Origin of the sequence: Shewanella sp. 10N.261.52.F9, from assembly GCF_041471165.1 — a bacterium.
Classification (GTDB): Bacteria; Pseudomonadota; Gammaproteobacteria; order Enterobacterales; family Shewanellaceae; genus Shewanella; species Shewanella marinintestina.
On record NZ_JBFRNX010000014.1, the window covers coordinates 1 to 115343 of the forward strand.

Annotated in this window: 96 protein-coding genes, 3 tRNA genes and 1 other RNA gene; 53 read left to right on the top strand and 47 right to left on the bottom strand. The window is 42.0% G+C overall.

The features are described from left to right. The first annotated feature begins 36 nt into the window (after window positions 1-36). The 6 genes from AB4298_RS11050 (at window position 37) to AB4298_RS11075 (ending at window position 2789) form a co-directional block, all read left to right on the top strand. A complete protein-coding gene (locus AB4298_RS11050) occupies window positions 37-324 on the top strand; it encodes a hypothetical protein (RefSeq protein WP_371986750.1) in 288 nt (95 codons plus the stop codon). Window positions 325-440: 116 nt separating this feature from the next. Then, entirely contained in the window at window positions 441-695 is a 255-nt protein-coding gene (locus tag AB4298_RS11055) for a hypothetical protein (protein ID WP_371986751.1), read from the top strand. 117 nt (window positions 696-812) lie between these two features. Next, window positions 813-1157 carry an energy transducer TonB gene (locus AB4298_RS11060; RefSeq protein ID WP_371986752.1) on the top strand — a complete coding sequence of 115 codons (345 nt, stop codon included), beginning with the start codon at window positions 813-815 and terminating at the stop codon, window positions 1155-1157. 112 nt (window positions 1158-1269) lie between these two features. Continuing rightward, the gene (locus AB4298_RS11065; protein WP_371986754.1) at window positions 1270-1647 is read left to right on the top strand and encodes a hypothetical protein; all 378 of its coding nucleotides are present in this window, start codon (window positions 1270-1272) and stop codon (window positions 1645-1647) included. A gap of 115 nt (window positions 1648-1762) precedes the next feature. Further along, entirely contained in the window at window positions 1763-2338 is a 576-nt protein-coding gene (locus tag AB4298_RS11070) for a hypothetical protein (RefSeq protein ID WP_371986755.1), read from the top strand. Window positions 2339-2468: 130 nt separating this feature from the next. Next, window positions 2469-2789 (top strand): hypothetical protein, encoded by a 321-nt coding sequence (locus AB4298_RS11075; RefSeq protein WP_249000396.1) that lies wholly within the window; start codon window positions 2469-2471, stop codon window positions 2787-2789. A gap of 340 nt (window positions 2790-3129) precedes the next feature. Here the strand turns inward: AB4298_RS11075 and AB4298_RS11080 are convergent, their stop codons facing one another. Continuing rightward, window positions 3130-3306 (bottom strand): hypothetical protein, encoded by a 177-nt coding sequence (locus AB4298_RS11080; RefSeq protein ID WP_371986756.1) that lies wholly within the window; start codon window positions 3304-3306, stop codon window positions 3130-3132. Window positions 3307-3454: 148 nt separating this feature from the next. On the opposite strand from AB4298_RS11080, the gene AB4298_RS11085 reads away from it, so the two are divergent. Both AB4298_RS11085 and AB4298_RS11090 read left to right on the top strand, forming a co-directional pair. Beyond that, on the top strand, window positions 3455-3940 hold the full coding sequence (locus tag AB4298_RS11085; RefSeq protein ID WP_371986757.1) for a VOC family protein: 486 nt from the start codon (window positions 3455-3457) through the stop codon (window positions 3938-3940). A gap of 466 nt (window positions 3941-4406) precedes the next feature. Next, on the top strand, window positions 4407-5615 hold the full coding sequence (locus AB4298_RS11090; RefSeq protein WP_371986758.1) for a NupC/NupG family nucleoside CNT transporter: 1209 nt from the start codon (window positions 4407-4409) through the stop codon (window positions 5613-5615). 126 nt (window positions 5616-5741) lie between these two features. Here the strand turns inward: AB4298_RS11090 and AB4298_RS11095 are convergent, their stop codons facing one another. From AB4298_RS11095 to AB4298_RS11140, 10 genes are all read right to left on the bottom strand, one after another. Then, window positions 5742-9308 (bottom strand): zinc-dependent metalloprotease, encoded by a 3567-nt coding sequence (locus AB4298_RS11095; RefSeq protein ID WP_371986759.1) that lies wholly within the window; start codon window positions 9306-9308, stop codon window positions 5742-5744. Window positions 9309-9344: 36 nt separating this feature from the next. Continuing rightward, entirely contained in the window at window positions 9345-10217 is an 873-nt protein-coding gene (locus AB4298_RS11100) for a hypothetical protein (protein ID WP_371986760.1), read from the bottom strand. Window positions 10218-10353: 136 nt separating this feature from the next. Further along, window positions 10354-10719 (bottom strand): hypothetical protein, encoded by a 366-nt coding sequence (locus AB4298_RS11105; protein WP_371986761.1) that lies wholly within the window; start codon window positions 10717-10719, stop codon window positions 10354-10356. Window positions 10720-11133: 414 nt separating this feature from the next. Continuing rightward, the gene (locus AB4298_RS11110) at window positions 11134-11565 is read right to left on the bottom strand and encodes a DUF2059 domain-containing protein (protein ID WP_249000403.1); all 432 of its coding nucleotides are present in this window, start codon (window positions 11563-11565) and stop codon (window positions 11134-11136) included. Window positions 11566-11755: 190 nt separating this feature from the next. Further along, entirely contained in the window at window positions 11756-12019 is a 264-nt protein-coding gene (locus tag AB4298_RS11115; RefSeq protein WP_249000404.1) for a Rho-binding antiterminator, read from the bottom strand. A 171-nt stretch (window positions 12020-12190) separates the two neighbouring features. Further along, the gene (locus AB4298_RS11120; RefSeq protein ID WP_249000405.1) at window positions 12191-13549 is read right to left on the bottom strand and encodes a leucyl aminopeptidase family protein; all 1359 of its coding nucleotides are present in this window, start codon (window positions 13547-13549) and stop codon (window positions 12191-12193) included. A 241-nt stretch (window positions 13550-13790) separates the two neighbouring features. Beyond that, window positions 13791-14201, bottom strand: a complete 411-nt coding sequence (locus tag AB4298_RS11125; RefSeq protein WP_249000406.1) for a hypothetical protein — start codon at window positions 14199-14201, stop codon at window positions 13791-13793. A gap of 103 nt (window positions 14202-14304) precedes the next feature. Continuing rightward, entirely contained in the window at window positions 14305-15081 is a 777-nt protein-coding gene (locus tag AB4298_RS11130; RefSeq protein WP_371986762.1) for a ribonuclease H family protein, read from the bottom strand. Window positions 15082-15146: 65 nt separating this feature from the next. Further along, the gene (locus AB4298_RS11135) at window positions 15147-15713 is read right to left on the bottom strand and encodes a DUF1415 domain-containing protein (RefSeq protein ID WP_371986764.1); all 567 of its coding nucleotides are present in this window, start codon (window positions 15711-15713) and stop codon (window positions 15147-15149) included. Between the two features lie 20 nt (window positions 15714-15733). Next, the gene (locus AB4298_RS11140; protein ID WP_220783059.1) at window positions 15734-16327 is read right to left on the bottom strand and encodes a LysE family translocator; all 594 of its coding nucleotides are present in this window, start codon (window positions 16325-16327) and stop codon (window positions 15734-15736) included. Window positions 16328-17125: 798 nt separating this feature from the next. Between AB4298_RS11140 and AB4298_RS11145 the strand changes: the two genes are divergently transcribed. The 3 genes from AB4298_RS11145 to AB4298_RS11155 all read left to right on the top strand — a co-directional run bounded on the left by AB4298_RS11145 (window position 17126) and on the right by AB4298_RS11155 (window position 21379). Next, entirely contained in the window at window positions 17126-20044 is a 2919-nt protein-coding gene (locus AB4298_RS11145; RefSeq protein WP_371986765.1) for a M9 family metallopeptidase, read from the top strand. A 231-nt stretch (window positions 20045-20275) separates the two neighbouring features. Continuing rightward, a complete protein-coding gene (locus AB4298_RS11150) occupies window positions 20276-20845 on the top strand; it encodes a DUF4136 domain-containing protein (RefSeq protein WP_371986766.1) in 570 nt (189 codons plus the stop codon). A gap of 117 nt (window positions 20846-20962) precedes the next feature. Beyond that, window positions 20963-21379: a DUF2541 family protein gene (locus tag AB4298_RS11155; RefSeq protein ID WP_371986768.1), complete on the top strand. Its 417-nt coding sequence runs from the start codon at window positions 20963-20965 to the stop codon at window positions 21377-21379. Between the two features lie 83 nt (window positions 21380-21462). On the opposite strand, the gene AB4298_RS11160 is transcribed toward AB4298_RS11155, so the two are convergent. Then, window positions 21463-22281, bottom strand: coding sequence for a DUF2797 domain-containing protein (locus tag AB4298_RS11160; RefSeq protein ID WP_371986769.1), 819 nt, complete (start codon window positions 22279-22281; stop codon window positions 21463-21465). A 103-nt stretch (window positions 22282-22384) separates the two neighbouring features. Between AB4298_RS11160 and sigZ (AB4298_RS11165) the strand changes: the two genes are divergently transcribed. The 4 genes from sigZ (AB4298_RS11165) (at window position 22385) to sigZ (AB4298_RS11180) (ending at window position 25739) form a co-directional block, all read left to right on the top strand. Next, window positions 22385-23023 (top strand): RNA polymerase sigma factor SigZ, encoded by a 639-nt coding sequence (gene sigZ / locus AB4298_RS11165; RefSeq protein WP_371986770.1) that lies wholly within the window; start codon window positions 22385-22387, stop codon window positions 23021-23023. A gap of 364 nt (window positions 23024-23387) precedes the next feature. Then, a complete protein-coding gene (locus tag AB4298_RS11170) occupies window positions 23388-24566 on the top strand; it encodes a MalY/PatB family protein (protein ID WP_249000418.1) in 1179 nt (392 codons plus the stop codon). Between the two features lie 112 nt (window positions 24567-24678). Then, window positions 24679-25080 carry a rhodanese-like domain-containing protein gene (locus tag AB4298_RS11175; RefSeq protein ID WP_249000419.1) on the top strand — a complete coding sequence of 134 codons (402 nt, stop codon included), beginning with the start codon at window positions 24679-24681 and terminating at the stop codon, window positions 25078-25080. 116 nt (window positions 25081-25196) lie between these two features. Further along, window positions 25197-25739 (top strand): RNA polymerase sigma factor SigZ, encoded by a 543-nt coding sequence (sigZ, locus tag AB4298_RS11180; RefSeq protein ID WP_371986771.1) that lies wholly within the window; start codon window positions 25197-25199, stop codon window positions 25737-25739. A 64-nt stretch (window positions 25740-25803) separates the two neighbouring features. Here the strand turns inward: sigZ (AB4298_RS11180) and panP are convergent, their stop codons facing one another. The 15 genes from panP to AB4298_RS11255 form a co-directional block, all read right to left on the bottom strand. Then, window positions 25804-27450, bottom strand: a complete 1647-nt coding sequence (gene panP, locus AB4298_RS11185; protein WP_249000421.1) for a pyridoxal-dependent aspartate 1-decarboxylase PanP — start codon at window positions 27448-27450, stop codon at window positions 25804-25806. 226 nt (window positions 27451-27676) lie between these two features. Further along, a complete protein-coding gene (locus AB4298_RS11190) occupies window positions 27677-28831 on the bottom strand; it encodes a glycerate kinase (RefSeq protein ID WP_371986773.1) in 1155 nt (384 codons plus the stop codon). Between the two features lie 126 nt (window positions 28832-28957). Continuing rightward, window positions 28958-30316 (bottom strand): GntP family permease, encoded by a 1359-nt coding sequence (locus tag AB4298_RS11195; RefSeq protein WP_371986774.1) that lies wholly within the window; start codon window positions 30314-30316, stop codon window positions 28958-28960. 419 nt (window positions 30317-30735) lie between these two features. Then, window positions 30736-31890, bottom strand: coding sequence for a sugar diacid recognition domain-containing protein (locus tag AB4298_RS11200; protein ID WP_249000424.1), 1155 nt, complete (start codon window positions 31888-31890; stop codon window positions 30736-30738). 115 nt (window positions 31891-32005) lie between these two features. Further along, window positions 32006-32611, bottom strand: coding sequence for a uracil-DNA glycosylase family protein (locus AB4298_RS11205; protein WP_371986775.1), 606 nt, complete (start codon window positions 32609-32611; stop codon window positions 32006-32008). A 28-nt stretch (window positions 32612-32639) separates the two neighbouring features. Further along, a complete protein-coding gene (locus AB4298_RS11210; RefSeq protein ID WP_371986776.1) occupies window positions 32640-33215 on the bottom strand; it encodes a hypothetical protein in 576 nt (191 codons plus the stop codon). A 241-nt stretch (window positions 33216-33456) separates the two neighbouring features. Further along, window positions 33457-35556: an MtrB/PioB family decaheme-associated outer membrane protein gene (locus AB4298_RS11215; RefSeq protein ID WP_249000427.1), complete on the bottom strand. Its 2100-nt coding sequence runs from the start codon at window positions 35554-35556 to the stop codon at window positions 33457-33459. A gap of 12 nt (window positions 35557-35568) precedes the next feature. Continuing rightward, a complete protein-coding gene (locus tag AB4298_RS11220; RefSeq protein WP_249000428.1) occupies window positions 35569-36555 on the bottom strand; it encodes a DmsE family decaheme c-type cytochrome in 987 nt (328 codons plus the stop codon). Between the two features lie 115 nt (window positions 36556-36670). Next, the gene (locus AB4298_RS11225) at window positions 36671-38686 is read right to left on the bottom strand and encodes an OmcA/MtrC family decaheme c-type cytochrome (RefSeq protein WP_249000429.1); all 2016 of its coding nucleotides are present in this window, start codon (window positions 38684-38686) and stop codon (window positions 36671-36673) included. Between the two features lie 355 nt (window positions 38687-39041). Next, the gene (locus AB4298_RS11230) at window positions 39042-41261 is read right to left on the bottom strand and encodes an OmcA/MtrC family decaheme c-type cytochrome (protein WP_249000430.1); all 2220 of its coding nucleotides are present in this window, start codon (window positions 41259-41261) and stop codon (window positions 39042-39044) included. A 452-nt stretch (window positions 41262-41713) separates the two neighbouring features. Next, on the bottom strand, window positions 41714-44083 hold the full coding sequence (locus AB4298_RS11235; protein WP_371986777.1) for an OmcA/MtrC family decaheme c-type cytochrome: 2370 nt from the start codon (window positions 44081-44083) through the stop codon (window positions 41714-41716). 519 nt (window positions 44084-44602) lie between these two features. Then, window positions 44603-46762, bottom strand: a complete 2160-nt coding sequence (locus AB4298_RS11240; RefSeq protein ID WP_371986779.1) for an OmcA/MtrC family decaheme c-type cytochrome — start codon at window positions 46760-46762, stop codon at window positions 44603-44605. 87 nt (window positions 46763-46849) lie between these two features. Beyond that, the gene (locus AB4298_RS11245; RefSeq protein WP_371986883.1) at window positions 46850-48706 is read right to left on the bottom strand and encodes an OmcA/MtrC family decaheme c-type cytochrome; all 1857 of its coding nucleotides are present in this window, start codon (window positions 48704-48706) and stop codon (window positions 46850-46852) included. A gap of 201 nt (window positions 48707-48907) precedes the next feature. Further along, window positions 48908-51019 (bottom strand): MtrB/PioB family decaheme-associated outer membrane protein, encoded by a 2112-nt coding sequence (locus AB4298_RS11250; RefSeq protein ID WP_371986780.1) that lies wholly within the window; start codon window positions 51017-51019, stop codon window positions 48908-48910. Window positions 51020-51034: 15 nt separating this feature from the next. Further along, the gene (locus AB4298_RS11255) at window positions 51035-51937 is read right to left on the bottom strand and encodes a DmsE family decaheme c-type cytochrome (RefSeq protein ID WP_371986884.1); all 903 of its coding nucleotides are present in this window, start codon (window positions 51935-51937) and stop codon (window positions 51035-51037) included. A 497-nt stretch (window positions 51938-52434) separates the two neighbouring features. Between AB4298_RS11255 and AB4298_RS11260 the strand changes: the two genes are divergently transcribed. The 3 genes from AB4298_RS11260 to glnS all read left to right on the top strand — a co-directional run bounded on the left by AB4298_RS11260 (window position 52435) and on the right by glnS (window position 56814). After that, window positions 52435-52674: a FeoA family protein gene (locus tag AB4298_RS11260; protein WP_220760411.1), complete on the top strand. Its 240-nt coding sequence runs from the start codon at window positions 52435-52437 to the stop codon at window positions 52672-52674. Beyond that, window positions 52667-54961 (top strand): Fe(2+) transporter permease subunit FeoB, encoded by a 2295-nt coding sequence (feoB, locus tag AB4298_RS11265; protein WP_371986781.1) that lies wholly within the window; start codon window positions 52667-52669, stop codon window positions 54959-54961. The genes AB4298_RS11260 and feoB overlap by 8 nt, the downstream gene beginning before the upstream one ends. Window positions 54962-55143: 182 nt before the next feature. Then, the gene (gene glnS, locus AB4298_RS11270) at window positions 55144-56814 is read left to right on the top strand and encodes a glutamine--tRNA ligase (protein ID WP_249000436.1); all 1671 of its coding nucleotides are present in this window, start codon (window positions 55144-55146) and stop codon (window positions 56812-56814) included. 133 nt (window positions 56815-56947) lie between these two features. Here glnS and AB4298_RS11275 read toward each other — a convergent pair whose 3' ends face one another. Beyond that, window positions 56948-57544, bottom strand: coding sequence for a Yip1 family protein (locus AB4298_RS11275; protein ID WP_220780560.1), 597 nt, complete (start codon window positions 57542-57544; stop codon window positions 56948-56950). 203 nt (window positions 57545-57747) lie between these two features. Between AB4298_RS11275 and miaE the strand changes: the two genes are divergently transcribed. Beyond that, entirely contained in the window at window positions 57748-58548 is an 801-nt protein-coding gene (gene miaE, locus AB4298_RS11280) for a tRNA isopentenyl-2-thiomethyl-A-37 hydroxylase MiaE (protein ID WP_371986783.1), read from the top strand. A gap of 44 nt (window positions 58549-58592) precedes the next feature. On the opposite strand, the gene AB4298_RS11285 is transcribed toward miaE, so the two are convergent. Beyond that, window positions 58593-59309 (bottom strand): UDP-2,3-diacylglucosamine diphosphatase, encoded by a 717-nt coding sequence (locus tag AB4298_RS11285; RefSeq protein ID WP_371986784.1) that lies wholly within the window; start codon window positions 59307-59309, stop codon window positions 58593-58595. 10 nt (window positions 59310-59319) lie between these two features. Beyond that, the gene (locus AB4298_RS11290) at window positions 59320-59814 is read right to left on the bottom strand and encodes a peptidylprolyl isomerase (protein WP_249000439.1); all 495 of its coding nucleotides are present in this window, start codon (window positions 59812-59814) and stop codon (window positions 59320-59322) included. Between the two features lie 313 nt (window positions 59815-60127). On the opposite strand from AB4298_RS11290, the gene cysS reads away from it, so the two are divergent. Further along, complete coding sequence (cysS, locus tag AB4298_RS11295; RefSeq protein WP_249000440.1) at window positions 60128-61507, top strand: cysteine--tRNA ligase; 1380 nt, start codon at window positions 60128-60130, stop codon at window positions 61505-61507. A gap of 108 nt (window positions 61508-61615) precedes the next feature. On the opposite strand, the gene folD is transcribed toward cysS, so the two are convergent. After that, entirely contained in the window at window positions 61616-62470 is an 855-nt protein-coding gene (folD, locus tag AB4298_RS11300) for a bifunctional methylenetetrahydrofolate dehydrogenase/methenyltetrahydrofolate cyclohydrolase FolD (RefSeq protein WP_249000441.1), read from the bottom strand. A gap of 459 nt (window positions 62471-62929) precedes the next feature. Between folD and AB4298_RS11305 the strand changes: the two genes are divergently transcribed. The 9 genes from AB4298_RS11305 (at window position 62930) to AB4298_RS11345 (ending at window position 71963) form a co-directional block, all read left to right on the top strand. Then, window positions 62930-63006: transfer RNA gene (locus AB4298_RS11305), tRNA-Pro, on the top strand. A gap of 63 nt (window positions 63007-63069) precedes the next feature. Beyond that, window positions 63070-63146: transfer RNA gene (locus AB4298_RS11310), tRNA-Arg, on the top strand. An 8-nt stretch (window positions 63147-63154) separates the two neighbouring features. After that, window positions 63155-63230: transfer RNA gene (locus tag AB4298_RS11315), tRNA-His, on the top strand. 255 nt (window positions 63231-63485) lie between these two features. After that, window positions 63486-64790 (top strand): trigger factor, encoded by a 1305-nt coding sequence (gene tig, locus AB4298_RS11320; RefSeq protein WP_249000442.1) that lies wholly within the window; start codon window positions 63486-63488, stop codon window positions 64788-64790. A gap of 89 nt (window positions 64791-64879) precedes the next feature. Continuing rightward, window positions 64880-65491, top strand: a complete 612-nt coding sequence (gene clpP / locus AB4298_RS11325) for an ATP-dependent Clp endopeptidase proteolytic subunit ClpP (protein WP_249000443.1) — start codon at window positions 64880-64882, stop codon at window positions 65489-65491. A gap of 84 nt (window positions 65492-65575) precedes the next feature. Further along, the gene (clpX, locus tag AB4298_RS11330; RefSeq protein WP_249000444.1) at window positions 65576-66853 is read left to right on the top strand and encodes an ATP-dependent protease ATP-binding subunit ClpX; all 1278 of its coding nucleotides are present in this window, start codon (window positions 65576-65578) and stop codon (window positions 66851-66853) included. 144 nt (window positions 66854-66997) lie between these two features. Continuing rightward, window positions 66998-69343, top strand: coding sequence for an endopeptidase La (gene lon / locus AB4298_RS11335; protein WP_249000445.1), 2346 nt, complete (start codon window positions 66998-67000; stop codon window positions 69341-69343). A 253-nt stretch (window positions 69344-69596) separates the two neighbouring features. After that, complete coding sequence (gene hupB / locus AB4298_RS11340) at window positions 69597-69884, top strand: nucleoid-associated protein HU-beta (protein WP_220736800.1); 288 nt, start codon at window positions 69597-69599, stop codon at window positions 69882-69884. A gap of 213 nt (window positions 69885-70097) precedes the next feature. Continuing rightward, window positions 70098-71963 (top strand): SurA N-terminal domain-containing protein, encoded by a 1866-nt coding sequence (locus AB4298_RS11345; RefSeq protein WP_249000446.1) that lies wholly within the window; start codon window positions 70098-70100, stop codon window positions 71961-71963. Between the two features lie 315 nt (window positions 71964-72278). Here the strand turns inward: AB4298_RS11345 and fabV are convergent, their stop codons facing one another. The 7 genes from fabV to pspF all read right to left on the bottom strand — a co-directional run bounded on the left by fabV (window position 72279) and on the right by pspF (window position 80115). Further along, window positions 72279-73481 (bottom strand): enoyl-ACP reductase FabV, encoded by a 1203-nt coding sequence (gene fabV, locus AB4298_RS11350; RefSeq protein ID WP_371986787.1) that lies wholly within the window; start codon window positions 73479-73481, stop codon window positions 72279-72281. Between the two features lie 178 nt (window positions 73482-73659). Continuing rightward, a complete protein-coding gene (locus tag AB4298_RS11355; RefSeq protein WP_249000448.1) occupies window positions 73660-74445 on the bottom strand; it encodes a peptide ABC transporter ATP-binding protein in 786 nt (261 codons plus the stop codon). After that, a complete protein-coding gene (locus AB4298_RS11360; RefSeq protein WP_249000449.1) occupies window positions 74426-75433 on the bottom strand; it encodes a peptide ABC transporter ATP-binding protein in 1008 nt (335 codons plus the stop codon). The genes AB4298_RS11355 and AB4298_RS11360 overlap by 20 nt, the downstream gene beginning before the upstream one ends. A gap of 4 nt (window positions 75434-75437) precedes the next feature. Continuing rightward, window positions 75438-76328, bottom strand: coding sequence for an ABC transporter permease subunit (locus AB4298_RS11365; protein WP_249000450.1), 891 nt, complete (start codon window positions 76326-76328; stop codon window positions 75438-75440). Further along, window positions 76315-77346 carry an ABC transporter permease subunit gene (locus AB4298_RS11370; protein ID WP_249000451.1) on the bottom strand — a complete coding sequence of 344 codons (1032 nt, stop codon included), beginning with the start codon at window positions 77344-77346 and terminating at the stop codon, window positions 76315-76317. The genes AB4298_RS11365 and AB4298_RS11370 overlap by 14 nt, the downstream gene beginning before the upstream one ends. Continuing rightward, window positions 77346-78974, bottom strand: a complete 1629-nt coding sequence (locus tag AB4298_RS11375) for an ABC transporter substrate-binding protein (protein WP_371986789.1) — start codon at window positions 78972-78974, stop codon at window positions 77346-77348. The genes AB4298_RS11370 and AB4298_RS11375 overlap by 1 nt, the downstream gene beginning before the upstream one ends. 64 nt (window positions 78975-79038) lie before the next feature. Beyond that, on the bottom strand, window positions 79039-80115 hold the full coding sequence (gene pspF / locus AB4298_RS11380; protein WP_249000453.1) for a phage shock protein operon transcriptional activator: 1077 nt from the start codon (window positions 80113-80115) through the stop codon (window positions 79039-79041). Window positions 80116-80290: 175 nt separating this feature from the next. Between pspF and pspA the strand changes: the two genes are divergently transcribed. The 6 genes from pspA to AB4298_RS11410 all read left to right on the top strand — a co-directional run bounded on the left by pspA (window position 80291) and on the right by AB4298_RS11410 (window position 85899). Beyond that, a complete protein-coding gene (gene pspA / locus AB4298_RS11385; protein ID WP_371986790.1) occupies window positions 80291-80974 on the top strand; it encodes a phage shock protein PspA in 684 nt (227 codons plus the stop codon). 21 nt (window positions 80975-80995) lie between these two features. Further along, window positions 80996-81229 (top strand): envelope stress response membrane protein PspB, encoded by a 234-nt coding sequence (gene pspB, locus AB4298_RS11390; RefSeq protein ID WP_249000455.1) that lies wholly within the window; start codon window positions 80996-80998, stop codon window positions 81227-81229. A 64-nt stretch (window positions 81230-81293) separates the two neighbouring features. Beyond that, window positions 81294-81686, top strand: coding sequence for an envelope stress response membrane protein PspC (gene pspC / locus AB4298_RS11395; protein ID WP_249000456.1), 393 nt, complete (start codon window positions 81294-81296; stop codon window positions 81684-81686). 100 nt (window positions 81687-81786) lie between these two features. After that, window positions 81787-83232, top strand: a complete 1446-nt coding sequence (locus AB4298_RS11400; protein ID WP_371986792.1) for a YcjX family GTP-binding protein — start codon at window positions 81787-81789, stop codon at window positions 83230-83232. A gap of 43 nt (window positions 83233-83275) precedes the next feature. Further along, window positions 83276-84376 (top strand): TIGR01620 family protein, encoded by a 1101-nt coding sequence (locus tag AB4298_RS11405; protein WP_371986793.1) that lies wholly within the window; start codon window positions 83276-83278, stop codon window positions 84374-84376. A 341-nt stretch (window positions 84377-84717) separates the two neighbouring features. After that, window positions 84718-85899 (top strand): trans-sulfuration enzyme family protein, encoded by a 1182-nt coding sequence (locus tag AB4298_RS11410; protein ID WP_371986794.1) that lies wholly within the window; start codon window positions 84718-84720, stop codon window positions 85897-85899. 68 nt (window positions 85900-85967) lie between these two features. Here AB4298_RS11410 and AB4298_RS11415 read toward each other — a convergent pair whose 3' ends face one another. Next, complete coding sequence (locus AB4298_RS11415; protein WP_371986885.1) at window positions 85968-87317, bottom strand: SLC13 family permease; 1350 nt, start codon at window positions 87315-87317, stop codon at window positions 85968-85970. A gap of 428 nt (window positions 87318-87745) precedes the next feature. Between AB4298_RS11415 and AB4298_RS11420 the strand changes: the two genes are divergently transcribed. Further along, the gene (locus tag AB4298_RS11420) at window positions 87746-88051 is read left to right on the top strand and encodes a ComEA family DNA-binding protein (RefSeq protein ID WP_371986796.1); all 306 of its coding nucleotides are present in this window, start codon (window positions 87746-87748) and stop codon (window positions 88049-88051) included. A 174-nt stretch (window positions 88052-88225) separates the two neighbouring features. After that, an RNA gene (gene ffs / locus AB4298_RS11425) (signal recognition particle sRNA small type) lies at window positions 88226-88322 on the top strand. Window positions 88323-88549: 227 nt separating this feature from the next. On the opposite strand, the gene AB4298_RS11430 is transcribed toward ffs, so the two are convergent. The 6 genes from AB4298_RS11430 to dinG form a co-directional block, all read right to left on the bottom strand. Continuing rightward, window positions 88550-88822, bottom strand: coding sequence for a late competence development ComFB family protein (locus tag AB4298_RS11430; protein WP_371986797.1), 273 nt, complete (start codon window positions 88820-88822; stop codon window positions 88550-88552). Window positions 88823-88891: 69 nt separating this feature from the next. Continuing rightward, window positions 88892-89818: a histone deacetylase family protein gene (locus AB4298_RS11435; RefSeq protein WP_371986798.1), complete on the bottom strand. Its 927-nt coding sequence runs from the start codon at window positions 89816-89818 to the stop codon at window positions 88892-88894. A gap of 24 nt (window positions 89819-89842) precedes the next feature. Next, entirely contained in the window at window positions 89843-90547 is a 705-nt protein-coding gene (locus AB4298_RS11440) for a DUF2057 domain-containing protein (RefSeq protein ID WP_371986800.1), read from the bottom strand. 9 nt (window positions 90548-90556) lie between these two features. Beyond that, window positions 90557-91219, bottom strand: coding sequence for a primosomal replication protein (gene priC / locus AB4298_RS11445; protein ID WP_371986801.1), 663 nt, complete (start codon window positions 91217-91219; stop codon window positions 90557-90559). Beyond that, window positions 91216-91989: a sulfite exporter TauE/SafE family protein gene (locus tag AB4298_RS11450; protein ID WP_371986802.1), complete on the bottom strand. Its 774-nt coding sequence runs from the start codon at window positions 91987-91989 to the stop codon at window positions 91216-91218. Before AB4298_RS11450 ends, priC begins: the two co-directional genes overlap by 4 nt. 8 nt (window positions 91990-91997) lie before the next feature. Then, complete coding sequence (gene dinG / locus AB4298_RS11455; protein WP_371986803.1) at window positions 91998-94070, bottom strand: ATP-dependent DNA helicase DinG; 2073 nt, start codon at window positions 94068-94070, stop codon at window positions 91998-92000. A 100-nt stretch (window positions 94071-94170) separates the two neighbouring features. Here dinG and AB4298_RS11460 point away from each other — a divergent pair, with 100 nt between their 5' ends. The 10 genes from AB4298_RS11460 (at window position 94171) to AB4298_RS11505 (ending at window position 108124) form a co-directional block, all read left to right on the top strand. Next, complete coding sequence (locus tag AB4298_RS11460; protein WP_371986804.1) at window positions 94171-96579, top strand: DNA polymerase II; 2409 nt, start codon at window positions 94171-94173, stop codon at window positions 96577-96579. Window positions 96580-96813: 234 nt separating this feature from the next. Next, window positions 96814-98028 carry a porin gene (locus tag AB4298_RS11465; protein WP_371986805.1) on the top strand — a complete coding sequence of 405 codons (1215 nt, stop codon included), beginning with the start codon at window positions 96814-96816 and terminating at the stop codon, window positions 98026-98028. Window positions 98029-98785: 757 nt separating this feature from the next. After that, window positions 98786-101386 carry a TonB-dependent receptor gene (locus AB4298_RS11470; RefSeq protein ID WP_371986806.1) on the top strand — a complete coding sequence of 867 codons (2601 nt, stop codon included), beginning with the start codon at window positions 98786-98788 and terminating at the stop codon, window positions 101384-101386. 109 nt (window positions 101387-101495) lie between these two features. After that, entirely contained in the window at window positions 101496-102443 is a 948-nt protein-coding gene (locus AB4298_RS11475; RefSeq protein ID WP_249000513.1) for a class I SAM-dependent methyltransferase, read from the top strand. A 729-nt stretch (window positions 102444-103172) separates the two neighbouring features. Beyond that, a complete protein-coding gene (locus tag AB4298_RS11480) occupies window positions 103173-103955 on the top strand; it encodes a DUF3450 domain-containing protein (RefSeq protein WP_371986808.1) in 783 nt (260 codons plus the stop codon). Continuing rightward, window positions 103955-105310: a MotA/TolQ/ExbB proton channel family protein gene (locus tag AB4298_RS11485; protein WP_249000512.1), complete on the top strand. Its 1356-nt coding sequence runs from the start codon at window positions 103955-103957 to the stop codon at window positions 105308-105310. Before AB4298_RS11480 ends, AB4298_RS11485 begins: the two co-directional genes overlap by 1 nt. Continuing rightward, window positions 105310-105834: a MotA/TolQ/ExbB proton channel family protein gene (locus AB4298_RS11490; RefSeq protein ID WP_220780762.1), complete on the top strand. Its 525-nt coding sequence runs from the start codon at window positions 105310-105312 to the stop codon at window positions 105832-105834. The genes AB4298_RS11485 and AB4298_RS11490 overlap by 1 nt, the downstream gene beginning before the upstream one ends. 13 nt (window positions 105835-105847) lie before the next feature. Further along, window positions 105848-106252 (top strand): ExbD/TolR family protein, encoded by a 405-nt coding sequence (locus tag AB4298_RS11495; protein WP_220759443.1) that lies wholly within the window; start codon window positions 105848-105850, stop codon window positions 106250-106252. Window position 106253: 1 nt separating this feature from the next. After that, window positions 106254-106874: an energy transducer TonB gene (locus tag AB4298_RS11500; protein ID WP_249000511.1), complete on the top strand. Its 621-nt coding sequence runs from the start codon at window positions 106254-106256 to the stop codon at window positions 106872-106874. Window positions 106875-106876: 2 nt separating this feature from the next. After that, window positions 106877-108124, top strand: coding sequence for a tetratricopeptide repeat protein (locus AB4298_RS11505; protein WP_371986810.1), 1248 nt, complete (start codon window positions 106877-106879; stop codon window positions 108122-108124). Between the two features lie 98 nt (window positions 108125-108222). On the opposite strand, the gene AB4298_RS11510 is transcribed toward AB4298_RS11505, so the two are convergent. Continuing rightward, window positions 108223-108729 carry a diguanylate cyclase domain-containing protein gene (locus tag AB4298_RS11510; protein ID WP_249000509.1) on the bottom strand — a complete coding sequence of 169 codons (507 nt, stop codon included), beginning with the start codon at window positions 108727-108729 and terminating at the stop codon, window positions 108223-108225. A gap of 75 nt (window positions 108730-108804) precedes the next feature. Between AB4298_RS11510 and AB4298_RS11515 the strand changes: the two genes are divergently transcribed. From AB4298_RS11515 to AB4298_RS11540, 6 genes are all read left to right on the top strand, one after another. Beyond that, on the top strand, window positions 108805-110637 hold the full coding sequence (locus tag AB4298_RS11515; protein WP_249000508.1) for a DUF885 domain-containing protein: 1833 nt from the start codon (window positions 108805-108807) through the stop codon (window positions 110635-110637). Window positions 110638-110747: 110 nt separating this feature from the next. Beyond that, window positions 110748-111026, top strand: coding sequence for a peptidylprolyl isomerase (locus AB4298_RS11520; RefSeq protein ID WP_220780756.1), 279 nt, complete (start codon window positions 110748-110750; stop codon window positions 111024-111026). 30 nt (window positions 111027-111056) lie between these two features. Further along, entirely contained in the window at window positions 111057-111590 is a 534-nt protein-coding gene (locus AB4298_RS11525; protein ID WP_371986812.1) for a GNAT family N-acetyltransferase, read from the top strand. Between the two features lie 70 nt (window positions 111591-111660). Next, window positions 111661-111891 carry an RNA-binding S4 domain-containing protein gene (locus AB4298_RS11530; RefSeq protein ID WP_248469372.1) on the top strand — a complete coding sequence of 77 codons (231 nt, stop codon included), beginning with the start codon at window positions 111661-111663 and terminating at the stop codon, window positions 111889-111891. A gap of 19 nt (window positions 111892-111910) precedes the next feature. Further along, window positions 111911-112297 (top strand): ribonuclease E inhibitor RraB, encoded by a 387-nt coding sequence (locus AB4298_RS11535; protein ID WP_371986813.1) that lies wholly within the window; start codon window positions 111911-111913, stop codon window positions 112295-112297. 117 nt (window positions 112298-112414) lie between these two features. Then, a complete protein-coding gene (locus AB4298_RS11540) occupies window positions 112415-114391 on the top strand; it encodes a nuclease-related domain-containing protein (RefSeq protein ID WP_371986814.1) in 1977 nt (658 codons plus the stop codon). Window positions 114392-114421: 30 nt separating this feature from the next. On the opposite strand, the gene gcvA is transcribed toward AB4298_RS11540, so the two are convergent. Continuing rightward, the gene (gene gcvA, locus AB4298_RS11545; protein WP_371986815.1) at window positions 114422-115309 is read right to left on the bottom strand and encodes a transcriptional regulator GcvA; all 888 of its coding nucleotides are present in this window, start codon (window positions 115307-115309) and stop codon (window positions 114422-114424) included. Window positions 115310-115343 lie beyond the last annotated feature (34 nt).

Sequence of the window (115343 nt, forward strand, 5' to 3'; positions counted from 1 at the left end):
CTTTGTTTTAAGCGTTATGTGTTTAGGGAAAATTAGGTGGATAATCAACGAGATTTCAGCAGTAGGCTAACATTTGATTTTGACCAAGTAGCCTTAAAAGATTACGCGAAAATAACTAAATCTGTTGTAGCTGAGTTCAAATTAATTCCACACACTGCATTAGTTAATGGTCTTGAAGAAACATTCCAAGACTTTACATTTAATCAATCAATTATTGGTTTAGAGTGGGATATTTGGTCTGGCTATGTGGTCAATGCTAAAAATACGGAAGCTGAAGTTTTAGTAGAAAAAATAGCGACTTACATCAGAGTTAACAACACATAACAAGAATTTCAAGCGGGACAAAATACAGTTGGCTTTTTGTTCACTACGTTCACCTATTTTAGCCAACTGAATTTTGCCCCTTAAATGGGCGTTATGTTTCTCAGAGAGATCGCGATATGTCTCAAAATATTTGCGTAAAATGCAATAAGCCTGTTATTGAAAGCGCTGAACAATACGAAGTTTTCGAGAAAATGCATTGGTTATGCTTTCATCTGGAATTTGAACATGAAGGCGATCCAGATATACCATGTGGTGACGTATCTTGTCCTTGGTGGCATATTAAAGTGTACAGAGAAAAGCTGGAACAAATGGGTGAAGACCCAAGTAAAGTTTTAGAAAGCGCTATTGAAGACGTAATTTCTAAACAGTAAGAAACATAACAAGTTGCTTAAAAGGACGTATCACGCTTGGCTTACGCTCCTTCGTCGCAAAGTTTAGCCAAGCTTTCTACGCCCATTAGCAAGGCGTTATACGTCATGGAGGATTCAATGAAGCTTGTGTTTGCGTTTATTTTTGCTTTCTCCTCTATAGCAATTGCGACTGATTCAATGCCAAATGAAGGAAATCTTGTTTTCGCTCCCAAGATCAATGAAGTGTTAGAGTTAAAAATATGGCCTAAGAACAAAGCTAACCTTGATGGCTTTGCTACGGTGGAGTTTACCGTAAATAAATCAGGTAAAGTGGAAGGTGCAAAAATAGTTGATGCTTACCCCAAAGAGTTAGAAGAAGAAACGCTAAAGGCAATTCAACTGTGGCTATTTACACCTGCAACCATTGATGGAAATAACGTAAAAGTTGTTAATAGTGCAACGTTTTATTTTCAGCGTAAATGACGTGTAACAAGCTAATTAATAAGAACAAAAAACAGTTGGCTGTTTTCGCTCCTCAACATTTTAGCCAACAATTTTTTGCCCATTATTAGGGCGTTAGGCTTCACAAGAAAATATGATTCTATTCACTGAGAATATAGTAAATATCCTGAACGAATACTTCTCACAGAGTGATGAGTACGTAGAGTCAATTCTGTTGGCGGCTTATGGCTTCAAGGTTCAGTTTGTTAGTTTTGATGTTCAGTGTGAAGAGAGGGTTTTCGCTACTATTGCTGGTCAGCGGTATGAATGGAATGACGCCCCAACGTCAGCTCCCTGGGGTGCCTTAGGCAGGCAGCTTGCTAAAGAGGCTGTGTTAAAGAGTCCAGAGTTATTAAGTATTAGGTTTGAGAGTGGAGACGTACTGGAAATCGAAACTGCCGAAAATCAGTATGAGTCTGTAATTTTTAACTTCCCTCCTAAGGGAGAGTCCTTGGTTATGGAAATATTTTAATGAGCAAAAATCCTAACAAGGCTATCAAAAATCGTTCCGGCCAAAAAACGGCCTCCACTGGGCGCGCTAACGCGCGCCTTTTATAGCGGCGTTAGGGTTACAAGGAGAGTTCCGCATGAAAATCAGATTACTCATTTTATTTACATTAATTATGTCTGGATGCACATCACAAGTGTGGCAAGCCCCAAGTTATGAAGAGAGAGTTACTGGCTTTTATGCCACGCAAGAAAATGCTCTGTTGCTTGTAACAGGTCAAAATTATAGCTATGTATTTGAGGCAAGTGACTTATTAATTAAATCACTTAAAATAAGTCGTACTATTGAATTTTATCCTAGATATGAAAGCTTCAAACTAGATAAAGAAAATAATGTCAGTGGTAAACTGGAATTAATCACACACAATACGTCGGATAAGCAAACGCTTCGAGAGTTGGGTTTCCCACAAGATGAATATGGAAATATCGATTTAACTTTTAACTTAAGAGGTAAAAGATATAAAGTTGAAGGGAACTATCCTTTTCAAAAGCTTGAAGATGAGCACTACGTTTTGGTTGAAACACCTGAATCAGGACTATCTAAAGCTGGTAAAATTGTAGTTACACCAGGAGCTGTAGCAATCGATACCGTTGCTATCGTTCCTGTTGCTGCTTTTTTTGGAGTGTTGGGTGTTATGAATGAACTTGATCTGTAAGTAACCCTAACAAGGCAATAAAGTCAGATTCGTAACAGTTGGCTCGGTTGCGCTTCGCTACACATTTTAGCCTACAATTACTCACCGCTTATTGCGGCGTTATACCCCACAAATGGAGTTCAAATTAACAATGGAAGTTAATGAGCAATACAGTCAGGAAGCAAGAATGCAATTAGACTTCTATTCCTTTATGGCTGTTGCGATATGGGTATGCTTTGGTGTTGCTATTACGTCAACTGTAGCAATGCATTTAGTTGTCACCACAGCGGCAACCTCGGCTGAGGTTGAATCATCAATGTTTCTGTTCTCCTCCGCAGTGTATGGCTTTTTAGGATTTCTTTTTTCACTTTTTGGCTCTGCTGGCATATACCCCTTTTACAAATTTTGGTGTGGTAAAAAAAGAGGCCAGCGTGTTACTGGGCGCTTTGCCTTTATCAATCGCGGTGTATAACAAGCTGCTAAATTCAGATTCACCAAGGCTGTCATGCCATTTGCTGAGCAAATCGCCAGCCAGCAAATGGTTCACTTATTGGCAGGCGTTACCGTATATTCATTTGTCATACTTTCCCTAATAAGAGTCATCACTTTAAGAACGTTGACTCTAACTTATTTCTGTCCAGAAACGAGTTTGAGCTTTAAAGCTCAAAGCTCAAAGCTCAAAGCGCGAAGTCACTTTGGGCTATAAACTGTCGTGATAAGTACTTTCTCCTAGAATGAACATTCACCTCACTAAATAGCCAAGAAAGACTTAAAGTCTATTTAGGCTAGGTGTCATTTAGCTAGATTTACAGCTAGTCATTTTCGGTGTACCAGTATTTCAATACGTCTTCTGCGGGTTTGCCACGAATCGATTGTGAAATATTGGCAAAGCCTTCATTGCTTGGAATGAGCGTTTCCGATAGCCAATAGTCGGTGTGAATATCAATGCTAGAAATTTCAAAACTATCTTGGTTGGCGATGGCCTGCATAATGCCTTCAATACCGATTAATACATTAATGATAAAAATTAATTATCATTTATATAATTATTGATAATTTTAAGTTCTAGTTGGCGGTGCCTATAATCTCTCCATCGAAATGAGTAACCCATTACACAGTAAAGAGTGGAGCAAGATTATGAAGATGAGTCATGTAGGTATTATGGTCGGCGATATGGATCAAGCTGTTGAGTTTTATACTAAAGCACTGGGTCTAAAATTGGTTATGGGGAACACCAAAGTTGTTGAAGAGCGTGAAACGGCTATTGGTAGAATGTGTATTGCGGTTTTTGGTGAAGGCTTTAAAGGTTTTAATATTGCTCACTTAGTAACAACAGATGGCATTGGTGTTGAATTGTTTGAGATGGTCGATCGCCAAGAACGTCATGAAGTGGATTTTTCGCGTATTGGTATTTTTCACTTTTCACTACAGACAGATGATTTTGAAGGCGCCATTAAGCGTACTGAAGAATTTGGCGGTAAGGTTAGAATGGATATCATGCGTTATCATCCAGAGGACGATAGCAAGCAAGCGAAAATGGTTTATTTGGAAGACCCATTCGGTAACTTGTTTGAGCTTTATTCACATAGCTATGAAGAAACTTACGCATCTGATTATGACTAATTGATAGTGCCTCAATGAGTTTAAAAAGGGTTAGCATGGCTAACCCTTTTATTTATCTATCACTTTGTAGTTAAGTTACGTGACTTATGTCACATTGGTGCGGTTCTTGGAACGCTTTGACAACACATAGTGTAACTAAATTAGATTAACTGCTTTTAATGTTATTTGGCATTTGTATAATCCCGTTCCGGCTAGAGCATCTTGCTCACTGCCAAATTAATGCAAGCCGATACATGGACAAGTGACCAACCCACGGAGCTGGACCGGCAAAAACTTATGTAAGTTTTAGATACTTCTGTCTTGTATCAATGGCCGGATAACTCAAATCGATCGACAAATATCACCTGTGACTTCTTGGGTGGCTTTTGCCGACATTCAATGTCGCTTTTTTCAAAGCGTCTTCTACGCCAGCACTCGATAGAAAGTACCGACAACTTACACTTTTTAGCTCTATTAGGGATAAATGATGTCGTTGTTAATTAGCTTTTTCGGAATTGGTTTTCTAATCCTTTGCGGATGGATTTTTTCAGAGAATAGAAATGCCATTAAATGGCGCACTGTTGTAGGCGCATTTGCCTTGCAAGCTGTATTAGCTGCATTAGTGTTATATGTGCCCATGGGACAAAATATCTTGGGAGCGGTGAGTCAAGGCGTGGCCTCTGTATTAAGTTTTGCCGATGAGGGAATTAATTTTCTGTTTGGCGACCTTGCAACTAACAGCTTTGTATTTGCTATTCGCGTACTTCCTCTTGTTATCTTTATCAGCGCGTTAATTTCTATGCTGTATTACTTCGGTATCATGCAATGGGTAATTAAAATTATTGGTGGCGGTTTACAAAAGCTTCTTGGGATCAGCCGCGCTGAATCTTTGGTGACTACTGGTAATATCTTTTTAAGCCAAGGTGAATCACCGCTACTTGTTAAGCCTTTTCTACCTAAGATGACTCGCTCAGAGCTATTTGCGGTAATGACAGGTGGTATGGCGTCGGTTGCGGGGAGTGTACTTGGTGGCTATGCGGGGCTAGGTGTTGAGCTTAAATATCTTATTGCGGCAAGCTTTATGGCTGCGCCTGGCAGTTTGATGATGGCGAAATTATTAGTGCCAGAGACTAGCAATATTACGCATCAACAAGAAGTTGATATGAGTAAGAGCGAACACGGTAACGTGATTGATGCCCTTGCTTCTGGCGCAATGAACGGCATGCGCGTAGCGGTTGCTATCGGTACCATGTTACTTGCCTTTATCAGTGTCATCGCTATGTTTAATGCTGGTATTGAGCAAGTGGGTAACTGGTTTAATTTTGATGGTGTGACCATGCAAAGCTTACTGGGTTATATCTTTGCTCCTGTTGCATTTTTAATTGGTGTGCCAGTAAGTGAAATGATGATAGCGGGTAGTTTTATTGGCCAAAAACTGATTTTAAATGAATTTGTTGCCTTTATGGATTTCACTGCCGTTAAAGATCAGCTGTCACAGCATTCGCAAGTGATAATTACTTTTGCCTTGTGCGGCTTTGCTAACATCGGCTCTATTGCTATTCAGCTTGGTAGTATCGGGGTTATGGCGCCTGAGCGTCGTAGCGAAGTGGCAAACCTAGGTCTTAAAGCTGTATTAGCTGCAACACTTGCAAACTTGATGAGTGCGGCATTAGCTGGCATTTTTATTAGTTTGTAATTATGCACTGACATATCAATAAAAAGGAGTCCTTTAGGACTCCTTTTTTGTTTTAGCTGCTAAGACATAAGTAATGTCTGGTTGATCTTAGTTTAGTGTTGCATGCTAATATCTAGCGGGAACTGCTTAAAGCACTGGTAGATAAGTTAATGCACGCTTATCTCGAGCAATCATAGGGTCAACCACAAGCTCTTTAAATGTAGCACCATCACGGTTCATCACTGTGCTCATTAAGCTAGGTGAGCTTGCAATAAGCTGTTCGAGATTTTCGATTTGATCTATCAGTCCTAGTGCTAAGGTGTTTTCTGCCGTAGCGGCATAGTTTTTACCTTGTAGCGATAGCGTTTTCAGCGTACTTACTGCATCGTTCGCAAGATGGATCCCCGCAAATTCACGCCACACTCGAGCTTTTTCTTCACCTCGGTAGTCACTGTCGTGTGACGCTAACACTACCTGTTTAAGCATCATTTGCAGTAGGTTACTTTTGCCCTTCATTTCAAAACTAGATTGTGGGAAACCAAAATAACGTCCTAGAGAAGTTGCATAGTTAGGTAAGGCTTCAATTTGTTGATCAACATAATCTACGTCACTGCTGTAGTACTGTGGATCAACAGCCTTACAAGTATCAGTTAAATAAGGATTGCTCAAATAACCGTTAAGCTCTGCAACCGTGTTGCCCATTGTCATCTGGCATAACATACCTTCAAGTTGGTCGTGCACTTTAGGGTAGTCAGCTAATGCGTAATAGGTGCGACCAGTGGTACTACGTGGTGACTTACGAGTCAACAGTTGACGCATAGCAAGCAGCTTATCTGGCCACATACCTAATACGTCTCGCTCATTTACATAAGGATGATTAGGGCTTGAAGCGGGAGCTTTTAATCCATTAAGTAGGTGCCCATTATTCACACTTACATCGGCATAAACCAAATCTTGGTAATCAGCAATAATGTCAGCTTTAACAAGTAGCTCTTTTAACTTGTCGCTATCTTGGTCGAAATTAGTGATGATTTTACCAAGTTCAAAACCTTCATCGAGCTTACTGCTATTTAAGCGATAAATACGGCTGAGAATATCTTCCAACGAATGTACCTTTGACAACGCTCGGCTGTTATCGCTGTTCATTTTGTAGGTAACATGCAGATAGATATCATTGAGTCCGGCGGCGGTTAAGAAAGTTCCGGCTGCATCTTCAACGGCACGTTGTGATGCACAGAACCAATAATCTTGGTGGCTTGGACAAAAATCAGCGAGATCACTTTGATCAAAGGCAAATAATTCCTCAACTGATGCGGTGTCTTCGACAAACTGACGAATGTCATTGAAGCCACGTAACCTATCTATGGTGTAAGGCAGAATATTGTCTTCAAATAGCGTTTGACGATTATGACGCACATTCATAGTGTCGTAACTGTCATGATATCTATCAATATAATACTGAGCGATATCATCATTATTGGTACCCGCATCGAAGCGGTTACAGTTACTGTTTAATGATACGTGACCATCGGTACAGAAAGCGAAATAACGTAGGTCATTTTCTGCTGCGATATTATGCAGTGCACCATATTGAGTGTCGCCAGTAATGTTGCCTGCGCTTAGCTCCTTTATGCGCAATGCATCTTGCTCTTTGAGTGACACAAGGTTGCCGTCAGTTTTTTCTACCTTACGGGCGTAGCCAAAACGTAGTGCTGCTAAGTCATACTTTTGTAAGGTTGTGGCAAAGCGGTCTGCGTTGTAATCCATCTGGCTTGAAAAGTCAGCTTTAACTGTAAGGTTAGGATAGCCAGCGTCACTAAATGCTTGGCTAAAGTCGGTAACTTCTTGTTCGTTGAAGAAGTTGGCTTGATCTCGGCTGCCGGCAAAATTATGTCTTAGGCCAAAGTTATGGCCCAGCTCATGGGTAAGAGTTCCGGCAAACGCTTGTGCAGCAAGCTTATTGACTAGGCTTGCTTGAAAGCTAGCAGGCATCTTCTCAATGTCTTTTAGCTTTGAACCTACAATACCATCGAGCCAGAATTGGCTATCTTTCCAATCAATTTCGTGACCTTTAATACCTCGGGGGAGTTCACGTAGTGCGCCGCCTGCTAAGCCAAAGGCTTCGTTGACGCTCATTAAGTTGTGCTCGGCCCAAAAATCTTCAGTCTTGTCATGTAAATTAACCAACTCTTCAAATGGAGTATCGTTAGCATTGTCATTGGATAAATTGGGGATTACAGCCTTTGGTTGAGCTTGGTTTCTTGGCTGTTGTGACATGATGTCAGTGCCACTGGCTTGGTTTGCAATCAGTTGGTTAGCGGCAACTTCACTAGCACGTGATAGTGCGTTTGGTGATGGTGCATAATCCACTCCGGTAAGTGCTTTTACTGAATTAGGATCTAACATGCCGCGGTTATAGTCGAGCTGAACTCGGCGGTAATAACGGGTGGAACCTTGCTCTAAGTTCGCACTGTATTGATCTACGCGTCCACTAACGATCTCACCTGTCAGTGGGTTAGCTGCTGAGGGACCATAACCGGCTAAACCATTGTCTAATGGCTCATCAAACAGAGTAATGTTGCTGTAACGCAAATCACCATGACGGTGTTGATGTGCTTGTTCTAGCTTGATCTCTGGTAGGCCTGTTTTAAACATTTTATTTTGGATATTGATAGCGGTAATACTTTCATTTGCCGCGTCTAAGAAGGGCTTATTCTTGCCCTCAAAGAAGTTATTACTCAGGTAATAAGTGATTGCTTCTTGTTTGGGATTAAAATGATTCAGATATTGGCGAACATAACCGTCTTTACCTGCTGAGTGGTTACCATCGCGATATTGGTGTTGGGTTCTAAAGAAACCAAAGGTACCGTTTTCGTTTTCGCTGTAAGGAACCGTTTCAAAGTCTTTACTGGCGAGTTGGTCAAGGGCAACAATAGAAATATATTCTGTTGTTGTGAATGACAAGTTGTCAAAATTCCCTTTAAAGAATTTCCCAAAACAAGCCGGATTAGCTTGATAGGTATGTTCAATTTCAAAGTTGATCACACCTTTAGCCAGGTCCATCTCGTAGCCTTTCCAGTCACCATCGTGAACTAGTCGAGCAGATTCAGTTTCAGTTGTGCACTGCTTGAAGGTCACTAGGTCGGTATAGTTTTCTTCAGCAATTTGTGCAGCCTCGTAATGAGGAATGAAATACTTTTTTTGATCCCAAGTAATGTCGCGGTCATTGACCTCTTCTTCCTTATTGGTGCAATCGTTCCAGTTATCCTTTTGACATTGAAAATCAACATAGTCGCCGGGAATCGTCAACACTGGCGCTTTGTTATATTCATTGTCGTAGCGTGAATCATGCTCTAGGCCAATGGTGTCACGGTCAATTTGCCTAAGCTGAATACCGTTTTCTGTCATTCTTAAGGTTACAAGTTTTTCATCACCTTGAGAAAAGCCATGAATAGGCGCTGAATAACGTGGAGCGTCACCTAGGCTGCGAGTGTATAAAAACAGACGTTCAGGCTGTTTAACCGCAAGCTCAGATAAAGAGGTAGATGTGGTTGTTTGCTCAGTGGTGGTTGTGGTGTCTGTTGTTGCATTTTTGAGATCTTGAATCGAGATCATTTTCTCGTCTTTTTTGACCTCTTGATAGGGCTCATCACTACCACAACCACTTAGTGCCAGTGCACTTAATATGGCTAAGGTGATTACTGATTTTTGCATAGGTTCCTCTCTTCTTAATGTAAATTAATGTTGTTTTTATAGGTATTTAGTTATTGATAAATAGAATACTGAACTGCGTTTGTCGTAAACTTCGAATCCCTTTGATGGTCCGCGTTCAGGGTCGTAGAAACTGCCGGTGTTGTTATGGCCGATGGCAGCAACCCAATTTTGAGCAAACTCCCAACCAATCTCTTCACTCATGGTGAAACGGTTGTCGTATCGACTGGTATTAAACTTTTTTGCCATGCCATAAGATCCATTGACATCTAAATACCAGCCATCGATAAATTGCCATGTTGCATCAGCTAGCAAGTCAATTTGGTGTTCAACAAAATGTTCGCCTTGGCGACCTGTCTCGTATTTGTATGCGTTGTACTTAAACCTAGGCGACAAGTAAAAATTCCAGTTTTTACTTGGACGATAGAATAAGTAGCCCGCAATACGGGGGGCTGCTCTAAGTTTGTTTTCTTGACTGGTATGGCTGGTGGGCAGAAATACACCTGCACTACCGATGTAGGACCAGGCATCAATTAGCTTCTTGGAGGGGGTGCGATATTCTAAGAAGGTGTCATAGAAGTAAGATTGATTGTGGTGTAGTTCGACTTCTCCACCACTAGATAAGCGCAGACTGCCCCAGTCATCTCGATAAGCGATACGACCATTGCCACTGAGTGCTTGGTAAGAGCTGGGCTCAGACTGTGCAAATGTATTACTTGCCGCTGTGGCACTGAGATAACCAGACCAATGGGATGAACTCGAATCAATCGCAGCTGCGACGTTTTCGTTGTCAGCCATTACTGGTGCACAGATCAAGCTTGCCAGTGTGATACATGCAATGGGGATCGCGGCCGTTATTCTGTTTTGGGGGCAGCCGCGTGCACTCAAACAGGGTGAGTTTTTAAAAGGCATATTTCCAACCTAATCTTCAGTTTGTTGAATGAAAGATCCCAAGCAAGGCAGCGCATTGCTTAAGGAGCTTTGGGTAGATTTATCGTTTTAATGTTGGCAGCGAGTGCCTATAACCCAATAGCAGAGGGATATCGAGTTAAGAGGGAGTTCCTTTTACAGGTTTAATCCAGCTTAAAAGGAAAGATTTGAGTTCAAGGATGCTTTTTGGTGTTTTATACCTGAGGATGGCATAAGAGGGTAACCCTGCGGACAGGAACAATAAGACAAATAGTGTGGCCGATAAGGTGATTGAATTGAAGTTAATATCTTCAACGGTTATCGCAAACGAGTTTAAATATGATGGATCACACTCAGCAACATAACGTTCGCATAAGACGCGGTTGATTAGGCTGTCTTTAAGTTGGATATTATTGGCAAATAATTGACGATCTTGATGAGTTACTGCCAATTCTTGCTGTGTTAGCGTGCTTTCAAACAAGCAGCTGGTGATATGAGCTAGCATGACAATGCAACCCAATATAACCAAACTTGTAAGTTTTAAAGCCGCTTGTTTCAACATTTATCCACTCAGAAAAGATAATTAATGAATAAAAACAAATGATACAAGTTGATACATATGTTTTTAAAACGAAATCTCAGTCTAAAAAATAAACATTTGTTTATCAATGGCAAATTAACAAAGCAATCAAATGTGAGATCTTGCTCGCACATTTGTGCTGAGTAGGGTACTTTTTTGCAGTATTTGTTACTTTTTATTAACTATTGGCGTGTGAGCATATGGATAAATGGGCATGCATTTTGTTTTTTAAAAGGGAGGTAAAGCTGGAGTTGGGGGAAATGGAATAAGCTGAGAAACGAGAAGCGGATAGACAATGGCTTATCCGCTTGAACCGGTTGCTAAATGCTTAAGGGTAATTTATTTTTTTTCAGCCCTATACTTATCCATAACGTCTTTCGCCACAGCTTGTCCCCATTGCTGGCCTGCCATCATAGACTCTTGCATAATATTCGGTTGTACCCTGATTAGCTTTTTACCTGCTGGAGTGTCATAAAAGGCATTAATTGCTTGGATCTCATCTTCAGTAAGGTACTTCTGGTAGATAGGTACCGTCATTTCTATTAAATCTTCAGGATTGAAGCCAGCCATATAATCATCCCAAAAGGCCTCTGGCGCATCGGGGATCAGATTTTTAAGTGCGGGCAACATTTGATTCATTGCTTGTACCCCTAGTTCACCAGCACCGGTTTTATTCATGAGTTGCTTAACGCTTTCTGCTGAGGCTTGCTCTGCAAAGGCATTGTTAGAAAAGGCGAGCACGGCTAAAAGAGGGAGTAATGCGAATTTCATAATGAGCATCCTGCTGGTATTGAGAAAGAGTGTAATTTGCCGAACGTGATTGCCGACTGCTTAAGTTGATTTTCTGCTTGTTATCTCAGCCAGCTATAAGCGTAAACTGACTAACAATGCTACCGAGTAAAGTACCGTATTTCAGCGTTAAAGGTAAACTGTTAGCAATTGATTTTGACCAAATATTTGTTTAATCGAATTCGATATATGTAAAGTGTGGGTTGTCGATACATACCTGCATACTGCTAATCTCATCGAGGATTACAAGTGTTGGTATTGCTCCCTCAAGGTTTCCTTGCTGTTGGTTTAGTTTGATACACTCTTGTTTGTATTGGTTTCTTGCGGTATCGAGCGCAATACCTTCGATAGTTTGGTTGTTTTTCAGCGTGAGTTTTATTGGGTATCGGTATAAACAAACAATTTCGATGTAGTCATATTGGTTGCAGCTAATCATATTTCACCTTTACCCTAGATTGAGTCTATGTTCTGTCAGCAAGATTCATGATGCGGGAGATTAGACATAAATTGAAGCGTTTTGCAGAACAGCTGAAAATAGCGTTTATTAAATACAAACAAGGCCCAAAACTGGACCTTGTTTACAAAGTGATTGATAACACTAAAAGTATTATTTAAAACGATTTTGCAGATAATCAAACACCGCACGAATACCGAATGCTTCACCGCCAACTGGGCGGCCAGGAAGCTTGCGAACGTTGTATGCCATTACGTCAAAGTGACTCCAGCTAATGCCTTTATCAACAAACTCTTCTAAATAAAGTGCTGCTGTAATTGCGCCACCAAATGGGGTTTTAGCACAGTTAGCAAGGTCGGCGATATCACTGCCCGTTAAGTCAAGATAAGGTCTGTGTAGTGGCATGCGCCATACTGGGTCGTCCACTTTTAAACCAGATGCGGTAAAGCCAGCAGCAACTTCTTCATCATTACTGAAAAAGCCCGGTAGCTCGGTACCTAGTGCAATGCGCATGGCCCCGGTAAGAGTAGCAAAGTCGATCATTAATTCTGGCTTATCGTTGTTGGCTTCAGCTAATGCGTCACACAAAACTAAGCGGCCTTCAGCGTCAGTATTATCAATTTCAACTGTAATGCCTTTTCGTGTAGTAATAACATCGCCCGGTCTAAATGCATTGGCTGACACCGCATTTTCAACTGCAGGCACTAATACGCGTAATCGTACCGGTAGATTGTGCGACATAATAAGCTGAGCAAGACCGATAACATGGGCTGCGCCGCCCATGTCTTTTTTCATTAAACGCATACCTGAACCCGGTTTAAGGTCTAGTCCGCCTGAGTCAAAACAGACCCCTTTACCTACGAGGGTGAGTTTAGGTGCTGACTCATCGCCCCAAGTTAGGTCGATTAAACGCGGTAGGTTTTCACTGGCACGGCCAACCATATGAATAGTCGGATAGTTTTGTTCGAGAAGTTCATCACCGATGATTTGCTTTATCTCTGCACCAAATTCTGCAGCCATTTCTGTCATGGTGTCACCTAGGTGCTGTGGCATCATGTCAGCTGCAGGAGTGTTGACCAAATCACGCACTAAAGACACTGAACGGATAAACTTATTTGCTTCATCAGCTTGTGCTTGAGTTGGTACAACGAGTTGCGGCAGAGCTTGGTCATTTTTTTTGTAACGGTCAAATTTATATGCACCTAGTCCCCAGCTAAAAGCAGCCGTTTTTACCTGGGCTTCGCCAGCATTAAGTACATATTGGCCAGCGGGTAGTTGATTGGCTAGTTCACCACAAAGCCAGTATGAATCGTCACTGTTACTGACAAAAATAACCTGCGCTAATTCACCGTCAGCATTAGGAATAAGGCTTAGACCTTGACCTTTAAATTGAGTGCTAGTGAGCCAGTTTTGTGTTTGCGGGGCTTGATCGGCTAGCCATTTTGCAAAAGTATCGCTATTAAAAATAGATAAAGGGGTGCCTGAAGCACCGGAGATAATAAGGTTGCTCATGTAAGGACTCGTATTGTTATTAATAATGAGAATAGCTTGCACAATAGAGTAACAGGCCTTGCGATTATGAGAAAGGTAACAAGGGCTTATTTTGAGGGCTAATTAAGGTTGGTTTTCAGACTAGAGGTGTCGCTGAGGTAGTGGCAATTTTTAGTCGTGTATGTGTTAATTGGTATTCAAAGTGATGAGCTTTTGAAGAACTTGAAGAGGCTAAAGCTGGATAGTTGCTAGTTAAACTTAATTACTCAGAAGTTGACTCTAGTTTCGCTTTTATTGCATCGCGGCGTATATTGGCCTTACGTTCTGACATATTGTTAAACGAGCTAGGAAGTACGTCGACGCCAACTATTTGGCCAAGCTTAACCACTAGCGGAATCGTGATGGGAGCAAAAGGCAGTACGGCAAACATACCGAGGCCTAGACCTTTTAATAGATCGGCAAACTGCTTGTTGGCTTCAGTCAGTTCTTCTTTTGAAGCTTGCCTGCAGGTATAGCGCTTATAGGTGACTAACATATCTTTAGTCTCCTGCTTTTCTTGAGCAAGCGCATCTTTTAGCACTAACATGTCGCGTTTTAAGCGCAGCCAAAATCGGCGTCTTCCGATACGGATCACGCGAACTGGGGCTTTATGTATGTGGCTATAGATTTTCATGGCGGCGATTGTGCCACAGTCGACACATTAAACCTAACCTCAAGCGAGTATAAAAAGGTAATAAAGTGTCAACTGCGGGGTAAAACAGCATTTAGTGGCTTGATTAGCCTGCGCGTAAACTCAGAATTTCGCTAAGCACAATCGGTTCTGGGTAGCGACAAAATGCAGCATCTTTTTGGTCAATGGCGTAAATCGACATGCGGTCTGCCAGTTCATTACCTTCAATCCCGACGTGGGCAGCAACGTGCTGAATACTGAGCCTATCTTTTAATGAGTCATACAGCTCATGGGATTGCTGAATGATATCTAAGTTTTTGATATCGCCAGCAACCTTACGTTTCCAACCTTTGGTTTTCCAGCCATAAGCCCAGTTAGTGATGCAGTTAATTGAATATTGAGAGTCACTCAAGATCTGCACAGTAAGTCCTTGTTTAAGGGCTTTTTCTGCTAGTAATAAGGCTTGGTGTAAGGCATTTAACTCGGCTGAATTGTTGGTGCCATTAGCGTTATAAAGGCCATAATAAAGCTCGGTTAGTTTAGCGTTTAGATAAACCGCTACACCGGAACCGGCTTTGCCTGGATTCGGCTCGCAGCCGCCATCGGTAAAAATAGACACATCACAGCGATTGAGATCGATATCTAAACTCGCTTTGGCTGCGGTTTTTACTTTAGCTGGGCCAGAGGTGGGTTTTTTCGCACTATTGCCATAGTTGGTGCCATAGCTTGGCGCTTTGGCAAATGCGGCTTTGGCTTCAGCTTCACTTGGGAAAGACTTATATTTAGCTTGTGGAAACTTATCAACTAGCTTTTTAGTGTAATCCCAACTAGTAAAAATACCGGTTTCACGGCCAGCCCAAACCACATAATATTTTTTAGCCATAAAGCATACATCCTGAATCTTTATAAAGAGAATGATTACAACGTAATGCTGTAATCATTCAATGGTTACTGGTCTTTTTTACAGTGCGCAAGTAAATCGACGAAGAACTGAGAGCCTTTACGCTCTGCAAAAGCTATATTGCGCTCCGGAATGGTCTCTGGTTCATCGTAAGTGGCTAATGCCAACTCCATACTTGCCTCACGAATAATATGCAGCGTTGGGTATGGTGAACGGTTAGTGTAGTTTGCCGCTGAGTCTTGAGCTTCATCTTCAAAACAGTAGTCGGGGTGGAAGCTAGCTAACTGATACTCGCCTTCATAACCTTGTTCTATGAGAAGGTCATTAGCAATATCGACTAAATCTAAATAGAGGTAAAAGCCTTCAAAACCGCGCGGTAAAATAAACAAGGTGGTTTCTATGTCTTCATTTTCATCTAAGTAAATACACTCGTCGACCAGAGCTTGCAGTACATCTTGCATACGTGATTCATCAATAACCGCATAGCGAATACTCGCACGCTCGATTTCACGTCGTGCAAAGGGGCAAATGTTATATTTCATAATCACTTGCTTAACCCAGTTTTCGGTTTCTGTTGCGTATGCTTGTAATTCGGGATCGATAACCTGAGTCATTTGGTACTGCCATTGGAGAGTTATGGCCGGATCATAGGCAGGATCGACAACACAAGCAAGAGCGCCATGGTGACATTGAATATTTTCTGTTGTCTTTGGTTCTTTAGTAATCGCTTTAATGCGACGCCAAAGCCTAGCCATACAAAAGCACTGGGCACTGCAATAAAAAAGAACACTAAAGCGATGGTGAACACTTGTGGTGTAAGCGCTTGGCTCATCGTTGTAAAGGTGGCGACAGCGCCAATTCCCATGATCCAAGCTTTAGGATTTACCCACTGAAATGCCGCAGCTTGTAAAAAAGACAGCGGAGCTGCAGTATCTTTACCGTTCATTTTGGCACTGCTGTTAGCTATCAACCAAGCGAGATATAGCATATAGCTAATGCCAACATATTTGATGATGCTATGCAGTAGCGGATAGGTTTGAAATACAGCACTAAGACCTAACCCAATCGCCAGTACCATAGTGGGAAAGCCGATGCAGATCCCTGATAGGTGAGGTAGGCTACGTTTAACACCAAAGTTGACCCCTGATGACATTAACATGATGTTATTGGGCCCAGGTGTGATCCCCGATGAAAAGGCGAATAATGCGATGGTTAAAATCAATTCCATAGTCAAACTCAAAAGTTAGTGCAGCAACAGCATAGTTAGCCATCTTAGATTATCGATGCATAAATAACAGCTAATCTACATCATAATGAGGCATTCTAACGTTATCTATACACGAGGGTAATAGTAATATGGCTGGGCTTCAGCTCTAGCTTGACAAGATAATAAGTCATACCTTTTTGTTATATAAAAAATCATAAAACGGTAGTGATGATTTTTTACTCGTTTTTGATGGTTTTTTATTCACGCCCTAGCGGTGATTTTGGTTAAGTAGTGGTAATTTGACGCTTTTATATTATGCCATCAAAAATACTATTCAATAGGGATTTGCACTACTAGAGTATTGGTCTGCAGTATTGTTTTTTCATTCAATTGAATTCTCAGTTTTAATGGGTGCATTTGATTCGAGTCTACTTATGCTGCGGTGTCTCTGCTATTTACCTTTTTACATGCTGCCATCTGTCTTTTCCTAAATTTATAGCCCCTCATAAGAGCAGTAAGAGCTAAGCATTTAGCGAGGGTTTTCAGTTAACTCGTTTCTTTTTGCCATTTATTTGACCCTTGAATGTTCATTCAACAGTTTGACGCAATTTCTTCTCTGCAGAGAATGGAGGTTAATTTTTGTACTTGATTATGCATATTGTATAAATTATAAATTAAACGTCTTTTGTTAACAAAAGATTAACAACCATAAAAATAATACAATTAAAGACACGGCGTTTAACGCTCATCATCGTCAGTTTATCGCTTCTTGCAGTTAGGTGGTTTTACGACGCAGCCGTGCATAATTTGGAGTCAAACATGTCAACTAAATCATCAGTTTCATTGCTTAAACGCAGCCCGTTTAAGATCCATGCTATCGCTCTGGCTTGCAGCGCTGTTTTATTACCAGGCGCGGCACTTGCAAAAGGGGAAGTTGCTCCAACAGCAAAACAGTCTGCTAAACCTGCACATGGAAAGGCGACAAACAATCGCTTTGAAAAGGGCGCTCATATCCCTGGTCAACAAAAAGGTGCGGATAATAGCCAGCGCCAGCAAGCACCAAAGAGTAAGCCTGCAAAAAAGATTGAAGGGCCAATGGGCGCAATAGGCCCTGCAGCAGAAGCTGAAGCAAATGAGTGTAGTAGTGAACTTGCAAACTTAAGTGGGCAAGCGTTATTTGATTTTGTCAGGCAAGCGGATATTTCGTGTATTTCTGAGCTTTACTCTCGAAACGATGCAGCGTCTGTTGCCGCTTACCAAGTTGAAAATGTTGTTTCTGTAGCTAATCAGGCCAAGAATATTGCAGCAAGTTACGATAGCCGCAGTGGATCTGAAATGCGTAACTTGTTCTATTTTCTACGTGGCGCATTTTACATTGAGTTCTACAACGACGACTTAACTTATAGCGATACTCAAGCAGCAGATGCGCTATATTCAGTTCTGCTTGAATATGCAAAAAATCCTCACTTATTTGATCTAAGCCAAGATGCTGGCGATACCTTGTCTGAGTTTTTCACTTCTTGGTCTAGTGCGGATCATATTTTAGAAAGTGTGCCGGTTATCACCGACTATTTGCAGCGATTTGATGCGAACTTTTTAGCAAGTAACCGCCATCGCGCGGCGTTAACGAGTGCGTTAACCACGCTTTACTATGGAAGTTGGGAAGAAGACTACAACAAGAAAGCCATGGAACATGGCGACTTGATTGATGCACTGCTGAATATTGCGACTAGTGATTACATTATTAATTCAGCTTATCAATATGAATCAACAGACGCTTTTCATGAGTTTGGTCGGTTCTATGAATATCAACAGTACTGGGATCTTCCACAAAGCCTAAAGACACGTTTAAACGATGGCGTGCAGTTATATATGGGCAAGTTTGAGCGTATGTCTGCTGAATGGGCTGATGGTGCAGGCTACCTAGATTACTACAACCCTGGAGAGTGCGAGCAGTTTGGTATTTGTGGCTGGGAAGAAGAGCTTGAGCAAACGGCTTTACCGATTAACTATAACTGTAGCGATACCATCTATATTCGTGCGCAGCAGCTAACGGATAATGAGTTACAAGATTCATGTGATCTCATGGGAGCTGAAGAAACCTTATTTCATAATGTATTGGCAACGGGTTATCAACCGGTAGCTGATGACTTAAATGAAAGTCTAGAAGTGAATATCTTTGATAGTTACGCAGACTATGCGCAATACGCTGGTGTTATTTTTGGGATTAGCACAGACAACGGCGGTATGTACTTAGAAGGCACGCCTTCACAAGAAGGGAACCAAGCAAGATTTATTGCACATGAAGCAACTTGGACTGAAGATATTTTAGTTTGGAACCTCAAGCATGAATATGTGCATTACCTTGATGGTCGTTTTAACCTTTATGGCGCATTTAATTATTTTGATATCGATACGGGCAAGTCGGTGTGGTGGTCTGAAGGTTTAGCTGAATACATTTCTAAGCAAAACCGTAATGATGGGGCTATTGATTTAGGTCGCTCGCAGGCTTATAGCTTAAGCGAGATTTTATCTAACACATATAATAGCGGCTCAGAGCGGGTGTATAGCTGGGGTTATTTAGCGGTACGTTTCCTGTTTGAAAACCATAGAGACGATGTCGATGCTTTACTGGTTCTAGCTCGTGGTGGTGACGCAGCTGGTTGGTTAGCGTATATCGACAATACAATCGGTCAAAACTATAACAGTGAGTGGAACACTTGGTTGGCTTCAGTGACCAGTAATGATGACACTATAGATACCGGTATTGTTGTGCCTGTCGACTCCGATGGTGATGGTGTTGCTGATAATCAAGATGCATTCCCCAATGATCCTACCGAGACACAAGATAGTGATAACGACGGTGTAGGCGATAACGCTGATGCTTTCCCTAATGACGGCTCTGAAACGGTTGATACTGACGGTGATGGTGTGGGGGACAATGCTGATATCTTCCCTAATGATCCTACGGAATGGGCAGATTCTGATGGTGATGGAATTGGTGATAATGCCGATACCGACGGCCCAATTGATCCGGTTGAAAGCTGCGGTGTGGCAACCATAACTGATGGTAACCTCACTAAAGAGCAAACTGAGTGTGTTGCAGGGCGAGATATTAACTACTTCTATACTTATATTGATGAAGATAATACGCCGCTTTATATATCAACAGCTGGTGGTAGTGGAGATGTTGATGTGTACTTCAATCAAAGTATTTGGGCTAAGCCATCTGCTTATACAGAAAAGGCAGCAACAGCTGGTAATAATGAGCAATTAGCGGTAACGGCAAATCGTGGTTGGGTTTATATCAGTTTAGTGGCGAATGCTGAGTATGAAGGTGTCAGTTTAAATGTGAGTCTAACTGATGGTGGTGATACAGGTACAGACCCTGTAGCGGTTGCCGATGCTTGTGCTACACAATCACCATACAGCTATGGCGGTGTTGAGTTTGGTGAAGCAGTTTGCATTGCAGATGGTCACTCAAGCTATTACTTCTATGTGCCTACAAACACAGCAGAGGTAACGGTTGCAAGTGGTCACGGTAGTGGTGATGTTAACTTGTACGGTAATAGCCAAACTTGGGCTGGACCTGACTCGTTTGAAGTTAAGTCTGAAAACCAAGGTAATGTTGAAAGCTTAACGATTAATACACCTGCTGAAGGTTGGTATTACATTAGTGCTGATGGCGCACCATCAAGTACTGGTGCAAGTTTAGTGGTGGATATTAAGTCATTGTAGCAATAACATTTACCGCATAAATACATAGGTAAAACAAAAACCGACTCACAGAGTCGGTTTTTTATTGCTAACGTTATCTGGTTGCTTTATTGACTGCGATTCAGTGATTTATCTGGATTATATAAATAATGTAACGATTGGGCTGATAAGGTCGACAGTCAGTGCGAGTCAGGTTAGGTTAATGTATGAACTGTTACTCTAAAGCTCAACATTAAGAGGTACTTTAAACTTATGATTAATAGATATATCTCAATAGTCGTCATGGGCTTATTACTATTAACCGCTTGTAGTTCATCCGATAGTCTAGAGCAAGCCTCTGCCACCCGCACCACTATGGTGATTAGTGGTGATCTTAGCGCTCTAAACACCCGTTCAAAATCGTTTGCATGGCACCCGACCATGTTTGCGGTGCATGCTAGCGATGAAGTAGATAGTGAGGCAGTAGTCAAGCATATGCAAAAAGCCATTACCAAAGTGATGCAAGACAAGGGCTATCATTTAGCACAAGCCCATGAAACTCCGAGCGTGCTGGTGGGCTATGGTTTGGCTTTAGAGTCAGAAATGAGTGATAAAGAGATATTAAAGAAAGCGGGATTAGTTGCTGGGCTTTCTACCGCTGGTGTTGATGATAAGTATGAAAAAGGCTCGGTATTAGTCGCTTTATTTAACCCCAATAGCCCGATGCCAATTTGGCGAGTATTAGCTCAAGGTTTTGCTGAGTTAGATAAAAGTCCTGAGCAGCGTGAGCAAAGGTTCGAGCGTCTTTTATCGAGCATGCTTAAACCCGTACCTGCGGTTTAATATAAAGCGGTGATAGAAACGAGAGATAAAAGGAATTTTTGGCGCAAGAGTCTACCAATTAGTGGTATCAAGACTATATTTTGGTGGGCTATAGCCATTAAAAGAAAGGGATTACTGATGAAATTGATTAAAGTGGTCGGGTTGATATCAAGTTTACTGTTTTGTATCAGTGTTAATGCTAGTGATTGGGTTCAAATTGCCGAAAAGACCGTAAACTATAAAACTGAAACAGATAAGGTTAGTGTTAAAAAAGCGCAAAGACAGGCGAGCCACATTAAATTGTCTTGTACTCAGGGTACAGTCAATATGCATAAAATCGTGTTGGTTATGGCTGATGGCAGCGACAAGCAAGTTGATAACCTAGGCGTATTAACAAAAGGGTTATCAAGTCGCAGTATCAGCGTCCCTGAAGGGGAGCTAAAGTCGATAGAGTTGACCTACGACAGTATTGGTAGCCAAACGCTTGCGGTGGTTGGTGCAACTAAAAAAGGTAAACTTGAGGTTTTGCTAAAAACAGCAAATGATGTGGATTAATACCACTCTATTGCTGTCCATTTTAACAAGCCCTGTGATATCAAGATTTCACAGGGCTTGCTTTGAGGGTTAATTATTCTTGATCACACGCTAACGTTTATTTCATAAGAACCAAACTTACGCATGTTTATCACTCCCGTATCGAAAATTAAATACTGGCCTTTTATACCTAGTAATATGCCTGATACTTCTGGGTTTTTATCAAAATTATGTGAGCTGATTTTGGTGGGGAAGGTCTCAACTGGATAGTTAATAGTTTGGATAGACTCATCTAACGGCGTCACAGAAAATTCACCATGCTCGGCAGTAATAACTTGCAAGCGCTCTGCGATTTGTGGAATAAGCGTTGCCGCTTGCTCTTTTAAATCGATGTCATCTGCATTGCCTTTAAGCATAGTGCGCCAGTTTGTTTTATCGGCGATTAACTCTGCTAATGCGGTTTCTACTAATCCAGATAGTAAGCGGGTTTCCACTTTAAAAATAGGTAAGCCCTGAGTTGCGCCTTGGTCTATCCAACGCGTTGGCAGCTGAGTATGGCGGGTAATACCTACTTTAATACCGGAAGTATTCGACAGATACACATAATGCGGTACAAAGCAGTTCGCTTCACCCCAAGATGGCTCGCGGCAAGTCCCTGCAGCAAAGTGACAGGTTTCTGGCTTCATGATGCACATGTCGCAGCTTGCAAGCTTCTGCATACACACGTAACAATGGCCTTGCGAATAACTCTTCTTGGTTTTTTTGCCGCAGTTACAGCAAAGGATTTTCCCTGTATGAGTCAGAGTTAACTGACTGCCAATTAGCGGATTAAGATCCAATAACTCTTCGCCAACAGGTAGTTGATATTGCACCACGTTATTCTCATCTAAGTGGCTGCGCATTTTTCTTAATGTTCCAAGCATGACATTTCTATTTTTATCAGTATTTGTCTTAGTCTAACAGATTGTTAATCCACATTTGGAATGGTTTTTTCGATTGCTTTAGGCAAAGGATCTCTGCAGCTGCTTGAGCAATGAGCATGAATACCGTTTGTTTATCTATGCGTTATTGTATTTCTGGTATTATCGAATTATAATCAATGGCATGAATGCGAATATCGAGGTAATGATGTTAACTGATTGGCTTAAACATAAAGAACAGCTAAGGCACTATGTGCTGAAGAACATTGATGATAAAGATGCTGTAGATGATATTTTACAAGAGGTATACATCAAAGCCAGTGCGAAGCTGCATCAACTTAACTCCCGTGATAGCTTGAAGAGTTGGCTTTATCGGATCACACACAATGTGATTATGGATTTTTATCGTAGTAGGCAAGCTTTTGATGAACTTCCTGATACCTTGGTAGATGAAATTGAAGAGCTAGCAGCGGTGCAAAAAATGGCTGAGTGTTTACGGCCTATGTTTGATTGCTTACCTGAAAAGTATCGTGAGCCAATGTTGCTGTCAGAGCTTGATGGTTTACCTCAGCAAGAAGTCGCCGATAAACTTGGTATGTCACTTTCAGCGACTAAAAGCCGCATTCAACGAGGTCGAGTAAAATTTAAAGACTTACTGATGACTTACTGTGATATTGAAGTGGGCCGTCAAGGCGTTATCGATTTTAAGCCAAAATCAGAGTGTCTGCATTTACAATGCGCTTGATACCGCATAGTTAGAAGTGCGGTTTAATATCGCTCATTTATGAACGTGGGCTTATAGCGAGTTTAGTTACTGAACCAAGTTATAGTGCTTACGTTAAAGAGCTTAAGCATGTTAGCTAATTTCCTCTCGCTGCAACAGCCTATCACTGGCTCTTAACCATAAACATTCTAAACGAACATTCAACGTTGAATACTTAAGTTCAAACCATCCTCCCTTATACCTAACATGTGCCACAACTGTGTCAGTTTTAAAGGTCGAATGACTACTGGTCGATATTCGCCTCAAAAATAATTTAACGTATTTTGCGTCTTTTTTTCTTTAATCGCGTCCTAGTGACATAGACGATTAAGTATCGGAGAAAAATATGTTCAAAGCGACCCCAAATAATAGCCAAAGTACGCATAAATTTATTAAGAGTGATAGCAAGATGCTCAACCAAGTGTACGGTACTGACCAAGTCGTACCTTACTGGATAGCAGACATGGAGTTTCCTATCGCGCCTGCTATTACTGCAGCGATGAATAGCCTTATCGATAGAGAAACCTATTCCTATGAATTTGATTCAGAAACGGTGTTTAGCTCGATTAGCCATTGGAATTACCTGCGTCATCAATTAACTCTGGAACCAGCGAACTTCGTACAAGTACCTGGTGTGTTAAGTGCGATAGGCATACTTATTCGTGAATTTTCGGAAAAGGGGGATGGCGTACTTATTCAAACTCCTGTGTATCACCAGTTCCGCCGTTTAATTGAATCGGCTGGCAGAACCGCAGTGAGTAATACATTAAAAGTACAGAATGGCCGCTATGAGGCGGACTTTGAAGATTTTGAAAACAAGTTAAAGCAAGGCGATGTAAAAATTGTACTGCTATGTAATCCGCATAATCCAGTTGGGCGCGTATGGCAAAAGGCAGAGCTTGAGAAGTTAGTCACTATTGCTAAAAAGTATCAGACCTTGATTATCAGCGATGAAGTGCATGCCGATATTATTTTTGCTGGTAATGAATTTACTAGCATTACTGAACTTGGCTATGATCAGAGTATTTCGATTATTGGTTCGCCAGCAAAAAACTTTGGTTTAAACAGTATTTCAAATGGCTATATTTACAGTGATAACACTGATATTAAAGATAAAGTTAAAGCAAGCGTTAGCTCTATGGCACTCGATCACGGCAATGCGTTTACTACCTACGCAACGATTGCTGCGTATCAGCAGGGGATGCCGTGGTTTGAGGCGTTTTTAGATTACACCCAAGCTAACCGAGATTGGATCACCGAGTATTTAACTGTGCAATTGCCACAAGTTAAATTCTACCAACCAGAAGGCACTAACCAAATTTGGCTCGATTTTAGCGGCTTACAACTCGATTCTACTGAGCTAAAAAGCTTATTGACTCAAAAAGCGAAATTGGCACTAACACCAGGTACTTGGTTTGGTGAAAGTGATGAGAACTTTTATCGCCTCAATTTTGCCGCGCCACTCGAGCAGATCCAAGCTTCATTTGAATTGCTAAATAGCGCAATCAGTCAGTTACAAAACTAATTATTAAGGTTTAGCATGGCTCTACAAAAGTTAAAGAATTTAATTATTATCTCGCTAATTGTCCAACTAACTTAACTTGTTTGGCTTAAGTTAGCGAGAGAGGAGAACACAAATGGCTCAAAACATTATTAAGGGCATTCAAGCGATAGCAGCTGAAGCTCGTGAAGTGGTAAAAGATATCAACATTGAACAAGCAAAGGCGCTTTATCAAAATGACGATTACGTTTTTGTTGATGTGAGAGAAGCATCTGAGCGTGACAAGCTTGGCGTTATTCCAGGCGCGTTTACTTGCCCGCGTGGCATGCTAGAGTTTTTAATTGACCCTAGTTGTCCGGTGCATAACCCTATATTTAATCTAGATAAAACCTACGTGTTTTATTGCGCCCATGGCTTAAGGTCACTTTACGCTGCTAAGCAAGCGCATGATATGGGATTAAAGCCAGTGCTGAATCTAGCTGGTGGTTTTGCTGCTTGGCAAAATGAGCAAGGTGAAATAGAAACTAGCACCGAATAGCTGCATGACTTTATCGTTAATGCGGAGCAAAACTCATGTGAACGCTAATAATAGTTAAATATCAGCGAAAGCTAAGATTAAGCCATTACAATTGATTGATAAACAGATAATCGTTAATGAATATAGAATCCATTTGGCAACAATACCGAAATAAGATTAAAGCATTTCTTCATGCAAAAGTGTCAAATCCAGATGATGTTGATGATCTCTTGCAAGAAATTTTGATTAAGACTTTTGATAATCTGCACTCGGTACAGTCTGAGGCAAAAATTAAGTCTTGGCTTTATCAAGTTGCCAATAACGCCATCATTGACTTTTATCGTAAGCGTGGTCGTGCAGCGAAAATTGAGGGCGAAGAGTTATGGTATGAACAAAGTCAGGAAAGTACTGAGCAGGCGCTTTCTCGTTGTACTGAACCTTTTATCAACGCATTACCTGAAGATAGCTCTGCTTTATTAACTGCAATTGATCTCCATGGACAATCTCAAAAGGACTATGCCGCTGAACATGGTATTAGTTATTCAACACTTAAGTCTCGAGTGCAAAAGTCTCGTGAGCGCTTACGGGGGCTGTATGAAGAGTGCTGCCATTTGTCGCTGGATAAACAGGGGAATGTTGTAGAGTTTGATCTTAAAAGTGGCAATTTTAAGGGCTGTTAATTACTAACCTATTGCAGCGAGACTCGATAATAAATCGATTTGATCGAGTCCGCTGTTAATAGGTTTAGCTTTGCGCGAGTTCTAACAGCTTAGGTAAGAAACGCGTATCGCTATTAGCTATTTGAGTTTGTTCGGTAAGTACTTGCTGTAAGATCTCATGAGTGGTTAATGGGTTTGCCAATACCACTCTAAATACCACTGCCTTGATATTCATTAGCTGGTGGTTTTCTGGGTTTATTCGAGTTCGAGACACAAACGATGTACCTTGTTCACGCTGAGTCTTTTGCACAAACTTGGTTAAGCCATCAAGCAATTGGTTAAATTTGCTCAATGTTTCAGTGTCACCTAATTCTCGGGCTTTAGCCATCGCGATTTGTACGCTGCGCGGCACATAACGGTAGGTTAGAAGACACAGCTCTGGTTGAGAAACGAGCTCGAAATCAGCTTCTTCGATAATTAAGTCGGCAAAGTAACGTGCTTTTTCAAGGCTATTATTGATTAAGATCTCATAGCCATCACGGCCAATCACCTTAAGACAAGCATGAACTAGCATCGCCATACCGGGGCGGGAGCCCTCTAACGTTTGACTACCTAAATCCTTTGAACCCTGACGTAAAATATATTCAGCATGATGCTTAATGGCATTGGCAAAGGTAGGATCTTTAAATAGCACCATCCCCGCGCCCATTGGCACATACATCTGCTTATGGGCATCAATGGTGACAGAATCTGCGCGCTCAATTCCCGCAAGTAAATAGCGATATTTATTTGATAATAGACTGGCACCGCCCCAAGCTGCATCAACATGGAAGTGACAATTAAGCTCAGCCGCCAAATCGGCCAGTTCATTGAGTGGATCGATATTGCCGGTTTCTGTAGTGCCCGCAACACCAACAATTGCCATAACTTTTATGTTGGCTTGTGTAAGTTGTGAAGCGATTTCTCGCATTTTTACCACATCAACTTTGTTGTCGTTTAATGTCGGAACTTGAATAATATTTTCGCGGCCCACGCCTAACAAATCGGCTGTTTTAGCCAAAGAATAGTGACCACGCTCAGAGACTAATATAGCCAAATCATCGTAGCCGTAGTGACGTAGACCTTTAATAAGCCCTTGCTTTGAAACACCTTTAAAATCACCATCAGCTTTTAATAGCTGATTACGAGCAGTCCACAAGGCTGTGATGTTAGCAACGGTGCCGCCAGAGCAAAATGCACCTAGCGATACATTGGCGCTATGCATCCAGCTTTGGTAGAAGCTTTCATCTTGGGTATAAACTAAGTGATGCATCATACCTAGAACTTGGCGCTCTAGAGGTGTGAATGCTTTAGATGTCTCAATTTTGACCAAGTTCTGATTAAGGCCAACCATCATTTTTGATAGTGGTAACACAAAGTAAGGTAGCGCTGAAGTCATGTGACCAATAAAGCTAGGCGCCGAAGTATGCACTGAATGAGCAACGAGCGTCTTCATCATATTGTCGGCATAATCAGACACAAACTGCGGTGATGCAGGGATATGGTATTGCTGAAAATCTAATTCGACTTCTGAAAGTGGCTTTTCTACTGCAACAACGCTCTCTTGCAAAAAACCCATAAGGTTTTGCGAGATATTCTGTTCAATCACACTAAGGGTTGAGTCTGGAGCTTCTGGAACTGTAAAAATTCGCAGTAATGCCTCTTCAGAAGCGGTCGCTTGTCTTAGTGTCATTGGGCTATCAATCTCTACTTATCGCGCTGTTATTACAGCCTTTCAAAATGGGAGGCCACTTTACTTTATGCTGTTTAGTGCTTCAAGCATAAAAACCATAATGGCTAGTCTTACACCTATTGGTATTACATTAAATAGACTATCTCAGTTAGCGCAAGAGTAAAAGGGCTAGGGGCAATGCTGGCGATGAAAGAGAAGGGGGCGCCACTATGCGCCCAAATAATGATTATTTATTCGTAGCTAATGCATACAAGGCGGCGATATTTTTAGAAGTACAGTAAAGGTTATGCTTAGCACTGGCTAACACTTCGGCTAATGGTAATGCTCTTGGAGTAATAGAGAACAAAGCGTCAATACCATGTTGTAGTAAAATGTTAGCATCATCACTTACGCAACCTGCAATAGCGATAACCTTAATATGTTGTGCTTTGGCAACTGCCGCCACACCCATTGGCGTCTTACCGTGTAAGGTTTGACTATCAAGACGTCCTTCACCTGTTATCACTAGATCGGCGCCTTTAACTGCTTTAGCTAAGTTAACTGTTTGCATTACAATATCTATGCCCGGTTTTAGTTCGGCGCCTAAGAAGGCCATTACGCCTAAGCCCATACCGCCTGCAGCACCCGCTCCAGGATAGCTTCGGTTATCGACAATGCCAGTTTGGGCGATAATATCTGCATAGTGGGCTAGGGCTGTGTCGAGTTGCTCAACCATTTTTGGCGTCGCGCCTTTTTGTGGGCCAAAAATGGCGGACGCCCCTTTTTCTCCGCACAATGGATTGTTAACGTCACAAGCGACTTCAAAACTACACTTTGCAATAAGTGGATGAAGATCTGTTAAATCAATTGCTGCTAGTTGTGCTAATGCTGCACCACCACTTGTTATGGCTTTACCTGATGCATCAAGTAAATGAGCGCCGATAGCTTGTGCCATACCCGCGCCGCCATCGTTTGTTGCGCTGCCACCAAGGCCAATAATGATGTGTTCAATGCCGCGGTTTAAGGCATCTACAATAAGTTCCCCTGTACCATAGCTTGTGGTGACAAGTGGATTGCGATCACTCAGGGCTGCTAAATGTAAGCCTGACGCCGCGGCCATTTCGATAACAGCAGTCTTTTTATTATTAGGATGGTTATTGCCTAAAATGCCGTAAAAGGCTTGAATCTTGTTTCCTAAAGGGCCAGTTACGTTGACTTTGATTATGCTACCTTGAGTGGCATCAACCATAGATTGCACGGTACCTTCACCACCATCTGCGACAGGCATTTTGACGTACTCGGCATTAGGTAGCACTGTGCGAAACCCTCGTTCTATCTCATTTGCCACTTCCATTGCGGTTAAGCTTTCTTTAAATGAGTCTGGGGCTATCACAATTTTCATGGGTTTTCCTATTGGTAGTCTGTCAGATTCAACGTTGAGGCAGACTAGCATTGAGGTATTTAAAGGAGTTGAAGCTTGGCGAGCTTAATATCGTTTAGCGCTCGCCAAGTTAGGTGCAGTGGTTAGTTATAGTAGGACTAAGCTTAGTAGGTATACCATCGCCATTGCGGTCACACCTTGGATCAGTGTCGCCATTGTTTGCGCCTTATAAGCTTGTTTAACACTCATACGGCTAAACTGAGTGACCACCCAAAAGAAGCTGTCATTTGCGTGAGAGACTGTCATTGCACCTGCACCAATCGCCATAACGGTCAGAACACGGCCCATATCGCTGGCAAGACCAATATCACCTAGCATAGGTGCGACTAATGCTGATGTTGCCACTAATGCAACAGTTGATGAGCCTTGAGCTGATTTAAGCGCTGCAGCCACCACAAACGGCATAAAGATACCAATACCTAAAGCAGATAGTGACTCACCTAAGAAGGTACCAATATCAGTGGCTTTTAATACTGCACCAAATGCACCACCGGCACCGGTGATAAGTAAGATTGGCGCAGCTACCACTAAGCCTTGGCTAATGCGGTCGCTAAACTCTTTAATTTTATCGTCACCTTTTAATAGTGATAATGACAACAATAGACCAATCATTAAGGCGTTAACAGGCTGACCTAAGAAGGCTAAAAACTCAAATAACATGCCATCGCCAATAGGCGCTGATGGGAAGTTAGCGATAGAGCCTAAACAGATAAGTAAAATCGGTACAAAAATAGGTGCAAATGCGCGAGTAGGGCTTGGAAGTTCGCCGTAAGCTTGCTTTAGATTATCAAAGTCTTCTTTTTGATTTAGTAATTCTTCAGCACCTTCACCATCTGGTTGCGTGTTAGCAAAACGGTTAGCCCATAAAGTACCGGCTAGCGCGGCTACGGCTGCGACAAAAATACCTACAAAAATCACTAAACCAAGATTTGACTCAAGGCCTAAGTTACCCGCTGCTGCAATTGGACCGGGTGTTGGTGGTACAAAGGTGTGAGTGGCGTAAAGACCTGTTGCTAGAGCGACGCTCATTGATACACTCGAGACCTTCATTCGGTTGGCCATCGATTGTTTTAGTGAGTTTAAGATTACAAAGCCAGAGTCACAAAATACAGGGATAGAAACGATATAACCAATGATTGACATGGTTAATGTTGGGAAGCGTTTGCCTAGTACTTTAATGACGACATCGGCCATGGTAATGGCTGCGCCGCTTTTTTCCAGAGTCGTACCTATGATGGTACCTAATACGATAACTAAACCAATGTAGCCTAAAATCCCCCCAAAACCTGAAGTTATCGTTTTAGCGATATCGGCACTTGGTAAACCGTAGGCAAAAGCGGCTAAGAACGACGCTAAGATCAAGGTCAAAAATGGATGGAGTTTAAATTTAGCAGTAGCAATAACGATAAACGCGATCACTGCCAGCAAGATCAGTACTAAGCTCATAGGGTATCCCTGTATGGGTATTTTTTATTTATATGTAAGGTTTTGTTGTTTAAGCCAAATTGGGAGCACTGTATGAAAGGTGCTGACCAAGGTATTTCAGGCCAAAATATTATGCGGTGATGAAATGAAAATTTCTTTGGCTGTAGTCACTAATTTTAAATGTTAAAAGTCATATTTTTTGTGCGTGCGCACAAAAAGTGTTTTGAAAACAAATATCAATCGTTTGAGTTTTCGGTGGCATTATCCGTATCTTTGCATTATAAAATGTACAACTTATTTAACGAACAGCATTTTTAACGGTAATAACAGCCTTTAGCTATTAACGGTATTTTATTTGCGAAGATGGCGGTTAAATCAGACACCTTTGTTATTCATAACTTTAGGTTGTTAGCACTGGTTTTATTCATTAAATCGAATTATTAGCTGCTTTCGCTTAACACCACTTGACCAATATAAAGTTGCAAAAGCCCATCGAGTTGATTGATATTGGTACCCGTGATCCTCTGGATTTTTTCGAGCCGGTAGCGCAATGTATTTCGATGAATAAAAAGTACATTGGCACATTGCTGTAAGTCACCAAAGTGCTGCAGATAGGCCGTTAAGGTTTTAATTAGTTGGCCACTTTTATCTGCAATGAGTAAAGCTTGGTAAGGGGAGAGTAGTTCCTTACCGCGCCAGTTATCCTTTAGACCAGATAGCAATACAGACAATGAATAATCTTCGTACAGGTATTTACTTTGCTTAGGTTGCATTTGTTGACCAATAACTAGGGTTTCTAGAGCGGTTTGGTATGAACGGTTAAGATCTTCAGCTGCAGGGAAATAATGACCAAGTGATATTTTTAGGCGGCTAACAAGTGTTTTGGGCAGCCGAGCAAGTAATTGGTCTATACGTTCGCTTTCTAGAACGGGGTCCCAGGTTTTACCATCAAGAAAGGCGGGCTTTAAAATTACGAGTTCGGTCATTGAAGTCATCGCGACCAAATTACCTCTTGAAGGGTTCTCTAATAGGTGGAGAACTTGTTTTAACATTGAATTTGCAGCAACCTCTTCTTCATCGGCTTGGACTTTTATAAGAGCTACAACCCTAGGTGCATCAAGATCGATACTCAGCTGAGAGGCCCAGTTCCGCTGATGGGAGGTAAATGGTCCCTCCGTTTTGATCAATTCAATGATCAATTCCTCTTTTTGTCGATAGTGCCACTGGGCTTGTTCTATAGTGTTAGCTTGCTCTACGATAATTTCGGCTGTCATTTTGAGTAGTTCACCATAACTGCGTAACTTTTCAGGTTCACCTGTAATGCCGATGACGCCAATGATATCGCCTTTATAGTGCAATGGCAGGTTGATCCCAGGTTTCACGCCTTGGAGGGTACCTGTACTTTGTGCGCTAATCTCAACCGTGCGCTGCTGGCTGATGGCAAGCAATGCGCCTTCATGGATGGCGCCAATACGATGAGATTCACCAGAGCCTAAAATGACGCCATGATTGTTCATCACATTAATATTGTGACCAATAATTTTCATCGTACGTTTAACGATTTGTCTCGCTAGGGCGCCATCTAAAAAGTACACGTGGGTTCTCACTAAAAGGAAGTTAATTAAAGTGCTATTACAGTGCCTTAAACGAAGCTAATGTGGCAGTCATTTTTTAGGTTATTGTGAGCTTACAAGTATTTGCTGGTGTCGATTAGTTCTGAATTATTAATTGTGCGACTCGCTGTTGTAATTGAGGAATAATTGACGTTTCAAAATCAGGATGCCGCTTTAACCAAATGTTATTTCTAGGGCTTGGGTGTGGCATTACCAGCGTTTTTGGCCAGCGTGTTTGCCAGTTTGATACTGATTGGCTAACGCTAATTTTTTGTTTTAGATGCCATTCAATTGCATACTTTCCTACAAGTAAAGTGAGCTCAATATGCTCAAGCTGGACTAAAACATCATTGCGCCACTTTACTGCGCACTCTGGGCGGGGAGGTTTATCACCGCTCTTTTTATCTGCAGAGGAATAACTGCCAGGAAAACAAAATCCCATAGGCACAATGGCAAACAAATTAGGGTCGTAAAATTGCTCTTTAGTCACGCCTAACCAAGCTCTAAGCCGCTCGCCACTCGCATCGTCAAAAGGCCTGCCTTTGTGGTGAGTCTTTTGCCCTGGCGCTTGTCCAGCAATAAGGATCTTGGCGTTCTTACCTAGCTGAACAATAGGGTTTGCTCCTAGTGGCAAACTATCGGCGCAAATTTGGCATTGCTCAATATCAGTTTGTAGTGGAATAAGTTGTTGTTCGCTAGGCATCAGTAACCTCAGAGTTAACGCTAAATCGCTAGCTTAATTGGATGATCTTGTACGCCCAATATCCTAAGTAACTATAGGCTATAGCTAATGTCGCCAGTGATATGAACTTTACTTTTATGTCGGCTTGACTAACCAGTGCAACATGGGCGCAAGCGATAGCAAATACTGCAATAGGGGTAATATAGTACGCGCACAATAGCAGTAGAATCGCCGCAAAAGCGATAATGAGTGCGCTATTTTTAGTTGGCGCTTTATTAGCTGACAAGTTAAGTTGTAACGGTAATAAACTCAGACCTACGCTAACGATTATCACCCCAATATTCATCGAGATTGCGCCCGCTGTATCGAAATAAATTAGCGCGACAACTAGGGCTATCACAGCCGGAATGATAGCGATAAGAGTATGCATTTTAGCAAAATTACGGCTGTGGTATTTACCTGTGAAATAGAACAGGCCATTTAGTAATAAATTAAACAAGCTAAAGCCGCCTAAAGTAATGGCAAGCATCAATACGTTAGTGGTGTCGTTGGCCATTGCAAATGCTGGCAAAGGAGCGAACATTGCAGTGACAAGAGTCGCTTTAAGAGTGGTTGAATGAGTCATGAAAGTATTTTAGATGAAGTTAATAATATTAAGATCCCTTAAAGCCGCAATAAGTTCAAGGACATCGCTGATTTGAGTGTTATTTTTTGCAAACTTTTATCTTCAGGGTGATCTGCTTCACTTTATTGGCTGTTCGATATTCGTATTAATGGATGGCTGTTATTACTTTGATTTGAGCTCATAAGTTTGAGGCAATAAAAAACCCGCATTGAGCGGGTTTTTTGATTGTTACAACTATTTACTACAAACGGTAACTCATGCTTAGCATGATTAGGTGTGCATTGTAGTCGTGGCTATTACTGCCAAAACTTAACACATTCCAAATTCCATCTGGAGCGATGTTGTTGGCTGCATCGTTATCTTTGTAGTTTTCCATCTTATAGTCTAAACGAAGATCCATTTTCTCTGTCGCTTTGTATAAGGCGTAAACATTAACGTTGTGGACTTTGGCGTAGTAATCACCGTAGTCACCAGTAATACCTTGGGTGACTTGAGTGTTACTGTTTGAATCTGAGTAAGTGTAATCAACACCTAAACGCAGTTTCTGTTCCATTAAGTTGTTGTAGCTAAAACCTGCACCAAGTACATCGACTTGATCTTCAACTACACCAAACCAGTTTGGTGTACCAAAGTTGCTACTACCCGCTTGCTCTGAATCAATGTTTTGACGGTTATAAAATGCCGTTACAGTGATGTCGTCATTGATTAAGTAACTTACACTGGCGTCATAACTCATATCTTTTGATTCAGTTAAGCCAATTTGTGTTTCGTTATAATCATCAAGCGCGTAGCGAGCACCAAAATCTAACGTCAAGCTATCGATTGGGCTGTGAGTGACACGAGCTTCAATTTGAGTACGATTTCTATCTGCAAGATTGTACTTGCGAAGCAGATCATTTTGCTCACTTGAGGTCCATTCAGACGCTTGGTAAGTCGAACCATCACGTTGGCCGTAACTACCTTTTATCCACATGTTCCAGTTGGCAAAAGCGCTAAGTTGGTATTTCGCCCAAAGCGTGCTTTCTTCAGTCGTTTCACGGTCTTGGTAGCTGCGTTCATCCTTACGATAATCATAACCACCTTCAAGCTTATGACCACGAGCCAGACGGTAGTCTGCACCTAGTTTTGCTTTGTGAGTCGTGATGTCGTATGGAGTGTTATACGCTGCTTGTCCTGTTGTTGAGTCGATTGAAATCTGCGTCCACTCTTCAACATTAGTCTTGTTATCACGGTCGCTATAATCATAGCTTGCGTTTAAACGTAATTGACGATTAATACGCGAAACAACCTTAAGGGTTGCACCTTGAGTATCAACACGACCATCTAGCGACTCTGTAGGCAATTGGTAGCCATAACCAGAGGTAGTGAAGTCTTGATCTTGCGTCATCTGACCAAAGTACACACGACCATTCATGATAGTGCGACCTGCCACGTATTGACCTAGAACAGAAACCGTATGGGCTTCGTTATCTGGATCTAATGACATATAACCAGTGGTTTGTGCTCCAAAAGTTGGGCTAAATGCATTATCAAATGACAGCTCGCTGTAGGCGTTTTTGAATATAGAACCGTTATAGTTCACCGCCGTATACCAGTTGTTACCAGCAAAGCGCACGCCAGCTTCAATAGTATCAGTCGTATAATCAACTGGCTCAGCAATCATCATTGATTGATTGTAAAAGCTACCTGAAGCTTGCTTTAAACCTGTTTTGTCTTCACGTTGGTAATTAACGTAAGTGCTCCACAGTGTTTCAGCTTGGTATTCAAAACCTAATCCTGCGCGTTCACGTTTAAGTGAAAGTTCAAGTGGATTAAGGCTTGAATATAAGTTTGTCATGTCTTGCGTGCTGCCGCCATGAACCCAATCACCTGGTAAGGTGAGGTCATCGCCACCAACTCCCTGATAAGGACTCATTGCCTTATCAGTTTTATAGGTAGCGATTTGACGATAGTTAAGGTTTAGATTGTATTGACCTTGCTTACCAACATTAATGTCAGCTCGGCCGTTTTCCATACCTAGATTGTCAGCTTCAATTGTTGCTTGATAGCCGTTGTCACCTATGTACTTAACATCAGCGTCAACTTTACCAGCAAAACCGTCTTCGGTGGCAAAAGCATTCGCTGAGCGGATGTCGTCACTGTCGCTATAACCTGCGCCAATACCTACAGTGCCCGAAACGCCTTTTTCAACTTTACAGTTTTTACAAACCCACTTCTCGAATTTTACTTTTTCAGTATTCGCATTTTGAATACCGTAACCGTCAGCAGCGATAGCTGCGCCAGATAGCATTCCGGCATTCGTTAACAAAGCGAGCGTGACCAAATTTAGTTTGAATTTCATCTTCTCGTCTCCTTAGCGCTGGAATAGCTTGCCAGATGGATGGTTTGAACCATGGATCTGGTTGTGACAGTTCAGACAGCTACGACCACCCGTCATGGCATTGCCGCCAACAGATGAACCTTGTTCTGTGTTGCCAAATAATGCCTGACCACTATGCGCGGAAGAGTGACATTGCTGACAAAGCTGTGGAGCTCGAGTTTTAAGCATACCCTCGTTTACGCTGCCATGTGGATTATGGCATGCTACGCAGTCTTCAGTTACGGGTGCATGCTCCCACAATTTTGGGCCGCGTTTCTCTGCGTGGCATGAGTAACATGTTTCGTTAACACTTGGCTTAACAAGATCTGCATCGCTCATGGTGCCGTGTGGATTATGACAATCACTACACACCATCTGTGCCCACTTCATAGGGTGGCTAGAACGCTTGTTCATGTCAGCTTTTTGCTGAGTATGACAGCTAGTACAGACTTCCATCTCAGTGTTTTTCGACAGAACTGGATCTTTAGCCGTGTGCACTGAGTGACAAGAGGCACAAGCGACGTCTGCATTGTCATGGTGACCACCATTCCAATCCATACGCTTGTCATCTTTATGGCAGCTCATACAAACACTGTTTTGTAGCTCTGGTGATAATGTTGATTCTGGGCCAAAGGCGATCATTGGCTCGTTACCGCCGCGGTTATGTTTACCCATTGGGCCATGACACGCTTCACATTGAAGGCCAGCCATTGGACTTTTGCTTGAGTCAACAGAACCATGAACACCTTTGAACAGATCCATCACTTTTTCAGATTTACGGTGACACATTAGGCATGAGTCTGCACCTTTTGGTGAGTACTTACCCTCTGCGAACTTTTGATCCAGTGTGGCTTCAACTTCATCAGGTGTCATTTTAGCATCCCACTTAGAGGCCATTGCTGTATGAGCAAAGCCAAGTGAAAGTACTGCCGACGCCATTAAAGCTGGTAGTAGGGATTTTAATCTTTTTGTGATTTTCATAATAACTTCCTAAACTTGCACAATTTTTAAGAGAAAGTGGGGGAGAGGACTCCCCCTTTTTCAACACTCTTTAACTCAGCCTTTTACAACTGGAGTTTGAAAAGAGTTGCGCAAATTACATCTTCACCGCAGTGTGATCGGTTGGTGTAGGAGCATGACAGTAGAAACAGGTTTCTAGCTGCGCAGCATCTTCTGCAATGCCTTTCTCAACATTAACCAACGCGCCTTGACCTTCAGCGTGGGCTGCAAATTTAGCTTCTGATTCAGGGCTATATACGTGACAAGACATACACGTTGCAGCAATAGGAGTTGAGTACTCTCCACCAGCTGTTGCTAGAGCACCTTTCTTCTTGAATGCATCAAGGTTTAGGTCGTTGTGACACTGGTCGCAAGTCATACCAGAAATTGCAGCGTAATCACCAGCGCTGTGAACTTTGTGAAGCTTCAGTTCAAGAGCACCCATGTTTGCGCCGCCGGCGTACGTGCCGTCTGGAGTATGACAAGCCACACAGCCATCAACTCCAACAACTGTCTTACCGTCAACGATTTGAGCTAATTGCTCGCTCATTACAAAGCCTGGGTGGTGAGTGCCTTTGTGGATTTCAAAAGTATCACCGTGACAGCTAACACACGTGTCAAAGTTTACAGAGTCAACATGGCGCATGCTAGGCGCTTCGCCAGAGAATGTTGCGAAAGCAAGATCTGCTTTCATGCCTGTGTAGTATGCGTCTAGTAGGTAACCATCTTCATCTAAGTTGCCTTCAACAGCCACTTTGTCACAATCAACGAACTCACCATTTTCAGAACACATAGATAGGCCAGAGAATGTGAATGCAGTGTCTGCATCATCCGCGCCAAATGTTAATGCTTTAGTGGTGTATACAATGTTGCCTTCTGCATCAATTGTTGCAGCAGCGTCAAGCTTGCCGTTAAGTACTAGGTTAAGGCTATCTTTTCCGTAGTAACCAAGTTTAACGTTATTTGGACCGACGTTAGTTGTTGCTTCAACACGTTGTAGCATAGGCAGTAGAGTGGTTGCATTAACCGCTTCGCCATTAGCGTCGATTAGTGAAACTGTTACTGTTGCTGTCTTATCTTGATTGACAACTAAAGCAGTGTTCATGCCGTAAGTGTCAATAAGCGCTTTAGTTTGTGTAAAGCCTTCAGTGTGGATCTCTTCAGTCCAGCTAGCGTTATGACATGCGATACAGTTAGAGTTATCTGCTTGCTGAGAGTGGCCTTGGCCAGCTACGAAGTCGATATTGGTGTGACAGCTAGTACAAGTTTCCATTGTTGGAACACGTGACCAGTTACCCCATTCGCTTAGTTCATCACTACCTTCAGTTGGTGCAACGTGACAAGTAGTACAGTTGTCTTGAACGATAGCGTGAGCTGTTTCAGCGCTCTTATCCATGTCTCTGCCGTACATTTTTGCGTTGTTATGTACGTTATGGATTAAGTGGTTATAAGCAACTTGAGGTTTGCCTTTGCTGTCAGCAAGTTCTTGTGTATGACAAGCAGCACAGGTTTCTGAAGAGGTGTAGCCGTGATAAATCTTTTTGCCTTCAGCATGGCAAGAGTTACAGGTTTCAGTTGCAACAACGTCTTTAGTGTATGTTGCTTCATAACCGGTACCAGAAAAATCTTGAGATAGTTCGGTGCGTGGGACAGTTGTTTCGCCATCAGCTAGTGTTGAAGCACTTGCGATAATGTTATAACGCTGAGTTAGTTCAGAGTTGTAACCTTCAACCGGAATAGTAAAACGGTAGTTACCGTTCTTTTGGTCGACAAACTCTTTTTGTGAACCAATGTACTGCCATTCTGCACTGTTACCCGCACCAGTAGCGCCCTGAGGGATAAGTTGTACAACTTTCTTCACTTCAAGCGCTGTAAGACCAACAACGGGTAGGTCTTCTTCGTTTGTCGCGAATACGTTAATTGTTGGAACGCCGTCAGCGTAAGTTACATCAGTCACTTTTAGGTTTAGTGTGTTGATATAGTCTGCAGCTGGGCCACCTGGGTTACCAGGATTACCGTCTTTACCATCGTCGCCACCACAACCGGTTAAGGCCATAGAGACAGCACCTGCTGCTAGAAGCAGCGCTATTTTAGATTTTTTAACATTCATCATTTTTTCCCTGCATAGGTTTGGCACTGTCTTAAACGTGTGGCTCGTTTTAGGGAAGCCGACTGTAATTTTTTAATTGCCGCTTAAGTCAATGCTGGAAATAAGATTCCCCAAGGAAAGGCTAACGTAATGTAGGGCTAAAATCTGCATAACAGATGCTAAGATGTGACCTAGATCTGTCTATTTCTAAAGAGGTATAAAAGGGCAAGGTGAGAGAGAGTGAAAGTTAACAAACTTGAGGGTATGTGTATGGTTAGTATGGTAATGGTTTTTAAAGCTTGTTAAGTGTTCTGCATATTTAAAAAGGGAGGCTAAGCCTCCCTTTTTCATACTAGCATTTTGCTAAAGGTTTAACAGCTTAGTGGCTGCTTCCCCAGTTCGCGTGTGCTTCTAGTAGTGATGCATCTTTGTGACAAGTTGAACAAGTTTCTTGAACATCTAGCTTCTCGTACTCAGAAGCTGGAATACCTAGAGTGCTAAGTGAAGCTCCTTCTTGTACCAAGATACCGCCCATTGACTTGATGTGCGAAGCAGCTGATTCATCTAACGCGTATGGCGCTTGGTGACAGCTTACACATGCTGCTGTTTGTGGAGAAACAACAAGTTGTTCATTCACACCTGGAGTATACCTTCCGCCATCAGTTGTACCGAAGGCTACTGGGGCCGCATCGCCATTAATGTGACTTAGAGAGAAGCCATCTTCACCGTGACACGCTTGACACTCAGCTTTTTTGAAGAACATGTCTCCAGAGCTGTCGTATAAGTAGTGCTTGCTGTGAACGATATAAGCTAGGTTTGAAGAACCTGCTCCTTTCTTATCACGAGTACCGTTATGACAAGATGCACAACCATCAATATCATTGGTGTAACGGTGAGTAATAGAAGTGGTATGACACTGTTGACAGTCACTCATTTCTGCATGCTGAGAACGCGGTGTTTCCGTTACGGCTGTACCATCTTGTTTAAAGAAGAAAGTGTCAGAAACTAAGTATGGTGCTTCTTGACCGTCTAATTGGTCACCAGCGTCAGAACCATCACCTTTAGTTGGTGTGCCGTCACTATTTTCTCCTGGTACATAAGTACAAGCTTCACGAACCCCTTTTTCACCAAAACAAACATGTAGTTGACTGCTTAGAGCAATAGTCGCCCCAGCATCAATAATTGGTTCAATGTTGAAATCAGTAGCCGTGATAGTCGCTGTGATAGTGCCATCAGCATTAGCTGTTAACTTGTTCCAACCGACTTTTTGATAGTTCACAAGGAAGTCATCAGTTAGTACGCCGTTTACAACGATAGCACTGTTGTAGCCACCATATTTGTATGGACGTTTGTCGATTTGATCAAATGGCACTAGTTCTTCGCCATCTTTTACGCTGAAGTTAGCTGTAATCGTATCATTTGCATATGTCATGCTATTGAAAACAACTTTTAGCTCAGTGGATTGAGCGTTATTGTTTTCTGAATAGTGACCACGTTCTGCACCACGGTATCCATCAGGATCGTTGTGACAGCTAACGCAATTTTCTTTGCTTTCAGCGATTTGGTTATTTTCGCTATCCCAATGCCAGCTTGGTACTGCATATGGGCTGTTGTGACAGTTCATACAAGTTGCGGTATCAACATCACCTTTCCAAGCATCAGCCATTGCTAGATTTTCGTCAGGTTGGTGACAAGTTAAGCAGTTTGAAGCTGATTGTGGGTAAATACCGTTGTAGTATGAGTGGCTGTGGATTTCATGAGCCATACCCTTAATAGAGCCATCATACTCATATGGGGCGCCTACAGCGTTGCCGTCTGTATCTTTGTCTTGCTTCATGTAAGAGTTGTAATCAGCATGACAGAAAGTACAAGATTCTAGAGTTACGTGCTTGCCACCGTGCATTGATAATGCACCATCTTGACCTGGACGGTGACAAGATTGACATGTTTCATCTGCGATTACAGCTTTTGGCTTGTCTTGAGCTGTATCAGAACTTGGCTGCCAGTAGAAGAATGTGTTATTGACTAGGGTAGAGCCTGCGTCGTTGGCAGATTTAACACCTAGATAGATACCATTTGTTACTTCTGCGTCGTAAGCGTACTTTTCAAGCGTATCAACAGCTTTGTCTAGTACTAACGTGTAGCTACCGTCACCGTTGTCAGTTAGGCAGTTTTCGCAGTTTTTACCTTGGAAGTATGAAGAACCTGTGTAATGGCCTTCACCTTTATCTTTATTGAAGTAGCTCAACCAAATTTCACGGTCTGCACCTTCAACGTTAGTGTCGTCGATATCTTTAACTTTGCCCATACGGCCAAAAGAAACTGCACCGATATCATTTTGCTGTAAACCAAAAACAGCTGCGCCATTTGCGTCAGCAAGATTAAAGTTTACCGTTAGGAAACCATCTTCGCTTACGCTAGCAGATGTAACTTCAGCTTCTACTTGAGAAACTTCGCCAATTGGCTTACCAACTGGACCTGGTTTGCCATCTTCACCATTTTTGCCATCATCACCACTACAACCTGTCATTGCTAATGAAAGCAATCCTGCTGTAAGCAATGCTTTTGAAGCAGCACTTAGATTAAATTTGTTCATCATTTTATGTCCCTGCAATAGTTTTTAATCATCACTAATTGCAGCTCTTTATAGGAGAACAAACTACATGTAACCGCAATTAGTGTGTGGAATTTTATTTCCAACTCTAAGGCTAACCAAGAGGGAGCCATTTAGCAGGTGTTTTAACGCCTTTATGTGATTAAGGTCAGACTATTTCTTTAGAGGTAGTTAGAAAAGTGTGTTTTTAGGACTATTTTAATTATCGATTAATAATTACTCTTTGATAAAAGCAAGGTTGTTGCGTAAATGTAGTCGGTTTTAAGGGCCGGTTCTAGGGTCTTTATGTAGATGTTTTTTCTTTATTTGCTATAGATATAATCGTGAATAAATAATTTTTTAGCAAAATTAAGATATGAAAAAGCGAGAAGAAAATCTTCTCGCTTTTTGTTTAAAGTTAACTGGTGCTCTCTTTCTATATCAGAGAGGAAATTAAGCTATTTATAGTTACTAGGGTGTACTTTATCTACCCCGAAAGATTTACCTTCAGCGTGACAAGTTGCACAGCTTTCGCTGCCAGTATAGCTACCTAATGGCGCGCCAAATACACCGCCATTTGACTCCACGTGAGCACCAAAACTCTCTTTGGTGTGGCATGAACCACATGCTGCTGCAATCGGTGAATATTCAAGTATGTCATTACTGCCGTTTTCGCCTTGGTTTAATACTGCAGGTAAGTTAGCGGTATTTTCTAATGCTAACTGGCCTTTTTCATGACAAGAGGCGCAATCACCGTAATGTTTAGTAAAGGTGATGCTTTCATTACGATTACTATTTACTTTGGTACGCTTATTGGCATGTAAGGTATGGATCATCACTTTATAATCAAGTGAGTTTTCTAGACCAACTCGGCTGCCTTTAAAGGCACCATCTGCGACCGCGTGCAGTGCTTGACCTTTGTGACAAGATACACAGCTACCATCAGTTAATGATAAAGGTTGCTCTTTACTATCTGGCATATGGCATGAGCCGCAAGAAGTTCGTTGGTGGAACGATAAATCAATTGCGTCATCGTGACAGGCTTGGCATGCAGATTCAGAGGCGCTATTAAAGCGCACTGTAGCAACCTCTCCAATCGCTGCAAAAGCTGCGGCGTCAGTCGTTACTGTGGCTGTGATGTGTTCTTCAGAGCAAGCAACAGCTGCTTGAGTATCACGAGAGGCACAAATTGTTAAATGACTCATTAATGCGCCAGTTGTAAATTCAGCGCTATCAAGCTGCACTGTATATTGATAGCCATCGCTGCTAGGCTCTATGATAATCTCGCCGGCTGCAATGGCGGTGCTATCGGCTAAGTTGATCATTTTGTGAGTCGCTGTTAAATCGCCTCTAGTCATTTTCCATACGTCAGCAAAGTCATTGTGCTGATTTTCTACCACTTGAATATTAAGCGCACTAATCGCTTCATCTTCGTGTGGGGCTAGAGCATCTTGTCCTTGATAATTGACGTTAAAGCTCAATGTTTGTGTGTCTGCATCAAAAATACCGTTAGAAACCGAGAACTCATAAGCTTCCTTAGCATAGGTAAGCGTTAGCTCTTTGTTTAAGTGGTATTTAGCTGCACCCATAGGGTTGCTTTCATCGGCATGACAAGCTGCGCAGTCGCGTTCAACATATTGGGGGAATTGCTCTGAGTGGAACAGACCACGCGAAGTGCCGTCCCATTCTGGTGCGGCAAACTTTTCATGGCAGCTTAGGCAAGCTTCTTGACGATGAAAGTGGAAATTGTCAGCTTGAGCTGGGGCCGTTTCACCTTCGATATGGCAAGATTGGCAACTCTTGCTATCTGCTGGGAAGGTAGCATCACTGTAATCATGTGCTTTGCCACCATAACCAATCATAAAGTATTCACCTTTATGGATTTGATGCAGCATTGAGCCAAAGTCGATAGTCGCACCTGTTTCTGGATCACCAGAGTATGTAGTATGACAAACGACACAGTTTTCGATTTCGATACGCTTACCGCCGTGTAATGACAATTTTGGCGCCCAAGCATGCTCGTAGTCGTCATTGTGACAACGTATGCAAGATTCTTGTAGTTCAACTAAGTTACGTGTTTCATCCGTTTCAGCAGCCCTATCTAAAGCAGGGATAAAGTCGTAGTGAGTGTTGATTAAGGTTGCGTTAGAGACCACATTTGTAGGCTTTAGCTCAAGGGTTACTCTGTGAGTTAGTTCGCTATTGAATTCGGTGTTTAACCCTTCAATTTGCTCATATTCACTGAGTGACTTAGAAAATGTATAGCGGTATTCACCATGGCCTAATACCTCAATACAGGCTGTTTTACAGCTGGTTTCGATATTTGCTTGAATTTGTGGACCTTGGTGCTTATCCCAGCCTTCAGGTAATGCTTGCCCGTCAGCGATATCGCCAGGCTGTTTGACGCTATTTATATAGCTAGTCCACTGGTTGGCCTTAACGCCTTTATACTGCTCTACTTCTGGCTCAGGTGAATCATGCCCCGGCAAAGGTCTATCGCGTTTTTGTAATACATCAAGCTTAGCAATACCAAAGCCGAGGGCGTTAATATCTTCGAACGACTCTAGGCCTGATACTGCTACACCGTTTGCAGTGAGTAGCTCGAAATCTACGGCTACTGATCCTTCGGTTATTGTGGCATGTAAGATATTAGCCTGTAAGCTAGTAGCTTGCTGAATATCTACACCGATATTACCATCATTGCCGTCTTCACCATCTTTACCATCACTGCCGCAACCAACGAGTGCTACTGAGAGTAGACTTACTCCAATGGCTGATTTGACAGCATGTTTAATTTTATTTTGGTTCATCATCATTTTTCCCTGCATAGATTACTGCTATGAGATTTCTATCTCTATTTAACAGGAGGATTACCTCAGTCAGATCTTATCCAAAAGAGGTAGATCTATATAAAAGCAAAGACCTAAATGTGAGCTGAGTCATTGGTTTGATTGTAGGATGTTACCTTATGTTAATTTTGTTTATTTTCAATTTGTTATGATTTGCTTGAGAGCGGTTTTAAGTTTGGGTTAATATTTAATCACCCAAGCTTAAATTAGGCTTAAGTAATTAAGTGTATTTGGCGGTAAAATTGATATAAGTCAAAGTTTCTGTGATGTTTTTTATGGTTAATTTAACTTTATGTTCACACTTTTCGCGGTCAAATGTTGCTTATAAGATCTTTGATGGTTTTTGTTTAGTAATTTCTTGTGTGGTTGTATGTTGAGTTCGTTGATGGTGGCTCTCTATCGCTTAAGTTCTAGATAGCTAAGGTAATAAAAAAGAGGCCGAAGCCTCTTTTAGGTGTAATAACTGAATGCCTTTACGGCATTTCTCTATTATCGGGTTTAGTTACCGTGGACCTGTATTAACTGCGCGGGACTATGGCAAGTAGAACAAGCTTCTGCTGAACGAGTTTTAACGTCATCTGCACTCATGCCATCTAAAATACCGCCGTTAGCAACAATATGGTTAGCACCTGAGTCACTTAAGTACTTTTGGTGACAACTTAAGCATGTACCCGTATCTGATGATACCCAAATATCCGCTCCAGTCTCTTTATCACCGTAGCGCCATACGCGGTCGCTCGCTCGCCCTAACTGAATACCGTCAGAGGTATGGCAGGTTGCACAATCTGTTTTCAATACCGTACCAGATTGCACTCCGGCATATTTCAGGTAATGACCGTCTGCTTCGTGAGCTTTAAAGGCATAACTAGTCGGTTTTTTACCCCCAGGGTAACTATCATCAGTTTTGGTTGTTTTATCAGAAGTATGGCAGGTCTGACAGTTGTAACCATTGTTGTAATGATAGTTTTCTTGGTTATGACAGCTTTGGCATTTAGCGGCATCAATAATTGAGCGACGCATAGCAGCTTGCATAGTGTCATCATTGCCGCTACCTGACCAAACAAAGTGATAAGGTGCTTCTTTAACTGCCACTGAACGCGTCGAGTCAGAGCAGGCTGTCATTTTTATTTCTTCAACAGCGTAGCCACCATTGTTGAAACAAACCTCGATAGTTGACCATAGCTCAAAAGTTTTACCGGTTGCATCCGTTGGCATATCGAAGGTATCAGCAACAATAGTAAAGGTTTTCGTTGCTGTATCATAAGTGCCATCTTCAAGTTTAAAGCGGCGATTGCTGTAAGACGCATCGGAGTATGCTGGGAAGTCTTTATCGCTGTCCCAAGCAACAATGACTCTTGTGCTTTGTTTGATAAATTCGCTATCTACGGCAATACCACTAGCATCAGTCACTTGCACATCGAACTGCAATTTACCCATAGGGTCTAGGCCGATATTACTGAACATCACACCCATTGCTTCAGCATCAATATAAGCTTTAAGCACATCGCCGTGACGCTTTTCTGCGCTGCCAGTACCACGATAGGTGTCTGTAGAGTTATGACAAGATACACAATTTGTACTGCTATGAGATTGTGATGGCTTTTCAGTGTGACAACTGACACAAGCTGTGTTGCTTAGATCGGCCTTAAATAAATTGGCATTGGCTGGTGCACCTTCTCCCTCTACATGGCAAGAGGCGCAATTTGCAGCGGGTTTTTGTGGGAACATAACTTTGCCATAGTCATGTACGCTGCCGCCATAACCTACGACTTTATAAGGGGCTGGTACCAAACCATCTGGCGTACTAGTTTCACGGTCTTGACCTTTATGGATAGCGTGGATCATATAAGTGTATTCGATGCTATTACCACTTTCTGGGTCACCAGATGTGGCGGTATGACAGCTTGCGCAATTTTCAAGAGCAATACGACGTCCGCCATGTAGAGCAAGGCTTTCTGGTTGATGACAGGTATAACATGCGGCGATGCTCACTACATTACGGGTTTGAATATCCGTTGTGGCGCCAGTAGAAGGTTGCCAATCATGGTGGGCATTTGCGGTCGCTTGTGGCAACTTTAGTTCTAAAGTGGCTCTTTGGGTATTATCTTCGCCATAGGTGATTGTTAAAGGCTCTGTCACATCGGCAATGTTTTGTTGGAACGTGTAGCTATAGCTACCGTCGCCATTATCGACTAAGCAATCATCGCAGTTACTTGCGGCCTCAACATTGGCCTGGTATTGAGGAGATGGGTTGAGATCGCTTGTGTCATCTGGAGGCGTACCAGGCTCTTTTAATGCATTAATATAAGCCTGCCATTGAAAACCACGGTTATATTCTACATCGTCAATCGTTTCGCTTACTTGAGCCAGTTGAGCTATGCCAAAGCGCAGGTCGTAGTCTTTATTTAAGCCTAGTATCGCAACGCCGTTGGCATTTTCTAAGTTAAAATCTACTTTAACTACACCATCAGTGATTGTGGCTTCAGTAAATTGCGCCTGAATACTGGTGGCTGAGTCAATATTGACGCCAACAACCCCGTCTTTACCGTCGGCTCCATCATCACCGTCGCTACAACCAAACAACATGGCTGAGGCTGTTAATGCCAGTAAACTCAGTTTTAAGTGTCGATTTATCTTATCCATAATTTTGCGTTCCATTCTTATGTCGCGAATTGTTTTACTTCACAAACTGTTGCTCATCATTTAAATCGAGTTAGGCCTAATATTAATTATTAGGCCCTATTTTTATTGTATTGGGTGGACTTTTAACACATCGATCGCAGCATCTTGCCCGTGACAGGTGTCGCAACTTTCAGTGCCTGCTGTAGCATCGGCTTCGGTGCCTTTAAATACTCCACCTTGCTGGGTCATATGCGCCATGGCGCTATCGTTTAGATGGCAGGCACTACAAATGGCTGATGTCGCGCTGGTAAATGTGCCATCATTAAATGCTAGGGGCTGGACGGCATTATTTAGAGGAAGGGCTGCAGTTAATACGCCTGAATCATTGGTCGTATGGCATTGTGCGCAATTGCCGATATTGCCTGGATAGTTAATATCAGGATAGCTTTCACGAGAACCTGCGTGCAAGGTATGAGCTAGATGCTTATAGTCTGCAGTAGAAGCTGCAGGATTTGCAGCACTTGCATCAGCTTGCATATTGGGGTTATGACATAACTGACATTGCCCCTCAAGATCGTTGCGTGTTCCATGGTAGTTCAGTTGTTGGTCGCCATGACAACTACCACAGGTTTCGTTGGTTACAACGACTCTTCGGCCTTGGTCTGTTAGTGCTGTGGCGCTAAAGTACTGGTGACTAGACTTTAGCGTTGTGGTTGAGTCAGAGTCGGCGCAATTAGCTAGCATTGTCTGATCACTACAAAGCTTTCCTTGTAATGCAAGAGCACCTTTATCATTTACAGGATCTGCACTCAAAGTTAGCCCGCTAATTTGATAGTGGTAAACCCCATTACTACCCGATATTGGTGTTGTATCTTGCAACTTGATTGATTTCGCACTGCGGGTTGTGTAGTCAACGCTAATACCAAAATTTGCATATACGCGAAGGTCGTTAATAAAGGTAAGTTTGTCTGCACTATCAGCATAGACTTCATTGGTAGCAGGGTTTGACAGTCGTACTGAAAAATTAACGCTATCACCATCCAGTTCAGCACTGACAATTTCTGCATTAAACTGCCCAAGAACTGCATCTGTATTGGCTTGGCTGTGCGCGCTCATGGTCCAGTCTGAGTTATGGCAAGCAACACAATTACTGTTATCAACTTGAGCTGGATGGCCTTGGCCTGAAGGGAAGTCAATATTGGTGTGGCAGCTACCACAAGATTCCATTGTTGGCACGCGCGCCCAATTCATGTTTTCGGTTAATGTTTCATCGGCAACATGACACGTTTGGCAATCTGTAAGTGGTACTGGAAAGCCGGTAAGGTGCTTGTTATGTACCATAGGTGCGAATACATTACCCGGGTTACTTACCTTATCTACATTATGGCAAGTAACACAGGTTTCAACTTCATTATATTTACTACCATGAAATGAGAGATCGTTATGACAGGTATTACAGGTACTCATATCTATTAGGTTTCGTGTATAAGCGGGTTCGCTGCCTTGATCTTGCCAGTCATAATGTTGGTTGGTGATAGGCAAATCTGTGCCATCTGGTAGATTGTCGCCACCGACTTTTATCACAATGCGCTGTGTCGCACCGGGCATAAAGGCAATATTGTTCATACCATTAAATGCGCCACTGAACGTATAGCTATATTGACCATTTTTATGGTCAATAAACTCTCCATCGCAGCTGCTAATACAGGATTCGGAGGTAAAGTATTGCCATTGGCTAGCATTACCTGCATTGGTAAAACCTTGAGGTAATAATTGCGCAGCAAGGTAAGTGGCTGAAGGAATACCTACCACGGGATCATCGGTTTCATTAGTAATGCGGTAATTAACGGTAGCAATGCCTGATTCGAAAACGACTTCTCTAATGGTGATATTCAGTGCATTGATTTCATCGGCTGGGGGGCCGCCTGGTTCACCTGGGTTGCCTGGTGAACCATCATCTCCACCACATGCGGCCAACATGGTAACAAGTGCTAGAAGCGCTAATGCTTTTTTTACGGTTATATTGATACTTTTGGCTATAGCACTACTAACTATCTGTGCAAACGCGATTTTTTTCATATCGATACCCTTCGATTTAATGCTTTGCGATTTGATCTTATTCAATTTGATGTCCTCAATTCCGTTTTATTGGCACGACTAATCGATGTAACGGTTCAACGGCTAAAGTTCATAACTAAAGGTGAAACCAACATAGTGAGCGTTATAGTCGCTGCTCATATCGCCAAAGATTAAAACGTTAGGAATTGCATCAAGTGCTAGCCCTTGATTTAACCAATCTGAGTCTTGATAATTCTCAAAAATCCAATCAAGGCGTAACGCTATTTTTTCGTCCAATTGATATTTGGCGAAGGCGTTAATGTTGTGTTTTTCTGAGAAGTAATCACCGTACGGTGAACTTAGGCCTTGAGTGACTTCGGTGTCGCTTTGGCCATCTGAATATGAATACTCTAGGCCAAGATCTAACTTCTTATCTAGCAGGTGACGGTAGTCGATTCCAGCGCCTACTAAAGTTGATTTTTCGTCTGTGTTTACATACCAATTTGGTAACCCAAAATTACTGCTGCCTGCTTGGTCGCTATCACGCCAATCTTGATTGAGGTACGCATTGATAATGATGTCATCACTTAACAGATAGCTAGCAGAGATATCGTAACCATGGGTATCAACTTGCGTAAGACCTACTAATGTATCGTCGTAATCATCGCTGCTGACTCGAACATTTGCACTGGCTGACAATGCTGTGGCTGAGCTGTAACTTACGTTAAGCTGATATTGCTGACGCTCTCTGTCTGCTAAATAGGATTTTCTAAGGTATGGGTTACTCTGGCTATTTGTGGTTGTTACTGGGTTATAGGCGCTGCCTGTTCGGTCACTGAACTCTGCTTTTAACCAGGTTGACCAATCAGAGGATATTTTGTAATTCACTTTGGCAAACACACCATTCTGGCGCAGTCTGTCTCTGTCTAAATCACTATAATCATTGTGATCGTATTGATAGCCTGCATCTAGGTATATCTCTCGATTAAAGCGGTATTTCGCTGCTAATTTTACCTGCTGCTTGGTTCTATCATATTCTGGGTTATTAGCTGTACCCGCATAATAGCTATCGGTTATAACCTGAGGGTAAGGGTTAATTGCTGTTTTGTTATCTTTATCAGAGTAATCATAACTTGCTCTAATATTTAGCCCACGTAATACACGGCTATTGTATTTGAGTTTCATGTCAGTTGTATCAACTTTTCCATCTAAACTTGCTTTAGGTAGTGCAGGACTTGGGCCGTTGACTGTTGCAGGTAAAAATGCATCATCTTGAGTAAAACTTGCAACACCAAGGTACATCAAGACTTGATGTCCATTTCCACTAAGTTGCGCATTGGCACCAACTCGATAGGCTTTGTTATCTGGTGCAACCGCACTTTGGCCACGATATGCTGCGCCAAAGGTTGGGGTAAATGCATTTTGCCAAATCATAGAGTTGTGGTCGTTACTGTACTGACTAAAGCTGGAATCAATACCAATTAACCAACCTTTACCGTTAAAATAGATTTTTGCACCAAACTCGTCTGTCGTGTCGTCGATTGGTTGAGCTAACATGGCACTATTAGTTAGGAAGTTACCAGAGAAGGTGCGCTTACCTTGCCGCTTTTCATGTTGATAATTAATGTCTGCTTGATAAAAGCTGCCTTTATAGACTGCATCGAGTAAATATCTATCTCGTTGAGTTTTTAATTCAACATTTCTAGCATCGTCATACAAGGTCGGCATTTGTGAAGTGACCGCTCCAGTTTGCCAATTTGAGGGTAAATATAGGTTGTCACCCGAGCTGGAATAGGGAGTTAATGCGTTATTGGTATTGTAATGGGCCAGTCCACGATAGCCGATACCAATTTTGTACTGCCCAATACGGCCTGTTTCTAAGCGGGCACTGCCTATGTCATAGCCAAGTTTGTTGGCTACAAAAGTAGTTTGATAACCTGAGTCTGACTTATTGTTTAGGTCGGCATCAAGATGACCAACAAGTCCATCGCTATCGGTTCCACTGGCATTAGCAAAATGAATATCATCGGTGTCATTATATGCCGCGCCTACACCTACGCTGCCATTAAAGCCCGTCTCGATAACACAGCGTTTACACTCCCACTTAGAGGTGCTGGCTTTTTCTCTATTGGCATTTTGTAAGCCGTAGCCTTCAGCAAATACGGGTGAAACACTGGCGCTTATTGCTAGCGCTAGCATAGTGAGTTGTGTAGTGTTTTTTTTGTGTACAAACATAACGGCCACTCCTTGTTAGCGTTGCAGTAGTTTGCCTGACGGATGATTTGAGCCATGAACTTGGTTATGGCAATTCATACAGCTTTGACCTGCATTGAAGGCATTAGGGTTGCCCCCAAAAACAGCATTTGATGTGTGGCCAACCGATGCATGACACTGCTGACATAACATTGGCGGCTTAGTGATTAGCATTGCTTCATTAACACTTCCGTGTGGATTATGGCATGTAGCACAATTGTCGGTGACGGGGGCATGTTCCCAGAGCTTAGGGCCGCGCTTTTCTGCATGGCAGGAATAGCAATTTTCATTAACGCTCATTTGTTTTAGGTTGGCGTCGGCTAAACTGCCGTGGGGGTTATGGCAATCACTACAAACCATTTGCTGCCATTTTAAGGGATGAGCTGAACGTTTATTAATATCGGCTTTTTGCTGGGTGTGGCAACTAGTACAAACGGCGACTTCGGTGTTCTTGTCTGCGATGGGATCATGCCCAGTATGTACTTGGTGGCAATCTGCACAGCTGACATCTGCGTTATCATGGTGATTACCTTGCCAAGCCATGCGATTATCATCGTTATGGCAACTCATACAAACGCTATTTTGTTTTTCGGCAGGAACGGGGGAGTTGGCGCCGAAGGTAATCATTGGCTCTTTGCCACCGCGGTTATGGTTGCCTTGAGGACCATGGCAAGCTTCGCATTGCAGATCTTGCATTGGAGACCCTTGAGCATCACTGCCGTGTATACCATCAAACAGTGCCATGACTGTTTCACTTCGCCTATGACACATTAGGCAGGAATCAGCGCCTTTAGGAGAGTATTTCCCCTCAGCAAACTTTTTATCGAGTATCGCTTCAACTTCCTGTGGATCTTGGTCGTCCCAAGGGGCGGCAAACACGTTGAAGCTAATAATTAACATTGCTGATAATAAGCCACGCGCAATTTTGCCAGAGAACCATCCGGTGTTCTTGTTCATCATCTCATCCCATTCGCTTTAATAACGATATTTTTGATAATTTAATATTAGCAGTTTTGTAAATTACTAATATTTAATCATAGCGAGTTTTGGTGACAATTCCATAACAAAAGTGGGGTATTTATAATAAAAGTAGGCTGATTTTAAAGCGATTTAGTATGGGGTTTAGACTTTAGTCTATGAATGAATTTTTATTGTTAACAAATTGGCAGTGTAAATAATAACCATTATCAGTAAGTGGGTTCTGTCAGATGCCATTTATCTTTTAGAGAAGCGTTTATTAGTTGAGAGATTTATCACATAATAGCGAACACAATTGAAAATTATTATCGTTTACAAGCCCAAATGTTGATCTAGGTAAAGTTATTACTCTTTTGCCTCCTTTAGAATCAACACTAATTTCAAAGAGAGTCGGGGCCTGTAAATAGGTGGAATGCACAATGAAGTTAAGTGAATTGAATCCGGGCGATATCGCCAGAATTTCTCAAGTAGGTCAAATTGACTTACCAGCCGTAGTTAAACGCAAACTCCTTTCGATGGGGATCACCCCTAATACTCGATTCTCATTGATCCGCAGAGCGCCGATGGGCTCAGGTGTTGAGTTAGATATCCGTGGCAGTAAATTATGTATGCGTCGCGATTTAGCAGATATTATTGAGGTTGAAAAAGCGAATGGCTAAACAATTTAACTGTGTCACAGTAGGTAACCCAAACGCGGGTAAATCTACGCTATTTAATGCACTTACCGGCTCTAACCAACAAGTCGGTAACTGGTCTGGTGTAACTGTTGAGAAAAAGACGGGCCACTTTGCTTTACAAGGTAGCGACGTATTCTTAACTGACTTACCGGGTATTTATGATCTTCTACCTGCTGGCAATAGCTGTGATTGTTCTTTAGATGAGCAGATTGCTCAGCAGTACCTAGCAGAACAAGAAATTGACGGCATAATTAACCTTGTTGATGCTACTAATATTGAGCGCCATTTGTATCTTACGATTCAATTACGTGAGTTGGGGATTCCGTTAGTCGTTGTGCTGAACAAGATTGATGCGGCGCTTGAGCGTGGTATCAAGATTGACGTGAACAAGATGAGCCAAGAGCTCGGTTGCCCTGTTATTGCTGTGTGCTCTCGTGAAGAGAAAGATATTGAAAAGGTCAAACAGCAATTCGTCGCGCTACTTGACGGAAAAGTCTCTGAAGCACCACTGGTTTTAGCGTACGACACTGAAATTGAATCAGGTGTAACCAATTTACTCGCTCAAGATGATTCTTTAAGCCGTGGCCGTGCATTAGCTATGCTAGCTAATGGTTTAGGCTGTGGTAAGTGTAAAAACAGCCAAATGGCTAGCGAAGTCGAGCAATACTCGCAAGCGTTATCTAGCCAAGGCAAAGATATCGAAATCATGGTTGCGACAACGCGATTTGATTTTGTTGAGCGCGTGTTTACGGGTTCTGTTGATAGCGATAACCGTGAAACCTTTACCGACAAGCTTGATAAAATCGTGCTGCACCCTGTTGCTGGTATTCCGGTTTTCTTGTTTGTTATGTATTTGATGTTCATGTTCAGTATTAACGTGGGCAGCTCGTTTATCGACTTCTTCGATATTACCGCTGGTGCTTTGTTTGTTGATCACTTAGGCGCGTTTATGACGAGCCTAGGTTCACCAACATGGTTGGTCACTATTATTGCTGGTGGTGTTGGCCAAGGTATTCAAACCGTTGCGACCTTTATTCCGGTTATCGCAGCCTTGTTTTTGGCTCTTTCCGTACTTGAAGGTTCAGGCTACATGGCCCGAGCAGCGTTTGTGGTTGATGGCTTGATGCGCCGTATTGGTCTGCCGGGCCGTGCCTTTGTGCCTATGATTGTCGGCTTTGGTTGTTCAGTGCCAGCCATTATGGCAACGCGTACGCTAGGCAGTGAGCGTGAGCGCATTGTGACCGGTATGATGGCGCCGTTTATGTCTTGTGGTGCACGTTTGCCAGTTTATGCATTATTTGCAGCAGCTTTCTTCCCTGAGTCGGGCCAGGACTTAGTATTCTTGCTGTATATCATTGGTATTTTTGCCGCGATTGGTACAGGTTTATTACTTCGTAACACATTATTACCAGGCTCAAGCAGTGCGGTAGTAATGGAACTACCAAGCTACGAAAAGCCAAAGTTCAAAACGGTAATGGCGCGCACTGGTAAGCGTACTAAGAGCTTTATCATGGGCGCGGGTAAAACCATTGTTATTGTGGTGACTTTGCTAAACTTTGTTAACGCGATTGGTATTGATGGCTCATTCGGTCATGAAGACAGCTCTGAGTCAGTACTGAGTGTTGCAAGCCAAAAAGTGACACCGTTGTTCTCACCAATGGGTGTAGAGCAAGATAACTGGCCTGCAACGGTTGGTATTATTACCGGTATTTTTGCTAAAGAAGCCGTAGTTGGTACTTTGAACAGCCTATATTCAGATGGCGGTGCGGGTGATGAAGAACTAGCACCATTTAGTGAAACGCTAACCGAAGCGCTAGGCACGATTCCTGAGAACCTATTTGGTATTGCACCTGAAGATCCACTTTCAATCTCTGTGGGCGATGTATCATCTGTAGAAACTGCATCGGAAGAATTAGAAGTTGATACCTCTACCTTCGGCGCACTGCAAGCTGGTTTCGCCGGTGTCACAGCAGCATTTGCTTACCTACTGTTTGTTTTACTCTACACGCCATGTGTAGCGGCAATGGGCGCATTAGTTAACGAGTTTGGTGGTCGTTGGGCAGCATTTGCAGGCCTATGGACATTTGGGTTAGCTTACGGTGTAGCGACAGTGTTCTACCAAGCGGCAACGTTTGCACAGCATCCATTGCAATCAAGCCTTTGGATTGGTTTCTTTACTGTGGCGCTAGTGGTATTTTATGTTTGGCTTAAGAGAAAGGGTAAGAAAACCCAGACTATCATTCCAGGCATTAAAGTGATTACGGAATAACGCGAATAGCGTATACTGTTATCAAGTAATAAAAAGCAGCGATAATTCGCTGCTTTTTGCGCTATATATGCTTATGCTATAGCCAGTAGAGTAGGTTTTTAAGCCGCAATCGTTGATCCTTTACAGAAACTGTAGGATTATGCGTTTTTAGTTTTTAATCATCGTTCGCAAAGAGGATTTCCATGAGTCATGTGGACACTGAAGTACGTCCTAGTAACTTCATACGTAATATCATAGATGAAGATCTAGCCACGGGTAAGCATTCGAGTGTTCAAACTCGTTTTCCGCCAGAACCAAACGGCTTTCTTCACATCGGCCACGCTAAGTCTATCTGCCTAAACTTTGGCATTGCACAAGACTACAAAGGTCAATGTAACTTACGTTTTGATGATACCAACCCTGAAAAAGAAGATATCGACTACGTTAATTCTATTCAGGCTGATGTGCAGTGGCTCGGTTTTCAGTGGGATGGTGACATTCGTTATTCGTCAAATTACTTTGACCAACTACATCAGTACGCCGTTGAATTAATCAACAAAGGCTTAGCTTATGTATGTTTCTTAAATGGTGACGAAACGCGTGAATACCGTGGCACGCTTAAAGAGCCAGGTAAAAACAGCCCATTCCGTGACACCACACCTGAAGAAAACTTAGCGCTATTTGAAAAAATGCGTTTAGGTGAGTTCAAAGAAGGTGAGTGTTCACTGCGCGCTAAGATTGATATGGCATCACCATTTATGTGTATGCGTGATCCAATCATCTACCGCATTCGTTTTGCTCACCATCATCAAACAGCTGACAAATGGTGCATTTACCCAATGTACGATTTCACTCACTGTATTTCTGATGCGATTGAAAACATCACTCATTCTCTATGTACCCTTGAATTCCAAGATAACCGTAGATTGTATGACTGGGTGTTAGATCATTTAGATGATTTCCAAGCGCCAAACAGAACACGTCAGTATGAGTTTTCAAGACTTAACCTTGAATACACATTAATGTCTAAGCGTAAGCTAAACGACTTAGTGGTTCGCAACTTGGTAACAGGTTGGGATGACGCACGTATGCCTACAATCGCGGGCTACCGTCGTCGTGGTTATACAGCAGCTTCTATTCGTGAGTTTTGTAAGCGTATTGGCGTGACTAAGCAAGATAACATGGTTGAAGTGGCCATGCTTGATGCTTGTATCCGTGAAGAGCTAAATGACTTCGCACCACGTGCGATGGCAGTGATTAACCCAGTTAAAGTGGTTATCGAAAACTACCCTGAAGGCCAAGTTGAAATTATCAACGCGGCAAATCATCCTAGCAAGGAAGAGATGGGCAAGCGTGAGCTATCTTTTGGTCGTGAGCTGTTTATTGATGCTGATGACTTCCGCGAAGAAGCAAACAAGAAGTACAAACGTTTAGTGCAAGGCAAAGAAGTACGTTTGCGTAATGCATACGTGATCAAAGCTGAGCGCTGCGAGAAAGATGCTGATGGTAATATCACCACTATCTTCTGTACTTATGATGACGAGACTTTGGGTAAAAATCCAAGTGATGGTCGTAAAGTGAAAGGCGTTATTCACTGGGTTGAGGCAACAACTGCAAAACCTGCAGAGCTTCGCATGTATGAAAGATTGTTCAGCGATCCGAATCCAGCAGCAGCAGAATCTGTTGATGAAGTGCTAAACCCACATTCATTGACCATTAAGCATGGTCTAGTTGAAGCAAGTCTTGTGAATGCTGAAGCAGAAAAAGCTTACCAGTTTGAGCGTGAAGGTTACTTCTGTGCTGATAGTAAAGACTCTACTTCAGACGCGTTAGTATTTAACCTAACCGTGCCATTAAGAGATTCTTTCGAGTAAGCTTAATTTAACTGATGCTAGCCATAAAGCATGAGTACTAAAAAAGCCGACATTACGTCGGCTTTTTCTTGCTTTCATTTTAGTCACTTATATTATTTGCTTGGTTTTAGCTTACTAAACAGACAAAGCGGTATTACTGATACATAGGGCCAAAACCCACACTCCACAGAATAACGCTTGAAGCCATTAGGCCAACTAACAACACTAAACCTGCTGTTACTACAGAGCTTGCGTAAATAAAGCCTTTTTCTTCAGGTATATTCATAATAATCGGCACGCCTGTATAAAGCAGGTAAACCGAGTATGCTAGGCCAGCAAGGCCGACAACCATAATAAACCACAGCGTTGGGTATAAAGCCGATAAGCCGACCATAAACAATGGCGTTGCGGTATAAGCCGCGAGTTCGAGTGCTTGGGTATAGCTAGGTTTTGCATCAAAGGTTTTAGCCATCCAAAAAGCAAGATAGGCGAGGGCGAATACTCCTGCGATTAGCCCAAAATACATTCCAGTAGACATGATCATAGCGCTTTCAGTTGTTAGGAACTGACGCTCTCCAACTCCTAAGTCCCAACCAATTTGTGAGGTACCAATGAATGCACAAATGGCAGGTATTAGTGCAATGATGACAATATGGCTTAAGCTACTGCGCAGCGCTTCGTGGTTTTTTTCAATTGTGTGCCACTCTTCTTTTGGATGAGTGTATAGCCCCATTAAGTGATTCAATATCATTATAGTTATCCTCGTTGGCTTTTAGCTTTTATATTAATTTGGCTCGCCAAACTGCAGACGAACTTGTTACAGCTCTAAGGTTATTTATTGAACAAAATCTGCTAAGAGTCAAGCCTGTCAAATTAAGCATAGGTCTAAAGCTAGGATTGTGCTGAGAATTGCTGATAAAATAGTGTCACTAACAATGCCTTGATGGACTCAAGATGAACTCAGCTGTACAGCAATTATTAGCACCGATTAACTCCTTTCTAAAATGTGAAACTCCAGATAGTTGGATTGAAGAAGCTAAAAAGCCCGAGCGCTTAAAAGGTTTGCTAATTGATCATTGTAATTGTGAGCTGAAAGCAGCTCAAACAGCGATGTTTGTGGTGCGTAAATATGCGGTGGACGAGCAAAGTGGCAAGATTTTGCAAGACTGGGCTAAACCGTATTCTGATTTCGTTTATAGCCAAGATAGAAATGTCGAAGTCTTCTTAAATGGTAATAGTAAAAAGAATGAGCTCGCGGCAGAGTTGGTTGGACGTAGTGACTTTGCGCATAGTGAAGAATTGATCGCGAAAATGGTGCGACTAATTAAAGAGGAGTTCCACCATTTCGAGCAAGTGTTAGAAATTATGCACCATCGAGGTATTGACTATCAGAGTGCCAGAGCGGGTCGCTACGCAAAAGGTATGATGAAACAAGTTAGAACTCACGATCCGGTAACTTTAGTCGATAAACTAATTGTTGGTGCATTTATTGAAGCACGTTCTTGTGAGCGTTTTGCTAAATTGGCGCCACATTTAGATGAGGAACTAAAGAAGTTTTACATTTCCTTATTGCGCTCTGAAGCACGCCATTATCAAGATTATCTAACGCTAGCGCAGGCTATTTCAGCTACCGATATCAGTGATAGAGTCGCCCACTTTGCCACAGTAGAGGCAGCGCTGATTTTAGCTGATGATGCAGACTTTAAGTTTCACAGTGGCTCGCCTATAAATGCAGTTAACACTGAAGTAGCTTAAGTTAAGGGCTGGTAAGTATTAGCTAAAGAACGGCAAGTTATCGATTACTTGCCGAAAGGGAGTTCAATCAGTTCTACACTGTCTTTACTAACACTTAGCATGCTGCCTTGTTCATACCAATCTCCGACCACAATACGGCGTTTACCATTGGGTAACTGATGGATTGCTGGTCTATGAGTATGGCCGTGGATCATTTGCTGAGTATCTGTAACCTTAAGCAATTCGTTTACAGCATCCGGTTCAACATCCATGATGGTGTAACTTTTTTGCTGATTGCTGCTCTGGCTCTTGCTACGCAGTTTTGCCGCAATACCTAAGCGTTTGGACTTGGGTAAATGGGCATAAAGCCATTTGGCCCAGCTTTGATTTCTGAATCGACGAAAACGTTGATAAGCCTTATCGAGCGTACATAAGCTATCACCGTGCAGGATCACACTTGGCACCCCGTATAAATCGATTGTGTAGATTTCTGGGAGCAAGGTCATGCCGCAGTCTTGGGCAAAACGATTCCCTATCAAAAAATCTCGATTACCGTGGATAAAGAAGATAGGCAGTTTTAGAGATGCTTTTTTAATTGCATTAGCTAATTCATTTGCAAAAGGCTCTGCAATATCATCACCCACCCAGACTTCAAACAGATCGCCTAAGATATATAAGGCATCAGTATCCTGAAGTTGAGTCTCGAGAAATTTAAGAAAGGCTTGGGTAATATCGGGGCGATCGGCACTTAAGTGCAAATCGCCCACAAATAAAGTACGCATCGAAATAATATTACTCTTCGATGGTTACTTTTTCGATGACAACAGCTTCAAGAGGAACATCTTGATGCATACCACGGTTACCAGTGCTAACAGCTTTGATCTTGTTAACAATATCCATGCCTTCAGCAACTTCACCAAATACGCAGTAACCCCAGCCTTGGGCTGACTCAGACTTAAAGTCTAGGAAAGTGTTGTCGCCAACGTTGATGAAGAACTGAGCTGTCGCAGAGTGTGGATCTGACGTGCGAGCCATAGCGATAGTACCGATTTTGTTCGATAAACCGTTGTTTGCTTCGTTTTCGATTGTTTCGTTAGTGCGCTTTTGGCCCATATCTTCAGTGAAGCCACCGCCTTGGATCATGAAACCGTCAATTACACGATGGAAAACAGTACCATCGTAGAAGCCTTCTTTGACATATTTTACGAAGTTAGCCGCAGTGTTTGGTGCTTTTTCAGCATCTAGGGCTAGCTTGATTTCGCCGTGGTTAGTGTGCAATGTAATCATATTTAAAACTCTCGTTATTTAGTACGTTGTCGATTATGGCTGGATTCTAACGTAATTGCCCTATGCCATAAAGCTTTGAGTGTTTAGCTTAGTGAATTAACCACTGCTTTTAGCCTGTGTTTGTACTGAATTTAGACAACTAGACAGGGATTGTGGCTTCAGGTTAGCAAGGCTTGGATTATAAACCTGCCTAGATCCTGCTTATCTAATCATTTTTGCGAACTCTCGACACGAAAACAGCTTGGAACAGCGACTTTTGCAATGGTAGACTGAACAACACATTTTTACAGATAGCCGTTGAAGAGAATAATCAATGTTGAAGCTTTACAATAGTCTTACCCGCCAAAAAGAGCAGTTTGTGCCATTACAACCAGGAAAGGTTGGCATGTATGTGTGTGGGGTGACCATCTATGATTTATGTCATATTGGCCATGGGCGTACATTTGTATCTTTCGACATGATTGTTAGATACTTAAGATACAGCGGTTACGATGTTAATTTTCAACGTAATATTACTGACGTAGACGATAAAATTATTAAACGCGCTAACGAAAACAATGAAAGTTGTGACGATTTAACTGAGCGTTTGATTGCAGAGATGCACCGTGATTTTGATGCACTTAATATGGCGCGTCCTGATAATGAGCCTCGTGCAACATTGCATATGCCAGAAATCATCGACATGGTTGAAAAGCTTATCGAGCGTGAGCATGCCTATGTAGCTTCGAACGGTGATGTACTATTTAGTGTTTCTTCATTCCCTGAATATGGCCGTTTGTCTGGCCAGAATCTTGAACAGCTACAAGCGGGGGCTCGCGTAGAAGTTGAAGATGCCAAGCGCGATCCAATGGATTTCGTATTGTGGAAGATGTCTAAGCCAGGCGAGCCAACTTGGGAATCGCCATGGGGACCAGGTCGTCCAGGTTGGCACATTGAATGTTCAGCAATGAACAGCAAACATCTAGGTAATCACTTCGACATTCATGGCGGCGGTTCTGATCTGCAGTTCCCACACCATGAAAATGAAATCGCGCAGTCATGCTGTGCTCACGATACACCGTATGTAAATTACTGGATGCATACGGGTATGGTGATGGTTGATAAAGAAAAGATGTCAAAATCTTTGAATAACTTTTTCACTATCCGTGACGTGTTAGGCCATTACGATGCGGCAACTGTGCGTTATTTTTTGTTGTCTGGTCACTATCGTAGCCAGCTTAATTACTCAGAAGATAACCTAAAGCAGGCAAAATCAGGTCTTGAGCGCATCTATACCGCGCTTAAAGATTTAGATTTAACTGTGACGGCTGCGCCGGCTGAAGCGTTTATCGCTAAGTTTAAATCAGCGATGGATGATGACTTTAATACACCAGAAGCCTATTCAGTGTTGTTTGACATGGTGCGTGAAATCAACCGTCTTAAGCTGACTGATATGGCTAAAGCCTCTGCGTTAGGTGTTGCGCTTAAAGAGCTTGCAGATGTGCTTGGTATTTTAGGCCAAGACGTTGATACCTTCTTTAAGGGAGAAGGTAGCGATGATGAAGTTGCTGAGATCGAAGCTTTAATTGTCGAGCGTAATCGCGCCCGTGCAGAAAAAGACTGGCCTGCAGCTGATGTTGCACGTGATGGTTTGAATGCATTAGGTGTGATTCTAGAAGACGGCCCAGAAGGCACGACTTGGCGTAAGAAGTAACTTTTTACCAAAAGTTGAACGACAAGACACAAAAAAGCCTGCAGATGCAGGCTTTTTTAATCTTTCAAATATACTGAGAAGTATTATTTAAAGAGCTGGTGACTGTAGTTAGTCGTGATACTGCTCGCAAGCGTATAAGGTGTTTTCTAGCAGGCTTGCGATGGTCATTGGACCTACGCCGCCGGGCACTGGTGTAATAAAGCTTGCGTGCTGAGCGGCAACGTCAAATTCAACATCGCCCACAAGCTGACCATTTTCAAGGCGGTTAATCCCCACGTCAATAACGACTGCGCCAGGTTTAATCCAGTCACCCGGAATAAAGCCTGGTTTACCAACAGCAACAACGACTAAATCAGCACGTCTAACTTTATCTTCAAGGTTACGAGTAAAACGGTGACAGATAGTCGTCGTACAACCTGCTAATAAAAGCTCAAGTGCCATTGGGCGGCCGACAATATTAGAGGCCCCGACAACTAGCGCATCTAAACCATAGGTATCAATTTCAGTAGACTTGAGCAGCGTCATGATCCCCATCGGGGTGCATGAGCGTAAAACAGGGCTACGCTGTGCAAGACGCCCAACATTGTATGGGTGGAAACCGTCAACATCTTTGTCTGGACGAATACGTTCAATGACTTTTGATTCTTCAATATGCTCAGGTAGCGGCAATTGAACTAAAATGCCATCAATACTTGGATCTTCGTTACATTCGTCAATTAATGACAAAAGTGCTTCTTCTGATGTGCTGCTGTCTAGATCGTATGAACGAGACATAAAACCGACTTCTTCACAGGCGCGGCGTTTGCTGCCGACATAAACTTGTGAAGCCGGGTCTGCTCCTACAAGTATTACGGCTAAACCTGGAACTCTTTGACCAGCCTCTTTGCGGGCGGTTACTTTATCTTTGAGTTGCGTTCGAATGGTTTGCGCAATCGCTTTACCATCGATATTTTGGGCTGTCATTGGGGTTGGTGTCCTTTATACGGCGCGATAATGGAAAACGGCGACATTTTAGCAGGAGAGCCGTAAACTGTCATTGGTTAAGACAATTAACAATCAATTCTAATATACGGATAATCGCATTCTATAATAGGGAAGTCTGTAATTTAATTTATAATGACGTATTGTTATGTTTCATTAAACGTTTATAAGCGTAAGAAGCTGATTGGCGCGTATTAATGAAAATCAGTACTGAATTACTTAATATTGATGCAATTTCTAGCTGATTGGTTAAACAGAAAGCTATTAGCTTGCAAAGTAATCATGCAGGTAAGTTTTTTGAAGAAAGTCGTTGACGACTTTTAGGTGTGGGGGTACTATGCGCTCCGTCCTCACCGAGCAGCAAGTTGTTGTCCTTGAGGGCCAGAAACAGTAAAGAGTGTCCCAGCGTGAAAACGTACTTTACATTAGGTTTCACAATTTCGGTGATTAGCGCAGCCCGGTAGCGCATCTGGTTTGGGACCAGAGGGTCAGAGGTTCGAATCCTCTATCACCGACCATATTTAAACTAACGTGGAACGTTAGTAGCCCAGTTCAGGAAATGAATTTATTTTCATTACCGAGCGCCCGTAGCTCAGTTGGATAGAGCACCCGCCTTCTAAGCGGGTGGCCGCAGGTTCGAATCCTGCCGGGCGTACCATTTTTGTGGTGATTGTAGCTCAGTTGGTAGAGTCCCGGATTGTGATTCCGGTTGTCGTGGGTTCGAACCCCATCAGTCACCCCACTCATTCTGTAAAGAAGTTAAAAAAGCGACCCTAGGTCGCTTTTTTTACGCCTGTAAATCACGCTTTGAGGCTCGACTCTGGCGCATTCCATAGCTATAATGTCGCGTCTTGATAATTATCAACTAAAAGATACCTGTGCCGATCGTCAGTATTTATGGGCATTTTGGTTAAATTTATGGATCAAGAAACGAATACCTGAATAGTTGAGTTTTCGACTATTGCAAAGGACGATAGACATATTTCGAGGTAAAAAAATGCAAGTTTCTGTTGAAACCACACAAGGCTTAGAGCGTCGCCTAACAATTTCTGTACCTGCTGAGCAGATTGAGAACACTGTTAAAGAAGCATTAAAAAGCGAAGCTAAGCGTGCCCGTATCCCAGGTTTCCGTCCAGGAAAAGTACCTGTAAGCGTTATTAATAAGCGTTATGGTAAAGCTATTCGTCAAGATATCACTGGTGAAGTGATGCAGCGTAACTTCGTTGAAGCAATCATTGCTGAGAAGTTAAACCCAGCTGGCGCACCGACATTAACTCCTGGTTCAACTGAAGGCGAAAACTTTGAGTTTGTTGCTACTTTTGAAATCTACCCAGAAGTAGAGCTAAAAGGTCTTGAGTCAATCACTGTTGAACAGCCTACTGCTGAAGTTACTGAAGCAGACGTTGATGCTATGATTGAAACGCTACGTAACCAACACGCTACTTTCGAAGTAGCTGACCGCGCAGCGGCTGAAGGTGACAAAGCTAAGATCAACTTCGTTGGTTCAATCGATGGTGAAGAATTCGAAGGCGGCAAAGCTGACGATTTCGAACTTCAACTAGGCAGCGGCCGTATGATCCCAGGCTTCGAGTCTGGCGTTGAAGGTCACAAAGCGGGTGAAGAGTTTAACATCGAAGTGACTTTCCCTGAAGATTACCATGCTGAAAACTTAAAGGGTAAAGTAGCGACTTTCGCTATTACTCTTAACGAAGTTCAAGCGGCTAACCTTCCAGAAGTTAACGACGAGTTCGCTACACTATTCGGTATTACCGAAGGTGGCATCGACGCACTACGCGGCGAAATCAGCAAGAACATGAGCCGTGAACTTGAGCAAGCGCTTAAAGCAAACGTTAAAGAGCAAGTTCTTAATGGTCTAGTTGAGCAAAACGACATCGAATTGCCTGCAGCACTAATCGAAGGCGAAGTAGAAGTATTGCGCAAGCAAGCTATGCAACGTTTCGGTGACCAAGCGGCTAACATGCCTGAGCTTCCAGCTGATCTGTTCACTGAGCAAGCAGCACGTCGCGTTAAAGTAGGTCTACTACTTGGCGAAGTGATCAAAACAAACGAGCTAAAAGCTGAAGATGAACGCGTTCAAGGTTTGATCGCTTCTATGGCTTCTGCTTACGAAGATCCAAGTGAAGTTGTAGCTTACTACAACGGTAACGAAGAGCTTATGCAAAACATGCGCAACGTTGCTCTAGAAGAGCAAGCTGTTGAAGCTTTGCTAAAAACTGCAACTTTGACTGAAAAAGCAGTCAACTTTGAAGAATTTATGAACAAGGCTACAGGTCGCGCGTAACCATCGCTTGACTTAAATGGCTATTAGCCATTTATAATGGCTCGTATGAGGTTCCTCATGCGGGCCATTTTTATTTAGGGAAGTTAATCATGCACAAAGCGCCAGAATCAGTACTTAACGCACTCGTTCCTATGGTTGTTGAACAGACAGCTAAAGGTGAACGTTCATATGATATTTATTCTCGTCTATTAAAAGAGCGAGTAATCTTTCTTGTTGGTCAAGTTGAAGAGCATATGGCTAACCTTATCGTTGCTCAGTTACTGTTTTTGGAGTCAGAGAGCCCAGATAAGGATATCTACCTATACATTAACTCACCTGGTGGCAGCGTGACTGCAGGTATGGCAATTTACGATACAATGCAGTTCATTAAGCCGAACGTGAGTACAGTATGTATTGGTCAAGCGGCGAGCATGGGCGCATTTCTACTTGCAGGTGGAGCGCCAGGAAAACGCCATTGCTTACCAAACTCACGAGTGATGATCCATCAGCCATTAGGCGGTTTCCAAGGTCAAGCATCAGACATCGCTATTCATGCTCAAGAGATTTTGGGGATCAAGAACAAGCTAAATACTATGCTTGCTGAGCATACTGGCCAGTCTCTAGAAGTGATTGAACGTGATACTGACCGTGATAACTTTATGAGTGCTACTGAAGCTGCTGAATACGGATTAGTCGATTCAGTGATGACAAAACGAGACTGATTTTTACGCTCCTCTGAGCTATGCTCAAAGAAGTTGTATTGAAAAGATCCAAGCAGTAGTTTGACTGCAAACAGAGGTAAAGTAATGGGTGAAAACAAAGGTAACGGTGACAGCGGAAAATTGCTGTACTGCTCTTTTTGTGGAAAGAGCCAGCATGAAGTAAGAAAACTCATCGCTGGACCTTCAGTATATGTTTGTGATGAGTGTGTTGAACTCTGCAACGACATTATTAGAGAAGAAATCAAAGAGATTTCACCGAAACAAGATCAGGACAGATTGCCGACACCTCATGAGCTGCGTGCGCATTTAGATGATTACGTTATCGGTCAAGATAAAGCTAAGAAAGTGTTATCTGTAGCTGTGTATAACCACTACAAGCGCTTAAGAAATGCAGGTCCAAAGGACGGCGTTGAATTAGGTAAAAGTAACATCTTGCTTATAGGCCCTACAGGTAGTGGTAAGACGCTACTTGCAGAAACGCTTGCACGTTTTCTAGATGTGCCATTCACTATGGCTGACGCGACTACCTTAACCGAAGCCGGTTATGTAGGTGAAGATGTTGAGAATATCATTCAAAAGCTACTGCAAAAGTGCGACTACGATGTAGAAAAAGCGCAGCGTGGAATCGTGTATATCGATGAAATTGATAAAATCAGTCGTAAGTCTGATAACCCGTCAATTACTCGAGATGTGTCCGGTGAGGGCGTACAGCAAGCATTACTTAAGTTAATCGAGGGTACGGTGGCAGCAGTTCCACCACAAGGTGGTCGTAAGCATCCACAACAAGAGTTTTTACAAGTTGATACTTCTAAGATCTTGTTTGTTTGTGGTGGTGCGTTTGCTGGTCTTGAAAAAGTTATCGAGCAACGTGCACACGTAGGTAGCGGTATTGGTTTTGGCGCGCAAGTAAAAGGTGAAGCAGATAAGAAAAATATCTCTGACAGACTTTTACAAGTAGAGCCTGAAGATTTAGTGAAGTTTGGTCTAATTCCAGAGTTCATTGGTCGACTACCAGTACTTGCGACACTCGCTGAACTAGATGATGAAGCGTTAATCCAAATCCTGTCTCAACCAAAAAATGCAATTACTAAACAGTATGCTGCATTGTTTGAGATGGAAGGCGTGGATTTAGAGTTTAGAGAAGATGCGCTTAAGGCTATTGCGCTTAAAGCACAGACTCGTAAAACGGGCGCTCGTGGTCTTCGTTCAATTGTTGAAGGCATTCTGCTTGATATCATGTATGACTTACCATCAACGAACGATGTAGCTAAAGTAGTTATCGATGAATCAGTAGTAAAAGGTGAATCAACCCCTATTTTGATTTACGCTAACAACGAAACACAAGCAGCGACCGCTGAATAAACTATCATCTACAGTTAGATAGATTAAAAGGAGCCTATATGGCTCCTTTTTTGTACACTTCTTTAATTAATTCTTTTTCACCATTGAAACCTATCTAATCATCCCAATATACTCATTAGTAATCATAAAAAACGGAATCGAGCTATGACCCTAGAGCGTGATGCGCGAATCGAACTACCCGTACTACCACTCAGAGATGTGGTGGTTTATCCCCATATGGTAATTCCGTTATTCGTCGGTCGAGAGAAATCTATTCGTTGCTTAGAAAAAGCAATGGAGCAAGATAAGCAAATTATTTTAGTCGCTCAGCGTGATGCTGAGTTAGACGATCCTACCAGTGACGACATTTTTGATGTTGGTACTGTAGCTTCGATACTACAGCTATTGAAATTGCCTGACGGTACCGTAAAGGTATTAGTGGAAGGTGGTCAACGTGCGCGTATCGACAATTATTCAGAACAAGATGATATCTTCCAAGCCACTGCTCACTATCTCGAGTCTGAGCCTCTTTCAGAGAAAGAAGAGGAAGTGCTGGTACGTTCTGCTGTTGGTCAGTTTGAAGGTTATATCAAGCTAAACAAAAAGATCCCACCAGAAGTATTAACATCATTATCAGGCATCGATGAAGCGGCTAGACTTGCTGATACTATGGCGGCTCACATGCCACTTAAGCTTGAAGACAAACAGTCTGTGCTTGAAATGGTAAATGTAAGCGAGCGTATCGAATACTTAATGGCGATGATGGAAGCGGAAATTGACCTACTACAGGTTGAAAAACGTATTCGTAGCCGTGTTAAGAAGCAGATGGAGAAGAGTCAGCGCGAGTACTATTTGAATGAGCAGATGAAGGCCATTCAAAAAGAACTTGGTGATATTGATGAGTCTCATGATGAGTTTGAAAGCTTAGCGAAAAAGATTGAAGAAGCACAAATGCCTAGCGAGGCGAAGGAAAAAGCTTCTGCTGAACTTAATAAGTTAAAAATGATGTCACCAATGTCAGCTGAAGCGACAGTGGTGAGAAGTTACGTTGAATGGATGGTGTCTGTGCCTTGGCATAAACGCTCGAAAATCAAACGTGATTTAGCGAAAGCGCAAGATGTACTTGATACCGATCACTTCGGTCTTGAGAAAGTTAAAGAGCGCATCTTAGAGTATTTAGCGGTTCAAAGCCGTGTTAAGCAACTTAAAGGTCCAATCCTGTGTTTAGTTGGGCCACCAGGTGTAGGTAAAACTTCACTAGGTCAGTCTATTGCGAAAGCGACAGGCCGTAAGTATGTGCGTGTAGCCTTAGGCGGCGTGCGTGATGAAGCGGAGATCCGTGGACATCGTCGTACTTATATTGGCTCTATGCCGGGTAAAGTGATCCAGAAGATGTCTAAAGTGGGCGTTAAAAACCCATTATTCTTGCTTGATGAAATCGATAAGATGAGTAGCGACATGCGTGGCGACCCTGCGTCAGCACTACTTGAAGTATTAGATCCAGAGCAGAACTCAGCGTTTAGCGATCACTACATGGAAGTCGATTACGACTTGTCTGATGTGATGTTCGTGGCAACGTCTAACTCGATGAATATTCCAGGCCCGCTATTGGACCGTATGGAAGTCATTCGCCTATCGGGTTATACCGAAGATGAGAAACTCAATATCGCTAAGCAGCATTTATTGCCTAAGCAGATTGAGCGCAATGGTCTTAAGGCTAAGGAAGTGACGGTAGATGATAGTGCAATTATTGGCATTATTCGTTACTACACCCGAGAAGCCGGTGTGCGTGCACTTGAGCGTGAACTTTCAAAGATCTGCCGTAAAGTGGTTAAGAACATTTTGCTTGATAAGAGCATTAAACATATTGAAGTTAACCAAGAAAATTTGAAATCTTTCTTAGGTGTACAGCGTTGTGATTACGGTAAAGCAGAGTCTAACAACCAGATTGGTCAAGTGACAGGTTTGGCGTGGACAGAGGTTGGTGGTGATTTACTGACTATTGAGGCGACCTCAGTACCAGGTAAAGGTAAATTGACTTATACCGGCTCGCTAGGCGATGTAATGCAGGAATCAATTCAAGCTGCAATGACGGTTGTTCGTGCCCGTGCTGAACAATTAGGTATTAACCCTGATTTTTATGAGAAGCGCGATATTCACGTGCACGTACCTGAAGGTGCAACGCCTAAAGATGGTCCATCAGCGGGTGCGGCAATGTGTACTGCACTGGTATCTAGCCTAACGGGTAATCCTGTTCGTGCCGATGTGGCAATGACTGGTGAGATCACTCTTCGTGGTGAAGTTTTACCGATCGGCGGCCTGAAAGAGAAATTACTAGCTGCACACCGCGGTGGAACTAAAGTTGTTCTTATTCCAAAAGAAAATGAACGTGATTTAGAAGAAATCCCACAAAATGTGATAGCAGATCTAAAAATCCATCCTGTGAAATGGGTAGATGAAGTACTGAAATTGGCGCTTGAACGACCAGTTGAAGGCTTCGAAGTAGTTTAAAACGTGGACTAACGCAATAAATTGCAGGAATGCTTTAAAAAAACAGTAAAAAGGGCTTACCTCTGTATCAAGCTGTGGTAGCCTAAGTCTGTGGAGAGTCAGTCGCTCCAGCCCTTGGAGTGACTGGTTTTGAGTAGTATCCTAATTTATTTATTTGGTTTTCCTATAAGGCTTGAACTTTGGTTCTAAGCTTGTTATAAAAAGCCTCCGCAGACCGCTCTAGACAAGAATTTGGGTGCGGCGCACAAATTACATTCAAGGGGATGACATGAACAAATCTGAACTAATCGAGAAAATCGCTTCTGGTGCTGACATTTCTAAAGCGGCAGCTGGCCGTGCATTAGACTCTTTCATCGGCGCTGTTACTGACGGCCTTAAAGAAGGCGATAAGATTGCTCTTGTTGGTTTCGGTACTTTCGAAGTGCGTCAACGTGCAGAGCGCACTGGTCGTAACCCACAAACGGGTAAAGAGATCAAAATCGCTGCAGCAAATATTCCAGCATTTAAAGCTGGTAAAGCTCTAAAAGACGCTGTTAACTAATATAAAGTTAGCAATGCAGCCTTTTGTAAGGCTATTGTAGAAAAGCACTGTTTAGCAGTGCTTTTTACAAATAGAAAAGGCACAAGTTAAGTTACCCCTTAATTTTGCCAGCAGGAGTTTGAAGTATTTTTTCTTCTCCTTTAAATTACAAAAAGGCGCATCAAACAGTGATGCGCCTTTTTATTTTATTAATCGCAACAAGCGAGAAGTCTGATGTTAGAAAAGATTCGCGAAGGCTCACAAGGCGTCATTGCAAAAAGTATTTTAATCCTTGTGATACTTTCTTTTGCATTTACGGGTGTAAGTAGTTATTTAGGTTCTTCAACTGAGGTTGCTGCTGCTACCGTAAATGGTGAAGAGATCAGCAACTCAGCTTTAGAACAAGCATATCAAAATGAACGTGGTCGTTTAGAGCAACAGTTAGGTGATATGTTTGCGACTTTGTCAGCTGATGACAACTATATGCAAAGCGTAAAGCAGAGCGTATTAGAGCGTTTAGTTGCTGAAAAGTTGCTTGATCAAAATGCTGCCGAGTTAGGCCTTCGTGTTTCTGACGAGCAGATCAAAGCCGCTATCATGACTGAGCCTGCATTCCAAACTGATGGTGTATTTGATAACGATCGCTACCAAGCTATTTTGCGTCAGTTAGGTTATCAAGCAAACACTTTCCGCGATATGATGCGCACTGATATGACTCGACGTCAGCTTGTAGCGACCTTAGTTGGTTCAGAGTTTGTTCTACCAGGTGAAGCTCAATATGTAGCGGATCTTCAAGGGCAGACTCGTGATATCGGTTATAAAATCATTGATGCGACTCCATTCCTTGCAGACATCAGTGTCACTGATGAGCAGATCCAAACTTATTACAATGCTAACCTTGCACAGTTTGTGCGCCCAGAAGTCGTTAGCCTTGATTACATTGAGCTTGACGCTAAAGAGTTAGCGAAAGACATCAAAGTAACTGATGCAGATGCACAAGCTTATTATGACGAGCATAAAGCCAACTACACCCAAGCTGAAAAGCGTTTAGCGGCGCATATCTTAGTCCAGTTAGGTGATGATGAAGATGCATCTAAAGCGAAGGCCGAGGCTATTTATAAGCAACTTCAAGAAGGCGCTGATTTTGCTGAACTTGCAAAAACAGATTCTGAAGACACGTTCAGCGGCGAACAAGGCGGTCAACTTGACTGGTTCGAAGCGGGTGTTATGGAGCCTGAGTTTGATACAGCATTGTTTGCCCTAAACAAAGGTGAATACTCAAACGTTGTCAAAACTAACTTCGGTTACCACATCATTAAAGCACTTGATATTCAAGCTGGTGCTCAAGCACCATTTGCTGATGTCAAAGAGAAGATTATTGCTCAGCTTCAAGATAAAGCCGCAGTAGATAAGTTCTACGAACTACAGCAAATTCTTGCTGATACTAGCTATGAAGTTCCTGATACTTTAGTCGAAGCGGCTAAAGACTTAGATGTTGACGTTAAAACAACACCAGAGTTCACGCGTAATAATGCACCAGAGCTATTTAGCAAGCCAGATCTGCTTAAAGAAGCGTTCTCAACAAATGTGTTAGTTGATGGCATGAATAGTGATGTACTTGAAGTTGCGCCAAACCATGTTGTAGTTATCCGTGTTAACAGCCATAAAGAGGCTGGTACAATGGATTTAGCTGATGTGCGTAATGCGATTGCTAACCGTCTAAAGCAAGAGCAAGCAAATGAAGCTGCTCGTAAGCAAGCTCAAGACGCGATGACTGCTGTTGAAGCATCTGGTATTACTGCTGACTTTACCACTGAAGATAAGCTGGCACGTTTTGCCCAGAATATTGATGGTGCAATTGTTAATAAAGCATTTGCAATGGCACAGCCTACTGATAAGCCATCAGTAGATACTGTAGCGCTTGCGAATGGCTATGCAGTTGTTGTTCTAAAGCAAGTTAATGCAGCTGATGGCGTTGACGCCGCTCTACTAGATTCTCTAAAGCAACGCTTAAGCTCTCAGTACAGTGAGAATGACTATCGTGCGGTAATCGCTTCTCTAAAAGCTAAGGGTGAAGTGCTTTACCCTGTAGCTGAATAGCAGTGAGCATTACTGAATAAATAGCGTCTAGCTTTTTAACTAGGCATTAAAAACCGGCTAATAAAGCCGGTTTTTTTATGTCTTAAATTAGGCATGATTTAACTATTGCTCAGAAAGTTAGCTTAATACACTAAAGTGGATAGAGTTCTCATTAATGAAGGCAAAGACTCGAGTGATCCTTCTTTGGGGCGGAGAAGGTCTTGTTATGTGTTTATACAGGGCATTCGAAGGGAAAGGCGTTTTTTATAGCGGAAATAAAAAACGCTGTAATCAATGATTACAGCGTTTTATGGTTAGCTCTTGTAGCTACTATGATTAGATTGAAACTACGTCAAACTCAACGTGTGGGTTAACGTCTGCTTCGTAATCAATACCTTCTACACCGAAACCGAATAGTTTAAGGAATTCTTCCTTATATTCACGGTAATCAGTCAGTTCAGCTAGGTTTTCAGTCGTCACTTGTGGCCACATATCACGGCAATGCTGCTGGATCTCTTCACGAAGTTCCCAGTCATCCAAACGCAGACGGTTTGACTCATCAACGTCAGCCTTAGTGCCATCAGCTTTGAATAGGCGCTCATTGAACATACGGCTAATCTGCTCTATACAGCCTTCATGTAGCCCTTCTGCACGCATCTTCTTAAATACCATTGCGATGTATAGCGGCATTACAGGAATAGCAGAGCTTGCTTGAGTAACAACACTCTTTAGTACCGCAACGTTTGCACTGCCACCCGTTGCCGAAAGCTTTGCATCAAGAGCGTGAGCAGCCCGGTCAAGATCCATTTTGGCTTTGCCTAGTGCGCCGTGCCAATAGATAGGCCAAGTTAGCTCTGTACCAATGTAGCTGTAAGCAACCGTTTTGCAGTTGTCAGCAAGAACACCGGCTTCTGATAGAGCTTGCATCCATAGCTCCCAATCTTCTCCACCCATCACGGTGACAGTATCAGCAATCTCTTGCTCAGAAGCTGGCTCTACGCTTGCTTCAATGATTAGGTCTTTATTGGTATCTACAGCCGTAGCGGTGTAGGTTTCGCCAATAGGCTTTAATGATGAGCGAATAAGCTCGCCGCTATCAGGCATTTTACGTACTGGAGAGGCAAGTGAGTAAACCACCATATCAATTTGACCTAGGTCTTGTTTGATAAGCTCAATCGCTTTTTGTTTAGCTTCATGGCTAAATGCATCACAGTTAATGCTTTTAGAGTAAAGGCCTTCCGCTTTAGCAAACTTGTCAAAAGCCGCTGAGTTGTACCAACCAGCAGTACCTGGTTTAGTTTCAGTACTTGGCTTTTCAAAAAACACACCTAACGTGGCTGCATCGCTGCCAAAAGCTGCGGTGATACGTGAAGAAAGACCATATCCGCTTGAAGAACCAACAACTAAGACTTTTTTTGGGCCGTTAGCAATTTTGCCTTTTGCCTTGGTAAAGTTAATTTGCTCAAGGACGTTAGCTTCGCAGCCAACAGGATGGGTCGTAGTACAAATAAAACCACGGATTCTAGGTTTGATGATCATATTTTTTGATTCTCTTAAAAAATTGTCTCTAGGATAATTAAACCGACATCAAATGGCACTCGTTTTTGTCGAAAATCGGCTTTTTTATCAGTGGTAGGAGCAGTTTAGCACGCTCAAGACTGCCCATTTTGATATTGGTTTTCACCTCATTTAAGGCGAAAAAATATGTTTAACAGAGTTACTTTTTACGAGTAAACAAACTCTGCTCTTGAATTAATCTTTGAGTATATTCGTGTTGTGGTGCATTAAATAATTGTTCTGTATTGGCTTTTTCTACCATTACGCCTTTTTTTAGCACCATTATTTTGTCACTTACATGACGAATAATATTCATGTTATGTGATACAAAAATATACGATAAGCCCATATCCTGCTGCAATTCTAGCAATAAGTTTAGGATCTGTGAGCGTACAGATAGATCTAAGGCTGTTAAAGCTTCATCGGCAATAATAATTTTAGGATCTAACATAAGTGCTCTAGCAACGGCGACTCGTTGTTTTTGTCCTTCAGAAATCATGTGAGGATAAAACTCTACGTGTTCAGGCAATAACCCCACTTTTCTTAGTTTATCAATAACTTGTGCTTTACGTTCATGGCTATCCAATTTTGTATTAAATTTAAGGGGCTCATCTAGCAGCTCGCCAATGGTTAACCGTGGGTTGAGCGAGGTATTTGGATCTTGAAAAATCATCCGGATCAATCGACAACGTTGCTTTAAGTCTTGTTTTTCTAAAGCCTCACCTTCAAAGAAGATTTCACCGCCACTTCGAATTTCAGCGCCTACAAGAATGCGAGCGATGGTACTTTTGCCTGAGCCTGCTTCACCTACAATGGCTAATGTTTCGCCTTGATTAAGTTCAAAGGAAACTGGAGACAAAGCATGGTTATACTGACGCTTAAAACGTTTATAGCCAGCATAGTAACTTTTACTTAAATCATTAACTTTAAGAAGGGGTGTCGTCATTACATGGCTCGCTGTTATAAGGGAAATGACAAGCAAAATAGCGGTCTTTTTGATGACATAGACTTGGCTTGCTGACGCAACGTTTTTGCGCCTGTGGGCAACGTGGACCTAGGCGACAGCCTATCGGCAGATGTTGCAACGCGGGTGATGAACCTGGCAGTGTCTGCATAACCGATTTATGAGCTAAACCGCCAGAATAGTCTGGCATATTGTCTAAAAGGGCTTTGGTGTACGGATGAAAAGGCTGCTCTAATACTTCAGCCGTAGGGCCTGACTCCATTACCTGACCACAATAGAGCACAGTTAGTTGATCGCACCAGCCAGATAACGTGTCTAGCTCATGACTAATCAATAGAATTGATACGTTATGAAGTTGATTGAGTTTACTCAAAAGCCTAAATATTTGTGCTTGAGTACTTAATTCCATTGAATCGGTAGGTTCGTCGGCAATTAACAACCTTGGCTGGTTGGCAATAGCCATAGCTATCATCACTTTTTGGCATTCACCAGCTGAAAGCTCCCAAGCATAGCTGCTCATAACCTCTTCAGTGTTTTTGATACCTACTTTGTGAAGCCACTTTTGTGCGATAGCTTTACGGGCTTTATTGCGTCGCCAAAATCCAATCTTTTTGTCTAAGGGCATTGCTTCAATAAGCTGGCTGCCTACCGTTATTGCAGGATCTAAACTACCTGTAGGATCTTGGAAAATAACTGCAATTTCGCTGCCCATTAAATTACGGCGTTGTTTGGCAGACATATCCATTAGGTTCTGCCCATCCCACATCATACGGTCAGCGGTGATTGTCCAGTTATGGCCTGGCACCCCTAATATAGCGCGCGCGAGTAATGTTCGTCCTGAGCCAGATTCTCCAACAAGGCCATGTAGCTCACCAGGGTTAATCATCAGGCTAACGCGCTCAAGTGCTTTCACTCGTCCTTGTGGGGTGTCGAGTTCAATGGTGAGATTACGAATATCGAGTAATGGCATAATATTAATTTCTGATGGGCGATAACGCCGATCTCAATCCGTCACCAACTAAATTAATGGCTAAAACGCTGCACAATATGGCAACTCCTGGAATGGTAACAGTCCAAGGTGCGGTCAATAAGTTATCCAATCCTTGCGATACCATAGCTCCCCATTCTGGGCTTGGCGCTTGGGCGCCCAGATTTAAAAAGCCGAGTGCAGCAATATCCAAAATAGCAGCAGAAATGGCGAGTGTAGTTTGAATAATGACGGTTTCCCAGACGTTTGGCATAATGACATACCAAAATACCTGAATAGAATTGGCACCATCGAGTTTAGCGGCGGTAACATAGTCTTTTTGCAACTCTTCATGCACGGCTTGGTGGATAGCACGGACAAACTGCGGTGTTAGTGCAATACCTACAGCCCAAAATACATTATCTAAACCGGGCCCCATAACGGCTACAACAAGGATCGCAAGTAGCAAGGATGGGATAGAAAGAAGTGCATCTAATAAGTGACTTAAAATTGATGATTTTAGTCCTTTCATCATGCCTGAAATCGAGCCGATAATAAAACCAACGAGTAATGATGCGAGAACAATGGCAAGTGCCATTCCAAATGTCAGGTGCGCACCATGGAGTAGGCGACTAAAAATATCTCTACCTAAATCATCAGTGCCAAGAAAATGTTCAACAGTACCACTCGCATCCCAAGATGGCGGTAACAGCAAAGCTAGTGGATCTTGTTGCTCTGGCGAAAACGGCGCAATCCATGGACCAAACAAGGCTAAAGTGAGTAAACAAAAAACAGCCCAAAGCCCCATTAATGCAAATGGGTTGTCGGCAAATGCTTGCCAAACCTTTTGCATCGGAGAAGGAATATGGTCTTCTTGATAGATTCTAATTCGCGGCATAAATTTCTTTCCTACTAAGCGGATTATAGGCTGTATGCAGCACTTCAATTAAAATACTAAAGAAGATAATAATGAGCGCAACGCCCAATACACCGCCTTGGATCACTGTGTAATCTCGCTGATAAATGCCTGATACGAGCCAGCTTCCTACCCCCTGACGAGAAAATATAACCTCGACTATCATAGCGTAGCTAGCAAATGTGCCTAACATTAGGCCCATATTTTTTAATACAGGAATGAGTGCGTTAGGTAATGCATGACGTAGCACAATTGTACCAGTGTGGAGTCCTCGAGCTTCAGCAGCTTTAATATAAGGTTGTTCCATGATGGTCAACATGGCAGCACGAGTAATACGCACTACTACCGTAAAAGGTAATACAGCTAATGTTATTGACGGCAAAATGATATGAAACACAGCGTCTTTAAATGCCGATACGCGGTAGATTGAATCTGACAGTAAAGTATCGATCAACATAAAGCCTGTGACAGGTTCTATTTCGTAAAGCAAATTAATCCGACCAGAAACGGGTAACCAGCCTAATTCAACGCCAAACCAAAGTGATAAGGTCAAACCTAGCCAAAATACAGGTATGGAATAGCCAGTTAAGGTTATTGCCATAATACTGTGTTGAGTGACCTTGTTTTTGCTTAACGACGCTAAAACACCTAATGGAACACCAAATAATACCGCTATGAGTCCGGCAACTATAGCGAGTTCGAAAGAGGCGGGTAAAGCTTGTGTCAATTCCTCAATCACAGGGCGTTGTGAAGTCACTGATAGACCTAAATCACCACTTAAACGGGTCTGAGCATAGGCGATAAACTGCTGTAGCTGATTACCGTTTAGTTGGTAATTATCAGTAATATTTTGCAGTTGTGTTGAAGTAGGTGCCGCTATCCCTGACAGCGCATAAGGTCTTTCGACAGGGAAATGCCCTGTAGTGATAAATAGCACAGTAATCAATGCGATAGTTGTAGCTATAAATAGATTTAAGCGACGAACTAAATAGCGACCCATTACAAATCTCCTTCAGGCGCTATCGTCTTAGCATTTTCAAATGTAATCCCGCCAAACGGGGTGAGTTGAGTTTGTTTCACATTTTTACTTTTAAACGTTAGCTGTGTGGCATGGGCAAAAGTCATCATAGGGACGTGCTCGTTAAATAGAGCTTCAGCCTGCTGATATAAAATTTTACGTTCTGGCTCTGAAGTGGTGGCTTTAGCCTTAGCTAATGTGCGATCCATTTCTAGATTACACCATTGTGCGCGATTGCTTGAGGACGCTAAAGAAGCGCAGCTCATAATTGGTGAGAAAAAGTTATCAGGATCGCTATTATCGGCATTCCAACCTATTAATACCGAGTCATATTGATTGTTATTTAGCTTTTGGTTAAACACACTCCAGTCAAAGGTGACAATATTGACCTTAACACCAATATTAGCCAAATCAGCTTGGATTAGCTCGGCGGTCTTTAGCGCATTTGGATTATAAATACGGGCTACAGGCATAGCCCAGATATCGATAGTGAGATTTTTTATGCCAGCATCTGCAAGTAACGCTCGTGATTTTTCAGGATTATAGTGATAACTACTTTTGTTGTAATGATAGGCCCAAGATTGTGGCGGCAACATACCGGTCGCTTTAATTGCTGTCTCCTGGTAAACGGCACGTAGAATATTTTGCTTATCAACGGCGTACGCTAAGGCTTGGCGTACACGTACATCATCAAATGGCTTCTTTTTAGTATTAAAGGCCCAAAACGCTACGTTAAATCCAAGCTGGGTATCTATCTCAAGGTTCGAATGTTGTTTGATGACAGGTAGTTCACCCGCTTTGGGCAGAGCTGAAACACTACAATCGCCAGTAATTAGCTTAGTTAATCGAGCACTACTTTGTGGAGTAATATTAAAAACTAGTTGCTCAAACTCAGGTGGGGGGCGCCAGAAGTTGTTGTTTCTATGATAACGAATATATTCATTCTTAACGTAATTAACCAGTTTAAAAGGCCCTGTGCCAATAGGCATTCTGTCGAGCTGCTCTGGTTTGCCCTGTGCTAATAAGTTATCGGCATACTCTTTTGACAAGATAACTGAAAAGCCTGTCGCCAAATTAGCTAAAAACGATGCGTTCGTTTGGTTTAGATGGAAGATAACTTCGTCATTCGCTACCTTTTCAATGCGTTCAACCTGTTGGGTGAAACCGATACTCTGGAAAAATGGGTAACCAGTTTTAGAGATAGCATGGTAGCTATTTTGGCTATCGATAATACGATTGAAGGAGAAAAGCACATCGTCGGCGTTAAATGTACGTGTAGGGCTAAACCAATCCGTTTTATGGAACTGTACATCTGGGCGTAATTTAAAACGATAACTTAAACCATCATCATTCGTTTCCCATGAGGTCGCTAAAGCAGGGACTATTTCGCCAGATACAGGGTCATAATCGACTAAACTGTCGTATAACTGCTGTGAGGTGGCGTCAATGGTGGTACCAGAGGTCACCAATTGCGGATTAAAAGTCTCAGGATTGCCTTCAGAGCAATAGACTAAACCAGTGGGAACTTGCTGGGGGCCACAGGCGATGAGGAACAAGTTAATCGCAGAGATCCCAGTGATCAACTTAATTCTCTTTAACAGCAGTTTCATTTAACAATCATTTTTGAGCTGAACGTTAATAGCTATTTTAACAGTGCCCGCTAGCTAACAGCAATTATTTATCCAGTAAGTTGTATTTCTTTAAGATCCCGCGCAATTGGTGATAGCTTAAACCGAGTAAATCCGCGGTCTTCTTCTGGTTAAATTGCCCAGCCTCTAATGCTTGCTTTAGTATTTGTATTTCACTTTGTTCACAATGTGTTTTGAAGTCGATAGGGAAGTTAACGCTGTTTGAATGCCCATTGCTATTTGAAACTTGCAGCTGTTCTTCCGAAAGGTCCGTATTTAGCGGAGTTTCCGTAGGAGTTTTTTGTTGACGCTCAATAGTTTTAACACGCTTAGTCGGCCGATAAGGTGAAGCAAACGGATCGATAATAATCTGCTCAATAGCTGCATTAGTATCAGCGTTACGGTATACACTGCGTTCAACCACGTTTTTAAGTTCTCGAATATTACCTGGCCATGGGTATTCCATAAGCTGCTCGATTGCACTACTACTAAAGCCCTCAAATAATTCCAATTTTAATTGCCTTGCCATACCCACAGCAAAGTATTCTGCTAATGGCATGATATCTTCAGCACGGTGTCTTAATGGTGGTAAAGTAATGACATCAAAAGCGAGTCTGTCGAGTAAATCAGCTCTAAATTCACCAGCATCGGCTAAAGTGGGTAAATCCTCATTTGCGGCGCAAATAAGACGCACATCAGTTTGTACGGTTTTACTGCCACCCACACGTTCGAACTCGCCATATTCAATCACTCGTAGCAGTTTTTCTTGAATGAGCCCCGATGTATTAGCAAGTTCATCTAAAAATAGGGTACCACCGTCTGCACGTTCAAATCGGCCTTGATGCTTTTTACTGGCACCGGTAAAAGCTCCTGCGTCGTGGCCAAAAAGCTCACTTTCAAGTAGATTCTCACTTAAGGACGAACAATTAAGTTTGATAAAGCTTTGATCCCAACGTTTTGACAAGTAATGTAATCGCTCAGCAATAAGCTCTTTACCTGTTCCACGTTCTCCAATAATTAGTACCGGCTTAGATAAAGGTGCGACTTGGGAAATATGCTCAAGAACTTCCAATAGTGCATTGGATTGTCCGATAAGATTATCTTGTTGAAATTGCTTTCTCACAGTTATTTAGTCTTTCACGCTAATAATTGGTGAAAATAATAATATGATGCTGAGTTTATAAATGAAAGCAAAAGTTAAATAATTGTTTAAGCTGTTGTATGTTATAGGTTTATAAAACTTGGCACGGAAAGTGGATTATATTTATCGAATCCAACGTTAATTAGAGGAAATTATTATGGGAATCTTTTCACGCTTTGCAGACATCATTAACTCGAATATCAGCGCATTACTTGATAAGGCTGAAGATCCAGAAAAAATGGTACGTCTGATCATTCAAGAAATGGAAGATACTCTTGTTGAAGTACGTTCAACCTCAGCTAAAGTGCTAGCCGAGAAAAAAGAGATCATCCGTCGTATCGCTAAAGTACAAGAGCAAGTTCACGACTGGGAAAGCAAAGCTGAGTTAGCCTTGTCGAAAGACCGTGAAGATCTTGCTAAGGCTGCATTAGTAGAAAAGCAAAAAGCTAATGACCTTGCACAAACGTTAGCAGCTGAGTTAGTGGTGGTAGAAGAGCATATTTTACGCCTTAAAGAAGAAGTTAACTTGCTACAAGAAAAGTTAGCCGACGCAAAAGCTCGTCAAAAGACCATTATTATGCGCAAGCAGACAGCATCTTCTCGCTTAGAAGTGAAGAAGCAGCTTGATTCGAGCAAAATAGATAACGCAATGAGCAAGTTTGAGCAATATGAGCGCCGCGTTGAGGGGTTAGAGTCTCAAGTTGACGCCTATGACCTAGGTAATAAGAATACGCTTGATGATGAATTTGCTGCCTTAGAAGCTGAAGATTCTGTAAATGCAGAGCTTGAAGCGCTTAAAGCAAAAATGAAGGACAGCAAAGCTAAATCTAAAGCAAAGTAAAAACCAAAAAGGAGTTGAGTTATGGACGCAGATATTTTGATGGCCCCAATTATTATTTTTATGGTCATTGTGGCTCCAATATGGTTGATACTTCATTACCGCAGTAAGAGGCAAGTTAGCCAAGGACTTACAGAAGAAGAGTTTAACCAGTTAAACGAGCTTATTGCTAAAGCAGACAAGATGTCGCACCGTATTGAAACACTGGAAGCAATCTTAGATAGCGAGGCGCCGCAATGGAGAAATCGTCATGATTAAGATGACGATCCCCACCCCGGTTAATAAGCAACATTATTTAAATAACTCATAGGAGGAAGTGCAGATGAGCGAAGGAAATAGAACGTTATATCGAATTCCTCAATCAGGTAAAATTGCAGGTGTTTGTTCAGGGATTGCAGATTACTTTAATTTTGAAACTTGGTTAGTCAGAGTCGTTGCAGCTTCAATTTTTTTACTCGGCGGCTCTGGCATTGTGTTAATCATCTATGTGCTACTTTGGATGATTTTGGATATCAAGCCCGGCACTGGTAAAAACGAAGTCTTAAATAAAGAAATTGGACTGAAGAAAAAGGTATGGCAGTCAGGTGAGCCAGCTAAAATGGCATTAAGGGACGTAAATAGCCAATTTAGATCACTTGAAGTGAGATTGCAGAATCTTGAACGTCATGTCACTTCTGATAATTATGACCTTAAAAGTCAAATCAACAATTTATAGTGGCACGAATTCAAGCCTCAAATAAGTGATAAATTACAGTTCAATGACGGGGCAGGTTATACTGCCCATGAACTTTCTCTAGCGGGTTTTACTTCATTTTATGTCAAGTCTTAAACGCTCCCTCAAAAAACTCAGTAAAAATACTCAAGCTGTTGCGCTTAGAACTACTGATAAAAACTTACGCCTAGCGGTAACGGGTTTAGCTGGCGCAGGTAAAACGGCTTTTATCACCGGCTTGGTTAATCAACTACTGCATAGTGGACTTAGTGAAACTAGTGCTCACTTGCCTCTTTGGAAAGTGGCTCGCGATGGTCGCCTTTATGGCGTAAAACGCGATATGCAACCTGACTTAACGGTTCCAAGTTTTAATTATGATGCGGCAATACAATCTTTAACCGCAGAACCTGCAAGTTGGCCAGTATCGACTCGAAGTATTAGTGAATTGCGGCTCGCGATTAAGTATCGTCCGGCAAAAGGCTTATTATCAAAATTTACCGATAGTGCGACGCTTTATTTAGATATTGTTGATTATCCTGGTGAGTGGTTGCTTGACTTGCCTATGTTAAAACTGTCATTTCAGCAATGGTCTAACACACAAGTTGAAAGAAAGGCGATATTTGAGCGCTCTAGTTATTTCGCAGAATTTGACCAATTAGTGCAGAGTGTCGACTTAGCAGCCACTGCAGATGAGCTAAAACTGCAGCAAATAGCTGATTGTTATCAAAAGCTATTGCAAGATTGTGTGACTAACCATGGCTTTTATTATGCCCAGCCAGGACGACTGTTGTTACCTGGTGAACTTGAAGGTACACCTGTATTGGCATTGTTCCCGTTGCTTGAACTGGACGAAATAGGCTTTGATTCGTTAGAGCAATCTGCCGCAAACAGTTTCTATCACACTTTAAAGCTGCGCTATAAAGAGTACGTGGCGCGTGTGGTTAAGCCTTTTTATCATGATTACTTTGCTAAGTTTGATCGGCAGTTATTGCTAGTTGATTGCTTTACCCCGCTAAATCGCGGGCATGCTCAGTTTGAAGATATGAATTCAGCGATACATGCGGTGATGGAAAGTTTTCAATTTGGTCAGTCGAGTTTATTAAAACGCTTATTCTCACCGAAAATCGATAAACTACTGTTTGCAGCGAGTAAGGTCGATCATATTACTCGAGATCAACAAGGTAATGTACTGTCATTACTGACTCAGTTAGTTCATCAAAGTCAGCAACATGCCAAATTTGAAGGTTGTGAAGTTGAAACGATGGCTATTAGCGCTATTAAATCGACGACTCATGGCATGGTAAAGCAAAATGGTGGTGAGATAGAAGTTGTGCGCGGCACCGAACTTAAGCAGCAGACTCCGGTAACATTATACCCGGGCGAAGTCCCTAAATCCTTACCTTCTGCGGACTTTTGGAAAAGCCAGGGGTTTGAATTTGTTAATTTTGCGCCAATGAAAAACCAACAATCCCGACGTAGCAGTGCGGATTTTGAACATATTCGTTTAGATCATGTATTGCAGTATTTGCTTGGTGATAAATTGCAGTAGCTTTTATCCAGCGTGTCGCGACAGTGTAATTAAGTGAGTATTTATGTCAGCAGGTGATAGAGCCATTAAAAAGCAGCAAAGATTCGAAGAGAGTGAATCTCAAGTTGAGCTAAAGATTACGGCTGCCAATCGTTTTGACGATGAGGTCGAGTTTGTAGAAAAAGATAACTTTTCTGATACTGAATTAGAGGAGCTTGTTGACGAGCAGTTACCTGGGTTTGACTCGTTAGAGCAAGATCATACAAACAAGAATGGTAACAGAAAAAAGAGTTTACTCGTCAAGTTATGCTTGTTAGGTATCGCGGTGGTTGTTTTTGTTGAAATGGTGATGAGTCTGCAAGCGGCTTTTAATCAAAGTACATGGCTATTTTCGCTTTATGCGGGGGTGACTGGCTTGGTCACTCTGTGGGCGGGTAAAGTCACCTTTGCTGAGTGGCGTAAGCTAAAAGCGTTAAAGCAGATTGAAGATACGCAAAGCATAGGTAATCGATTAGTACAAAGTATGCAGATGGGCGAAGCCGATCCATTTATTGATTCAGTGATCGATAAGCTACCGCAAACAAAGCAAACCAGTCGTTATCTAGACAGCGTTACATCTGAGCATAATGATGCTGAGAAATTGGTTTTATTTGACTCGATTGTGTTAATCGAACGAGATTTAGTGGCAAAAAAAATAGTTCGTCGTTTTGCGCAAGAGTCGGCACTATTGCTAGCCGCGAGCCCACTTGCAGTATTAGATATGGCGATTATATTGTGGCGTAATCAAAGTATGATTAATAAGATCGCTGCTTGTTACGGAGTCGAGCTTGGCTATTGGAGCAGGATAAAGCTGATCCGCAGTATCATTGCAAATATTATTTATGCAGGTTCTAGTGAGATTATCACTGACTTAGGTACGCAATTATTGTCAGTTGAAATGTCGGGTAAGCTTTCCGCTAGACTCGGTCAAGGTTTAGGTGGTGGATTGTTAACTGCAAGGCTAGGGTATCAAGCAATGTCATTGTGTCGGCCTCTAGAGTTTAATGAGCAGTCTAAACCTAAACTCTCAGGGATCCATAAAGAACTCCTTATCGATCTTAAAGCGTTGTCAGCGAATGTATTATCTAAAACAATGAAGGCTGATAAAAGCGTACAATCTCGTTAGTTATAAAAATAGAGTTCAAGAGTATCCCAATAGCGTTTAACGTTATTGGGATTTTTTATCTGCACTTAATTTCTGCTGCCGGACTGCCTAGCTTTTACTTCGATAGCTAACTTAATAAATTCTCGAATGTAACATTTTATTTACAATTGATTGTTTGTCAATTGTGTACAACTAGTGTGATTTTTAATCGGACTAGTTCATGTTTGATATCTAAGGTTAAGCCAAACTTTGCTGTTCATTTCCCTATTAAACATTTGTTGGCTGACTTTATTAAGCTAATTTAAACAGAACTGGCGCTCACAACGATTATAAAGTTAGTTAGCAATAAGGCGGGTAAAAATATGCAGCAGAAATGGCAACCGGCAACACAAGTTATCCACGCAGGCCATGAGCGAAATGAAGCGGGGGCTTTAGTAAGTCCTTTGTGCCAAAGCGCGACTTTTGTATTTGATAATGCAGAGCAGGGCGGAGCAAGGTTTGCGGGAGCCGAACCAGGTTATATCTATACCCGTTTAGGTAATCCTACGACTGCGGAGTTAGAGCGCAAACTGGCAGCTTTGGAGGGCAGTGAAGCTGCGGCCGCTACAGCATCAGGTATGGCGGCTGTCTCGGCCGCTTTATTAGCCAATCTGAGTCATGGTGATCACTTAGTTGCATCGAATGCTGTCTACGGCTGCACATTTTCATTAATGAGCTCTCAGTTGGCAAAATTTGGCATAGAGGTAACATTGGTTAATTTTAGCGATAGCGCGGCAATTGAATATGCCATTAAACCAAATACCAAAGTGATTTTTTGTGAAACTCCGGTTAATCCGCATCTAGATGTTTATGATCTCGACATGATTGCAGCCATAGCGAACAAATACAGTTTGATTAGCGTCGTCGACAATACTTTTATGACGCCATTACTCCAACAACCAATTAAACACGGTATTGATATTGTTATACACAGTGCGACTAAGTACTTAAATGGCCACGGTGATGTCATTGCAGGTATTGTGTGTGCCAGCAATCAACAAATGGAAGTGATTAAGTATGAAGTGCTTAAGGACGTCGGAGCGGTTATTTCTCCGCATGATGCCTGGCTAATTTTACGAGGATTAAAAACACTCGATGTACGTCTAGAAAGGCATTGCGATAATGCACAGAAAATAGCTGAATATTTAGAGCAACACTCTAAGGTATCTAAGGTTTATTACCCAGGTTTGAAAAGCCACAATGGGTTTAAATTACTTGGATCGCAAATGCGCAGAGCTGGTGGGGTCATTGCCTTTGAATTGGATGCAACATTAGAAGAGTCGATTAACTTCATTAATCAATTATCACTCTTTTCTATTGCGGTTAGTTTAGGTGATGCTGAGTCCCTTATTCAGCACCCCGCGTCAATGACACATTCCCCCTATAGCGATGAAGAGCGAACCCAAGCAGGTATCAGTGATAGTCTATTGCGGATCTCTGTTGGTTTGGAGTCGGCTGAAGATATTATTCAAGCATTAAATTTGGGTCTAGATAGATTAACTTAATCTCAAGATCCGCTATGTCATAAAAAAGCCCAGTTTAATGCTGGGCTCTTAGTCTCATGTTAATAACGCTAAATATCCCAAAACATATGGGCGATGATGTAAAGTACTATCATACTAATAAAGTTAATGATAACCCCCGCTCGCATCATTTCAGATTGCTTGATGTAGCCAGAGCCATAAACAATCGCATTAGGTGGGGTTGCTACTGGTAACATAAAGGCACAAGAGGCCGCGATACCAATTAGTACTGATAACATGACGGGGGATAGGCCTAGAGCTTCTGCAATTGCAGCAAATACGGGGACTAACAATGCAGCGCTCGCTGTATTACTAGCAAATTCCGTTAGCATGACCACAAACGCAATCACAACAAAGGTAAATAAAGCCATGTGAGTATTACCGAAAATATCGGTGATCCAATGAGCTAGGAATACGCTGGTGCCGGTTGCTTTTAGAACAGCACTTAATGTTAGGCCACCACCAAAAAGGATCAGTACGCCCCAATCAGTTGTTGTTTCTATTTTTTTCCATTTAACTAGGCCAAGGCCCGCTAACAGTACTACCGCACTGAGTGCAACAATCGTATCGAATTTTGCTATTCCACCTAAGGCCTGTGAAATCGGTTTACTGAAGATCCAGCTGCATACAGTCGAGATGAAGATCAGTAGGGTAACTTTTCCTGAAAATGTCAGTGAGTGCTGTTCTGTTTTGACTTCGCAAATCATTGAAAGGTCAGGTTTAAAATACATATAAAGCGCAATTAGCATCATCGGCAGCATAATCGCGACAGTAATAAGACCAAACTCTAACCAGTCAGCAAAAGATAAACCAACTTGGGCTGCAGCAATGGCATTTGGTGGGCTACCGACTAAGGTTCCAATACCACCGATATTTGCCGAATAAGCAATGCCTAGTAGTACAAAAAGGTAAGTGTTTTTATGTTTTGCAATATCAATTTGATGCAAGATCCCAAGGGCTAAAGGTAACATCATTGCAGTTGTTGCAGTGTTACTGATCCACATAGACAGACCTGCCGTGATCCCGAATAGCATTAAACAGGCTACAGATAAACGGCCTTTAGAGACTGTCAGTACTTTTTGGGCGATAAGCCTATCAATTCCTTGATGATTGAGCGCAGCAGCCAAGACAAAGCCACCAAAGAATAGGTAAATAATTGGGTTGGCAAAGTGACTCATGGCAGACTGAGTTTCAAATACACCAAATAGCACCGCTAGAATGGGGATCATGATTGCTGTGACACTGATATGAATGGCTTCCGTTAACCATAAAATCGCAGCAAACACGAGAAGGGATAAACCAGTATTCACTCCTTCTTCGAAAGGTAAGAAGTTGTACATTAAAAACAACAGCAACAAATCGGCAGCAAGAATAATTAAGTTCTTCTGCTGTTTTGACATTTTACCATCAGCATTATCGGGTACTTTTGTAGATTCAAATGACATTGGAATGTCCATTATTATTTTAGATAGCTCACTTTAGTTCAGCTTACTGCAAGTTCAAAATTCAGTTTGCCGTCGCAAACTTTCAAGATTGAGTGCATATTTTATGGTGTTAAGTCACTTAATTTTGTCTTTTGTGACTGGTTTGGCTGTTTTTTGTTCTGCTGTTTCGATTTTTTTATACAAAAAAGCACTAATTAGATTGAGGACCCAAGTTACTGAAAGTTAGTTGTTATCACCTAAGTGTGATCGGGATCGCTTTAGTGTGTTGATGGATGTGATGGTAAGCTCCTGCTAGCGAAATTCGAGAGCATGATCTACCTTTTAATCGTGGCCAAGGAAATGGATTGCGGCCATTAATTTAAGGATAAATAAAAGGAGTTATTATGTATAAAGTAATCTTATCGGCTTTTTTACTGCTATCTGTCTTCACAACTTTTCCATCTCAATCTGCCACCAAACCAGCAAAAGTCAATGCTGATACAAGCGTGCAGAAAGCTCAATTAATTAAACTTAATAGCGCGACGGCTGCCGAGCTTTCCGCTTTAAAGGGTATTGGTGAAACCAAGGCGGCAGCCATTGTTGAGTACCGTAAGGCAAATGGAAAATTTGACTCTATTGAACAACTCACAGAAGTAAAAGGAATTGGTGAAAAGTTTATAGAGAAAAATCGAAGTAGGTTAAGCCTGTAGATAAAATGTTCTTTGTTACGTCAAAAGCTCTTTTTTAAGAGCTTTTGTTTATAGAATCATCGATTAGACCCAATCTTGGCAAACTTAGGCGATAATCACTTGATTGCTGGTGATGCATGATAGATAATGCAGCCGTTCTTTAGAGCAAGCCTCTAAAAGAAATCGATGGTGACCCTAGGGTCCCTCCGCAATGATAACTTGTGAACTCGGCCAGGCCTGGAAGGGAGCAACCGCAGCAAGTGACTCATGTGCCGGAGTGCGGCTCTAGGGGAGCCTCCAAAACTCCCCCTCTATTTGTAAAACCTCAAAAATAGCTCCTGATTTAGCATTATAATTTCATATTGCCAATATAGTTTTATTGCGTGTTTCTGAATTCAATCGTCCAGTTTGTTCAATTCGTGTGTACCACCTCATTCCATTAACATCATATAACTTCAAGATAAAGTGCTAGTCTGATCTTACTTGGAATTTAAGTTTAGGCAGAGTATTCGATACGACTTATTGGGATTCTTTTAAATGATTAGATTCTTTCAAAAATGCTCGAGATTTTTCGAGTGCTTTTTGGATCTCGTCTTTCATCTGTTGCAGCTCGTTATAATCTTCAAAAAAATAGGTATCGACTAAATGACGAATGTAACGTACAGGTAGTTGATTAAGGGTGATACAACAAAGATCAGCTAGGTAATCGGCGGGTAATTCATCTAACAAACCTTCATCTGATAAAAGTTCTAGCAATAAGACTTCGTAATAGTTTCTAATTTCTAACTGCATTTTACGCTCCTTGTATTAACTGGGGCCAGCTATCGCTTTATGACTGCAAGCAATAGCAGCTCGAATCAATTAAGATGTCGAGTTAGTGGTTACTGGCCATATTGCTTTAGCGGCAATGAAAAGCTGACTGTGACGATAGTTTAGTTGTGGTGTGTCTTTACTGTAGCCGCCTCCGATCACACAAGCAATGGGAATCTTGGCTGATTTGGCTTGTTGAATAACCAGTGCGTCGCGGGCGTAGATCCCATCATCACTAATCGCGAGATGACCCAGACGGTCGTCATTGTGAATATCAACACCCGCATCGTAGATGATAAGGTCTGGCTTATGAAGGCGAATTAAGTAGGCTAAAGTTTGGCTTACAGTTTCAAGATATGCTTTATCTCCAGTACCACGAGCGAGTTCAATATCGTAATCCGAATGTTGTTTGCGCGCTGGAAAGTTCTCTTGGCAATGAATAGAGCAGCTAATAATCTGCGGCATGCTCTTACTAATGGTTGCTGTGCCGTCCCCTTGATGTACGTCGCAATCAAAAATAAGCACTGTTTCAATATTCTCATTTTGCAAACTATTAAGTGCTGCCAGCGCGAGATCATTAAAAATACAGTAACCACTGCCAAAATCATGGTGGGCATGATGATAACCACCGCTTAAATGAAGGGCGCAGCCATATTTAATCGCTTGGTCACAGGTGAGGGCTGTACCTGCTACTGAATACAGGGTTCGTTCAACTAATGCGTTGCTCCAAGGAAACCCTATGCGGCGCAACGCTTTAGCATCGATGGTGCCTGTTATAAAGCTATCAACATAATTGGCACAGTGTAATTGGCTTAAATATTGTGACGTGACTTTTTCTGGGGCGATAAATTGCGATGGCTTTGCAATACCTTGCTGCAGCAGGTAGTTATATAAATAGCGGTATTTAGTACTTGGGAATTGATGTGTGGCGGGTAACGCCAGCTTGGAGTAGCTGGCGTGATAGATCAAAGGGATCACTTTAACTAATGAACGCGCTTATAGTTATAGCTGTTTAATAGCCCAGCTCATAAATTCTTTACGAGTCTGCTCATCAGCATGTAGCCACCAATACTGTAGCATTTGCTCAGCTTTAGCTGCGTCATCAGTCGATGTAACTGGTGCTGTTTCAGCTGCAATTGCAGGCATCGTTGCGGCTGCAGCAGGTGAGGGTTTACTTACTGGTGCAGTTGGTGTTGAAGCAACTGCTACAGCGGCGCCTGTAGCAACTGCAGCTTCAGCATCAACGTCAGTGGCATCATTGCCACTGAATAAACGTGATACGAAAGACTCTTCAGTAATATTGGTTTGAGTGACTTTGTAGCTAACTTCACCTTTGTCTTCACGTGTAACTACTACTTGCGGTGATTTTGCAAAGCTCTTTGGGTTTTTTACAAATTCGCCATTAGCTGGAGAAAGTTGGTAGCTGTAATCGCCGTCAACGTTGATGGTAACGATGAAGGCATTTGACTTTATATTGGTTTCGCTATCACTAAAGTCATCTTCGACGAGATCATTATAGCGAATAGCGATTTTATGAGTGCCTTTATCAAGTTCAATTTCAGAGGTATGACTAAATAAACTTGTTTTAATTTCTTTACCATCAACTGCAATATATTCAAATGACATCGGGATATTGAAGTCTGCGGCGAAAGCGGCTGAAGAAGCACAAAGAGCGAGCAGTGCAGTGATAGTTAAACGTGGTTTCATGTTTGTTCCTTAACGATTTTGACTCTTAAAGGGTCGCTCGAATAATTGGATGCGATCTTCAATATAGCTAGTAGCTTGCCGACACTTTCCTAGTCGACTATGCAGCGAAAGTATTTCATTCTGCAGTTTGATTTTGTCAGCACTATGACAGTTTTCAAGTGAAGATTGCAAATTTTCAATTTTTTGTTCGATAATTTTAGCCCAGTTCAAATGTTTATTAAGTTCTTCATAAAGTTGATGACTATTTTGCATCACATTTGAAGCTATCCAGCTAAAGCCACTATCTGCATGAGATTGATTTCCACGCTTAATAGCAAAAGCTCTGCGACTGCGCTTTTGTTGCTCAATCGACTTAACATTAATGCCTGTCGTTGTTAACGCACGTCTTAATGCACTGAATCTATCTTGGATTTTTTCGCAACTAGAGACGATGGTGTATGGCGAACGCTTAGCTTTTACTAACTGTTCTAATTGAGCAATGTTTTTTGATAATTGCTCAATACAAGGTTGCAGTTGGCCGCCTACTTGAATGAAAAGCTCACTATTGAAACGCTCGACATCTTGCATCATTTTGCGCTGACCGGGCGGCAATCGCGAGTCATGTTGCAGTACTTCTTGTTCTAACTGTTTGAGTTGCAATCTGAGTTTACGAACTAGTTCGTCGGTCGTCATAACCAGGCGCTCCACACTAACTGTGCTGCTATTAATAGTATAACGGTGATAAAGATAGGGCGAATAAAAGGCAGGCCAAATTTAATTGCTGAATGCGCTCCTAAATAGGAGCCAACCATCATACAAACTCCCATACATAGACCTATTAGTATATGTACTTTACCTAACATGATAAAAATAATTAATGAGGTTAGGTTACTAGTAAAGGTCATTGCTCTGGCTAAACCGCAACTATAAAGCAGTGGTAACTGATGTAGGCCTGTACTGGATACGGTCCAAAAGGCACCAATACCAGGGCCTGCAAAACCATCATAAAAGCCTAATGGTAAACCTTGCAGCCATTGTTTTACTTTGCTTTTAGCTTTCGTGGGAATTTTATTATTATTGCTGCCCATGGCATTTGGTTTAAATAACGTATAGAGCGCAATGGCAATAATCATTATTGGTAGCCATTTTTCTAGCCATTGATTATCAATTAAATAGACGATGAAAGTACCTATTACAGCACCGATAAAGGTGGCAATAAATGTGTGGTACCACAAAGAAGGAGAGAATAGGCGCTGCTTATAATAGGTATAAGCTGCCATTGAGGAACCGAAGCTGGCCGCGAGTTTATTAGTTCCTAACGCCATATGGGGCGATACGCCCATAGTCAACAGTGCTGGGATGGACAATAGTCCACCGCCACCAGAGACCGCGTCAATAAATCCTGCAATAAAACCCACTAGTGCGAGTATGGCCCAACTACTTGGGTCTAGAAGTAAATCCAATGCCAGTCCTATTCTATTACACGACGAAAAGGCGGCAAGGCATCGAGTAAAGATTTGCCATAACGTTTCGTCACCAAGCGTCTATCTAATATTGAGATCCGCCCATAGTCTTGCTCTTTACGCAGTAATCTACCACAACTTTGTACCAATTTGCGCGATGCATCTGGGATTGTCAGCTGTAAAAATGGGTTTCCGCCCTTAATCTTAATGTATTCCGAGTGTGCTTGCTCTACCGGTGATGTTGGTACAGCAAAAGGCAACTTAGTAATGATTAAGTTAGTAAGATATTCGCCAGGTAAATCTAAACCTTCTGAAAAACTGCCTGTGCCAAAAATGATACTTGGTTTGCCTTCATCGCAGCGATCTTTATGTATCTTGAGTATTTCTTGTCTTGGCATTGTGCCTTGAATGAGTAAGCCGGTTTTAATTTTACTCTCAACTAAATCTGCGACTTTCTCCATCTGCCAATAAGAAGCAAATAGTACTAAGCTTGCCATTTCATCTTCAATCAGAGCGACAATATGTTTAGCTAATTCATCGGTATATTTATCATCAGTTGGTTCACAGTCCATTTTTGGCAAAAAGAGTGTGGCGTTTTGCTCAAAATCAAACGGCGAGTCTAAGGCTAAATAGCGGCTACCATCGTTAATTGACAGGCCAACCTGATGGGTAAAGTGATTAAAGTTATTTAGTGCTCTAAGTGTGGCACTACAAAGCACAACGCCAGCAGCTTTATTCCATAGCAAGTTTTCAAGCATAAAGCCGACTTCTATGGGGGATGCATTGAATAAGTAATCGGGCTGTTTTCCGGTTAATTGTTCAATCCAACGTGCCATAGGTGCGCCTTTCGGACTGTCTTCTTTGGCCATCATTTTCCATAGCTTTTGCAGGTTCTCTAGGCGTTGCAGCATAAAGCCTGTTTCAGATAGTAAGGATTCTGATTGATGTTTCGGGATCTCTCCATCCTTAATCGCTTCGTTTAACAAAGACAGCATTTTGTTAAATTGCTTTAATGCCAAGTTTGTCGCTGTGCCGAGGTTCTCTGCTAATACCATTAAAGCTGGTGGCAGTTTTCCGTGCTCAAAACGAAACCGATTCTCTGGGTTATCAAACTTGGCCGATTGAGCATCACAAAATTGCGCTACTTGATTAAGCATTCCAGCAATATCACCTATGTGATCTAGCATCGACTGCGTTGGCGCAATAATATAATTACTCTTAATTTGATTTTGTAGCTTGCCGCAGGTTTTAGTGAGCTTTTCTAACCAGTCGTTAGCCCCACGAACTGTGGACTGAGCGCTACTAAAATCTCGTGCAACTATTGGTAAGTGATGAGCTTCATCAATAACATAATAAAGCTCTTCTGGATCGGGTAAAATAACGCCTCCCCCTAGCTCTAGATCGGCAAATAACAAGCTATGGTTGGCAATTAGAACGTCCCAGTCATCAATATCTTCACGTGCTTTATGGAACGGACAGTTACGGTGGCTTGCCAATTGTCGGTGGCAGCTGTGTTTGTCACACGCAATTTGTTGCCATAGATGATCGGGTAGAGGCTTAGTTAGTGTGTCGCGTTCACCATTCCAAGTACCGGCTTGATAGTCTTTGAGTAAACCTTCCAGCATATCAACTTGGCTTTGATCAGGTTTTGTTTGCCACATGGCCATTTGGCTACTGTTGTCTGGCCCTACCATCATTTCAAGCTTGGATAAACAAACATAACGTTGGCGACCTTTGACTAAGCCAAAAGTAAAATCGAGGCCTGATTGTTGTAAAAAGAAAGGTAAATCTTTATGCAACAACTGCTCTTGCAATGCGACGGTAGCAGTTGCAATACAGACTTTTTTCTTGGAGGCGAGTGCTAATGGAATAGTGCCAAGTATATAAGCTAAAGATTTACCGATACCTGTGCCAGCTTCGACCACAATAATACGGCGTTGCTTGTCATATTCGCCTGCAAGCGTTTTTGATATTTCCGCGACAATATAATTTTGCTCGCGGCGCGGGCGAAAGTTAGGCAATGAGGTCGAAATGCCTTTATATATTGTACGAATTTGGGTTTTAACGTCTGCGGATAACATGAATGCACTAAGCTAATAAATAGTGCTGTACATAATAACAGTGATTACTTAGCCTAAGAAGCGTTTAGTGATTATTAGTGTATTTAATTGAGTATAAAGTATGAATTCAGGTGCCAGTGAGCTGCAACTTCTTCAAGGTAGAGTATTAACTCGCCACGCCATTCATCGACAAGGCAGCCTAATTTTACAGTACTTTGTGCAAACTGCGACAGGCCCCGTGACTGTCGAAATCCTCAATCAAGAGCATGTGTGTTTTATAAAAAGTAATGACGAGTCACTATTACTTGCTAGCGATGGATTAAGAGGTGCAAGGGCTAACGCCATCGCCCTGAAAAGCTTTAATTATGAGCCAATAACTGCATTGTATTGCAACGATGGCAGACAGTTACGGCATTTAATGCGCGTAGCTAAAGATCTTGATATTGAATTATTCGAATCAGACGTTAAAACGGAGCACCGATTTTTAATTGAACGCTTTATAGCCTTAGATGGTGAGTTTTATGGGCACTTTATTGAACAAAATGGTAATTCATCGCAACCTGTATTTGTTGCTAGTAGGGCAAGGCAGTTTGATAGCAAAATTGAACTTAACGCAATTTCTTTAGATTTTGAGTGTAGTTTTGCGGGGGAACTTTATTCTGTTGCCTTATATGGACAATCAGCCAACGGTATTGTTTATCAAAAAGTTATTATGGTTGGGAAAGAGCTCGATACTCAGCCATGTTCACCTGATGGTGAATCTATTAATTACGTCGAATGGGCCATCGATGAAGTCGATTTGATCCACCGTTTAATCTCTTGGTTTAGTGAATATGATCCGGACATTATTATTGGTTGGTCCGTTGTAACGTTTGATTTAGCCTTACTCTACCGTAGAGCGAAGTTGCATCAAATACCGCTAAATATTGGCCGCGATGGCCAAGCGCTTGATTGGAAAGTCGAGGAGAAATATCGACCAGAAACTTTGTCTTTACCTGGTAGAGTGGTACTTGATGGTATTGATTGGTTAAAAGCTGCATTTTATCAGTTCGATCGTTATTCATTAGAGTTTGTGGCGCAGGCACTGCTTGATGAAGGAAAAGCTATCCATAACGTTGATAATCGTATGGATGAGATCAATGACTTATTTTTAAATGATAAACTTGCTTTAGCGCATTACAACTTAACAGATAGTCGCTTGGTGTGGGATATTTTCGAAAAAACCCAGTTATTCGATTTTGTGATTGAGCGAGCTAAGCTAACTGGGCTAGAGCTTGGACGAGTGGGCGCATCGGTAGCGGCATTTAATAACTTATATTTACCACATCTTCATCGGGCTGGTTTTGTCGCACCGAGTAAACCTGCAAGTGATGGCATAGAAAGTCCTGGCGGTTATGTAATGGACTCGGTACCAGGTCTTTATCAACATATCTTAGTGTTAGATTTTAAGAGTCTATATCCTTCAATTATTCGTACATTTCTAATTGATCCAAAGGGACTTGTACAAGGCTCGTCCAATGTAAGTGATGCAGTGCCAGGGTTTCTTGGCGCGCAATTTAGTCGTGAAACGCCTATTTTACCTATGCTGATTAAAAAGCTTTCTGAAGAAAGAGAGTTAGCAAAGTCGCAGCACAACGCGCCTTTATCCCAAGCAATTAAGATTATTATGAACTCTTTGTATGGCGTCCTCGGCTCTAGAGGCTGTGTATTTCATGACGCTCGTCTTGCCAGCTCAATCACAATGCGTGGGCATGAAATAATGAAGCAAACTAGAAGCTGGATTGAAAATGAAGGTTTTGAAGTGATTTATGGAGATACCGACTCAACTTTTGTTTGGCTTGGTAATGATTTTTCACCTGAATTGGTACAAAAAACTGGCAGAGAACTAGCCGAAAGGATCAATGTCTTATGGCGAAGTAAACTACAAAAAGAATATCAGTTAACGAGTTTTCTCGAGCTTGAATTTGAAACTCATTTTGAGCAATTTTTTATGCCAACTTTGAGGGGCTCGGTCGAGGGTTCTAAAAAGCGCTATGTAGGAACTAAGCGTAATCAAACTGGGGAAAAACAATTAATATTTAAAGGTATGGAGCAAGTTCGAAGTGATTGGTCTCCCTTAGCTAGAAGAGTGCAATATGAATTATATGATCGTTTATTTAGTGAACAAGATATTCCCTCTTACCTTAAAGAGATAATAGCGGGGTTGAATAGTGGGTTACTTGATAATGAACTGATCTTTACCAAACAACTCAGAAGAAACCTTGAAGACTACACAGCAAAGTCCGCTCCACATTTAAAAGCTGCGCGTAAATTGTGCGATGCTACGGGAGATCAGCAATATGCAAAACGGGGCGCAAGAATCGAATATGTGATGACTTTAAATGGCGCCGAACCTGTTGCTAAACGTTTAAGTCAAATTGATTACGATTACTATCTCACTAAACAGTTAGAACCTATCGCAGCGCCGATACTTTCAATTTTGAAAACCAGTTTCACTGAAGTTACTACAAATCAAATGTCGTTAATTTAGTTTGTGCTGGATTAATAACCTGCTAAATAAATGTTAACAGATGGTTCAAACCTTCGTCAGTTCTGTGTTTGCTAGTTAATTAGGTGCAAAATCTAGCAAATAGTGTGATGTTCGTCTTTGAGTGGTTGCTAATCTTTTGATAATCTCATTTGCAATCAGGATAGAAAGAAAACAACGGAATGGATGACGATTTGAATGAAGCAGACTGAACAATATTAAGGTTAGGCAAATTAAATGAAAAAGACTCTAGTAGCATCAGCTTTGGCAGCGGTTATTTTTGTGCCAACAGCATCAGCAATTGAAGTATATAAAGATGACAAAAATGCAGTAGAAATTGGTGGTTGGATTGATGCTCGAGTAATTAATACTCAAGGTGCTACAAAAGTTGAAAACGGTTCATCTCGTATTAACTTTGGTTTTACCAGAGACATGGGCCAAGGTTGGAAAACATTTGCCAAAGTTGAGCTAGGTCTAAACCTAGTAGGTAATAGCTCGATCGAAAGAAATAGTGTTGAAATTGATGGTGAGACTATTAATGGGTACACTTCTGATTCAAATGACTTTATCAGTACTCGTTTAGGCTATGTTGGTCTTGCTCACGACACATACGGTTCATTGACAATCGGTAAGCAGTGGGGCGCTTGGTACGATGTGGTTCATAACACTAACCTAGTTAACACTTGGGACGGTAACACATCTGGTACTTACACACTTAACAAAGCTGACGGTGCAATCAATGGTACTGGTCGTGGCGACAAGACTGTTCAATACCGTAATGCGTTTGGTGACTTCAGCTTCGCAGTACAAGCACAGCTAAAGCAAGATAGTTTTGACCTTTATGAAGGTGATGCTTTCCCAGGTGTTCCAGATGCAACAGTTGCTAATAGCAACGTAATTGGTACTGTTGAGTACGATTATACTTACGGTGCGTCAGCTACATATAACGCAACTGAGAACTTAATTCTAACCGCAGGTTTGAACGTTGGTGAGTTCGATGCAACTTACACTACTGGTAAGTCTGTACAAGAAACCGATCTAATCTTCGGTGCTGGTGCAACTTGGGGTGAGTTTAACGCGAAAGGTTTTTACGGCGCGGTTAACGTTAACAAGCAAGAATATCACGATACAGATAATCTAAACCGTTACATCCCTGAAGCTTGGGGCCTAGAGTCTCTAGCATCTTACCACTTCGATAATGGTTTACGTCCGCTAATCGGATATAACATTCTTGAAGCAAATGATGACTATGCAGCAGCATACAACGGTGATGTGTTTAAGCGTCAATTCCTATTAGTGGGTTTACACTATGTATGGGACAACAACACAATGCTTTACCTAGAAGGCCGTAAAGACTTTAGCGATTTCACTAGTACCAATAAAGCACAGCAAGCTGCTATGGAATTCTCTGAAGACGACGGTATCTCTATCGGTATCAGATACTACATGTAATATTAAGCTATTACATAAAAAGCGCCCAAGTGGCGCTTTTTTTTATGCTTTTTAATTCGCACTCTTAAAACTATTAAAAATTATCGAATTGTGACCGACTAAAGATAGTAAGTATTCCCCCAAAAATATCACTTGTTATGTTATTAACACCGTTAGGTTAAAAAGTGTTCGGTTGCAATGTTTGTCAAAAAAAATGTTTTTAATTGCGCCTTAGTTAACTTTTGTTAATAGTATCAGTATCTTGAGTGTTATTTTCGCTGTATCGTATGATTTACACATGTTGCATTTTGTATCCCGCCTTGGCAGTAATAAGTACATACTTTGTGAGGGTTTAACAAAATAATCGGCTCTATTTTCTTTGTTATTGCCAGTTTGAAATGAGCATTATAATAGGGGGTAGCCAGTCATTTTTAAATTTGCGTGACCCTTTCTATATCGGGGAATTACCCTGTATCTCCTGCTATATCAGCGACTTGACAGCTTGTTGCTAATCATGCGCCACAGCTTTTCGTTGGGTGTTAATATCTTTGATAGCGCCTGCATCATTCGCTTGGGTGATTAAATCTAAGTATTCACTAATTTAGATTGATAGAAGCTTCTCTGTTAAAAATCCAAACCTGTACTCAGTTGGTTTCATGTGTTGTAAAAATGTTTCTATTGTGTTTTTATTTGTTTGCGAAATGCTTTTTGAGTAACACATGTTAATTAAATGCTCATTTTGCTAAAAAAAATATAAGAGAGTCCAGGGAGATTTACAATGTATAAGAATAACTTACTAGCTAACTCAGTGCGTTTAGCACTTGTTAGTGGTGCAATGGCTACAGCTTTTACAGCTCCAGCAGTATTTGCAGCCGAAGAAGAATCAGCAGATAGCGTTGAACGTATTGAAGTAACAGGTTCACGTATTAAAAGAAGTGATTTAGAAGGTGCTTCGCCAGTAACTACAATTACTGCAGAAGACATGCAAGTTGAAGGTAACTTTACCGTTGCCGATGCACTACGTAACAGTAACCTTAACTCGTTTGGTTCATTCTCAGAGCGTTCAGGTAGTTCTGCACAGTCTCAAGCAACTATTAACCTACGTGGTGCGGGCTCTAGCCGTACTCTAGTATTGATTGATGGTAAGCGTTTCCCTGGTTCACCTACTCTTGGTGGTGCTTCGGCTAACCTTAACGCCATTCCAATGGCGGCAGTTGAACGTATTGAAATCCTAACAGATGGTGCATCTTCAACTTACGGTTCAGATGCGATTGCTGGTGTTGTTAACATCATCATGAAGAAGAACTTCCAAGGTCTTGAGTTTAACGTAGGCGGCGGTAGTCGTGAACGTGATGGCGGCTTAACAAGTAAAGAGTTCTCGGTAGTTGCTGGTTATGAAATGGATAAAGGTAACATTACTTTTGCATTTGACCACCAAGATCGTAAAGGCATCTCTGACGCTGACCGTGACTACACTAAAGCAAAAATTAATGGCGATTACGACACAGCTCAGGCGTACATTGATACTGATGGTTGGTCGTACTACGGTGCTACAGTTCTGTCTCCAGACTATTCTACAGCGTCAGCTTCATTGTTATGTGATGACTTAGTTGCAGAGTACGGTTCAGACACTTTCCGTAAAGTTAAAGCTGATACACACTGGGGCCCAGGCTCTGAGTACTGTATGTATGCATATGGTAACGTATCTTATAACAAAGCATCTATTGACCGTAACACTGTATATGTTGATTCAAACTATGAAGTCGCTGAAGACGTAGAATGGTTTGGTCGCATCATGGTTACTCAGAATAAATCATTCGGTCGTTATGCTCCGCCAGCGGCACAATGGCAGAACATGGCTGCAGATAACCCACATAACCCATATGGTGAAGAAGTTTTAGGTCTATTCCGTTGGGTAGATATTGGTACTCGTGATGGTAACGTAGATGACTACAACCAAGATTACCTAACAGGTCTTCGTGGTACTATCAGTGCTTGGAACGATGCTAGCTGGGAGTTCTACTACCACTACAACCAAGCAGACAATAAGTCTATGGGTGAGTACTACCTAAGCTATGCTGGTCTTGCGTACAATGAAAAGAATGGTATCGATCTAGGTTCAGAGCAGGGCGTTAATAACATGAAAGCCACTACTCTAACTCAGGGTAAGGCTATCTTTAACCAATATAACGCAGGTATTAACTTCGATGTATTTGAATTACCTGGCGGTGAAGCTGGTCACTACTTCGGTATGGAGTACTTTGATCAAGACTTTAGCGAAGTATATGACGCTCAGTCAGAAGCTGGTCTAATTGGTGGTTCAGCTGGTAACTCTTCTGGTGGCGACCGTCAAGTTTGGGCAGCATTCTATGAAGTAGTATTGCCAGTAATTGATAGTGTAGAAGTAAACTTAGCGGTTCGTTACGATGATTACAGTGATTTTGGTGGCAATACAGCACCTAAAGCGTCTGTTCGTTGGCAAGCGCTTGAGAACTTAGTTGTACGTGGTTCTTACTCTGAAGCGTTCCGTGCTCCAGCTCTTGATCAGCTATATGCTGCTACAACATTTAGTGCTGAAACCGCAACGGATTATGCTTTCTGTGAATCAAATGGTATTGCAGATTGTCCAAGTGGCCAGGTAGACACATATATCTCAGCAAATGATAATTTAGGCCCTGAAACTTCTAAGTACACTAACTTAGGTCTTGCTTGGGATATTATCGATGAGTTTGGTGTAAAAGTTGATTACTTCAACCTGAACATTGATAACGTAATTAGCCAGCGTAGTAGTACAAGTGTTATGGAAGGTATTGCTGACGGTTCACTAACTCCAGATAATACTTTCTATGTAGACCGTGCACCTACAACTAACGGTAAGTTAGGTAAAGCTCTTGAAGTTGGTACTGGTTATGCAAACGGTGATAAGCTAGAAATTGAAGGTGTGGACGTTGCATTTAATAGCAATTTCGAAACTAGCGTTGGTGACTTCCGTATTAACTGGCAGAACAGCTTCATCACTAAATACATTGTTGAAGATGCTGCTGGCGGCGATGCAGTAAATACATCAGGCTGGGCAGGTCAACCTGATTACCGTTCAAACTTCACCACAATCTATACAATCTCAGATCACAGCTTCAGCTGGAATGCTAACTATATTAGCTCTACATATGAGACTAAAGAAGAAGGTAAGTTGGATGACTGGTTAATCCATAACATCTCTTACGGTTACGACATTGGTAGCTTTGGTACAATTCGTCTAAGTGTTAACAACTTAACAGATGAAGATCCAGTACTAAGCTCAGATGGTAAGTACGAAGATCCAAGCCTTTATAACAACTACGGACGTGAGTACCGCGCAAGCTACACTCTTAAGTTCTAAGCTGTTAAATATATAAAATATTAGTATTATTTAAGTAAGTAAAAGGGCCCCTAGAGGGCCCTTTTTTATGTATGACAATCGTAATAACGTTGACTTTTTAAGGTGATATATGAGTAAGCACTGGGATCAATATTGGAAACAGGGACATTTAACTTCCTTTGGCGATAGTTTCGAGGGGAATTATACCGGTGTGTTACATCAAGCGTGGACTGAGGCGGTAGAGATGCTTCCTGAGCAGTTTGATGTATTAGATATTGCAACGGGTAATGGTGCTATTCCTTTATTGCTCAAAGAGTCTCTCTTACCTCTAGGAAAGTCAGGCCAAATTATTGGTGTTGACCTCGCACAAGTTAATCAACCTGAAAATGATAGTTCAAGTATCAGTATTGAGCTCCTCTCAAATATTAACTGCTGTGATCTGCCCTTTGAAGCAGAAACCTTCGATGTAGTAACGTCGCAATTCGGTATTGAATATGCTCCCTTGAATGTCGCGCTGGTAGAAGCTTTAAGAGTTTTAAAAGCTAAAGGTCGATTGCAGCTAATTGTTCATCATAGTGAGTCTATGGTGATTAGAAGAAATCGTAGGATTGTTAATCTCATATCGGGTAGTTTGGTTGAGCAGGTTTTAAACCTTCTTGGAGTTATGACTGAACAGATGGGGGAGTTACGTTCTAATATTGATTTAGCACGAATTAAAGACAATCCACAAAGCGAACAAAACAGACTCGAATTAAATCGATTAATTGGAGAGTTAGTCAAGCTAGACGAAGATGCATTAAAAGACAGCGATTTAATGACTTATGTTGCAACACTTTTCAAAACAGGTATTTTTTGGAGCGTAAGTAAGAAAAAGGAATACCTTAGATTTATTACCTCTGAGTTATTAACATTAGAGCAAAGGTTAACAGAGCTTGTAAATGCGTCAGTGACACAAGATGACTTGGCTTCAATCATTAATAGCACGGCTAAAACATCAAAATTAGAAGAAATTAAAGTCATTAGAACATCTGAGTTCGATGAAATCTTAGCTTGGAAAGTGGTTCTTTGTAAGCATTAGAATAGGAGCATGTTTTTCATCTAGGCCGTATTTCATATGAAGCTGTTTTGTGAATTTGGGTCGCATCAAAAGTGGCCAGATAGAAGAAGATCTTATGTGTCTTATTTGACTGAAATAATGGCGTTAAATATGGAGCATATTCTTGGTTGCCAAGGCATCGATTTAATGGCGTTTTGCAGACAGATTTCATGATGATAAGCATAAGTTAATTAAAAGCCGTTATTGCTCTGACTCATCAATATCTGGCTGCAAGATTCATGTTTCTCTTAAGTATCTTTTATGAATGAGGCTATTAGCTGATATATTTTTGTCTGTAAGTGACTGGTTATACCAGTTTGTGTTAATGAGTTGTTAAATACTTAGTTTGTAGTTTGTGGCTTATATATATTTCTTTATCATGCACTTAAGATTTTCCATTCAGTGTTTTTATTATCTAAATCTCAATCTTGTTTACACAATATTTTTAAAAACTCCCTTTTGGGTGTTTTTCATCCTGTAAGCTCTTTTTCTGACAGTTTTAGGCCGTTCCGAATGTTGACACAGGTCAACATTTTGTGAAATGATGCCAGCGGGTCTACATCCTCGAAGATGTAGAAAAGGGAAGATAATAATTAACAATCACAATAGAAAGACAGGCTTAGGCAATAGGGAACTAAAGCAAAATAAGCGCATGCACCCTGTTGTTGATAAGTTAAAGCTTTTTTAATCACTTCAAATTGGTTGGGAACTATGTCCAAGGTAAGCAATAAAACAAAAATCGCTACAGCGCTCATTGGCGCACTAGCCTTAGCAGGCAGCAACTTAGTGATTGCCGATCCTCTTTCTGACGTTCAGAAAGCTGACAGTAAAATTCACGCTGAAGCAGCATCGTCTCAGAAGAAAGTTGATAAGTATTTTGACCAGGCTCAGGACATGTTGTTCGAGTACGGGTCAGTTGCTGATGAACGTGAATCACTAAAATCTTATAACGACTACGTAGCAGGCTTGGTTGCAGACCAAGAAGCTACAATGAAATCAATTCAAAATGACATCAACGGCGTTGATGCATTACGTCAAGGCGTAGTGCCATTGATGTTTAAAATGGTTGATGCACTAGAGCAGTTCGTTGCTCTTGACCTGCCATTTAACACTGAAACACGTGTTGAGCGTGTTGAAAACCTAAAGAACCTACTTAACAGTGCAGAAGTAACCCTTGCTGAAAAATACCGTCTAATCCTAGATGCATACTCAATCGAGCGTGAATACGGTAGTTTTGTTGCAGTTAAGACTGGTCAGCTAGAACTTAATGGTAAAGAAGTTCTTGTAGACTTCTTCAACTTAGGTCGTGTTGCTCTTTACGCACAAAGCTTAGACGGTAAGTCTGCTTGGATGTATAACGATGAGACTAAAGGCTGGGATCCGCTAGACGATAGCTACCTACGCGAACTAACTAAAGGTATCCGTATTGCTCGTAAACAGGGCGCACCGGATCTATTCTCGTTACCAATCCCTGCTGCGGAGGCTGCACAATAATGAAGAAGTTTATCACTACAGCAATCGTTGCTGCGACCCTGTCATTATCGGCCGGTATTGCTAGCGCTGCAGATGCACCTAAAACAATTGACCAACTACTTAACCAAGTAAAAGTCGATCGTGCTAATGCATCTAAGACTAACGCAAAGCGTGAGCAAGAATTTAAAAATGAGCGTGGCGATAAAGCTGCACTTCTAAAGCGTGAGAAAAATGCTTTAGCAGCAGAACGTCAACGCGGTAAAGATCTAAACCAAGCGTTTTTGGATAACGAGCGTAAAATCGGTCAGTTAGAAGAAGACTTAAAAACAGCTCAAGGTGACTTGGGTGAAATGTTTGGTGTTGTTAAAGGTGATGCGGGTGATTTCGCTGGTAAGCTAGCGGCGTCTAACATCTCTGCACAGTATCCAGGTCGCGATGTATTTATTGCTGACCTTGGTGCACGTAAGCAACTTCCAAAAATTGACGAACTAGAGCGTTTCTGGGAAGAGCAGCTGTTTGAAATGGCTGAGTCTGGAAAAGTTGTTAAGTTTGACGGTTCAGTTACTGGTATCGATGGCAATGTAACTAACACGACAATTACTCGTGTAGGTCCATTCAACCTTGTTGCAGATGGTCGCTATGTTGTTTACAGCCCAGAGCTTGGTCTTATTAAAGAGCTATCTCAGCAACCTGATGGTTACCAAACTAAGCCAATTGCAGCGTTTGAATCAGCTACTACTGGTGCCGCTAAGCTTTATATTGACCCTGTTAAAGGTGTGCTACTAAACATCTTCACGCAGAAAGCGACTATCGAAGAGCGTATTGAAGCTGGTGGTACTATTGGTTACATCATTATGGCATTACTAGCACTGGGTGCGCTTATCTCAATCGAGCGTCTAATCACTCTAGGTGTTGTAGGTGCTAAAGTTAAGGCACAGCGTAAGAACCTTGATAACCCAGGTAACAACGCATTAGGTCGTGTACTTAAAGCTTACCAAGACAATAAAGATGTTGATGTTGAAACACTTGAGCTAAAACTTGATGAAGCAATTCTGAAAGAAACTCCAGCTCTTGAGTCTCGTATCTCGATCATTAAGGTTCTTGCAGCTATCGCACCTATGATGGGTCTACTAGGTACTGTAACCGGTATGATTGCAACGTTCCAAAGCATCCAGTTGTTCGGTACAGGTGATCCTAAGCTAATGGCTGGTGGTATCTCAATGGCACTTATGACTACGGTTCAAGGTCTAGTTGCTGCTCTACCATTAATGCTTATGCACGCTGTTGTTATCGCACGTAGTAAATCAATCGTACAAGTACTTGAAGAACAAAGTGCTGGTATCGTCGCTGCGCACGCTGAGAAGAGGAAAGCCTAATGTTATTCCTGATGGATATCTGGGATTCCGTCAGGGGCTTCATGGCCGCCGGGGGAGACATCCTCTGGTTAGTGGCTGGTGTATTGTTTGTTATGTGGGTATTGATGCTTGAACGCTACTGGTATCTAAATTGGGTATCACCAAAACAGCACAAAGCAATCATTAGCGCATGGGAAGCACGAGAGGATTCAACCTCTTGGTATGCACACCGCATCCGTGAAGCTTGGGTATCCCAAGCGAAGCAAGATTTAACAGCACGTATGCTGATTATCAAAACCTTAGTAGCAATCTGTCCTATGATTGGTCTACTAGGTACCGTAACCGGTATGATTTCAGTATTCGATGTGATGGCAGTTCATGGGACGAGTAATGCTCGTATGATGGCAGCTGGTATTTCAATGGCGACCATGCCGACAATGGCGGGAATGGTTGCAGCATTATCAGGCGTATTCTTTAGTACACGTCTAGATGCAAAAATGAAAATCAGTTTAGCAAAGCTAAAAGACAGCATGCCTCACCACTAGAGAGAGATTGAACATGGCACGTAGAAAGCATTCAAGCGTAGAAGAAGAAGCTGAGATTGATATGACCCCGATGCTCGACATCGTGTTCATCATGCTTATCTTCTTTATTGTAACAACATCGTTTGTAAAGCCATCAGGCCTTGACTATAACAAGCCTGAAGCATCACAAGCGACTAAGAAGCCTTCAGCTAACATCTTTATTGGTGTGAGCAAGACGGGTGTCATCATGATGGAAAACCGTCAAGTTGATATCGAACGTGTAACTGCAAACGTAGAACGTATGCTTGCAGAAGCACCAGAGGCTGCAGTATTAATTCAAGCAGACCAAGAAGCTAGACACGGTTTAGTGGTTAAGGTTCTTGATAACGTTAAAGCTGCGGGTATCGATAAGATATCTGTATCGGCGGGGAACGAATAATATGCTGAGAGGAATAGTATCACTGATAATTGGTGCTGCTGTGACTTTTGCTTTGTTTGTCTTCATGGCTTTCTTGGTAGGTGGCGGTCCAACCCGCCACGATTCCTCGACAGAAACACCTGTCATTGAAATCACCATGAACAAAGATGATGCATCAGCGCAGAAAAAGCCAAGGGTTAAGCCTAAACCGCCTACACCCCCAGAGCAACCGCCAAAACCGGATACTACGCCACCAGATAGTTCATCTGACATTGATACAAATATGTCATTTAACATGGGTGGAGTTGAAGCTGGTGGTGCAAACACTGGATTTAAACTAGGCAATATGATGACGCGAGACGGTGATGCTACACCTATCGTACGAATCGAGCCTCAGTATCCAATTGCAGCAGCACGTGATGGTAAAGAAGGTTGGGTACAACTAAGCTTTACGATTAACGAGCTAGGTGGTGTTGAAGACGTTAAGGTTATTAAAGCTGAACCTAAGCGTTTATTTAATAAAGAAGCACGTCGTGCGCTTAAAAAGTGGAAGTACAAGCCAAAGATTGTTGACGGCAAAGCCCTTAAACAACCTGGTATGACTGTACAACTAGATTTCACTCTAGATAAAGGAGGCAGATAATTATGACTAAACTTAACTCTATTGCTGCCGCTTTATTACTTTGTTTAGGTGGAAGTGTTGCCATTGCTCCAGCAGCTTATGCTGAAGAAAAATGTCCAATTGAAAAGCGTAAGTCCAAAGCTGTTGGCCAAAGTGCAGCTAAAAAAGTACAAAAGTCTTTTGAAGCTTACACTGAAGGCAATGTAGATGAAGCAATTGCGATTCTTCTAGAGGCCAACGCTAAAAACGATTTCGATAAAGCTTATATTGACCGTATGTTAGGTAACTTTTATGCGGAAAAAGGACAGATGGGTACAGCGACTAAGTACCTTAAGTCTGCAGTAGAAGCGGATATCTTAGGCGGTGTTGACCACGCACAAACTCTAAGACTCTATGCTGATCTTCTTATTGGAGATAAAAAGTTTAAAGAGTCTATCCCAATGTATTACAAGTGGATGGAGTTTACCTGTAAAGAAGATCCGCAAGTATACCGTCGTATCGGTATTGCGTACTCTGAGCAGAAGCAGTGGGATAAGGTTCTAGAAGCTGCAGATAAAGGTTTATCTTTATCTAAAGAGCCAGACAAAGGCTTGTACCAAATGAAGCTAACGGCTTACTTCAATCAAAAGAAGTATAAAGAAGCCGTAAAAGTACTTGAAGTAATGGTGCCATTATTCCAAGACGATAAGCGACTTTGGGTTCAGCTTGCTCAGTTTTATCTGATGACTGAAGACTTCACTAAGTCACTAGCTACATATGACTTAGCTTATAAAAATGGATTCTTGGAAACAGCGGGTAACATTACGCGTCTGTCCCAACTGCTTGCTCAAAATGGTTCGCCATATAATGCATCGCAGATCTATGCAAAGCACATGAAGTCAGGGTTAATTAAGGAAGATGAAAAAACCTTAACGACTCTAGCGGGTTTTTACCATAATGCTAAGCAGTTGAAAGATGCTGCTAAAACATATGGTAAAGCTGCAGCTATCAACAACTCAGGCAAACTATACCTAAGACAGGGTCGTATTTTGGCGCTAGATGGTGAGCATAAATCTGCCATTGTCGCACTTAAGAAGGCACTGGATGCAGGTGTTAAGAGTCCTGGTGAAGCACAGTTTGAGCTTGCGCTAGCATACTTAAATCAGAAGCAGTATAAGTCAGCATATAAGTATGCAAAACTTGCTACTAATGATAAGAAGACAGCTCGTTCAGCTAAAAGCTATATTGCTTACATTAAAGAAAAGGCACGTGTACATAACGTTACTCTTTAATATAAGTGAAAGTTTAAAAGCCCCTAGCTAGGGGCTTTTTTATTGCTGGAAAATACTAATTTTATACAAAAAAACTAAGCAGTTGATTTTTTATTCTATTAGAATTTTATCAAATTAGGTGTCATTGGCTGGCGTATTTTCATCTGTTGAGTATGTTTCTCAACTGTTTCAAAAAGGTTTTCTAAATAGAGCTCTTTACTTGGCAAGCATGAACAACCGCCAAGTTCATAATCGATTGGATTATGCTTCTGTGATACAAGGTTCTGATTAAATTCATTAATCTTTGTTTCTAGTCGCTTTAGTACAACCCTAGCTCCAGTGCTATCAACATCAAATATTCCCAAGGCAAAGGCTTGGCTATCAAGTCTTGCCAGTAGATCAGTTGTTCTTAACAGCGCTTGTTGTACTTGCTTCATGAATAATTCTAACAATTGAGGTTGATAAATAGTTTCATGAATGTGTGGGCATAGATACAATAATGCCAAGCCTTGCTGATCTCGGATATGGCGGTGCCACTCACGATTAAACACCTCCATAAAATAGGTTTGGTTATAAACACCTGTTTCAGGATCTCTAAAACCTGAGTTGCTGAATGAATATATCATTAAAGGCTCCTTGTGCTGCTCAGGTTTAATGTATATCGGTATAAGTATAGAACAATAAATAAAAGGAATAACAGAATGAGGAAGGCGGTACTAGCGCTATCAATTGGCGCAATAATAGGTCTTACAGCTTGTGGAGACAACGAGACTCAACAGGCAGCACAGAAAGTTCAAGCCAGCGAAACTTCGCAAACACAAGTAGGACAAAAACTGTCGGCTGAAGAAACATACTTAGCACTGGTTGATAACTACTTTAATGATAAGTTAAAGCTAGAGCCTATCTATGCCACTTATGTTGGGGTTAATGATTATAACGACCAGTTTGGCGATGGATTATCAGATGCTTATCTTAAGCAACGTCACGATCTCAATACTCGCTACTTAAAAGAAGTTAAGAATATAAACAGGGACCAGCTACCTGATGCTTTAAAGCTGAGTTATGACATGTTCACCTATGATCGTAATGTTGCTTTAGCGGACGAAACGTTCCCAAATCACTTTATGCCGATGAACCAGTTTTATAGCACAGTGATCAGCATGGTGCAGCTTGGCAGCGGTGAAAGCGCACAACCTTTTAAAACAGTTGATGATTATCGTAACTGGGAAAAGCGTCTACAGGGCTTCATTGAGTGGCTTAAGCTTGCACAAGTGCGTATGGACGAAGGTATCGAGAGCAAAGTGGTACTGCCACGAGTACTCGTTGAGCGGATCATTCCTCAGCTTAGTGCGCAGTTAGTTGATAACGTAAGTGATAGCTTATTTTATACGCCGATAACGCTGATGCCCGATTCATTTTCAGAAGCTGATAAGCAAGCACTAACTCAAGAGTATAGCCAGTTAATTGGTGAACAGTTACTGCCTGAGTTGACAGGGCTGCGTGATTATTTTCAAAACACCTACCTTAAGTCGTCTCGTGCAACAGACGGTTGGTGGGGGCTACCTAACGGTAAAGTTTGGTATCAGCATTTAGCTAATACCCATACCACCACGACAATGCCAGTAGATGAGATCCATAAAGTGGGGCTTGAGGAAGTGGCACGCATTTTATCAGAGATGGATAAAGTACGTGTTCAAGTAGGTTTTGAAGGTGACTTAACTGCATTTTTCGCGTCACTATCATCCGAACCACAGTATTTCTTTACTGAACGCCAAGGGTTAGTTGATGGCTATATGGAGCTTAAAGATAAGATTAATATAGAGCTACCGAAATACTTTAACGTTATGCCAAAAGCGGATTACGTAGTTAAACCTGTAGAGAGTTTTCGAGAAAAGTCAGCCGCAGGCGCTTCGTATCAATCTCCTGCGGTTGATGGCTCACGTCCAGGTGTATTTTACATCAATACCTACAACCTAAAAGCGCAACCAAAGTGGGGAATGACTACCTTATCTTTGCATGAAGCAGCACCAGGGCACCACTTCCAGATTGCGATTAAGCAAGAGCTTACTGGTGTACCAGAGTTTCAGCGTTTTGGGGGGTATACTGCGTTTGAAGAAGGTTGGGCGTTATACGCGGAATACTTAGGTATTGAAATGGGACTGTTTGAAGACCCTTATCAGTATTTTGGTAAATTGTCTGACGAAATGCTGCGAGCGATGCGTCTAGTGGTTGATACAGGCCTGCATGCTAAAGGCTGGACTCGTGAGCAAGCCATTCAGTATATGAAAGATAACTCGCCAATGGCTGAGTCTGACATTATTGCTGAAGTAGAGCGCTATATGGCAATTCCTGGCCAAGCATTAAGTTATAAAGTGGGACAATTACAGATTTTAGCTCTTCGCGCAAAAGCTGAAAAAGAGCTGGGTGATAAGTTTGATCTAAAAGCGTACCACGACCAAATTTTGACTTCAGGTTCATTGCCAATGGAAGTGATGGAGTTAAAAGTGAACGATTGGATTGCAAAGCAAAAGTAACTTAATCAATCAGCAATAACCCTGCTGGGATGTACTGTGAAATTTGGTATATACTGGCAGGGTTTTATTTTGCCTAACAGGCAATAACAATTATTTTATGGGAGTAAACCATGGTACAAGCAACAGCAAGACACCTACTAGTTGATTCAGAAGCACAGTGTCTAGAACTTAAACAACAGATCCTTGATGGCGCTGATTTTGGTGATGTCGCGAAAGCTAACTCTTCTTGCCCATCTTCAGCCCAAGGCGGTGATTTAGGTTCATTTGGCCCAGGTATGATGGTTAAAGAGTTTGACGAAGTCGTTTTCAGTGCGCCTCTTAACGAAGTTCAAGGTCCTGTTAAAACACAATTTGGTTACCACCTATTAGAAGTAACAAGCAGAGGTTAACCTGTTTTTATTTCTATGTAAGGAATAAACATGCTCGAACTGTATACCGATAGACTTAGGTTAAGAACGGTTATTTCAAGTGATTGGAATAGTTTTTTATATATGCACTCAGATGAACAACTCAATGAGTTTGTACGTAAACCTCAACCCGAATCCGATATACGACAGAAGTTCGAGCGTGCGTTAGAACATCGTGAATTTGTTGAAGGCGAGTGGTTACTCACTATTATTGAGAATGCCCATACGCAAGATTTTGTTGGCTTTATTGGTCTGCAAAATAGCGACGTCGAAATGGGACAAATGCAGGTAGGATATATGCTTCATCCCGATGCCCAAGGTCAAGGCTTTGCCTGTGAAAGTTTACAGGCCATTGTCGATTGGGCTTGCTTATCCTATACACCGCATAAGTTTATAGCCTATTGTATTGAGCAAAATATTGCGTCAGCAAAAGTGCTGGAAAAGTGTGGCTTTGTGCGCGAAGGCTTGTTGCGTGAAAACTGCAAAATAGGCGACCAATGGTTTGATGATTGTCTTTATGGACTATTGGCTGCTCAAAGGTGTTAGAAAGCATGCACTCGCATGATTAATTGAGTGCTATAATGCCGTCAGATTTAGTTATTTAAGGCGAAATACAGTGAGTGCAGATACTCCAACACTGACATTAAAGTCAGGTGAAGAATACATCGAGTTATACAAAGTATTGAAAGTTCAAGGAATGATGAGTGCCGGTGGCGAAGCCAAGCACGTTATTTCTGAAGGACAAGTTACCGTAAATGGTGAAGTTGAAACCCGCAAACGCAAGAAAGTGGTTGCTGGTGAAGTGGTTAGTTTTAACGGCGAAAGCGTTAAAATTATTGCTGAGTAAGTGACAAAAGAGGATTAACATGCAATTTCCAGATGATGATAACGGTAAAATGCTTGAAGCCATGGCTGATGCAGGTATTGATCTATCACAGGCACTTGATGTCGATTTCTTCTTAGTTTTTGAAGATCAGCGTGATGCTGAATCAGCACTTGAAGAACTTGGTAAATCAGATCTTGAAGGTGAAATTGAACTCCTTCTAAACGATGAATCTGGTAAGTGGGAACTCATTGTTTGTCTCAACATGGTGCCTGCTTATGATGCTATCGTTGAACAAGAGATTAGCCTACATGAGTTTGCACAAGAGTTTGGTGGTATCACCGACGGATGGGGCGTGATGCAACATCAAGAAGGCGATGATGATTTCGCTGACGATGAACATGAGTGTAGCGACGATTGTAAGCACTAAAACAACTCGCGAAATCAATTTTGTATTAAGCCACTTATTTTAGTGGCTTTTTTGTGTCTGACAGATGAGAATGAGGACAATAGGAAAATAGAATAATTGCCACTGAAGGAGACAAGAATGGCAAGAATGATAAGTTTTGGGACGCCGGTTAACGATGCCGAACGTTGGGCATTTTCCTTGTTAGCTGATGAGTTACCAGAAGATTATATCCTTCTAACCAACGTTGAGATCCCAACAAAATCGGGTCAGGCGATGGAAGTTGATGCATTAGTAATAGGTGAGTGGGGCGTATATGTTGTCGACGTCAAAGGCTATATAGGCAGATTAGATGCGGGCCTACACGCTTGGTCATTAGACGGAAGAGAAGTTGATAATAGTCTAGCGAAAGCCAACTATGTTGCACGTGTGCTGGCGGGTAACGTCAAACACAAAATTCCGGTAGGGGTCTATGCGCCTTGGTGCCAGGGCATGGTATTTGTCACTGGACGTAAAGGTGAAGAAATTGAGCTGGAAAAACAGCAAGGCTCACTTAGTATCTATACGCCTAAACAAATTGTTGAAGCCCTTACCAAAGAATGGGGTCTTACTGCGCCTAAGAAGCACCAAGTTACCGATACTCAAAAAGAGTTGGTACTAGAAACGATTGGCCAAGTAGCTATCGTTGAAAAGCGCAATAATCAAATTCAAGACTTTACTAAGCTGCGCTGCCTGTTTATTCAAAGTGGGCTTGAGGTTTGGCAAGCTGAGTATAACCCTGGCGAATGGACTGCACCTTGGCTTTTAAAAGTGCTTATACCGACTCAGTTTGCCGATAGCGATCAGTCTGAAACCCATGAGATCCAATTAAGAAGTGAGTTTCAACGTTTACAATCTTTATCTGGATGTTGTGGTGTCCCTTATTGTGCACCGCTTATTCAAGATGGTGAGCAACTCGTATTGCCAATTCGTATGCCACGAGGTGTGCCGCTTAATGTGCTAGATTCTAAGCAGATGACCACTTACCAATTGCTTGAAATATTACGCCGAAGCGTTACTGGTTTGCAGCAAATTCATCGGCGTGGCTTTACCGTTGGTGGCTGGACAAGTAATTGTATCTTTGTGTCAGATATGGGCGATGTGGAGTTTATCGACATTAAAGACAACGTTAGTAGCAGCGAAGATATTAAGGCTTATGCCGAGGGATTTTTAGCCATTGCAGAGCAAACTAACCAACCGCGGGTTTATCAGTGGTACCGAGAAGCCGTCGCTGGGACGACAACAGATCTAGATGCGTTACGTAGCGATTTATCGGCATTGATTGACCATGGTGTATGTGACGCTGTGCCTGAAAAGATTGAAATTACTGCTGGGGCAATTATCGATCATCACTTTAAACTCGAGCAGTTTATCGCCGCTAAAGAAACTAGCCAGTTTTGGAGAGCCACTCATTTACAAGGGCAGTATCAGTGCGGGGTGTCTATTTACAGCAAAGTTGAAGCTAATTGGCCAATGCTTAGCAGTATTTATCGAACTTTGGCTAAGGTTTATCATCCTCATATTGAAAAGGTCTTGGCTTTTGGTCAGTTGCCCCAAAGCGAAAACTTGTTTATTGCACGGGCATGGGAATATGGTGAGTCGATTGATGAAGTGAAGGATATTCGTCTTGGTCAACCGTTAATGTGGTTCACTCAGTTGCTTACAGGCCTGCAGTACATGCACCAAATGGATATTTACCATGGTGCTATTTGCCCTAAAAATATAATCTGTAATCCGAATAAGGCTATTTTAGTCAACTTTGGTATTGGATTGGATATTGCTGCGAGTCATTATGCTTGCCAGTACGCTGACCCAACGCTGTGGGAAGTAGAAGGTGAAGCTGAAAGGGACCTATATGGCCTAGTTGCCAGCTTTATTGATGCTATGGCACCAGAGAGTCTGAAAGGAGACTTATGCCAAGCTGGGATCATTAATGCTCTTGAGGCGTTTGATAGAGAGTGGTTTGGCGAAAAACTGTATGATGTATGCCACAAAGTTCTTAACTTTGATCTAAGTGTTCATGCAGGTATGAATTACTTAGAGATGTTTGATTTAGCTGATAATGATCTCGTGTCTTAACATTATAATTATCAAAAAAAATCAACATTTTCACTGTCTATAAGGGCTAAATAACTCGAGCAGCCAGTCTATAAAAGATTGTACTTTTAAAGGAAGGTTGCTCGATTTTGGTGTTAATAAGTAATAGCGATAAGGGCTGGTGAAATCAGCTTTAAATGGGAGCACCAGTTTGCCATTTTTAAGCTCATCTTCAATAAAAAAACGTGGGATTAACGCAACTCCCATGCCACTGACAGCAGCTTGGCTGAGCATATAAAAATGCTCCACGCCAAACTTTTTCTCTGTGGTTAGTTCAAGGCCAACGCTTTTAGCCCACAGTTGCCATAAACCTGGCCTAGTTGTGTGCTGCAATAATGTCATTTGATTTATGTCATTAAGGCTGTTGAGGTTAGGAGCTAACTCCGGTGAGCAAACTAGACATAAATCCTCATCCATTAACGTTAATACGTTGGCAGCTTTAGGTACTGTAGTGGCGCTACGAATTGCGATGTCGTAATTGACTTTGTTAAAATCCACCTCAAAATCACCAATGGAAAGATCGACATAAAGGTGAGGGTAGCGCGACTTAAACTCTTCCATTCGCGGAATAAGCCAGCTTATCGTAAGGCTAGGTAATATATTAATCGCTAATGTTTGTGTTCTAAGCGGTTGGGTGATTAAGTCACTAGTAGCATTATTAATAGTTTGTAGCGCAGCCTGGGCATGCACGAAATAGCGCTCGCCTTCGTCGGTAAGCTTTAGGCTGCGATGTTGCCTGATAAACAAGGCGATACCCACATAATCTTCTAATTGTTTAACTTGTTTACTTATTGCCCCATGAGTGACAAATAGCTCCTTTCCTGCAAGCGTAAAACTCATTAATCGAGCCGCAGCTTCAAATGCTCTTAGTGCATTTAAAGGGGGGAGGTGTGAGTACATTAGTTCGCCCTTATTTTTATTTGTGTGAGATAAA

What these genes read in the sequence shown, in the direction of transcription:
- AB4298_RS11080 (WP_371986756.1), bottom strand. Translation starts at nt 3,306, where the DNA reads ATGCAGGCCATCGCCAACCAAGATAGTTTTGAAATTTCTAGCATTGAT.
- AB4298_RS11275 (WP_220780560.1), bottom strand. Translation starts at nt 57,544, where the DNA reads ATGATATTGAATCACTTAATGGGGCTATACACTCATCCAAAAGAAGAG.
- AB4298_RS11410 (WP_371986794.1), top strand. Translation starts at nt 84,718, where the DNA reads ATGCAGCAGAAATGGCAACCGGCAACACAAGTTATCCACGCAGGCCAT.
- AB4298_RS11465 (WP_371986805.1), top strand. Translation starts at nt 96,814, where the DNA reads ATGAAAAAGACTCTAGTAGCATCAGCTTTGGCAGCGGTTATTTTTGTG.
- AB4298_RS11070 (WP_371986755.1), top strand. Translation starts at nt 1,763, where the DNA reads ATGAAAATCAGATTACTCATTTTATTTACATTAATTATGTCTGGATGC.
- AB4298_RS11135 (WP_371986764.1), bottom strand. Translation starts at nt 15,713, where the DNA reads ATGACTCAGGTTATCGATCCCGAATTACAAGCATACGCAACAGAAACC.
- AB4298_RS11360 (WP_249000449.1), bottom strand. Translation starts at nt 75,433, where the DNA reads ATGCCATTACTCGATATTCGTAATCTCACCATTGAACTCGACACCCCA.
- feoB (WP_371986781.1), top strand. Translation starts at nt 52,667, where the DNA reads ATGGCTAAACAATTTAACTGTGTCACAGTAGGTAACCCAAACGCGGGT.
- priC (WP_371986801.1), bottom strand. Translation starts at nt 91,219, where the DNA reads ATGACGACCGACGAACTAGTTCGTAAACTCAGATTGCAACTCAAACAG.
- AB4298_RS11095 (WP_371986759.1), bottom strand. Translation starts at nt 9,308, where the DNA reads ATGCAAAAATCAGTAATCACCTTAGCCATATTAAGTGCACTGGCACTA.
- AB4298_RS11485 (WP_249000512.1), top strand. Translation starts at nt 103,955, where the DNA reads ATGAAGAAGTTTATCACTACAGCAATCGTTGCTGCGACCCTGTCATTA.
- pspA (WP_371986790.1), top strand. Translation starts at nt 80,291, where the DNA reads ATGGGAATCTTTTCACGCTTTGCAGACATCATTAACTCGAATATCAGC.
- pspB (WP_249000455.1), top strand. Translation starts at nt 80,996, where the DNA reads ATGGACGCAGATATTTTGATGGCCCCAATTATTATTTTTATGGTCATT.
- AB4298_RS11440 (WP_371986800.1), bottom strand. Translation starts at nt 90,547, where the DNA reads ATGAAACCACGTTTAACTATCACTGCACTGCTCGCTCTTTGTGCTTCT.
- AB4298_RS11370 (WP_249000451.1), bottom strand. Translation starts at nt 77,346, where the DNA reads ATGGGTCGCTATTTAGTTCGTCGCTTAAATCTATTTATAGCTACAACT.
- AB4298_RS11405 (WP_371986793.1), top strand. Translation starts at nt 83,276, where the DNA reads ATGTCAGCAGGTGATAGAGCCATTAAAAAGCAGCAAAGATTCGAAGAG.
- AB4298_RS11505 (WP_371986810.1), top strand. Translation starts at nt 106,877, where the DNA reads ATGACTAAACTTAACTCTATTGCTGCCGCTTTATTACTTTGTTTAGGT.
- AB4298_RS11160 (WP_371986769.1), bottom strand. Translation starts at nt 22,281, where the DNA reads ATGCTTGGAACATTAAGAAAAATGCGCAGCCACTTAGATGAGAATAAC.
- miaE (WP_371986783.1), top strand. Translation starts at nt 57,748, where the DNA reads ATGAACTCAGCTGTACAGCAATTATTAGCACCGATTAACTCCTTTCTA.
- AB4298_RS11470 (WP_371986806.1), top strand. Translation starts at nt 98,786, where the DNA reads ATGTATAAGAATAACTTACTAGCTAACTCAGTGCGTTTAGCACTTGTT.
- AB4298_RS11170 (WP_249000418.1), top strand. Translation starts at nt 23,388, where the DNA reads ATGTTCAAAGCGACCCCAAATAATAGCCAAAGTACGCATAAATTTATT.
- glnS (WP_249000436.1), top strand. Translation starts at nt 55,144, where the DNA reads ATGAGTCATGTGGACACTGAAGTACGTCCTAGTAACTTCATACGTAAT.
- AB4298_RS11055 (WP_371986751.1), top strand. Translation starts at nt 441, where the DNA reads ATGTCTCAAAATATTTGCGTAAAATGCAATAAGCCTGTTATTGAAAGC.
- AB4298_RS11420 (WP_371986796.1), top strand. Translation starts at nt 87,746, where the DNA reads ATGTATAAAGTAATCTTATCGGCTTTTTTACTGCTATCTGTCTTCACA.
- AB4298_RS11100 (WP_371986760.1), bottom strand. Translation starts at nt 10,217, where the DNA reads ATGCCTTTTAAAAACTCACCCTGTTTGAGTGCACGCGGCTGCCCCCAA.
- AB4298_RS11195 (WP_371986774.1), bottom strand. Translation starts at nt 30,316, where the DNA reads ATGAGCTTAGTACTGATCTTGCTGGCAGTGATCGCGTTTATCGTTATT.
- AB4298_RS11210 (WP_371986776.1), bottom strand. Translation starts at nt 33,215, where the DNA reads ATGACTCATTCAACCACTCTTAAAGCGACTCTTGTCACTGCAATGTTC.
- AB4298_RS11145 (WP_371986765.1), top strand. Translation starts at nt 17,126, where the DNA reads ATGTCAACTAAATCATCAGTTTCATTGCTTAAACGCAGCCCGTTTAAG.
- AB4298_RS11125 (WP_249000406.1), bottom strand. Translation starts at nt 14,201, where the DNA reads ATGAAAATCTATAGCCACATACATAAAGCCCCAGTTCGCGTGATCCGT.
- AB4298_RS11480 (WP_371986808.1), top strand. Translation starts at nt 103,173, where the DNA reads ATGTCCAAGGTAAGCAATAAAACAAAAATCGCTACAGCGCTCATTGGC.
- AB4298_RS11415 (WP_371986885.1), bottom strand. Translation starts at nt 87,317, where the DNA reads ATGTCAAAACAGCAGAAGAACTTAATTATTCTTGCTGCCGATTTGTTG.
- AB4298_RS11220 (WP_249000428.1), bottom strand. Translation starts at nt 36,555, where the DNA reads ATGAAAATCACAAAAAGATTAAAATCCCTACTACCAGCTTTAATGGCG.
- AB4298_RS11520 (WP_220780756.1), top strand. Translation starts at nt 110,748, where the DNA reads ATGGTACAAGCAACAGCAAGACACCTACTAGTTGATTCAGAAGCACAG.
- AB4298_RS11255 (WP_371986884.1), bottom strand. Translation starts at nt 51,937, where the DNA reads ATGTTAATTATTAGCTTCAACGTGTTTGCCGCCCCTTGGGACGACCAA.
- dinG (WP_371986803.1), bottom strand. Translation starts at nt 94,070, where the DNA reads ATGTTATCCGCAGACGTTAAAACCCAAATTCGTACAATATATAAAGGC.
- AB4298_RS11460 (WP_371986804.1), top strand. Translation starts at nt 94,171, where the DNA reads ATGAATTCAGGTGCCAGTGAGCTGCAACTTCTTCAAGGTAGAGTATTA.
- AB4298_RS11515 (WP_249000508.1), top strand. Translation starts at nt 108,805, where the DNA reads ATGAGGAAGGCGGTACTAGCGCTATCAATTGGCGCAATAATAGGTCTT.
- AB4298_RS11285 (WP_371986784.1), bottom strand. Translation starts at nt 59,309, where the DNA reads ATGCGTACTTTATTTGTGGGCGATTTGCACTTAAGTGCCGATCGCCCC.
- AB4298_RS11190 (WP_371986773.1), bottom strand. Translation starts at nt 28,831, where the DNA reads ATGAAAATTGTGATAGCCCCAGACTCATTTAAAGAAAGCTTAACCGCA.
- AB4298_RS11430 (WP_371986797.1), bottom strand. Translation starts at nt 88,822, where the DNA reads ATGCAGTTAGAAATTAGAAACTATTACGAAGTCTTATTGCTAGAACTT.
- fabV (WP_371986787.1), bottom strand. Translation starts at nt 73,481, where the DNA reads ATGATCATCAAACCTAGAATCCGTGGTTTTATTTGTACTACGACCCAT.
- AB4298_RS11490 (WP_220780762.1), top strand. Translation starts at nt 105,310, where the DNA reads ATGTTATTCCTGATGGATATCTGGGATTCCGTCAGGGGCTTCATGGCC.
- AB4298_RS11375 (WP_371986789.1), bottom strand. Translation starts at nt 78,974, where the DNA reads ATGAAACTGCTGTTAAAGAGAATTAAGTTGATCACTGGGATCTCTGCG.
- AB4298_RS11345 (WP_249000446.1), top strand. Translation starts at nt 70,098, where the DNA reads ATGTTAGAAAAGATTCGCGAAGGCTCACAAGGCGTCATTGCAAAAAGT.
- AB4298_RS11540 (WP_371986814.1), top strand. Translation starts at nt 112,415, where the DNA reads ATGGCAAGAATGATAAGTTTTGGGACGCCGGTTAACGATGCCGAACGT.
- AB4298_RS11245 (WP_371986883.1), bottom strand. Translation starts at nt 48,706, where the DNA reads ATGTTGGCCGCATGTGGTGGAGATGATGGTTCACCAGGCAACCCAGGT.
- AB4298_RS11240 (WP_371986779.1), bottom strand. Translation starts at nt 46,762, where the DNA reads ATGGAACGCAAAATTATGGATAAGATAAATCGACACTTAAAACTGAGT.
- AB4298_RS11115 (WP_249000404.1), bottom strand. Translation starts at nt 12,019, where the DNA reads ATGATTAGCTGCAACCAATATGACTACATCGAAATTGTTTGTTTATAC.
- tig (WP_249000442.1), top strand. Translation starts at nt 63,486, where the DNA reads ATGCAAGTTTCTGTTGAAACCACACAAGGCTTAGAGCGTCGCCTAACA.
- clpP (WP_249000443.1), top strand. Translation starts at nt 64,880, where the DNA reads ATGCACAAAGCGCCAGAATCAGTACTTAACGCACTCGTTCCTATGGTT.
- gcvA (WP_371986815.1), bottom strand. Translation starts at nt 115,309, where the DNA reads ATGTACTCACACCTCCCCCCTTTAAATGCACTAAGAGCATTTGAAGCT.
- AB4298_RS11090 (WP_371986758.1), top strand. Translation starts at nt 4,407, where the DNA reads ATGTCGTTGTTAATTAGCTTTTTCGGAATTGGTTTTCTAATCCTTTGC.
- AB4298_RS11140 (WP_220783059.1), bottom strand. Translation starts at nt 16,327, where the DNA reads ATGGAATTGATTTTAACCATCGCATTATTCGCCTTTTCATCGGGGATC.
- AB4298_RS11175 (WP_249000419.1), top strand. Translation starts at nt 24,679, where the DNA reads ATGGCTCAAAACATTATTAAGGGCATTCAAGCGATAGCAGCTGAAGCT.
- AB4298_RS11130 (WP_371986762.1), bottom strand. Translation starts at nt 15,081, where the DNA reads ATGGCTAAAAAATATTATGTGGTTTGGGCTGGCCGTGAAACCGGTATT.
- AB4298_RS11510 (WP_249000509.1), bottom strand. Translation starts at nt 108,729, where the DNA reads ATGATATATTCATTCAGCAACTCAGGTTTTAGAGATCCTGAAACAGGT.
- AB4298_RS11495 (WP_220759443.1), top strand. Translation starts at nt 105,848, where the DNA reads ATGGCACGTAGAAAGCATTCAAGCGTAGAAGAAGAAGCTGAGATTGAT.
- AB4298_RS11535 (WP_371986813.1), top strand. Translation starts at nt 111,911, where the DNA reads ATGCAATTTCCAGATGATGATAACGGTAAAATGCTTGAAGCCATGGCT.
- AB4298_RS11355 (WP_249000448.1), bottom strand. Translation starts at nt 74,445, where the DNA reads ATGACGACACCCCTTCTTAAAGTTAATGATTTAAGTAAAAGTTACTAT.
- AB4298_RS11105 (WP_371986761.1), bottom strand. Translation starts at nt 10,719, where the DNA reads ATGCTAGCTCATATCACCAGCTGCTTGTTTGAAAGCACGCTAACACAG.
- AB4298_RS11525 (WP_371986812.1), top strand. Translation starts at nt 111,057, where the DNA reads ATGCTCGAACTGTATACCGATAGACTTAGGTTAAGAACGGTTATTTCA.
- folD (WP_249000441.1), bottom strand. Translation starts at nt 62,470, where the DNA reads ATGACAGCCCAAAATATCGATGGTAAAGCGATTGCGCAAACCATTCGA.
- AB4298_RS11230 (WP_249000430.1), bottom strand. Translation starts at nt 41,261, where the DNA reads ATGATGAACAAATTTAATCTAAGTGCTGCTTCAAAAGCATTGCTTACA.
- AB4298_RS11110 (WP_249000403.1), bottom strand. Translation starts at nt 11,565, where the DNA reads ATGAAATTCGCATTACTCCCTCTTTTAGCCGTGCTCGCCTTTTCTAAC.
- AB4298_RS11150 (WP_371986766.1), top strand. Translation starts at nt 20,276, where the DNA reads ATGATTAATAGATATATCTCAATAGTCGTCATGGGCTTATTACTATTA.
- AB4298_RS11120 (WP_249000405.1), bottom strand. Translation starts at nt 13,549, where the DNA reads ATGAGCAACCTTATTATCTCCGGTGCTTCAGGCACCCCTTTATCTATT.
- AB4298_RS11060 (WP_371986752.1), top strand. Translation starts at nt 813, where the DNA reads ATGAAGCTTGTGTTTGCGTTTATTTTTGCTTTCTCCTCTATAGCAATT.
- pspC (WP_249000456.1), top strand. Translation starts at nt 81,294, where the DNA reads ATGAGCGAAGGAAATAGAACGTTATATCGAATTCCTCAATCAGGTAAA.
- AB4298_RS11365 (WP_249000450.1), bottom strand. Translation starts at nt 76,328, where the DNA reads ATGCCGCGAATTAGAATCTATCAAGAAGACCATATTCCTTCTCCGATG.
- AB4298_RS11225 (WP_249000429.1), bottom strand. Translation starts at nt 38,686, where the DNA reads ATGATGAATGTTAAAAAATCTAAAATAGCGCTGCTTCTAGCAGCAGGT.
- AB4298_RS11475 (WP_249000513.1), top strand. Translation starts at nt 101,496, where the DNA reads ATGAGTAAGCACTGGGATCAATATTGGAAACAGGGACATTTAACTTCC.
- sigZ (WP_371986771.1), top strand. Translation starts at nt 25,197, where the DNA reads ATGAATATAGAATCCATTTGGCAACAATACCGAAATAAGATTAAAGCA.
- AB4298_RS11235 (WP_371986777.1), bottom strand. Translation starts at nt 44,083, where the DNA reads ATGCAGGGAAAAATGATGATGAACCAAAATAAAATTAAACATGCTGTC.
- cysS (WP_249000440.1), top strand. Translation starts at nt 60,128, where the DNA reads ATGTTGAAGCTTTACAATAGTCTTACCCGCCAAAAAGAGCAGTTTGTG.
- AB4298_RS11085 (WP_371986757.1), top strand. Translation starts at nt 3,455, where the DNA reads ATGAAGATGAGTCATGTAGGTATTATGGTCGGCGATATGGATCAAGCT.
- AB4298_RS11250 (WP_371986780.1), bottom strand. Translation starts at nt 51,019, where the DNA reads ATGTTTGTACACAAAAAAAACACTACACAACTCACTATGCTAGCGCTA.
- AB4298_RS11155 (WP_371986768.1), top strand. Translation starts at nt 20,963, where the DNA reads ATGAAATTGATTAAAGTGGTCGGGTTGATATCAAGTTTACTGTTTTGT.
- lon (WP_249000445.1), top strand. Translation starts at nt 66,998, where the DNA reads ATGACCCTAGAGCGTGATGCGCGAATCGAACTACCCGTACTACCACTC.
- AB4298_RS11075 (WP_249000396.1), top strand. Translation starts at nt 2,469, where the DNA reads ATGGAAGTTAATGAGCAATACAGTCAGGAAGCAAGAATGCAATTAGAC.
- AB4298_RS11205 (WP_371986775.1), bottom strand. Translation starts at nt 32,611, where the DNA reads ATGCCTAGCGAACAACAACTTATTCCACTACAAACTGATATTGAGCAA.
- AB4298_RS11215 (WP_249000427.1), bottom strand. Translation starts at nt 35,556, where the DNA reads ATGAAATTCAAACTAAATTTGGTCACGCTCGCTTTGTTAACGAATGCC.
- AB4298_RS11400 (WP_371986792.1), top strand. Translation starts at nt 81,787, where the DNA reads ATGTCAAGTCTTAAACGCTCCCTCAAAAAACTCAGTAAAAATACTCAA.
- AB4298_RS11065 (WP_371986754.1), top strand. Translation starts at nt 1,270, where the DNA reads ATGATTCTATTCACTGAGAATATAGTAAATATCCTGAACGAATACTTC.
- panP (WP_249000421.1), bottom strand. Translation starts at nt 27,450, where the DNA reads ATGACACTAAGACAAGCGACCGCTTCTGAAGAGGCATTACTGCGAATT.
- AB4298_RS11260 (WP_220760411.1), top strand. Translation starts at nt 52,435, where the DNA reads ATGAAGTTAAGTGAATTGAATCCGGGCGATATCGCCAGAATTTCTCAA.
- clpX (WP_249000444.1), top strand. Translation starts at nt 65,576, where the DNA reads ATGGGTGAAAACAAAGGTAACGGTGACAGCGGAAAATTGCTGTACTGC.
- AB4298_RS11500 (WP_249000511.1), top strand. Translation starts at nt 106,254, where the DNA reads ATGCTGAGAGGAATAGTATCACTGATAATTGGTGCTGCTGTGACTTTT.
- AB4298_RS11290 (WP_249000439.1), bottom strand. Translation starts at nt 59,814, where the DNA reads ATGATTACATTGCACACTAACCACGGCGAAATCAAGCTAGCCCTAGAT.